Here is a 115343-nt window from a genome sequence, read left to right as displayed (position 1 = left end):
TGTTTGCCCGGTAGTCAGGAAGTAGACAATACCTACAATCGGGAGCAGCAAGTACCACTTCTCTTTTAGAAGTTGTGAGGCACGGGGCAGATCGCTTTTTGGTATCCCCTTAAGCCCGGTTCGTTTAGCCTCTAAGTGAACCATAATGAAAACTCCGGTAAAGTACAGGATGGCTGGGATTGTTGCCGCAGCAGCGATTTTAATATACGGTAAACCAGTAAACTCAGTCATAATGAATGCTGCCGCTCCCATGATCGGGGGCATCAGCTGTCCTCCGGTTGAAGCAGCGGCCTCAACCGCGCCCGCAAATTCCTTGCGGTAACCGATACTTTTCATCAAAGGGATCGTCACTGAACCTGTGCCTACTACATTAGCCACCGAACTCCCGGAAACCGTGCCCTGTAAGGCACTGGCAATAACAGCAGCCTTAGCCGGCCCCCCGCTATAGTGTCCGGTGACGGAAACAGCCAAACCTGTAAGCCAATCGCCGATCCCGGTTTTGCGGAGGAAAGTGGCAAAGATCATGAAGAGGAAGATAAATGTGGAGGAAACGGCAATCGGGACTCCAAAAATCCCTTCAGTTGACAGGAAGCTGTGCGTGAGAATCCTGGTAAAGGTAAAACCGCGATGTCCCATTAAGCCTGGCACTAAATAGCCAAAGTGTCCATAGAGCAGGAAAATGATAGCTAAGCTGAGCAGTACCCAGCCAACGACCCTTCTAACTGCTTCCAGCACCAACAGAACTCCCAGAACACTAACGACCAGATCTAGGTGGGTATAGGCTCCTGCCCTCATCGTCAGCGGCTCATAGAATATTACATGGTAGCTGGCAACCAAAGCCGAAAGTAAGGCCAACAGATAATCATACCAGCGAATTTTGTTGCTGCGATCTTGGCGTTTTAAGGGGTAAAGGAGAAATACTAAGACCAAAGCAAATCCTAAGTGAGGTGCCCTTTGCAGCGTAGGAGGAAACACCCCCATCGCGGCAGTATAGAGCTGAAGCAAACTCCAAATTATGGCGAGAACCGCTACTACCCGGGCCATAGGTCCCCGTAGCCGCCTAAATGCGGATTCACGGTCATATTTAGCCATCAATTCCTGCTGCTGCTCCTCTGAAAGAGTTTCCACATTAGTTGCCATACTTAACCCCCCTTCCAAATTTGGATCCCATAGATCTTAAGATCTTGCAGATTTAGATGTGACGCTGCATGCCACAGCCCTATACATACAGCGTCTTTCCAACTTAAAGACTTTCCGACTTACATGACTGCACCCAGGCGAAATTCGTTCTGTTTAGGATGGGAGCTTTACTCCTTTTTCTTTGTAATACTTAATGGCTCCAGGATGAAGCGGAGTTGTGACCCCTTGCAAAGCATTTTTCAGCAGGATCTCTTTCCCCATGTTGTGCTGCTTGGCAATTTCTTCATTATTTTCATACATGATCTTCGTCAAGTTGTAGACCGTATCCTCATCTAAATCGGCGCGCGCATAGAGTACAGATTTTAGGGAAACCGTTTGAACGTCTTTAGTCACACCTTTATAAGTATTGGCGGGAATGGTATAAGGGGCTACCAGAGGAAACTTAGCCATCAGTTCTTCCAGCTTCGGACCTGTAATTTCTAAGAAACTGATAGCCTTTGTCGTACTGACATCTGTAATGGCTGAGGCCGGCACCGCCAGAACATTCCAGGCGGCATCCAGATGCCCGTCTTTGAACTGGTCAACCGCATCCGCAAAGGTTGCGTAGATCGGAGTATAGTCCTTGTTGAAATCCAGTCCATACACCTGGAGAATCGCTTTAGTCGTCACTTCCGTTCCGCTGCCGACCGGACCGACCGCAACTTTTTTGCCTTTAAGACTGCTAATTTCTTTAATATCGCTATCAGCGGGAACAAAACCCTGTAAAACCTCGGGATAGACTGATCCAATCGCCAAGAATTTCTTTTGGGCTCCTTCTTTGAAAGATCCGACTCCTTTATACGCGTCATCGGCAACATTGTTCATCGCTAAGGCAATGTCAGCATCCCCGCTGTTAAGCAGGCGGACATTCTCCACAGAAGCGCCGGTGGATTGAACCGTAACATTGACCTTGTTGTCATGAGCGTTCCACACTTGGGCCATGGCCCCACCCAGCGGGTAATACGTACCTGCTGTGCCGCCGGTTGCAAACAGGAGTTCCTTCTTCTTGGCCGGAGCAGACGAGGAATCTGTGCCACCGCCACATCCGCTTAAGGTCAAAGCAAGCAATGAGATTCCGGCGAGAATAGCAATCTTTCTCTTGTTCATTCTTTTACCCCCTTCTTATTTTATGAGTGCCTATGAAAATATTATTGCACCATTTGAAGTATTTTGCAATATTTTTTTCGTCAATATTATAAATGTTCTGAACACTACTTACGAAAGAAAGACAATATATCATAATTCTGTATTAATATGAAATTGATGTTGTCAGGTACAAAATAATGGCTTATACTGTAGCTTGGTATATAAGTGTAAGGACGGAGGGACAGACATAGAACCGGAATCCTCAATTTTACAGAGAATTTCCCAACTTTACGGCCATATGAGTACTTCTCACCAGGCCTTAGCCGATGTGATTATAAACGATCCGGAAGAAGCCGCCTTCTTTAATGTTGGAGATCTGGCCCGCACTGCCGGGGTCAGCGAGTCAACCGTTACCCGCTTCGCGGTATTCCTCGGGTATTCCGGGTTCCCTGCGCTCACGCGCGAACTTCAGGAGATCGTACGCTCAAAACTCTCCACGGGGGAACGATTTCGCCTGTCGCGCAAAATAAAGAATGATGAGGAAAGGGCCGCCATCAGCTTTTTTGAAGAGGACTTGCAAAACATCGTCATGACCATCGAGAGAATAGACCTCGAATCTTTTAAGCGCACAGTTAATTCCTTGCTGGCTGCTCGCCGTGTCGGTATCGCCTGTGCCCGAAGTTCGGTGTCCCTAGGCCTATTTATGCAGTTTTATCTTAATTTGCTTAATAAAGATGTAACCCTCTTTACCGGAGAACCGCGCACAATGGATCTTCTTGAGCGCTTCGGACCAGAGGATGTTGTGATCGGGATAAGTTTTGCCCGCTATACTCAGTTCACCGTTAAGTGTTTAACCTACGCCAAAGAAAAAGGGGCCAGGATTGTCGCCCTTACAGATTATCCATCCTCTCCATTGGCAGTTCAGGCTCATGAAGTTCTCTTAACCCCCACCGGCATCGCTTCGCACATGGATTCATTTACGGCACCACTTTCGGTAATTACGGCCCTCTTGCGATCTATGGCTTATAAGGTTCCTGAGCAGGTTGCGCAGGCCTTGAACGATCTCGAAGATATCTGGACAGGGTTTGATGTCTACGTTCAAGCTAAAAAGTAAGATCCCCCGGTAGAATACCAGTCCGCCAAATCATTAGCGGAAGTCAGGATCATAAGAGAATGGAACAAAGTTAACCGTTACAGCCAAGTAAGCCCATGCCGAAACCAGCATGGGCTTATCTTTTCACGCGTAGTGCGAGCTTTACCAAATTGCGAACTTAGGATTTCATCTTATGTGCAGTAACCTGCTAGACACTTACGCCTTTTTACTGCTTACTAAGACTCCATCGAGAATCTTGGCTCCCTGCCCTTGGGGCAGAGCCATGACTGGGTTAATATCAAGGCTTAGTAAATCCGCTCCACCTTCGTAAGCTAACTGGCTTACCCCGAGCAGGATTTCAACCAGCGCCTCTTTGTCAACCGCCTGCCTGCCTCTGACGCCGTTGAGCATCGCAGCACCCTTAATCTGCTTAAGCATATCCCAGGCATCCTCTCGGCTGAGGGGTACGGGCTTTAAGACAACATCTTTTAAGACTTCTACAAAAATCCCACCAAGACCGAACAGGATTTGCGGACCAAGAACAGGGTCGCGCTGCAAACCTACAATACACTCAACCCCAGGGGGCACCTGCTCCTGCACCAGAATTCCATTGATCTGAGCTGCAGGGTTAAAGGCTGTGCCCTTAGCCATAATGTCAGCGAATTTAGCTGCAACTTCCTCGGCCGAGCTGACATTAATGGCAACCCCGCCTGCCTCCGTCTTGTGCAGAATATCGGGAGAATCGATTTTCATAACCACAGGATAACCCATTTTATCGGCTAAACTTACTGCTTCACCTGCCGTGCCGGCCAGGAACTCTTTGGTAACCGGCAAAGCGTACATATCGAGGATTTCTTTGGTGGCATGCTCGCTCAAGGCCTGGGTGCTTGCCCTCAGAATTCCCTGAACCTTAGCCTTTCTCTCTTCATTGACCGGGCCGGCTATCGGCATGCTCCAGTTTTTGCGGAAATTAGCATAGCGATAGAGCGCGCCCATAGCTTTGGCGGCGCGGGCCGGGGAATGATAAAGCGGCACTCCCTCTTCCTTAAGAGCGTCAAAGCCCGGTTTGGCAACTTGCCCTACGCTCCAGCTCACCACGAGCGGCTTGTCTGTCTCCAGCGCACATTCCGCAATATCGCGACCGATTTTTTCCGCCATTTTTCCGGTTGCCATGGTGATGGCGACGATCAACATGTCGAGTTCGTCTGAAGCGAGCAGGATTTGCAGGCACTTCTTAAACTCGTCCCCTTGGTTGAGAGATTGAGCGGTCACATCAACCGGGTTGATAGCTGAACCAAAAGCGGGAATGACTTTCCTCACTTCTTCTTGTAAGGCTTCACTTAATTCCGGCACTTGGAGATTAACCTCCTCCGAACGGTCAGCCAGCAAAATCCCGACCCCGCCGGACATGGTCACAATCCCGACCCGGTTGCCTTTGGGCAATTTGCCGGGGATGAATGCTTGGGCGAGGTCGACAATATCATCACTGTCATTAGCCTGGAAAATCCCCATTTTTTCAAAGTAACTCTTATAAGCCGCTCCTGATCCGGTAAGCGCTGCGGTGTGCGTAGCGGCAGCCTTTTGCCCGCTGGCAGAGTTACCTACTTTTAAGGCAATAATAGGTTTGCCCAGTTCGGCAGCTTGCTCTGCAGTTTGCCTAAAGCTTTCCCCGTCCCGAAGTCCCTCGAGATAAGAAAGAACCACTTTGGTATTAGGGTTCTCAACTACATACGACAAACCTTCGCCTGCAGTCATATCGACCTCATTACCGGTCGTAATGACAAAGTTCACACCCACTCCTGCTTCTTGCAGCAAGTTAAAAAGCATAAAGCCTACCGCACCACTTTGAGATACCAAAGCAACCGGGCCGGCTTTGACCTTGTCCATCTCCAAAGAACCGCTGAAAGATGCCATAAGCCCGGAGGAAACATTGAGCATACCCAGGCAGTTGGGCCCAATCAGGCGCATGTTATTTTCTTTAGCTATGTCTTTAATCTCTTGCTGCAATTTCTTATCTCCGGTCTCAGCAAAGCCGGACGAGAAAATAATAGCCCTCTTGATTCCCTTCTTCCCGCAATCACGCAAGATGCCAGGCACCCGGGCGGCCGCAATTGCGATCAGGGCCAGGTCAACTTGTTCCAGAATTGCTTCGACTGAAGGGTAGCAAGCGAGCCCTGCAATCTCCTGATATTTAGGATTAACCGGATAAATTTTCCCTTGATAATTATGTTTTAATAAGTACTTAAGAATTTTGCCATTAATTGTTGAGAAGTCCTGGCTGGCCCCGATAATAGCCACGCCTGTGGGTTCCATCAGATAGCGCATTCACTCTTCCCCCTCTTAACATGGTTGTTATAACGTTCCGAATTTAGGAACAATGTTCCATAATCTATATGATAACAAACAGACATCGTTGACACAGTAGTTCCCGGGTGAAGTGCCGATATTTGACCGTTAACGGTCGTTTTTGGAGGTTTAACGGTTAAAATATACTAAATCTTTGGAACATTAACAACATAATAACAACCCTCACGGTAAGATTAGTCCGGTTTGTAACCAAGTTTAAGGGATATCTCGCGCGAGTATCGGTGCAGCAAATTAATAAATTCCTCATTTTTTGCCTTAGTAAAGCGGAATGTTGGTCCGCCTATCCCTAACCCTGCTACCAATCTTCCTTCATGCTCATAGATAGGGGCAGCGATAACAGTCGAACCCAAATCAACCTCATCCGCAGTGATCGAGATTCCTTCGCGGCGGATACGCCCTAATTCTTCTTTGAGCAAGTCAGGGTCCATGGGACTGTGGTCGCTAAGACGCACAAGGTTCTCTGTTCTAAAATATTCCTCAATAAAGTCAGTCGATTGCAAGGCTAAGAGTATCTTTTTCGAAGCTCCACAGTGCAGCGGCAGTCGCATCCCATGCGATGCTTTTAGAGTCATGGACTGGGATCCTTCAACAAATTCAATCCCTACTCCCGCATGACCATCCCTGATCGTGAGCAGGATGGATTCCCCGGTAATCTGCGCCATTTGCTGCATAATAGGAAATGCAATATTACGCAAGTTCATGTTGCCTGCCGCAACCTTGCCCAATTCAAAAACCCGTAAACCCAGGCGATACTTTTCAGTGAGCGTGTCTTTCTCCACAAACCCGTACTTCTGCATCGAAATCAGGATCCGGTGAACCACACTTTTGGGCAGCCCTAACTTGTTGCTTAGCTCAGTAACACCAAACAAATGCTGCTGGTGATTAAACGTGGTTAAGATTGTAAGAGCTTTTTCAACAGTCTGAACCCCTTCTGATTTTCCTGTCTGTGCACCTTCAAATTTTCCTCTCATAACGCCCTCTCTCTTATTCGTGTTCCACTATACGAAAAGTCATTCCGATATTTGTATGTGAGCTGTATTTTAGATCAGTTTAGTATATTTTGAAAAGTCTAACGGTCTAAGAGGACGAAAAAGCGGTGTAAACGGTTGGTTTAAGAGGGCGAGTGGGAACCCTCAAAAAAAGGTCAGCATGCATCCTTTAAGACACACGCTGACCAACGTTTTGCTTGAAAAGAACACGGCTCTGACCGTAAAACATTATATTGGCAGTAGACTGTTAATTCTCCCTTTGTCTCCGTGTTTCCTTGTTCCCAAGGTGAGCGAGGCCCAAGATAAACATGGTTTTTATTTACAGCTTCGACAGAAAAGTATCTTACTTAAAGAAATAGCTTGATTTGTGGGCCTCACCTTGGTTAGTGATTAATTTTAAAATTAGCTTTATGGGAATGCCCGACAACTCGTTTTGCAGAATTTCTTTTGCTTTTTTCTCGTTTGCCGGATTGGCATAAGCATTATTAAAGGTTATACCTACTGAATCTACCTGCATTGCTTTGAGTTTCCGAGCAAGTTCTATTAAAGCTGTTTTATCGATTTCTTCTACTACCCTACCCTCGGAATCGACCTTTTCAGAAATTTCAAATCTATAACCAGTTAAGGCGAGGACACCGGAAGTGTCCCCAGCGTCGCAGCTAAACTTTTTCGAGATGGCTGAACAAAAACGTCGCAGCCTGTGGAACGAAGATCCCATAAGCTTCGGGTCAAAGCCGGAGGCACCCCATGACTGATAGGCAAAATCTTAATGCCACAGTTGCCTTTTCCCGTTCACCCCAAGGGGATATGTTTTTTGAGGCCGGTGCTTACGCTGAAGCCTTGGCCCGCTTGCAGTTAATGGTTGCCAACTCTTGCCTCGGCGCTCTCACTGGGGAAGTAGGCAGCGGTAAATCCACCCTTATCCGCCGTATGGTGCAAATGCACATGGATTGGCATGTGCATAGTGGGGACTATCCATATCCATATCCACATTTTCAACATTAGCTGGCATGTGGCGCGTGAGATAATGATTGACGGTGAAATTCTTCGGCCTTTGGCATATTGTCAGTATGATTGTTCCGCCATTGGCGGTGACAGTAATGCCGTCATTTTAGGTGAGAAGCTACAGTGCAAAGTCTTCCAATAACATGAATTCTGCATTTTTCAATTAAGCCCTGCCAATAACTGTTTTATTCTGCAGTATTTATGAAAATTTCCGAATGGGTACAGCTGAGGTTTGGTAATATGACCCCAGCCCCTTCGCGCAGGCATCAAGAGATCTCCGGCCAGCTACATACTCTCTTTAACAATTATCTAAAAGGCAAAACTTGCCGGGTTTATGCAGCACCTTTCGATGTACGCTTGCCCCAACTGCAGGAGAGCGACGAAAAAACTTCTACCGTTGTACAACCGGATATTGTCGTGGTATGTGATAGGACCAAACTGGACCACCAAGGCTGCAAAGGAAGCCCTGACCTAGTTGTAGAGATTACTTCACCCTCCACTTTTCAAAAAGACCTTAAAGAGAAATTCATCCTGTACGAAAGAGTAGGGATCCTTGAGTACTGGATCGTTTATCCGGAAGAAAATACCATATGTGTGTTTCATCTTACACATGAAGGTAAATACAGCAGGCCGGAAGTGTACACCGAGCAAGATTCAATTGTGGTTGGTATTTTCGGGGATCTTACAATAGAACTTCCTGAAGTCTTTTCCTAAGTACAACGATGGAGCATGTGCCTCCTACCTTGGAAGTCATTACATAAGTCATTCATGAACCTGTTGTGTTCGATCATTCCTTTAATGATTTTGTTGTGTCCGCCCATGCCCATATGTTCAACAAGATTTAAAAAGTCGCGAGGTGGAAAGGCTGATTCAATCAAAAGCCCAGCGTGAAGAAATTGACAAGAAGAAACGCCAGATCGCTACTCTGAAAGCCAAGGCTAAACACCGAGGCAAGTAGCACCCTACACCCCGGGTTTATCCCGGTTTTTTTGTTTTGATGACTATTCGGGGTGAAAGTCACTGGTGAAGAGCATGGAGTTTCATGACGGTTGCCCAGTTACGTGTGGTCATAGTGCCCAGCGTTCTTGGGGACATAGAATGCGGTCTCCCTTTTACCACACAGTTTGCGGATATTGTTCTTTGTAATTTTGTTTTGATGTTTGTTCGCTCCGATCGACTTGTCTACGGGTAGTAAATGAGTTACTGCGGGTAACTGCTCAATATTTGATAGTTGAGCTAAATAAGCTAACGCAATATGGTCGAAAGGGTACATATATGAATCCCTACGATTTTAATCGAATTACCGCTAAGAATCAGGTTTGACCAAATAATTAAAAATGAGTGGAGACAAAATACAGCTTAGTATCGCTAATAATATTAGCGTTCCGCTTAAACTCCCGTCAATAAGTCCGAGTTTTAAGGCAATCGCGCTAGTAGCAATAACCAAGTCAAGTCGTGATGACAGAAGGGCAGCGGCACCTAAGGATTTTCTCCAAGAGAAGCTCTTTTTTAAGAGCGTAGCAGAAATAAAACGTACAAAATATACTGAACATAATAGGATTGGCAGAAGGCGTATGGATGCTAGGTTACCGATAATATCTTTAATGTCAAAGTTTACACCTACCATGACGAAGAAAAACGGGGTAAAAATACCATAGGCGATAGCGTCTAGTTTAAGATAAATTTGTGACGTTTCGCGGTTGTTAAGTAGAGAAACAATTAATCCAGCCAGGAAGGCTGCCAGGATTATTTCTGTCTTTAAAGCTTGAGCTAGAACAATGAAGAACATCAGTAGGGCAAATGCACCCCTTATTTTTATTTGTGCATTTTTGTGGGCAAGCTGTTCAAAAATTGGAAAATAACGTACTATTTTCCCAATCTTCAAGAATAAGAAAAAGATTGGTATTATCAGTAACATTAAGAAGAGGTCTTGAATTGAATTGGAGGAACTGAGCGTTACATAGACTGATAAAAGAACCATCGTAAAAAAACCAGAAAACATGGCGCTTAATAATATTACTTGCCCATAATCAGAAGATAATAAATCCTGTTCTTTAAGGATAGAAACCACTACTCCAACAGAAGTTGCGGAAAAGACGATACCAATAATCATGACATTGGGTATTAATCCCGATATGTATAAAAGGAATGCTAACAAAAATGACAAGGACATGGTGGTAACAGTTACAATTAAGGACAGGATTAATGGATGCTGATACCATTTAGCCTTTTTTGCCCTAGTCGAAGAAGCTATTAAACCAAAGTTTATCTCTACCCCAGCCATAAAAAGAAGAAACGCAAATCCTAAATTATAGAGAAAATTGAGCCATATATTATCTTGGATTAAGTTAAAACCGCTCTTTCCAATGATCATACCCGCAATAATTTCGCCTACAACGATAGGAACGGAAATTCGTTGGAATTTATTGACCATTAAGGGAACGACAACGTAGACTAAAGCAATAACTAACAGGGAATAATAAGAAATTTCTTTGGCCATACTTCTATCTCCTTCTTGATAATTCTTAGACAAGATATTCATTTCAATATTTGCTGGAATCATTCAACCAAGTTAACCTTATATATTAGTTCATATATACTTTCGCTTTCTAGATTCCGTTATATATCATTATCATATATTGGCATATAACGTACGTCAATGTATTACATTGTATAACATTGTATAACATTGGTCATATTTGCATCAGATCAAGCTGGAAAATTATAAAATATACTGATCTAACTTGATTTAACTAGCTTTGCCTTGAAATGTCTAAGACTCGATGCTATTATTAAATTAATTATGCTTACTAGGAGATGGACTTATGGAAAACGAATTACTCACAGTTGAAGAAGTTGCAGATTATTTACGGACAACCACCAACACCATCTATCGATGGTTAAGATCTGGTAAGTTGCCTGGCGTCAAGTTCGGTAAAGAGTGGCGCATTCGCAGGGAAGTTCTTGAATCCAAGCTCATTGAATCAAAGCCCAACACAATGCGGCAAAGTTTATTGGATAAGATTGAGCTAAAGAGTAACCATATGATGGCAATTACCTCTAATCAAGATGACCTTTACAACCTTGAAGTAGAATTTTTTAAAAGAGGACTGGCTTTGAACCAAAGACTGTTTAAGGGATGCTGGTGGCAAAACCCTGACGATGTGCGGCAGGAACTTACGACGAGAGGTTTGCCGGTTGACGAATTGGAAGAGAAAAAATTGTTGACCATCGTTGATTTAGCCAAGATGTATAAGACTTTGGGTGTACAGGGTCCTATTAAAGCATGGACTGATGAGGCAAACATTACCAGAGAACTTGGTCACATGTTTATGTGGGGTTCAGGCTCCCCAGACCTCGGGTGTTGTGGGGGAATTTCTAATCTTATCCATTTCGAAAACCTATTGGATGATACTTTAGCTAAGCATAATGTTGTGGGAATTTGCCCATATTTATATAATGACTCCAGCAAAGACAACTTAAATGAATTCATTGAATTGATGAATTGTCACCAAAACGTTGTATTTTACACTAACGAATCCTTTGTTTACTTAAAGAACAGCGTTTCCTAGATCGCGTAGGTAAAACATACGGTAAAGTATCTCTGCTTAGTATAATCGAGCTATACCTCTAAGTAGACCAACTTAGTATTAATCAACAAAAGGGCTGATCTGGTAATTATCGGATCAGCCTTTTTGTGTGCTCTAATTTTTATACGATGTAATACATTAGGATATAATTTAATACCTTATTATACATTGACATACATTGATGCTTATTGTATGATTTAATCATAGTTAGACAATTCTAAAAAAGGAGGAATTGAGGGTGGGAGATTATCATGTACTTAAAATTGGTAACGCCACTATAGGAGGAACACTAGGCTCAACGACAGGCTTGGTGGTGGGAAGTATTTTTTATGACAAGCACACTATTGTCAGTGATCCCTTTGCTGGAGAATTTAACGAAGCTCGCGCCGCTTTAATGGTGGATCGAGTTAACAAGCTTAGTAAACGGTACGGTGTGCAGATGGCCTTTGATGTCATTGCCGCTTCGCCAGAAGCCATGGAGCGGTTCTTGGAATTTGTTAGTGTACGAACAAGCCTTCCCTTGTTGATAAATGCAACTGAGGCTGAGACGCGTATTGCTGGCCTTAAAGCGGCTGACAAACTTGGCATTTTGGATCGCGCTGTCTATGCATCGTTGAATGAGGACACTGAAGACGAAGAATTGGAGTTGCTTGGCCGATATCGCCCAGCAGCTGTTATGATTCTAGCCAGTGATATAAGTAATCCCACGCCCGAGGGAAGCTGCGAAATGATAGAAAATTATTATCAGCCCATGTTAAAAGAGATTGGTGTAACAACCCCCATTGTTGATCTGGGTACTATGGATCCGCCCTCCATAGGATTAAACATACGCCAAATTCAGACGGTTCGGGAACGTTTTGGCTATCCGGCAGGTTGTGCCTTCTCTAACTGCTTTTCACAATGGACCAGCGTAAATCGGCTTGGTCGGGAATGGGTTAATTTGTCATTGGGAGCTGCCCTTGTAGCCTGTCGTGCTGCCGGTGGAGATTATCTGCATTATGGCATTATAGAGAAGGCTGCTATGGCAGCCCATGTTGCAGCAACAGCAGAGGTATTTTATGGTTTTGCGGCCCAGGAGTTGGACGGTCATAGATTGCCAGAAGGACATGCTCTATGGCAGATGTTCAAATTACCAGAGGAGGCAGAGTGATGTCGGCCCGGTCACAGTTAGAAGAAATGCTCTCCGGCAAAAAAAATGGCGTACCACTGATTGACATAGGTACAACATCTCTCACTGGCATACGGGTCGGAGCAGTTCCTCGATTGCAAAAAAACAACGCGTTAGCGCATCCTATTTTCAAAACGATACCCTTGGAGCCAACTGATTGTATACATTTGGGGTCTGACTTCATTCGAACCGGTTTGTTATATGATCCCCAGGTGTTAGAGGATGAACGTTATATTGATGCTTTTGGCGTAGAATGGCTGAGAGACGAAGGAGATTTAGCGCCGTTCAGCCACCCGTTAGAAACTGCGGGGCTTAGGGATATTGCACACCACCCTAAGCCGCAATGGCTACAGCCGGTACAGCAAGTTGAACCGGAATTAGCTCGCAACAGTCTAGTAATCGCTGATGCGCCTTGTCCCGGTCTTTTGGATATGTGCTTTATGTTGCGCAGCACCTGGAAGTTAATGGAGGATATTTCAGAAAACCCGCTCGTTGTCTCGGCGTTGCTTGAGTGGTCATTGGAAACGATTACAAGCGCCTATGAACATTTGCTGGCATCACTTGATAAACAACCAGATGTTATCATCTATAACGATGATTTAGGTTTTCAAAATGGTATGTTTCTTTCTCCCTTGAATTTCCGAAATTATGTGCGTCCCTATTTACGTACCTTACTGACACACCTCCGAACCTTAACTCCAGCCGCCATTTGCTTTCACAGTTGTGGGGCTATTAGCCCGATTGTTCCGGATATTGCTGATTTAAACATTGAGATAGTAAACCTGGATACCTATGCCAAAGGGATGGATGTTATGCGACTGCGCCAGGAACTGCCTAGCTCTGTTGTACTGCATGGGTCAAATGATCTATGTGCGTTGGGTGTGGCCGTGGCAAAGCAGGATAAGGCACGCATTGCATTTTTAATTACTGAATTGGCCCATAGTGCGCCTGTAATTGCAGGACCGATGGATAATATGTCTTCGGCTGACGAAGTGCTTGCAGCTGTTCGTGGGGCTACTTTTATCCGAAATTTTTCTGATGACGATTTTGAAAAACTGCGCCGCCTCGGCCCGGTTCGAAGCATTATTGAAGGGGCGCTTGAGAAAACCTTGTCGATGGAGTTGCTGGCCATTTAACCTCAAGCGCCTTGTTATTCTGCGCACCCTGACATAACAATTTAATTTAGCAATAAGGAGGTGAGAGGCAAGCATGAGGAAATTAATCCCATAGTTGGAACAGCAGTGAAATAATTATTAAGGAGTGAATTAAATGAGCACAGCTAAGATGACGAGTCGGGAAAGAGTTTTCGCGGCAGTAACCATGAAGGAACTTCCGGATCAGTTACCCGTAACCCCATTGTTGATGACACGGGGCATTCGCGAGGGGGGTGTCAGGGTCGATGAGGTTTTATTCAATGGAGAAGCCATGGCTAGAGCTAAAATCAAAGCGCATCAAAAGTTTGGCGGGGACGTAGTGCTCGCCGGCACCGACCTGTTTACCCCGGTAGAAAATCTGGGCGCGGTATTAGATTATCTGCCATATGCGCAACCCACGCTGGTCGAACATCCTGCACCAACAAAAGAAGCTTTTTACCGTCTTAAAGAAAATTATTTACTGAAGGGTTTTGATCCGGAAAAGGGCCGTTTGCGAGCAATCCAAGAAGAGATAAGAACCTTTATTAAGGAAGGTTGGAAAGATACCCACGCGCTGGCTACTCCGGTTGGTGGTCCTATTACCACGGCTCAGTTGGTAACCGGTACCGATAATTTTTTCAACTATTTGGCCGATGATCCAGATTATGCTAAAGAGGTTATAGAGTTAAGCCTTGACGTTGTCAAAAATATCAGTCGAATGATGTTCGAAGCCGGCATCGATGTTGTCAATATTCTGGATCCATTTTGCTCCAGTGATATTTTACCGCCGGAAATGTACCGTGAATTCGGCTTGCCTTATCAAAAAAGGTTGTTCGCTTACATGAAGGAAATTGGCGGTATTGGGTTTACGCATATCTGTACATTCACTCAACCCATCTGGCAAGACATTGCTACCAATGGCTCATTTAATTTTAACGGGGATATTTACCCTGGGGCAGATCTCGCGAAACGTGCTATTGGTGACAAAGTATCTCTGATGGGCACCCTCAGTCCGTATTCGACTCTTACCCATGGCACCCCTGAAGATGTTGCTAGGGAGGTCAGGAAGCTTGCTGCAGAGGTTGGGTACAATGGCGGGTTTGTTTGTATGCCCGGTTGTGATATTGACTGGACCGTGCCTGAAGAAAATATGCGCGCCTTAATTGATACTTGTGCGTCAATTAAGTATCCGATGGACATTGAGGCTCTCGGCGATCTCAGCGATGTATATCTGGCCGGCAATCCTAAACACCCGGGCATGCACAAAATCTCTACCGATGACGATCAACTTGTCAGAATGGGGATTAAAAAGAGTCAGGTGATGAAAACGCCTGAGGAAGAGGTTTATGCCAACCTAGCCTCTGCGATTGTGGAATATGATGGTGACAAGGTCGTAGAGTGGACCAAAAAGGGTTTAGAAATGGGCTTAACTCCTCAGCAAATAATATTTGACGGTCTGTCCCTCGGGATGAAAATAATCGGCGACCTGTATGAGCGCAATGAGCGCTTCATCACCGACATGCTCAAGGCAGCCAAGACCATGGATAAAGCCATGCCTATTCTTGTCCCACTGTTGGAAGCAGATGGGTTAAAAAAAGGAAAAAAAGAAACCGTTGTCATGGGTCTGGTCCGTGGCAATACCCAAGACATCGGTAAAAATCTCGTGGTCCTTATGTTGAAAGCGAACAACTTTAATGTGATTGATCTCGGCAAGAACGTGACCCCTGAACAGTTTATCGAAGCGGCGGAAGCAAATCATGCTGTAGCCATCGGCATGTCGGTTATGACCAATTCATCCGTCACTTATGCAGAAAAGACCGTTAAAATGCTTAGAGAGCAAGGCGTAGGCGATAAATACTTGGTAATGGTTGGCGGTGCTGCAATGAATGAGGAGATCGCCTCACAAATTGGCACGATCTATGGTTCTGATGCAAATGCTGCAGTTTCGTTGGTTAGAGAGCACGTTGCTGCAACTGCATAAATCAACTCATACGAGGTCTAGATTATAGGGAGCATAATTTTCTCTAAATGCTAGAGAGAGCGATGCAACGCTCTTTCTAGCATACTCTAGCAAACATTACGAGAATTCTCTTACTGTGGTAAATATCAAGAGGGAATGACTAAACCGGAAATATCGCAATTTAAAATGTCTTAATATAAAAAAGCATTATTAAATTGATTAAATCACTTAATCGGACAAATAAAATCCATGGTCTTATTATTGATCTACCTCCAGATTTCATGTCTGAACAATTTAATTATGGCAGGTGGCTTAACGATGAATGAGCAGTGCAGGTTCCGTATAAATAAGCATACCGTATGTTTTAATGCAAATGCTACAGGTTTAGGAAATAAAAAATTATTGAGGTGAGAATTAATTATGGCGATATATGACTTTATTTGTACGGAATGTGGTGCAAGTCGAGAAGTGCTGGCGAATTATGAAACTAAAAAAGGGTTAGAACTCCTGTGCGTCCACTGTGGAGGAGTGATGAAAGCCGCGCCGGTAAACATGTTCGGCATCATTACCTCTAGACATGCGGAACAAACTAATAACCAGAAAAAAATCAAGCCTTGCGGGCACACTCATCATTGCAATTGCGCTGCTGCTATAAAACAAACGCGGCCCAATCCTTTTCAAAAACAAATTGATGAAGCTCTTATGGGTACCAAGCACGAGTAAACAGTTACTTAGTTCAACTTCCGTCTGACCTAGGCAACAAAATTCGCCTAGGTTTTTTCTTGATATATCAGAAAGTATAAGTAAAGGGGTACCTGGGGGTACCCCTTTACTTGCAGATTTGGAATTCTAGGATTATGGAAGGAAATATTTTAAAAGAGATCTTCAACAAAAATAATCACTGAGATACTTTCGTGCGTAAATATGCTGACAGAATCAGAGAAGTTGTGATCAAAGAGGTCGAGAAGTTTCGTCGATGCGGAGATCCTAAACACGGTTTTAAACTATTGGTATGTGAAGCCTGCCACGATATCAAAATCTTCACCTTTTGAATCAACTTTATGTTCGTGGCTAAAATCCCCTGCTGTAACCTCTTTTAAGATTTCTGCTGTAACGGTAATAAGAATCGGTTTATTTAATAAGCTAGCTACAATTAGCCCTATTACAATTGCTAATAAATTAGAGATTTATGATGTTCCTAGATACGAAAAAAGCCATTGATAAATCAGTGGCGTCATTGGGAGCAATTACTCGGTGAGATACATAGAACATCATGAATCTCATCATGGGCTACGTTATAATATCAGGTTAACACCTAAAAATGGGTAGACTTTCCCCCTCCCCAAATTGGGCAGTTTTAAAAAATATGGAGTTAGAAACTGCTTACGGACTAGCAGATGAGTAATTGTGGAAAAGAAATGGAATAATATCGGGACTTCCACAAGAGCGACAAGACTTAGTATGCTTTGGAGGAGTGTGGGCCAAGGGTTTGCTACCGGCCAGCATTATACATTTCGAAAGTTTGGTACGGATATTGCGGCTGCAAAGCAGACCATAATGCCTGATTTTAACAAATCGATCCGGGAGTACATGTAGAAGAAACCGTCGGGTAAATTCGGCAGCATCAAGCGTCATCACTTTGGACTTACCGTCATCCTTATAATCCTTCCAGGAAAACCTAACCGTTTGACCGTCAAAGCTCTGAATTCTTGCATTGGAGATAGCCACTCTGTGAGTGTAACGGCCAAGGTAACGGATAACATGAGCTGGAGATTTGATCGGTTTTTTGCAGAAGACAACCCAGTCAAGATGGTATAAACGGTCAACAAGGGAAAGGAAGTGGCTCCTAAAGGCCAGCTTAGCAGCTTCGTTAAAAAAACTTATTTTCCCTCGTTAAAGGCTTGCTTCAGAAGATGAAGAAACTTCCCCCTGAATTTTTTTGACATCACTTTAACCGGAATAAAAGAACTTCTTGCTTGAACGGACGAAATGAAGTCCGTCGGTGGAGAGACCACCTCCCGGCACAATACAATGAACATGAACAAGTGCGAAAGACATGTCTTTCGGGATGAAATGTCAGATTCTGCCTCCAGGTATGCAGCACTGAAGTAACCCCGGTCGTAGCGCCAAGAAATTTAGGGTCTTTGGCCAGTTCGATTAAGGTATGTCCTGCGCTTTGAATCAGGATGGAATAAAGAAGCTTTTGGTTTTGCCAAACAAGGGTGTTTAGTTCCTGGGGGATGGTAAAAACAATGTGAAAATAGCCGACAGGCAAAAGTTTCGTGATTGGATGTCATCGCTCTATCAAAAAGAATTTACGCATACTACTCAGATAAATGATTTACCAAAACCAAAGTTGACCACCCTCGAATTCTTGAAAAAGCTGACGGGTAAAGACTTTACCATCTGTCCTTGCTGCGGTGTTGGTCATCTCAACAGAGCTTCGCCAAAACACGTAATTGCATAATGTTTTTCAAATGCCTCTTCATTGGTGAGGGGGGAGCTGTGTCTAATTGAGCATGTTTTGATTTATTTGGGCACTTATTTTTGCACTCTAACATCCTCGTAATTGGTTTCCAAGAGCAGAACGAAAATCTTAATTTCCCCATAGTGCTAACCCACCGCAGTTTCGTCCAATAAAATTATCCAAAGTCAGCTCCCGTTCTCGGAGAGCTTTTTTTGCGTGATTGACTTCGGATAATTTTCTTATTCATTATGTGAAGCTTCACATAACCGAGGCAAAATTGAACGTTTTTTTAGGTTTATCGACACAAGTTTTCGGCCTGAAGCGCATGTGCAAATTGAAAACGGCAGCCTCACGACGTTAAAACAGTTGAATGAGGCCTTTACTGCCTGGCTGGATGGGTATTACCACTTACGCAAACATGGCAGCACCAGCCAGTCTCCCCGGGAGAGGGCGGCGGGCCTGAAGCGGACCATGCGCCAGGTACCGATGGTTGAACTAAACGAAATATTTCTGTGGGAAGAAGATCGTAAAGTAGATAAGACCGGCTGTGTCAGCGTCTTCGGCAATACCTACGAGGTGGCGGACTCCCTGTGGAACGAAGATCCCATAAGCTTCGGGTCAAAGCCGGAGGCGCCCCATGACTGATAGGCAAAATCTTAATGCCACAGTTGCCTTTTCCCGTTCACCCCAAGGGGATATGTTTTTTGAGGCCGGTGCTTACGCTGAAGCCTTGGCCCGCTTGCAGTTAATGGTTGCCAACTCTTGCCTCGGCGCTCTCACTGGGGAAGTAGGCAGCGGTAAATCCACCCTTATCCGCCGTATGGTGCAAATGCACATGGATTGGCATGTGCATAGTGGGGATTATCCATATCCATATCCATATCCACATTTTCAACATTGGCTGGCATGTAGCGCGTGAGATAATGATTGACGGTGAAATTCTTCGGCCTTTGGCATATTGTCAGTATGATTGTTCCGCCATTGGCGGTGACAGTAATGCCGTCATTTTAGGTGAGAAGCTACAGTTCGAATTCAAAGGCTGCCCCAAAAAGCGAAAACTTATCGGACAGCCCCTAGATAATCTTTATCTATACTTCTTTAACAACTTCACTACCGTGGACTGATCGATTTCCAGCACTTTTGCCACCTTGTACGTGGATTTATACATTGCATAGGCCGTTTTGACTAAGTGCTGTTCGACCTCTTTCTTAGCCAATTTTAAGGGAATAATATCCGTACAGATTACCTTGCCCTGATCAGGCTTAACATCCAAGATGCTTTGGATATAATCCAGGGTAATTGTCTCAAATTCGTTAATTACAATTATCCTTTCCATGACATGCTCTAATTCACGGACATTTCCCGGCCACTCGTAGTGGTAAAAAGCCTGAATGATTTCCGGGGTTAGTTTCTTATTAAGTCCATACTTGGCATTAAATTTATCAAGGAAATATCTGACTAAAGCCGGGATATCTTCTTTTCTTTCCCGCAGCGGCGGGATCACAATTGGGACCACATTAAGCCTGTAATATAAGTCTTTACGAAAGTGCCCTTCATGTACCATTTGCAGTAAATCGCGGTTCGTAGCGGCCACAACCCTGGTATTAATCTTTACCTTCTTCGTACCTCCAACTCGGTCGATCTGGCGGTCCTGCAAAAAATCCAGGAGCTTGACCTGAACGCGCAAAGGCAATTCCCCTATTTCGTCCAAAAAGAGGGTTCCATTATTGGCCAATTCGATTTTGCCAATTTTCCCCCCCTTGTTGGCCCCGGTAAAGGCTCCGCCTTCATACCCGAAAAGTTCAGATTCAATCAGGTTTTCCGGAATCAGACTACAGTTTAGTTTAATAAAGGGCTGTTCTTTTCTCTTGCTCAAATAGTGGATCGTTTTCGTAACAACCTCTTTTCCTACCCCTGACTCCCCTTGAATGAGCACGGTTAAATCCATCGGCGCAATTTTCGCAATAATATCTTTAATGTGGTTCATTGCACTGCTCTGGTAAATAAAGCTTACCTGCCCGAAAATTTCTTCTCTGAGTAAGGTTAATTCTTCATTCTTACGTTCGATCTCATTTATTTTTTCTTCAATTTGTGCCTTGAGTTTATTAATCTCTACGATATCCTTAGAGGTAGCGATAACACGCGTTATTTCCCCTTCATCATTGAAAATTGGAATCGCTGTGGCTAAAACCCTTTTCCCAGACTTTAGTTCCTGCATCATGTTTACCTTTTTCTTTTGGAGCAGAACCTGCATCGTGATACTGGCGGAAAAAATCTTCTCTTTTTCTAATTCTGCAACGTGTTTCCCGACCACGTCAGCGGAACTCACCTGGCACACCCTTTCTGCAGCCGGATTTAGACGCAAAATGTACCCATTCTGATCAGTGACAAATATCTCTTCTTCAATGCCTTGGAATATCTGCTCATACTCTATGAGCGTTTCCTGTACCTCATTGTTTTTGATAACCACATACTTAGTAAGAGTCTCGATACCACTAAGATTGTCCACAATTCCCACTGGATAATTGTCACTATTAAGAATAACGGCTAGTTCAGTATTTAGGTCTTTCAGATCCAAAACAGAATAATTCGAATTCAGAACACTAAATTTTTGGTCGGGCTGTAAATCTTTTAGTAATAAAGTCCGCGCCCCTGAATCCTTATCAGAAAGACTTAGAATTTCACGCATGAGGAACTCTGCGGGAAACACGTTCTCCAATCCATTTCCCGACAAAGTAAGAATAAACTTTGGCCGTACCTGGACAAGAATGTCCTTTAGAGACCAAAGTTCCGTATCAGGAGGATGAATTTGAAAATCCGTGGTGGCTATGTCTAAGATTACCATGCAATCTCCTCCCACTAAACAGAGTTTCTAGTTCCAAGCAACTTAGCAGGCATAAATTTATGGCGGGGAGTCCGGGAGTCACACCCGGCTGCATAGATTTAGAGTCTATGTGATCTTGTCGATCCACCCCCCGTGAAAAAGGCCCTAAAGAGCCATTGCCAACATAGTAGCAACCCCAAGTTGTAGAGGGTCATGAACGATACGATCCTTATTTCTTGCAAAAGCCTCTGCAGTCAACCCCAAAGGAATGCCCGGAGCGGCGACCATGGCCTCTGGATGGAGATCATTTAACCCAATGAAGTCCGTGGCTGGGGTAGCATCTAAAATATACTTATATTTACGAAGAGCTTCGGCAAGGGAAAGCTCCGTGAACACTTGAGAGTCGTTTTGATATCTAGCCAGTTTCTCTTGCTTAATATCAAAGACTTTAACCTGGGCTCCCAGGTCTTTGAGAAAACCAATCGCACCTTGTCCGACAGGACCTGCTCCCAGGACTAATACATCCTGTCCGCTTAATCCTCGTGCCATATGAGCGAGAGCAGCTACATAGCTCCTAGCCGTAGCTTGAGCATTATCCACGTAGAACCCTTGACCAACATTAAACACTATAAACCGGTCGTCATCTGCCATAAATATTAGGTGAGCTTTTCTTTCAACCGCTTCAGCAATTCCGGCTACATCGGTGTGTTTAGTGACAAAGCTAGTAAATCCCAGAAACTCAATGATGCTTTGTACTGATTCAGCAAAGCCGCCAATTAAACCTTGACCGGAAGTAATAGGCACAACAGCGACTGCGTAGTCACGAGATGCTTCCGTGAACCTCTCGGCGCTTATCCCGGCAGCAAAACAGACAAGGGTTCGCATATCTGCGCCTGTCTTCTTAATTAGATCCGAGTTATAATTAGCAATTTCGGAGTCTAGGTTATGAATATCGCTAGTAGTTAGACGCGTCATAGCTATTATTCTCCATCGCTCTTAATCTTGGAAGCGATTCCTACTTTCACAGTGGCAGATCATTCATTTCGTGAACACCCTAAATATTAAGGCGTGATCCGTCAAGATAGGAAAGGCTACGCCCGACTCGGCGAATGGTTCGATGCCCTTGTAGCGCCATGGCTAGGCGCTCCACCCCAAAACCAATCCCTACCCAAGGGTCAACTATTCCCCACGCTGGATCGAGTTTATGGGGTCCATAGGCTCCGGACCCTAGCTCCAAATCTCCTGCTACCACATCAATCGTAGTATCATATACTTCAGATGCGTCAGTCTCTAACTTATAATTCTTTAATCCAATGGTGTCCATCATAATCGCAGCCAATTCGCGTAGGCGCGCAGTTTGCTCTCCCTCAGGCGTCCCCAACTCTACCAGATTCAACATGGTAAATTCATTCAAATGGTTGGCACCTTGGGACTCTTTGCGGAAACAGGGTCCCACCTCAAAGATTCTCACAGGTTTGCCCCATAGCCTATTCAGATCATGCATCAAGTAATAAAGATTGGGGGCCAGCATCGGCCTTAGGCATTTGTTGTCATCTACCCAAAACACCTGTTTGGAAAGGGGGTGGTCTTGGGTAATCGTCATCTTTTCCAGCATACCTTTCGCCAACATGATCGGCGTCACCACCTGAACAAACCCTTCCGCGTTAAGCCTGTTTACCATCTTGCTTTCTAACTGGCATACCAGAGGACGAAAACCGCTGTTTTTTAATTCCAGCAGGTGTTGTTTATTCTTTTGAACCAATTCTCTTTCAATTTTTTGAAAAGCCTGATCGCGTTCGGATGAGCTAGTAAATGTCTGATCAAATAAAGCAGGCTCTCCGTTTAACTCTATTAACTTCTGTTTTTGCGTAACTGTCCAGGTTACACTCATCAATTGGCCCTCCAGGACTTTTAGTTTCAAGCGCACCATTCTTTAATTCTTTAATTATTTTAATAATTCGTTAATTAACTTTAAAGTCCTGCTAAATTCAAAACTCTAATTCTACTTTTTAATTTCCATAGAAACAGTTTGGCCCAGAGCTAATCCGGCAGCAACTTCAATCGTTTTTAAGATCCCTGAAACTCCGGGACAACTGGGATGTTTGCTATATTTACTGAAAACTTCGTAGACTTTGCCCTGATGGAGCTTTTGAAAGACCTCCTGATAAGCGTCAACTTCCTGTAACTCGGCAGCAATCTTTTGATATGACGGGCAGGTGCTGGTGATATTAAGTTTTACCTTGCTCCCCTCTACCTGCTCTGCCACTACCTTCACCTCAAACCCACAAATCCCACATTTAATTTCTCCTGTTGCCATCTCACTCAATCTCCCTCATTTTTTTATTTTTATCACGATAGCAATTGCTTATCGAACCATTCTCTAATTACCGATAGCGGCTGTTTTGGCAGGTTGTGCGCCCGCTGCAGTAATCATAATCTCTTTCTTAACGCCGCCATAACCCATAGCCCTGAAGATTTCTTCAGGTTTTAATTCGAGAGCTTCCCATGTCAAAACGGTCATCCTGATGCCTCCTCCCTTTCCACCTTAAACCCGAGGGCATTCATGAAGTACTCCTGGAAATCCTGACGCGTTGAAAGCTCAACGTGTGTAACCCTTCTGGCCAACTCGCCAGCTTCCTGCCGCAATTCCGCTGACAGTAAAGCCAATTTGGCACCCGCTCCGGCAGCGTTGCCCACAGATACAATCTTTTCCGGAGCTACAGGCGGCAGCAGACCAAGCGCAAGCGCACTTTCTTTATCAATATAACTGCCAAAGGCCCCTGCCAACAATACCTGATCAAGCTCTTCCCAACTTAAGCCAGCCTCTTTTAACAAAATCTCAATACCGGCGTACACAGCGGCTTTTGCCAACTGCAGTTCCCTGACATCCTTTTGCGTGATAACTACAGGCTCTGACCCAGAATCAGAAGCTAAAACAAAGTGGTTCCCATAGACTGAATTGCGGTCTAATCTCATTCGCAGTGCCTGCGGTAAGTGATCAGCCTGATCCCGGCCCAACATTCTACCGCTTTCATCCACTATTCCTGCCTTTACTAATTCACTCACGATATCCATTAAGCCGGAACCACAAATGCCTTTGGCCGGAGCATTGCCGATAATACTTAAATGAACGTCATCATCTATTTTAACCTTTTCAATGGCCCCATTTGCTGCCCGCATCCGAAATTGGATCTGTGCCCCTTCAAAAGCCGGCCCTGCGGCTGTTGAACACGTTAAAAGCTTGTCGGAAGCTGCTAAGACAATTTCGCCATTCGTGCCGATATCAATCGCAAGACACGCTCCCTCCTGCTTATGAATTCCTGTTGAAAGGATTACCCCCAAAGTGTCTGCGCCCACATATCCGGCAATGTTCGGCAGCATATAAACAGGGGCATGCGCGAATATTTCCAAGCCCACATCCTTGGCTTCTGTGCGCACCAAATGAGCGGACACCGGAATGAACGGGGATGAGGCCAGATAAGTTGGATCTAACCCCAAGAATAAATGACTCATAGTAGTATTTCCAACAACAGCCACTTGGAAGATTTCCTCTCGAGAAATCTCCGCTGCCTGTGTCAGCTTTGCCAGCAAACGGTTAATCACTCCGATTACCCGCTTATTTAGGTGCTCCAGACCCCTGCTGTCATTCATCACATGCTCAATCCGGGCAATCACGTCTGCACCGAAGATGTTTTGTGTATTCGTCGCCGAAGCTGTAGCCAGTGTCTCCCCTGTGTTTAGATTAATCAGGGTTGCTACAACCGTGGTAGTCCCGATGTCGACAGCCAAGCCGCTAAGCCTCTTAGAAGTATTGCCTGCCTCTACCTTTAACACTTCACCATTAGCCACGATTGCAGTAATCTTAAAATCCTCTTGGCGCAAACTTTCGTGCAAAGCACGCAGGACATCAATCCTGATGTTCAGGTTATCTAACCGACCTAACCTTTCTGACCCACTCAACCGGCCCAACCTGTTTAACCCGCGCACAAGGCGGGTGGCATCAGGACTCTGATCTTCCAAAGAGGGCTTTTCCAACTCAAGATAAACTTTCTCGATTCCGGGATTAATTTCAAAATCGAGGTTACTCTGGGTCAACTCGCTTTTACGGTGCAGAGAAACCTCCAATTGCGGAATCTCTACTACCAGATTATGACTAACAACCGTACGGCAGGCAAGCACAAACTCCTCCTTGTTTTCCTTCAGGAGCTTAACCCAGCACTTGCCGCATGTTCCCTTGCCGCCGCACGGGCCTTCAAGTTCTATTCCTGCTTCTATCGCTGCTTCCATTAATGTTAGTCCCGCCTTAACTGCAACTTCAGCATTAGCGGGAAAAAAAGTAACTTTAAAAGTATCCATAATATCTCACCTTCCTATTTTCCCACTCCTACTTATAAAAAGTTTAGTTGCAAAACGATTTTTCCCGGCGGCGTGACAACAAATTCTTCATCCCACTCGCCACAAAACATCTTTTCCAAAAGACGTAAGGATCCCTGGCGTTCCGCATGGGGAACCTTAATAAAATCTGCGACACGTTTGGAGTAAGCAACGCAGCTCTCCATCTTCTCCACTCCGGTATCGATAAAAACCACCCGTTGGTAGTTGGCATACTGAGAATTTATCAGCCATTCATAGGGTAATAATTCCAGTTCCATATCGACAGGCAAGACCTTTTGAATCTCATCAGCCATTGTGCTACAAGCAATAATTTTAGCATGCATTTGTTAGTCCCCCCCAATAAGGTCGACCTATGGCTGACAAAGTAAAGCGTGTTCAATGAATATAGTTCCCTGCGGTGTATCAACATTAACTTCTTCTTTTTCTATCACTACTTCCGGTGCTCTTGCTGCATGAATTATGAAGCCCCCTTTGGAGCCTGGTCTAAAGCAGAAACTCTTTTTGCTCTAATTTCATGCGTTTGGCAAGAATCTGTGCGCATTCTGTGGCAGCCTTAATATCCCAAGCCGTAAACCGTTCGAGGGCGTGCAAAGTATCCGTTGGAGTAAAAGAGATCCGTCCCACAACTTGGTTGGCGGTTTAAGTAAAAACCAGCAATCCACCGATTGTCCGTTTAAAATCTCGCTATTTGGACTGATCTGCAACTTAGCATCTGATGACACCTCTATATAACTGTCACCACCAAGCCCGAAAGTACTGATTGCCACTGCCTCGACCCTAGTCCTCCATCCTCCAACAACCGCTCCCTCCCGTTTTAACCTTGGTCTACCATCCTCTAAAACGCTATATCATTAGTTGTCCAACCATATCAAGGACTAGAGCATGTTCCGTTCCTGTCAAAAATGCGGCACCCACAATACTTGCCGCCGGTCCGGAAAGAATAGTTTCAATTGGCTTTTCCCGGGCAATTTCTACCGGATCAAGAAGCACCCCATCCGTATAAGTTCCACCGGTGTCAATCCCTAAGGTAAGTCTGTTCACTTCATACCTCAACTCCCTCAGTGAGCACTCTAACCCCTTCTTTTTCTAACCACACCTAAATGTCTGGCCTTGAGTGCTTAAACATACGTTAATACTCTAGCAAGCGTTCAAACACTCAAGGCCCGAATCCCACATATTCTCAACCGAATAGTCCCTTAGTCTAAAACTCTACCTCAAATTTTACTCCAAATTTCGAGCTTTTCCCATACATAGTTACAATTTATACAATCTGCAAACTTACATATTATTTATCGTATAAACCTTTCTTGTGGGCATTGAGATAATTCATACAGTACGGGTCTTTACCCAAGAGTGTTGCCGAAGCCTGAGCATAACCCATCATTGTGGTATCGAGGGGATTAAGAATATAGCTGTCCATACCCATCGTCATAGTCTGTACCATAAACAACTGGTTCAAGATCTTGCGGTTTGGCAGGCCGAAGGAAACATTACTCAGACCGCAGACTTTATGAACATTGGGAAACTCTTCTGTGATTAGCCTCACCGTATCCAGAACTTCTAAACCAGCTTTATCACCGGTACTTACAGGCTTTACAAGAGGATCAAAATAAATGTCGTCTTCCGTAATTCCAGCCGCTGTCAATTGCTGATGCAGCTTACGCGCCACCTGCATCCGATCTCCAGCTGTTTCAGGCATTCCAGAATCATCCATGCACAGCGCTACTACCTTGGTTTTATATTTTAAGACCAAGGGCATAATTTCGTTATAACGCTCAGCTTCCCCGGTGATGGAATTGATCAGGGGCTGGCCATAGCGAGCAAGTGCCAGCCCTGCCTCAATAGCTTTGGGGTTTGGGCTGTCAATGCAAAGTGGAGCCTGTACAGCTTCCTGTACCGTATTAACCAGCCACTCCATCGTCTCCACTTCATCAAACACCATCGTACCACAGTTAACGTCAACATAATTGGTCCCGACTTTCACCTGATCTGTGGCAATTTTTTTAATGTAGTCTGCATCCCTGTTTTCTACTGCTTCATTAATTGCTTTTCTGCTCGTATTAATCAGTTCTCCGATGATTAACATTCCTACTCCTCCTTGTCTTGCTTTTCTTAATTGGCTCCATCCCCTCGGCCATCGCCTTTCTGACATCATTACTTACGGAATACATTGTCCTCGGCTTTAAACCTTACTCCGACTACATTCATATTAGCGATAAGTCTGTCATCGATGATTTGCGACGGCCCGACACCCTGGTTAATCATCTCCTGATTATTTTTGGGTAAGCGCTGACCCGTAATGCTGCGCAAAGAAAGTAGAATTGAATTTTGACAGCTTCCACGCCGGTATCTTGCATGCCGGACAACTTCCGGCTGTCCACTTGTTGCGTATCCAGCGGGCGGCGCGGCTGTTTTTAGAGTTGCGGGTTAAGATTACCTTGTTGCAGTGAGTTGTAATCTCGGCATAGCCGCCCTTTTCCGAAATCGATTTAATCCCGTGCAGAACGCCGGTGCGGGAAGGCCAAAGCTTAATCTTCTGTAACAGGAGGAAGAAATCCACTCTTTTGCGGTAAAACCTTCTGGCACTGTCACTCTTGCTCATACGTTAGCCCCCCTTGAAATACAAACGCACGAATCTCGACTTGAGTATCGCTATCTTAAGCTTGAAACATTAGTATCCTGATAAAATTTCGTTAGGTAAACGGGACTTAATTATCCGGAGAAGAATCCAGATAAAATGAAAGGTTGTAATGGCTCCGGATATTTTCAATGACATCACAACGCTTGGCCCAAGCTTCACCGTTGGTGGGGGCAGTTATGATGAGAGTAGCCACGAAAGCAGTGTGGTCCGTCCGGAAATTGGATATAGCCTCATCTGCACCAAAAAAGTCGCGAAAATAAGTGAGCGGCCCTGCGTTGGCCATGATGTGTTCCCCCAGAGTCTCGATACTTTCATCCCCTACGCGAAGGTGTTCATACACCACTGCCTGAGACGGAACAATCTCGGATATTTGAGGCGCTGTTCCTTGTGCAAATACCTGGAACAGGTTTTCAATCATGTTGACCCCGCTCGACTTGTAGACAGCGGTCGGGGTTTGACTCGGCAGGCGCGCATCAATTTCTAAGACCTTCAGAGTCCCATGGTGATTTATTACTTCCACATCCATGATGCCATTGAGGTTAATTAAGCGGGCAATCTCCACCGCTATCTCCCGGAACTCACTCTCTATAGAATCACTCAGTTCGGTTGGGGCAGAAACTCGTTTGCAGTCATAACTCCTGTCCATGCCTAAATCAGTGGTTTGCAAAGCCACCACTTGCCCATTGGCACCAATTACCTCGATCGAATACGAGAGCCCTTCCAAATACTCCTGAATCACCCAGTTGCCACGGTCACCGTTTAACTTTCCGAGAAATTCGGTTAAATCTCTGGCATTATAGAACTTGCGCACTCCGTGACTGCCACTGGCAAAAGAGGGTTTAGCAATCACCGGGAGCGTACAATCAGGCCAATATGCCGGTGCCGGAATTCCATGACCATGGAGCAACTCGTCCGACCTTTGCTTAGACGAAGAAAAAGTATAGGCAGAATGATCAAAAGCCAGCGGCACTTGGCCTGAACGCGCAATTTGCGCCAACATCTCTAAAACCGCTTGATCCTCGATCGCCGGGATGATTAGGTCCGTTTTACTGACGATTTCAGCAACCCTTTCCGGGTCGGCCGAAATCTCCACCTGATAAAACTCATCACACATACCTGTAGCAGGAGCGTATGCATTCTTGTCAATCAGGACAACCTCCCAGCCCGCTTGATGAGCCAGATATGTGGCCTCAACCCCTTGCAGTTTCCCGCCAATTACCGCTACCTTCATCTTAAACCACCGAATTCCCCTACTAAGCTTACCAAACCTAAACTCGCTCTTTCCTTATCCACCCAAGCCTTATACTCTTCCGCCGTGGCGGCTTCCAGATTCATCCTTTCCAAAATCGGCAGAATCCCCTGTACTGTGCGGTGCCCTTCATCGATGCCTTTGGTGCTTTGGGCCACGCCCGCCAGCCCCAACTGCGGCGGAATTAAGGAAGTGATAACATTTGCTCCCGCATTAATGCGCGCTTGCGCACCCTCTATCCCGTCTACATCGAGAGACGCCGGAATTAACCGTTCAGGAAACAACAGACGCATAATCGCGATGATTTTTAATTCTTTCATCCGGTCGGGGGTAGGCCAGGTACTCATGGAACTACCCTCTTGCGGTACAAAACTCATCACCCGCACCTGATGGGCTCCAAGCTCACGCATTTCTTCCAGGGAATCCGCGATATCTGCCAAACTCTCCCCCACACCGGCCAAGATCCCCTCTTCAATCAGCAAACCGTGCCCCACAGCATGCTTCTTGCTGAGATAGCGGCGGTCATAACTCTGTTTCAGGCGCAGGCTCTTAAACAACTGTCTGTTATGGGTCTCCTGGTAGCAGGCATACCAATCTGCACCTGCTTGAGCGAATTCCTCCAGTCCCCTATGGGAAACAACCCCCGGCGAAATCATGACCGGCAAGCTGGTTTGCCTCTTTACTGCTTGCACCAGCTTAGCCAAGGAGTGAATTCCATCCCCATTATGATGATAAAAAGGATCTTCACCCAGCGTGAGGTCAATCAGGTGCACTCCGGATTCAGCCAAACGTGCAGCCGCTTCTACTATTTCCTGGTCTGTTTTGCGATAGCGGTGGGGTAGACCGTTTGATTTACGGAAATAGCAAAAGGCACAGTCATTGCGACACCAGGTAGAAAAGTATATAAATCCGTACAGGAAAAGTTTATTGTTAAAATGTCTGGCCCTCATTTCCCTGGCTGTATGGAAAAGGGCGGCCAGCTCCTCGTCTGTGTTTAAACTTAGAAGGAAGATTATCTCAGGTTTAGATAAGATCTCCCCCTTGGCCGCCTTTACCAAAATATGCTCAAGATTTAGAGTGCGCGTGATGTCGTTCATGTTGCCCACCTTCCAGAAGTCCCCTTACAGACTTAATTAATTATCTGCCTAACAGAGCTAAAGCCTTAGTTACTGCCTCAGCTGCGTCTTCAGCATAAGCATCGGCACCGATCCTGTCAGCCCATCTCTGGGTAGCCGGTGCACCCCCGACCATGGTCTTGAACTTGTCGCGCAAACCATTCTTACGCAGTTCGTCTTCCAGTTTCTTTTGACCCATGAGAGTGGTGGTAAGCAAAGCGCTGGTTCCGATTATATTGGCCTCAACCTCCAGAGCTTTTTCGATGATTTTAACAGTAGGCACATCCCGTCCCAGATCATAAACCTCGATGCCCTGAGTCTTTAAAAGCGAGACTACGATACCTTTGCCGATATCATGCACATCTCCCTCAACCGTAGCGATTACCATCTTAGCTTTTGCTTGCGGCGTGCCGCCCTGAATTGCCGCATCAAGGATGGCCACAGCCGATTTCATAACCTCGGACGAAAGAATCAATTGGGGCAGAAACACTTCCCCCCTGCCGAAAAGGTCTCCCATCTGACGAATACCATAGCTAAAACCTTCACTAAGCACTTGCACCGGGTCAAAGCCTTGGGCAACGGCACGCTCAGCAACTGCCACCGCCCGTGCCTGGTCGCACTGTAAAATCGTTTCTCTGGCCTCGGCAATAATATCTTCTATACTCAAGTTCAGCCCTCCCTACATTCCGGTTTTCCGTTTGAAGTTCTCCACTGCTTTAATCTTCATGTCTAAAACTCTGGCAATATTGAATTTGGCTTCCATTCCGATAGAAGCGCCGACCCGTGCTTGGACATGCCCAATGTCAAGCTGTTCCCTGACCTCTTTCATTACGGCTTCGTCACACAGGTCAAAAGTGGAAACTCCCACTTTAGCGGCTACATACTCTTTTGCGTCCTTGATTTTCATGCCCTTGGTCATTTGCATACGTGCTACCAGATCTCCGGCAGTACGAATTCCGCCCATGCCCGCGGCCATCTCGTGAGTAATAGCCATACCAAAAGGATCGCCATGACCAATCTACAACCCGTCCGCCTTTCCGATCTCGACCAGCGCTTTGTCCGCCCTTGACACAGCATCAACCGGCGGGGTATTGGTTACCGGAATAGCTCCCACTCCCATGCCCACATTTACATGCACCGGAATGCTGGCGGCCTCCGTACAGGCCTTGACAAAAGTTACCGCCCGCGCGATATTCCAGGCAAAGGTCATGCTGCTGTTGGTGTTTATGACTGCTCCGAAGATATTGGCTCCGGCCTTTTCGGCCATTTTCACTTGTTGATGCGGATAAAGCCCGGCTAAGCGGGTGCCATCATAATAAAGCTCGCCGTGCATGCCGAGAACGAATTCCCCAGCCATACCGAATTCGATCGCAATATCCGGATATTTTTCTTTCAGGATTTGAGCGGCTTGTAAGGTAGCGAGCACATCGGCATCACCAGATGCTCCCACGGTGTCAAAGTTGATGCCGTCCGCCCCGGACTCATACATTCTACTGGCGACATAGACCATATCCTTGACAGCGTGTTCCACAGCCTCTTCCTGAGCGGCTTTAGCTTCCGCAATCTTGGCCAAAGGCAGAAGTTCAGACCAGTTATCAATTGGCCCGTCCGGTTTGGTGTATAAGCCCAAGTTCGGCATGGCCCCATAAAATACCGGGATAATCGTGTTAAGCTGGATATGCTCCATCGCCTGACATTCTTCATGGATAATCGCTTTCAGCTGTTTGTAGCTGTAATCCACATGACCCAGTTCCATTGTATCTGAGCAAAATGCCCGCTCGTGGGTAAGAATGGCAGTCGACCTGTCCATCGGGATTCCGGCACGTACCGGTAATTTTAAAGTTCCAGCATCAAAACTGACAACAACTTCATCGCCTCGCTCAACTGTCACGGCTTTTTCAGGCATCGTGCAAATTTCAAAGAGACGGTCAAGCTCTGCTTCAGTAAGCGCAGGTATCTTCCCGCGGTCCGCAGCATCACGGGTCCCCTCTTCCAAGTCAAAACGAATGTCCTCTTTGCTCATTCTGGTTGGAGATCCGTCACCGTAGCGAGTGAAAATATCACTCATCCTTTAATTCCCCCCTCGTTATTAGTAGATTAGACAGACTGTATTTATTAGTTTTAATTATCATCCCCCTTTTAGTAAGACAATTTTGATTAGTAGCAATAAACATGCCATCAAAAAACAGGCCCCGAAAAAGGCCTGTTTAAGCGCGTTTGGCGTTTATTAAGTTCATACTTAATCATGCTTGGGATGAAAAAAATCATCCCAAGCTTTAAGTAATTTTAAGAATTATCAGAAATGCCTCTGATAATGATTTTCTTAGCCTAATGAAAAATTTCATTAGTATCTAATGAAATTTTTCATTGTTTTCGTTGGAGGCCTTGCCTCATCAGGTCGAATTCTGAGTTGATCTCAATGTAGAACTCGCGCTTCGCGCAGGTGCCGACATCTGAACCAGTACCACTCCGCCAATAATGATTAAGGCCGATACAATCATACTCATAGAAACCGGCTCACCGACAGTTCCCCCTAAAAACAAAGCCACCACCGGGTTAACATAAGCATACGTTCCCGCCTTCGTGGCCGGCCATTTTTGTAATACATAGAGATACGAACCGTACCCCACAATTGAGCCAAATACTATTAGATAAAGTGTAACTAATATTCCCGTGGCCGTAAAATGCAGTTTGGGCAGTTCCCCCAATCCGATTCCAATTAAAGCCAGCATTACACCTCCGGCTAACATCTGAATGCTCAAATTAGCCAGAGTCGAGCCACCGGAGTCAATCCTTTGGATGTATACCGAACCAATGGCCCAAATAAAAGATGCCAGTAGCAGAAGGACAGCTCCCCAAATATTGACCGAAGCTGCGTTCTCGCCGGAAAACACCAATAGCGCCATGCCGCCAAAACCCAATAATAACCCTAGCCAAGCCTTAACACTAGGTTTACTGCCGCCAGGGATCAAAAATTCAATAATTGCGATAAACAACGGCCCAGTAGCAACTATGAGAGAGGTAACCCCGGAGTGAACCCACTGGGCGGTCCATACCACTAAACCTATGCCCCCCTGAAATAGTAAACCAACTAATGCTTGCTGCCACATTCCCTTGATCCCTACCGGAAAAGCCTCTTTCCTAGCCATAGTGTAAAAAAGCAGAATCCCTCCGGCAATTATAAACCTAATTCCGGAAAATAATTCCGGTGGTAACTCGCTTACCCCGATCCTGTTCACTAAATAGGTTGAACCCCATATGATTGAGACTGCCAAATAGGCTATTATCACCTTGGCCTCACTACCGGAGCCCGTGTTTACGACTCCGTTCATTTTTACGGCTCCACCCGTTTCTCCCTCGGCATCATTATCTGATTCCATGGCGCTAAGCCCCTCCTCTTTGTCTATCTAACTCCACGCTCATCATAATGTAAAAAGAGAAACATGAAAAGACTTTTTTCCTGTTCCTCGATGGATGATTTTATCCACTGGCGGTAGAGAAAAGGAACGGCCCAAACTAAATTGGACCGTTCGTATAAAAAATAGGAGGAGGTATTACAACACTTTATGACATCCGCAGATGCCTAAGCGCTATTTAACCGATACTTTTTTGAACCTTGGCAAAGGCGTTATCAAGAATGTTCAAAGCTTGTTCCAACTGCTCATCTGTGATTACCAGCGGCATGAGCATGCGGACAACATTGCCGAACACGCCAGCGGAGATAATAATTAAGCCCTGTTCTAGACATTCTTGTACAATCCTGCCGGTTTCTTCTTTCGCAGGTTCTTTCGTCTGACGGTCTTTGACAAGCTCAATCCCAATCATAGCACCCAGACCGCGAATATCTCCGATCAGAGAGTATTTCTCTTGCATATCCTTTAAGCGATCCATCACGACGTTGCCGATCTTTTCAGCTTTGTGCGGAAGTTGTTCCTGCTTGATATAATCGATGGTAGCCAGAGCGGCTGCACAGGAAAGCGGATTACCGGCGAAAGTCCCTCCCAGCTGACCAGGTCCAGGTGCATCCATAATCTCCGCTTTACCGACAACAGCACTTAAAGGAAGCCCGGCAGCAATAGACTTAGCCATAGTCATAATGTCCGGAACTACCCCGAACTGTTCCGAAGCAAACATTTTCCCGGTACGGCCAAAGCCTGTTTGTACTTCATCTACGATCAGAAGGATTCCGTGCTGATCGGCAATTTTCTTAAGTCCGGGGAGGAATTCTTTCGGCGGAACAATGAACCCGCCTTCTCCTTGAACAGGCTCGATAATCATGGCCGCAATGGACTCAGGAGCCACTTCAGCTGCGAAGAAGCGATCGAACTGTTCCAAGCATTGCATACCACAGCCCGGATAGCTGGAACGGTAATAGCAGCGATAGCAATAGGCAGAAGGCATCTTGTACACATCGGGAACAAACGGTCCGAAGCCGTGCTTATACGGTTTAACTTTACTGGTCAAAGCCATGGCCATATTGGTACGGCCGTGGAAAGCCATTTCAAAAGCAATAATTCCGGTTCTCTTGGTATAAGCGCGTGCGATCTTAACCGCATTTTCAACTGCTTCAGCACCGCTATTCACAAGAGCAGTCTTTTTCTCGAAATCACCAGGGGTAATTTCAGTGAGTTTCTGAGCTAAATCCACGAAACTATCATACATTGTAACCATAAAGCATGTATGCAGCAGTTTCTCAGCCTGATCTTGAATCGCTTTTACCACAGGTTGCGGGCAGTGTCCGGCATTGATAACCCCAATCCCGCCATAAAAATCAATGAAGGTATTCCCGTCAACATCTGTCATTAAAGCCCCTTCAGCCTTGTCAATAAACAGCGGGGTTCCGTTGGAAATACCTTTGGCAACATACTTCTGCTTCTTCTCCAGTAATTCTTGTGAATTCGGCCCGGGAATTTGCGTTCTCAACGTCAACTTAGCCATCCTCCTCTTTCTTTAACAACTTGCGTTTTAGACTTCGATAATATACGGAAATATCGTGACCTCTTTCCAATACATTAATTCTGTAGCAATTTTTATGCCAAAATGCATAACAGGGCAGAACCCTTGTCTTCTCAGACAATTCACTCTATTCCCAAGAAAAAGGATGCAGGAACGCATTACGCTTTCGGCGTAAGCTCTGGATTCTTGCCCAAAAACCTTACCTAAGTGTCAATGACTCCATGCATCTTGTTAATGCATATTCACATTACTCTTTACTCCGAAAAAGGGATCAGCTTAAAGACTACCGGGGCACAATTATCCGGACATTGGGCAGTTACTTCTCCAGTGAAGCCTAGCGCTTCGGGAGAAACCCGCTTGCGCAGGGCGAAAACGAATGGGAATATCGCGGAGAGGGCAGTGACACAGACATTGCTTGAGGCTGCTTTGTCAATCAATGCACCGTCAATCATGATCACATCACCTTGTTGGTAATGCTTGCATTCGGATTTTACGACCTCGATTCTCACCTTTTGTTCTTCAAAACTCATAAGTCACGCTCCTTCTAATACTGTTAATCAGTATTTTGTGGGCGATGGCTAAGTGCCACTAAGACTTCCCCTTCTTAAGTGGGTCGCTTCACGCCGTCCCGATAGTCTGAGACTATCGCACTTGTTTGGCTCCAGCGACACTAGGCCCTCCATGGCCGTCGGAGATAAGTGGCACTAAGCCCCTGGATAAGTTCAACTAAACTTCAGATGGCATCTGAAGTAAGTTTCCTTTACTTTGCACTGATCCGGGTAGCTTCCTTAGACTGATGAGGCGTGCTGATCCAGCCACGCACTTCCATGGCTTCCGCTACTCTCTTAACAGCCAGCATATAGGCCGCTACCCTCATGCTCACGTCTTTGCGGGATTTATACAGGTCGTAAACGCTGTGAAAAGCTTGGCTCATGATATTACCGAGCTTTTCGTTCACTTCCTCAACCGACCAGTAATAACCCATGTTATTCTGAACCCATTCAAAATATGAAACAGTTACCCCTCCGGCATTAGCCAAGATATCCGGAACAAGCAGAATTCCTTTTTGCTCCAGGATTTTGTCAGCCTCAGGCGTAGTCGGACCGTTGGCGGCTTCCACCACAACGCGGGCCTTAATGTTATGGGCGTTCTTATCTGTGATCTGGTTCTCCAAAGCTGCGGGAATGAGGATATCGCACTCGAGTTCGAGCAATTCCCCATTGGTAACGGTCTTGGCTCCACGATAATTCACCACAGAGCCGGTCTCTGTAGCATGCTCTTGTACTTTATAAGGATTCAGCCCTTTGGAGTTGTAGATACCGCCTTTGACATCACTGATCCCAATTATCTTAGCTTTTTTGTCATAGAGTATCTTGGCCGTGTACCCACCTACATTGCCAAATCCTTGGACAACTACGGATACCCCTTCCAGATTAATATTTAGCTTCTTAACCAAATCCTCGATGACGAAAACTACACCTTGGGCTGTCGCTTGCGTCCTCCCTAACGAGCCACCGATGATCAGAGGCTTGCCTGTGATTACACCGAAAGAGTTATATTGTTTAATCATGCTGAATTCATCCATCATCCAGGACATAATCTGCGCATTCGTATTGACATCAGGAGCAGGGATATCTTTCTCCGGTCCGATAACCGGCGCAATTGCCTGGATATACGCCCGGCTCACTCGCTCAAGCTCCGCAGCAGACAATTCCTCCGGGTTGACAATAACCCCGCCCTTGGCACCGCCGTAAGGAATGCCGACAACTGCACACTTAAAGGTCATCCACATAGACAAAGCTTTAACTTCATCCATCGAAACATCCTGATGGAACCTCACACCGCCCTTAGCCGGTCCTAAGGCATCATTGTGCTGAACACGATACCCGGAGAAAACTCTGGTACTCCCATCATCCATCCTTACCGGGATTAAAACACTCAGGGAACGTTTCGGTTCCTTAAGAAGGTCATAAACACTAGCAGTAAGATGGAGCTTATCCACTGCCATTTTAATTTGTTCCTGGGCAATCACAAAGGAATTTAAACTGTCGGCCATTATCGACACCGCCTTTTCCAAAATATTTTATACAAATATAATGCAAAAGACGTGCCAACCTGGCTTAAAAACGTGAAACCTGCACTACAGGCTGTTCTCAGGGCAAAGGCCCACCACTTTCTCTAAAGCCATCATGCATCTTAACATTATTACCCCTTTTGCGGTAATTCCTACATCCCGCACACAGCCTACACTAAGACTTCAATGTATAATGTATTCAGAACTTATTTAATGCTATAATGCATTTTAAGCTTGTGAGCTTAAGCAAAGACCCTACCCCAGCAGCATGCTCTTAGCGGGTAGGTGAGTGGATATCTTCTCAGTGCCCCCCCAGGTAAGCAGCCTTAACTTCAGGGTCGTTCACTAGCTCGCTGGCTTTGCCAATTTTTGTTACCCGGCCTGTTTCCATAATATATGCACGGTTGGCAGTTCGCAAGGCAGTCATTGCATTTTGTTCAACTAGCAGGATCGTTTTTCCTAATTGGTTGATCTTTTTAATAACAGCAAAGATCTCTTGCACAATCAAGGGCGCTAATCCCATAGAAGGTTCATCCAGGAGGAGGGTATCTGCTCCGGTCATCAGAGCCCGTCCAATTGCCAGCATCTGCTGTTCCCCGCCGGAGAGACTCCCGGCAGCCTGTTTTTTGCGTTCAGCCAGACGTGGGAACTGCTGAAAGACTTCATTAAGATCTTCTTTGATTTTCTCATTGTCTTTCCTGTTATAAGTCGCTACGATAAGATTTTCTTCTACTGTCAGTTTGGTAAATACACCCCGTCCTTCCGGCACAAGGGATAAACCGCGGCGGGCTATCAAGTGGGATGGGGAATTCGTAATATCATTATTGTTTAACCTGATTTTTCCGGCACTCGGACGCACAACTCCCGAGATTGCTCTCAAGGTGCTTGACTTACCGGCACCGTTAGCTCCGATGATCGTCACGATCTCCCCTTGTTCAACGTAGAACGATATACCTTGTAAAGCTCGGATCACACCGTATGTTACTTCTAAGTTTTCTACTTCCAGTACTTTTGTCACTTACCCCACCTCCGCTTCGCCAAGGTATGCCTTGATCACAACCGGGTTATTCTGTATTTCTGTAATAGTCCCTTCGGCAATTTCCTGGCCAAAATTCATAACCGAAACATACTCACACAAACCTTCAACCAACCTCATCTGGTGTTCGATTAAAATGATCGTTACATCAAACTGTGCTTTAGCTTCCTTAATTAAATCAACCAAGGACAAAACTTCTTTGGGGTTCATACCTGCGGCAGGTTCATCCAGAAGCAAAAGTTTGGGGTTAGTAGCCAGCGCGCGGGCGATTTCTAATTTCCGCTGCATACCATAGGGTAAGTTACCAGCCTTTTCATGGCTGCGGCCATCTAAGTTAAACAACTTCAGGAGGTTATTAATTTTTTTATTTTCATCTTTGTCTTTGTTGGAGTTACGATGGTACAACTGCCCAACATGAATGTTTTCCGTGACGGTAAGCTCATTAAACAGACGAAGGTTTTGGAACGTGCGGGCAACGCCCAGCCGCGAAATCTCATGTGGTTTCTTGCCCACAAGGCTGGTATTATCCAAGAGAATTTTCCCGGCTGTCGGGCGGTAAATGCCGGTAATTAGGTTGAACAGCGTTGTCTTGCCTGCCCCATTTGCTCCAATCACGCCGTAGATCATATTTGGTTTCACCTTGATATTGAGGTCAGATATCGCCTTGAGCCCGCCAAAATAATGGTTTAACTCCTTAATCTCAAGTAAATTCATGTTTTTTTCTGCCTCCTTTGCCGTGACTAGTTACTGGAATTAAATTTTTGCCTCTTTGAACGAGATAATAAGCGGGCAAAGGGGCCGCCATCTTTTGGCTTGAGTAAGCTTATTAAACCTTCCGGCAGGAAGAGAATGACCAGACAGATAGCTAAACCTAGAATAACCAGATACACTGAACTGTCACCCCATGCTACCCACATAATTCTGTTTGCGATATACAGAACAATTGCGCCGACAACCGGTCCAAAGAGAGTACCAATTCCGCCGAGCAATACCATAATTACCATTTGATCGGCAATTTGCGCACCCAACACACTATCGGGGTGAATATATGTGATCCAGTAAGCATACGCTCCTCCGACTAAACCGGCCAACATCGAGCTCAGAGCAAAAACTTGATTCTTAATTGAGACGATGTTAAGACCCAGAGTTTTGGCAGCAGTTTCTTCTTCGCGTACTGCTCTGACTTTTAAGCCAAAATCGCTTTTTTCAAACAGAAAATAACTAACTAAGAAAACAAGGATAGCCAATCCCAGCATAATAAAATAGAAGAAATTTTCATTCAACACAGCCGGTAAACGCAGTCCATCCGGCCCACCGGTGACATCAAGAACCAGAACAAGCTGCCGAATCATCTCAGCAAAGGCCCAAGTTCCGATTGCAAAGTAAGAACCGCTTAGGCGTAAAGTTGGATACCCTACTACTGCTGCAAAGATATAGGTAGCTATTCCCGCCAAAATGAGAGCCACGAAGAAGGGCATGTCCAATTTACTCATCAGCAACCCCGTAACATAAGCACCAACCCCGAAGGATGCGCCGTGGCCGAAACTAATATAGCCCATGTAACCCCCAAGCATATTCCAGCTTAAGGCCAGACCCACCCACATCATCACTCCGGTCAGAATCCGTAGTTGAAAAGAAGAAAGTACAAACGGCACGATCCCAAGAATAACCAGAGTTAAGACTATGAAGATTTTGTTTACTGTGCTCATTGTTTTAATGTTAGGCAAATGAACCTTCTCCTTTCTACCAGCCCTTGCCAAGAACCCCTTTGGGGAAGAAAATCAAGATCAAATACAGAATAAAGAAAAGAATGAGGAAAACCAGTTCGCCGCTTAGATACACGGTTACAAAACTTGAGATTAAACCAAGTAAGAGTTCTGCAACAATCGCTCCGGAAAAAGAACCCATTCCTCCGGCCACAACGACAAAAAAAGCAAAGATCGTGTAACGAAGACCCATGTCCGGAAAGACGGAGAAGATCGAACCGATGAAGATTCCGGACATACCGGTAAGCCCGGCATAAATGGCGTAAACCAAACGGGCAATACGCTTACCGTCAATCCCCATAAGTCCGGCAACCGTCTTGTTCTCAGCAGCCGCGCGAATAGCGATACCGGTTTTGGTCTTATAGAGAAAGTAAGCAAACACCAAGGTCACAATAATTGAGAAGACGGTCGCACCGGCTCTGATAGCCGGAACCGTGATCCCAAACAGCGACACATTTTTTTCCGACAGAAAAGTAACAAGGTTTCGGTTGTTAAACCCCCAAAAAGTTAAAGCAGCACCTCTGAAAAAGGTGGAAAGTCCGAAAGTAAAGGCCAAGGCCATAAGAGCCGCACTGCGGTGTTTAATGTTAACCACTTTCTGAATGACCGGTTGGAACAAATATCCCACCAAGGTAAAGAACAAGAATACAACCGGAATCAAAACAAGAGGGTCAATCCCAAAAAATTTGTTAATCCAAAATGCCGTAAAAGCTCCAAGCATAATCCACTCGCCCACAGCAAAGTCAACGATGTCCATAACCCCGTAAGCAATGGTAAAACCAACAGCAATTGTAATAAAAATTCCGCCAATCAGTATTCCATTAACTAATGTCTGGATTAATAATTCCATTCGCTTCAACCTTTCCCGGCAACTGAGGGAACCGGGAAGCCCCGGTCCCTCAGACGCTGCATTAGTTTGTACAATTAGTAGATCAGCTTAACGGGCATTAAAGGCAGGCGCAGGATAGACTAAGTCTTTGGCTTTGAGCTCTTTCGGACCAACAACAACCTGTTCGCCTTTAACCATTTGAATGGTGAGCGCCTTCAAACCCACATTGTCGTGATACCAGTTGCCCTCGGTAGCAAATTTGATTGGCCCAAACATAGTTTGAATGTCGACTTGCTCCAAGGCCTTGGCCAGCTCCGCACGTTTTTCTTCAGAGAGAGGAGGTACCGCATTGATTTTGGCCAAGGCGGCACTGAATGCTTCGCCCGTGGCAGCAGAACCAGCCTCCGTATAATCGGGAACAACACCCGACTTGGCTTTAGCAGCTTCGACGTATTGTTGAGTCGTCCCGAAGAGGTCGTCTTTTAACTTCAAGTCTGGAGTCCAGACCGCGGCACCGTAGACATAATCAGCATCCTTACCAAGGTTCTTGGTGAAGTCGGGATCGGTAATTCCGTAATGCATCAAGAATGCCTTAGGCATAAAACCAAGCGATTTGGCTGTTTTAATAACTTCCATATGTTCTTTCTCGTGTCCGCCCACAGCCAAGATGTCTGGGTTCAGACTCTTAATAGCGCTGATCAAAGGAGTGAAATCAGTTCCGGCAGGCACAATATCATATTTAACCACTTGGAGACCGTTTTTCTCGGCACTGGCTTTAACTGACTCTGCAACTGCTTTAGAAAATGTATCATTAACTCCGATAATCGCAATAGATTTTGGCGCTTCTTTAGTATCCTTTACCATGGTATCAAGTGCTGTACCGATTGTTAAATCAACAGCTGGAATGGTGCCGAATGTATAGACAAATTTCTGTTTCCAGACCAGCGGAGATTCAGCAGATCCAGTGATCATCGGTACTTTGTATTTCTCAAGAATAGGTGCTACTGCCATGGTAACGCCGCTGGTATATGGTCCCAGGATAAAGTCCACTTTTTCTGAAGTAATCATACGTTCAACTGCATCCGCACCGGCGGTGGGATCACTTTGGTCATCGGCGTAAACCAGCTTCACTTTATAGCTCTTGTCCCCGACCTTGATTCCGCCTTTAGCGTTGACGGTTTCTTCCCACAAGGCATAACCACGTTTGGTAAGGTTGCCCCCTAAAACTTCCGCACCGGATAAAGAGGTAATAACACCAACTTTGTAATAGTCGCGGGCTTCAGCCTGCGCATTGCCACCGCCGCAGCCTGCCAGGGAAAACATCAATCCAACTACAGTTAATAAGGCTAAAAATTTTTTGATTGGCTGTTTTTTGAACATTCGATTCCCTCCTTAATCTTTAGAATTTTGGAAATTATCTTATGGATAAAAAGGTAATTGCTTGTCATCACTCCTTTCTCAATTAGCGAAGGTAATTCATGAGCTATTTATTATTGGCATAGAATTTGTTCCAGCCAAAGCAAGCGCCTTTAATTTCAACGGCTTTACTCTGAATCACTCAGCAGCAAAGTATTTTCTCCCTTTTCTTTGAGGATGCCGTAGCGGTGCATTTTCCTCACTACTGTAGACTGATTAACCTCTAAGGCTTCAGCCATGCGGTAAGTGTTTCTGTACCGTGCCAGCGCCTTGGCAAGTAACTGCCTTTCTAACTCTTCAGTTGCGTTCTTTAATGAACAGATATCGAGCACGAAAACTCTTTCCGAGCTTCCGTCTGCATGCAGGATATAGTCAGGCAAGTGCACAGGAAGAACTTCGTGCGCATCAACTGTTACCACTAAGCGTTCAATTAAGTTTTCCAGTTCTCTGACATTGCCCGGCCAATTGTAGTTTACCAACAAATCCTTCGTGTCCGAGGAAACTTTCTTGCGCAGTTCATATTTGTCTGAAAAGGCCTGCAAAAAGTGCTCAATCAGTACGGGAATGTCTTCTTTGCGATGACGCAGCGGGGGAATGATCAAAGGGACTACATTGAGCCGGTAGTAAAGGTCTTCGCGGAACTTTCTTTCTTTAATTAATCTTTGGATATTGCGGTTAGTGGCGGCGATAATACGGGCATTTACTTCGATATATTCACTGCCTCCGACCCGCATCATTCTTTTTTCTTGGATAACATGCAAAAGTTTCACCTGAAGGTTGAGAGGGAGCTCGCTAATTTCGTCAAGGAACACTGTGCCCCCATTTGCTAGTTCCATTAATCCTTTCTTGCCTTCTTTTTTGGCACCGGTGAATGCTCCCGCATCATAACCGAAGAGTTCGGATTCAATTAAGTTTTCCGGAATTGCGCCACAGTTAATGGTGATAAAAGGCTTCTCACTTCTTCGGCTAATTTGGTGAATCTTAGAAGCTATTACCCCCTTACCGACACCGGATTCCCCTTCAATCAAAACCGTAGAATCCACACCGGCCACCTTTTCCGCCAAATCGAGAATGTGTTGCATGGTGGGACTTTTCGTGATAATCTCAGTCGATTGAATCTTTTCCTTGCGCAACTTGGCAATCTCCGAGCGATAATTGTCCATCAGTTTTTCGGTCTCTTCCAGGCGCTGGCGCAGGTTGCTCAGTTCTGTGATATCACGGGAGTTCGTGACAATCCTAATAATTTCACCTTTTTCATCAAAAACCGGGTTGCCTGTTACGATAAGCTTCTGACCTCTCTTAGTTGTTTGCACAGAAGTAACACGTTTCCCGGTCTTAAGCACTTGGGGGGTAATACTCGGGGTGAACAAACCCTGTTCTTCAAGCTCACTCACGTGGTGGCCCACGATCTCTTCGGCTTTAACACCATAAAATCGTTCCCCGGCTTTATTAACTCGAAGCGTTGTTCCCTGACCGTCAGTAACGTAGATTTCATCGTAAGACGAATTAAAGATAGCCTCTAATTCGCGGTTGAGTTCCTTGGTTATTTCTAATTCCTGAGCAACTGCATCCAGGTCGGTTATATCCTGAAAAGATGTGACAACCCCGCTTAATTTTTCCCCTTCAAAGACAGGTTTATGGTTGAAAATTAGAATTCGGCCGCCAATATCTACTTTGTCATTAAGTACAGCTTCATTGGTTTCCAAGACCTGCAGCATAGCAGAATCAGGAAGGAGTTCCCTTGCTTTTTCTCCCATTACATTTCCGTTAATACCAAGGAGTTCTCTCGCAGTCTTATTACAGGCGATGATATAACCAAAAGCGTCTATCATCATCACTCCATGATGCATTTCCTGAAAACCATCTTCAAAATGCATGCACTCTGCACCTCCACCCATCTAAAAATAATAGCAACTTCCATGCCAAAACACTTTAATATGTTAATCCGGGCTATTGTCATATTTATTAGGAAATTGGGTATTTTTTGATTTGTAATAAAAATGCATTTTAACATCAACAAAAGATGCTTTATCGAATGTTTGTAAAATTTCCTTAGAAAATACAGCATTCTTGGCAAAATGTATTTATGCATCGTCTCCATGCTATTGGACATTATTATCGCATATTTAAAGTATCCTTACAAGAGTGATTTTTCATATTGTAAAAAATATTCTATATCTTTGTTTAATATGTCGAAATAAAAATATAAATAGATTCTTAAGTCGAAGCGCATGATGCGCACCGACCTCATTAACCTGAGAGCAGGAGCAATAATTTTGATTCGATTTGCGCGCATCTTAGGTTATATTATGGCCTAATAAAAAACGCCTTCAAAGGCGTTAGGACAGAAAACATTGATTTCCACAAAAATCTTGGTTAATAGGCAACCGCCTGTAAATCTTCCAAAAAACTTGGGTAGGACACTGCAGCTGCCTCCATTCCTTCCACGCCAACCCCTTCTTGAGAAACCATTCCGGCAACCGCCCAGGCCATGGCTAAACGATGGTCTCCGTGGCTTTGTGCCTGGCCGCCCCTAAAAGTAGTCTGGCCTTTAATACGGAAGCCATCCGGTAATTCTTCGATCTGAGCGCCAAGTGCGCTTAGCCCGGTCACAACCGTGCGAATCCTATCACTTTCTTTAACGCGCAATTCGTGCGCATCGCGTACGACTGTCTCTCCTTCAGCCAAACAGGCGGCTACGGCAAACACCGGCAGTTCATCAATCAAGCGCGGAATGATGTCCCCGCTGATTTCCACTCCGTGCAAAAAAGCCGGTCGAACGATCAAGGTTGCCCGTGGTTCCCCACTGACTTCCATCGCATCTCTTTCCTCAATATCTGCGCCCATCAGGCGCAAGGCCTCAAGAATCCCGGTGCGGGTAGGATTTACACCCACATCCCGGATTATTAGCTCTCCGCTTTTCACTAAACTAGCCAGCACAAGCAAGAAAGCAGCCGAAGAAATGTCGCCGGGAACAGAAACTTCTTGCCCCTTAAGCCGCCTGCCATTTCTAACTCTTACCTGCGGTCCCTCAGCCACAATGTCGGCACCAAAAGCTTTAAGCATTCTTTCCGTATGGTCGCGGGACAGAGCAGGCTCGATGATAGTCGTCTCTCCCTTGGCTCTCAATCCCGCAAGAATAAGCGCAGATTTAACCTGGGCTGAAGCCACCTCAGTACGGAACTCACTTCCTTGTAAAGTTCCGCCTTGGATCGTCAAGGGAGCAAAATTCCCTGCTTGACGTCCCAAAATTCTTGCGCCCATGTCCCGCAGGGGATCAGTGACCCGGCGCATGGGACGGCGGCGGATAGATGGATCTCCGGTGAAGGTCGAGGCAAAGGGACTCCCGGCCAGTACTCCGAGCAACAGACGCATGGTTGTGCCCGAATTCCCTACGTCAAGAACGTCCTGGGGCTCCACCCATGATTCCATTCCCTGACCACGCACCCACACTTCATTGCCCTCCTGCTCCCATTCTACCCCAAGACCCCTAAGGCACCTTAGCGTGCTCAAACAATCTTCCCCGAGCAAAAAATCAGTAATATGGGTTTCCCCCTCGGCCATCCCCCCGAACAATGCCGCCCTGTGGGAAACAGACTTGTCCCCGGGTACCCGCAGTTCACCCCTGATCCCGGAGACAGGCTTAATGAACACTCCATCCACTTAAAGGCCACCCCTTTTCAACTGCCAGTTCACCTAATTATATTACCCCCGAGAATCCTACAGCGTGCGCTATTTTCTAGCGAATTCCTTCAGACCTTACCTGTTAAGCTGCTCCATACTCCTTCGCACTTCGTGCGCTTGCCGGAAAGCATCTGCAATTCCCTCGCCATCCCCTTGCCGCACATATTCGCTTAGCTCTGCCAGCTTCCCCTGCCATAGCTCAAGCCCTTGCAACACGGCAGGAGCATTTTTTACCAGGATCTCCCGCCACATCTCCGGCGAACTGTCAGCAATCCTGGTGATTTCCCGAAAACTTCTTCCGGCCAATTGCAAAGCCGAAGAGTCTTTTGCGGAAAAATCTTTAGCAGCCAGCGCGAGGGCCACAGCCAAGAGATGTGGGATATGACTTACCAGGGCGACTTCCGAATCGTGTTGGGAAGGTTCGCGCAAAATCACCTTCGCCCCAAAACTTCCAAGAAGTGAGCTCAAAGCTTCAGTAACTGCTTGCGGACAATCCGCTCCAGGAGTTAAAACATAAGGAAATCCCCGAAAAAGCATGGGATCAGCGACTTCAAAACCGGACTTTTCCGATCCGGTCATGGGGTGACCGCCCACGAAGAAAGCCCCTTGTTCCCTAAACTCTCCTGCCCGCTCACAAATATTCATTTTCAAACTTCCGACATCTGTGACGATAGCCCCACTGCTTATTCTATCTCTAAATTCAGATATATTATCAATCAAATTAGGGAGAGGTAAAGCGACCACAACCAAATCGAATTCAAGATACTTAGGGATTTCTCTCACACCTTGGCTGATCCATCCTTTGTCAAGGGCTCCACGCAGGCTCGACTCTTCCCGATCAACTGCTATAACCTCCCAACCCTGTTGATGCAGGGCTCCTGCCCAGGAGCCCCCGATCAATCCAAGGCCGATAACACAGGCGCGCGGCTTGGCCTCATCCCGCCAACCCGCTGACAGAAGGTGCATCTGGGCCTGCATTACCCTTCAACCCCCTTCAAAGGTCGGTCTAAGGCAGCACTGAGGCGTGCCAGATCTTCCATCATCAACTTAAAGTTAGGAGGGGTCAAAGACTGCTTGCCGTCAGAGACAGCCTTATCCGGCTGCGGATGAACTTCTACGATCAGACCGTCCGCTCCGGCAGCCAAAGCGGCTTTCGCCATAGGCTGCACGAGCTGCCAGCGACCGGTTCCATGGCTGGGGTCGACGATTACCGGAAGATGGGACAGAGCATGCAAAGCCGGAACCATGCTCAGATCAAGAGTATTTCGGGTGTAGGTTTCAAAGGTACGGATACCACGCTCACAAAACATAACATTATAATTGCCGCCGTCCATTAAATATTCCGCAGCCATCATCCACTCTTCTAAGGTTGCGGACGGCCCCCGCTTAAGCAACACCGGTTTATTCACTTTGGCCACTTCTTTTAGCAGGAAGAAATTTTGCATGTTGCGCGCTCCAATTTGCAGGACATCAGCATAGGCAGCAACCAACTGTACATCGCGTACATCCACCACTTCCGTTATAATCAATAACCCTGTCTCTTCACGCGCTTCCGCCAGATAGCGCAACCCTTCTTCTTCTAATCCCTGAAAAGAATAAGGGGAAGTGCGCGGCTTAAAAGCTCCTCCCCGCAAGAAAGTAGCCCCTGCTTCTTTAACTGCATGCGCAGTTTCTAAAAGCTGCGAACGGCTTTCCACCGCACACGGACCGGCCATCACATGAACCTCAGACCCTCCGATCTCATGATGTCCAATCTTAATTGTACTGTCAGCAGGCTGGAACTCCCGGCTCACCAGTTTATACGGCGCTAAAATAGGCACAACTTTTTCAACCCAAGGCAGGGCTTCCAGGTCAAGACTCTGCAACCTCGTCCGGTCCCCGACCGCGCCGATAATAGTCTTCTCTACTCCCTGAGAGAGGTGAACTTTAAAACCCTCTTCCGTCAACCTTGTCGTAATTTCTTGAACTTCAGTTTCTCCTGATCCGCGTTTTAGTACAATAATCATTTCTCTTTTCCTCCTTCTACCATCCTACTTTATCAGAGATCAGAATTAATCTCTAAGCTATTTATGAGAAGTGCTACACCTCTGTTCTGATAACCAATACCGACCTTAAATTACAGCTAGCCTGATCCTATATGCTTTGGTTATTAGATATAGTTTTGTTATATTATCCTGTTTCTATTAATCTAGCTTAATTTCTTGGGTTTAGCATCTACAATTCACTCTTAAAGCTTTTTCCTGTTGTCACCTACCGACCTACTGAGCGTTACAATCAAGCTTTTTGCGTTCTAACCCAAATTATTTGCCATAACGCTTCTTTAAGAAGTCCAAAAGCTTATCATTTTCTTCTCTGGTACCTATCGTAATCCTAATCCCGTCCGGGTAGCCGAAGATGTTGCCCGGGCGCACGATGATTCCTGCCTTTAACAGGTCATCTCCCAGTTTCGTGCCATCTTCCGGAAAGAAAGCCATAATAAAATTTGTATGAGCCGGAAACACCCTGGCACCCAACTCACTTAAGTCTGCAATCAAACGCTCCCGTTCTGCACGGTTCTTGGTCACAATGTCATTCAAGTATTGCCGATCCTGCCACGCCGCTAAAGCACCTGCTAAAGCCGGTACACTCGCATTAAAGGGGTCGCGCACCCTGCTTAACCCGTTAATCAGTTCCGGATGCGACACTGCAAATCCGACCCGCAAACCGGCCAGACCAAAGGCCTTGGAAAAAGTACGCAGGACTATCACCGGCTTATTCTCACTTAAAAAAGAGATCCCGGAAAAAGGAATGTCAGAGAATTCAAGATAAGCTTCATCAAAAATCACAAGGACATTTGCCGGCACCTTGGCCATAAAGGAACGCAGTTCCTCCTCTGTCAGAGCTGTGCCGGTTGGATTATTCGGGTTGCAGATAAACACAGCCTTGGTCTTTGACGTGATTTTTTCCGCGATCTGCTGCAAAGGATAGTCCCCGTTTACGCAGGGTAGTTCCACCGGAATTGCTCCCAGAATGCGCGCGACCGAGGCATAACGGGGAAAGCTGGGTTTGCCCATCAGAATTTCCTCACCTGGCCGGAAAAAAGCCTGGGCCAGCATTTGAATGATTTGGTCAGAACCATTCCCGATTAAAAAATGCTCACGCGTAAGCTGAAACGATTCAGCCAAAACGCTCGTAAGCTCGTACGCGGCAGCATCCGGGTAACGATGAATCTCGTTTAAGGATTCTTTCATCGCTGCCACTGCGCGCGGGGATGGTCCCCATGGGTTCTCGTTCGAGGCCAGCTTAATCACTTCAGTCAGCCCCAGCTCGCGCTTCACTTCATCAATGGGCTTACCCGGCACATAAAAAGGAAGATCGCGCACTTCTTCCCTTACAAAGTTCCGGTAATTTTGAGCCATATACTCCTCTCCCTCCTTAATTTACAACTAAGCTAAAAGTGACATATTAAAAGCCAAAAAGCACCCTGAATAAGAGGGTGCTCAAAGCCGGCCACTCCCATCCTACCGATCCTACTAAAAAATCATTCGGAATTAAATCTTCACATGAGCAAAGCAAACCTCAAAAAACCTATCTCCGTCCTACTGCCTTCCAAATAGGAAGACCCTACCTACAAAACTTTTAATTATTTTACCATACTTATTAGATCAGAAACAATTCTCAAGGAAATTTTTTTCTAATAGGTCACTACGCAGAATTTTATAGGTTAGCAAAAACCTTGCGCCCGACTGCCCGTGCTACTGGGTTCAGAGTTTGCATCAGCTCACCGAAATGCTTGAAATTCAAGGATTGGGGTCCGTCACTCATAGCCTCGGCAGGTTGGGGATGGACTTCAATCATCAAGCCGTCCGCTCCCGCAGCAACCCCCGCTAACGCTACCGGGGCCACCAGTGACCATCTGCCTGTGCCGTGGCTGGGATCAAGAACTACCGGAAGATGAGACAGCTCTTTCATCGCCGGAATCGCGGTAATATCAACTGTATTGCGCGTGTAATTCTCGAAAGTTCTAATTCCGCGTTCGCAGAGTACAACCTGGTCGTTGCCTTCTGCCAGAATATATTCCGCAGCATAGATCCATTCCTCAAGTGTGGCAGCCAGACCCCGTTTGAGAAAGACCGGATGGCGGGATCGCCCCACTTCGCTTAAAAGCGTAAAGTTCTGCATGTTGCGCGACCCTATTTGGATCATATCAGCCACATCTGCTACCCGTTCAATATCGCGTACATCCATGACCTCAGTAACGACAGGAAGCCCTGTCTCTTTTTTTACTTCAGCCAATATTTTGAGCCCTGATTCTCCCTTGCCGCGGAAGGAATAGGGAGATGTTCTGGGTTTATAAGCACCCCCGCGCAAAACTGCTCCACCCAGACGTTTCACCTCGTGCGCGGTCGTGAGTAATTGCTCATAGTTTTCGATTGCACACGGTCCAGCAATGACGAGTACTTGAGGTCCGCCGAAAACAGCGTTTCCGACCTGAACTAGGGTGGTTCCCTCTTTTTCCTCATGTCGGCGGGCGATTAATTGCACCAGGCTTCCCTTCCTTCTCACACATTAATTACTCTAAAACGTATTTTACCGCTTGCAGGCGGGAGTGTAAATGTTTGATTCGTCTAACGAAAGTTTAACTTGGGCTACCATTTATCATAGTTGTTTCCGAAGACGTCAATCGTTATTAAAGCAAAACAATTTAGCACACAGAAGTTCCTCTAATAGACTATTTCCATATTTTGCATGAGGTTCATGCAAGCACTGGTTTATAGTAAATACCACGTCAGCAAAAACGTTGAGCTTATACCCCTGCTTTAAGGCTCTGCACCCATTTAAAAATCTCTTGTTCTCTCTCTTTCATGGTATTTAGATCGATCCCCTCTGCATCAAGGGTAGCCAAACGGTCGACTAAAGCGCTGCCAACCACCACTCCATCTACAAATGGGGCCAAGCGTCGCACCTGCTCAGGGGTGCGAATCCCAAAACCAACGCAGAGAGGAAGCTTCAGCTGTCTGAGATCTTTAAGAAAATCCAGGACTGTTGCCGGAATCTCCACTTCCCCGCCCGTAATCCCGTTGCGCGAGAGGACATAAGCAAAACCTTTCTCCTCTGCAGTCAGGGCTTCAATATCTTCACGTTCACTGGTCTGGGCAATCATTGGAATAAACACCAAGCGCCCTCCCACCAATTCAGCGGTCAAGGCGCGCAAGCCCTTGCTCTCGCGCCACGGCAAATCAGGGATAATGAGCCCGTCCACTCCCGCAGCGACTGCATCTTCGACAAACCTCTCCCACCCGTATTGGAGCAGGGGGTTAAGATAACCCATCAGCAACAGCGGCGTAGCGTGAGACTCGCGAAAAGTGCGCACGATTTCCAAGGTCTTGGTTAAATTCATCCCTCCAGCCAAAGCTCTTTCAGCCGCTGCCTGAATCACTGGCCCGTCAGCCATCGGGTCGCTGAAAGGTATTCCTAATTCAATGACATCTACCCCGCTCTCAGCCAAGCCGCTTAACCTGCGCACGCTTGTTTCCATGTCAGGGTCTCCGGCCATCACGTACATAATCAGACGATTCATTCCTACTGCCGGCTCGGAAAAGGCACGGTTTAACCTCTCACTCATGATTTGCCCCTCCCTTCCAGATACGCGGCCAAAGTTTCCACATCTTTATCCCCGCGCCCGGATAAATTGACCACAATCACTTGATCTGCCGGGAGTTCAGGCGCAAGCTTGGCCGCGTAAGCCACGGCATGGGCGCTTTCAAGAGCCGGTAAAATTCCTTCCGTGCGCGCCAAAAGCTCACAGGCATCGACCGCTTCTTCATCGGAAATGCGCACATACTCGGCCCGCCCTGTTTCTTGCAAATAACTGTGTTCCGGCCCTACCCCCGGATAGTCAAGCCCGGCTGAAACAGAATGGGTCATGGTAATCTGCCCGTCTTCATCCTGGAGCAGATAACTATAGGCACCGTGCAAAACGCCCGGCTGACCCAGAGATAAGGTCGCGGCATTGTCCCCACTCCCATCCCCTTTGCCCCCTGCTTCTACCCCAATAAGACGCACCTCCGCATCCTCGATAAAAGGATGGAAAAATCCAATTGCATTGCTTCCTCCCCCTACACACGCGACCAATGCATCCGGAAGCCGTCCCATTGTAGCTAAGGCCTGAGCACGGGTTTCTTCTCCGATAACCCGCTGAAAGTCGCGTACTATAGTTGGATAAGGGTGTGGCCCGGCCGCCGTACCAAAACAATAGAAGGTATCTTCAACATTGGTTACCCAGTCGCGCAAAGCCTCATTGATCGCATCCTTAAGCGTACGCGAGCCTAAAGTTACTGGGCGCACTTCTGCTCCCAGCAGGCGCATGCGCAGAACATTCAGGTGCTGGCGGCGGACGTCTTCCTCCCCCATATAAACAACACAGGATAGTCCAAACAGGGCACAGGCCGTAGCCGTAGCCACTCCGTGCTGGCCGGCCCCGGTTTCTGCGATCACTCTGGTCTTACCCATTCTTTTAGCTAAGAGGACCTGGCCTAAGGTATTGTTGATTTTATGCGCTCCCGTGTGGTTCAAATCCTCACGTTTAAGAAAAATTCGCGCTCCTCCCAGAGCCTCAGACAAGCGAGTAGCTTCATACAACAAAGATGGGCGGCCGACATATTTTAACAAAAGATCCCGGAGTTCCGTGCGGAAGCCATCATCTTCCTGAGCTTCGCGGTAAGCCTGTTCTAATTCACGCAGAGCAGGCACCAGCGTTTCCGGCACATATGCTCCACCAAAAGGACCATAACGACCCGGGGCTTCGCTATGACCCAATAAATCATGAACTTTTGTGCTGATCATTTTCCCCATCTCCTAACTCGGTTGCCCTGAAAAAGTCCTCCAGGTTCGATATTTCCAAGCGAATTCCTGCGCAGCTTAGAGCGCAGCAACCTGTGGCAAATCAGAACGCAAGGCGTATAATTTCGCTAAAGCCCGTCCGGAATCAATGCTATTCTTAGCCATCTCCACACCGTCCATAATGCTTGCAGCCTTGTTAGCAGCATAAAGTGCCACTCCGGCATTAAGCACCACAATATCCCGTTGCGGCCCGGGCCCTCCCTGGAGCACGCTCAGAGTAATGCGGGCGTTTTCTTCCGGCCCTCCTCCGCGCAGCTCTTCCAAGGTGCAGCGGACAAAGCCGTAATCTTCCGGCACTATTTCCAGCGAAGAGAGCTGCCCGTCCTCCACTAAAATTGCCTGCGTGTTAGCAGTCAGTGTTACCTCATCCAAGCCGTCTTCCCCTGTTACCACCACGGCGCGCTTGGTGCCCAGAATTGCCAGGGCTTTAGCAAGCTTAGGCAGAATTTGCAGGGAAGATACTCCTAATAGCTGATAAGGAGCGGCGGCCGGATTGAGGAGCGGGCCGAGCAAGTTAAAGATTGTGCGCACTCCCAGTTCACGCCGGTGGGAAGCGACCTTGCCCAAAGCCGGATGATAGAGAGGCGCGAACAGAAAAGCCATGCCGGTCTCTTCCAAATTACGGGCACTTTCCTCTGGCTTCAGATCCAGCGCGACCCCAAGCTGCTCTAGGACATCAGCACTGCCACAGCGCCCGGAAGCAAAGCGATTGCCGTGTTTGGCCACAGGCACTCCGGCCCCGGCCACCACAAAGGCCGCAGTCGTCGAAATATTAAAAGTCCCGGCACTGTCCCCACCGGTACCGCACGTATCCACCGTTGCCATCGGCGCGGGAATTGTGTTACTCAGTCCCCGCAAAACCCGGGCAAACCCGGCGATCTCTTCGGCAGTTTCTCCTTTAACCCGAAGCCCGAGCAACAAAGCTCCGACTTGGGAAGGGGCAATATCCCCTGCCAAAAGCTCTATCATAACTTGAGCTGCCAGCTCTTCTGTCAAATCCCCTCCTACAGACAACTTATCCAATGCTTCACGAATTCCACTCATACTCCGCTCTCCTTTTTCAGCTTGACTCTGCTCTTGCTTCTGACTTACGCACAACTCTAGAAACTGTTGTAATATCTTCTCACCCTCACGGGTTAAAATACTTTCCGGGTGAAACTGGACGCCATAAAAGGGAAACCTCCGGTGTTGAAGACCCATTACTAGCCCATTCTCTGTATAGGCAGAGACTTCCCAGTCCGCACTGAGACTTTCTCGGTCCACTATTAAAGAATGATAACGCCCGGCCGTGAACCCTTGTTCTAGTCCCGCAAAGAGCCCGCGGCCATTATGGTAAATCTTCGACTTTTTACCGTGCACCACTTGCGGGGCACGTACCACCCGGCCTCCCATGGCCTTAGCCAAGGCCTGATGCCCCAAACACACCCCCAGAACCGGGATAATCTCACCTTGTTCCGCCCGACGGGCAACTTCTGTCAGCAACTCGAGTGAAACTCCTGCTTCATTCGGGGTACACGGCCCCGGAGAAATAATGATTCCTTGCGGCTTTTCAGCTAAGATCGCAGTCACCGTTCGTTCATCATTGCGCACGACCTTAATCTCTGCGCCCAGGCGTCCAAGTTCCTGCACCAGATTATACGTGAAAGAATCATAGTTATCGATCATAAGGAGCAAGTTCATCCACCACCTTCATTAAGGCTTTGGCCTTGTGCACAGTTTCCTCATATTCCATTTCCGGCACCGAGTCAAAAACAATCCCGGCACCAGCCTGAACACTCACTTCATCCCTGGTAAGGCGTAAGGTCCTAATCGTGATACAAAAATCCACGTCCCCGTTCCAGCGCACGATCCCGAGTGCGCCGCCATACGCTCCCCTGCCTCCTGGCTCCAATTCCTGCAGAATTTCCATGGCCCTTACCTTAGGAGCCCCACTTAAGGTGCCTGCGGGAAATGCCGCCTGCAAGGCTGCCAGCCCATCGTGGCCTGCTGCCAGTTCCCCTTCCACCGTAGACACGAGATGCATCACATGGGAAAACCTCTCAACTTCGGCGTATTGTGTCACCTGCACACTACCATAGCGGCTGACCCTTCCCAGATCATTGCGTCCTAAGTCTACCAGCATTGCGTGTTCAGCGTTCTCTTTTTCATCCCGTCTTAGTTCGTCCTCATAAGCCCGGTCTGCTTCCTCTGTGCCGCCCCTGGGCCGCGTGCCGGCGATGGGACAAGTGCGAATACGTGCGCCAATGGACGATACCAGAAGTTCGGGAGAACTTCCCACCAGGGTTTCCCCTTCTCCCTCCAGGCAAAACAGATAAGGAGAAGGATTAAGGAAACGGAGCTTGCGGTAAACGGCCCAGGGAGAGTAGCTCCCTCTTTTGCTAAATCTCTGGGAATACACCACCTGAAAGACATCCCCGGATTTGATATATTCTTTGATCTTTGCGACCATAGTAATAAAGTTTTCCCGATTCATATTGCTCTGCCAGGAAGATGCCCTGAACGTGACATCCTTGCTCCCGAACACACTTGCCTTACTCCCCAATACAATGTCCTTGTTAATCGTTTCAACTAATTGTTCGACCTGCTTTCTCCATGAGTTCAGGGTCGAGCTGACCTCTCCCTCATCCTCACCGAAAACCTCTAAAACTAAGCGATTGCTAAGAGGCAAAAGAATGAGGTTAACCGGACACAAGCGGAAAAAGTAGCCCGGATTAAAGCTGGCTGAGGCTGGCTTGTGCCAATGGAGCCCCCATTCGGAATCAACATACCCGATTACTCCGCTCTCCAGTTCCCGCCATTCCTTGCCCAGCTCCTCTTTTTGCTCCTGCATAAAAGCTCGTACAGCCGCCATAGGGTCTTGGGCCAGTGGAGTTTGGCGCTGATGCTTAATGACCCAGCCCGCGCCGAACCCGACATAGGAACGCTCATGGTCCCTTTCCTGACCTTCCAGCAGTGCCGTGCAGGGCAATTCCAATTCCCGGCCCAACTCAACCAGACTAAGAACAAAGTCCTGCGGCATTATTACCTGCCACTCAGTCCTGGCTACCCGCATTCTCTCACCCTCCTTCTTTTACTGTTGTTAAAGAGTAAAAAAGCAAAAAACCAGTACTCAAACGAGTACTGGTCAATAGCAAACACCAGCTCAACTCATCTCAGCTCTTCTCGACTAAACTCAGCTCTGCTCAACTCATATAAAATTTGTTCAATCAAAAGCTCACTCTAATCTAATCTTCTCTCAACTCTCGGCTCTCGGCTCTCGGCTCCCAAATCTCGGCTTCCTAACAAAGATCTTTGCTTATAGAACTCAAAACTCAGCTAACTAATTACTTATTAATAGTATAGTAGGAGAAGCTCAATTTAGTCAACAACAAAAATTAAAACTTCATTTAATTAGATTACCTGCAAAAAGTTCTTGTAGCGCAAACTTCTTTAAGAGCACCACCTATTGAGCAGCCAAATCTTGGCGCAAGCCCACAGCTTTGCGCAAATAGACATGACTTATTTCCAGTTGGCTTTTGTCAGAATTGACCTGAAGCAGAACCCGGATACATAAAGGCATCGACCCTGGAACCGGGATCTCGGTCGAACACAGCAGCGGGACGCGGTCCCAGCCTATTGCCCGCGCACTGGAAGCGGGAAAATCCGCATTTAAGTCAGATGTTACGGTGAAGATAGCACTGACAATATCTTCTTCAGAGAGATTATTCTCTTTTACGATTGCCTGAAGTAATTCTATGGTAGCCTCTTTGATCTCTTCAGCAGTATTGCTCCCTACAGTTGTCGCTCCCCGAATTCCGCGCACCATCTGGAACCCTCCTTTTAATCCTCTTTCGGTGCTGCCCGATGTCCAAGTCCTACGGCCACTTCATCGAGATGAAGCAGACCTACTCCGAAAAAGACAGCTACACTCAAGTGCTCATCCCAGCGGGAAATTGCAATTTTACCTCCGATATTAAGGCCCATGGCTTTGGGCATGATCTGACTCAAGGCTTCCCGCGTTGCCCCTGCTACTGCGCCCTCATCCCCGTGCGTTTCTTTAATAACCCCTTCACGCTTGGCTGCTACAACGGCGCGTTCAACTATTTTCTTGATAGAAGACACATATTCCCCGCCATAATCAACTGCTGCGGTTTTAATCCCTTGCTTGAGAAACAACTCTTTTAAATGAGTTTCTTCCTCCCTGCTTTCAGTCATAGCCATGCGCAGAGCCGCCGTAGCCACTTTTTTGCTTTGAGGTATCATAAAAATCTTCCTTTCAAAAAAAGACACCCCCAGGTGTCTTTCGCTGTTTTAGCTTCCATCCTACCTCTGTACAGCTTCCGTCCTACCCCTGTGCAGCTTCCATGCTGCTCCTGTGCCTTGAACTAATCTGCGTTTAAAGTCCCGTCCTACCGCCCTGCCCCCTCTCCCTGTCAGAGTAGGTATTATTCGTATTGTTTATCAGTTAGGGCAATTATAGTATGCAGCATCCAAATTTTCAAGAAATAACGCCAATCACACAAGTTAAGGAGACACCACCATGCTTTGAATGTCCTTATTTAAGACCAAAGCCTGGTTAAGTCGGGGTTCATGTAAACGGGAATCCCGCTTGATAACTTGAACCCGCACTGCTCCGTCTATATTTCTAGCGTCCAGTTGGAGTACCCCCGCGCGCACTTTTACCTGTTTTTCTTCCGCGCCCAGGACTGCAACAACTTTCCCATCCTGCCACACCCGCACCGCTGCAGCCGGAGCAGTCTTCAAAGTAAGCAGCCATGTTTCCGCCTGACTTGCAGTGGCAGGCCCGGCAGGAACATCCTTCTTTTCTGGTGACGCATCTGTAATATCCAGCGAGGGGGACTCCACTTTCTGCGCAACTGCCAGGTAAAACTGCACCGGATCTTTAACCAAGCTGAGTTGAACTATGACCAAGAGAACAGAAGCCAGAATCAAGACGCGAATTAACTGCCGTTCTCCACGTTCAAAAAAGCCATTTAATACTGATCTACGGCCGCGACGCACCACAGGCTCACTCCCCACACTAAAAATCCCGGGATAACGGTCCTTTCACCCGATTGAGGAACCTGTTAAGAGTTTATGCAGCCTTCTGGTTTGTCAGACCCGTTAAAGAGAACGAACATACTCGGCTGCTGCCCTCCCGGCCCGGTAACCCATGGCAAATGCGGCCTGGAGATTGTACCCTCCTGTAACCCCATCGACATCTACTACTTCTCCGGCCCAATAAAGCCCCGCTATTTTTTTCGATGTCATGTTCTTAGGGTTTATTTCTTTCACATCCACCCCGCCTGCAGTCACTATCGCCGCTTCCAGAGGCAGCGTAGCCGTTACTGTGAGAGAAAGTTCCTGCAATAAGCCCAAGAGGCGTTTGCGTTTCTCGCGCGTAATTTGGTGGACTGCCTGTTCCGGCTCAATACCTGACAGCTTTATGATTACCGGAATAAGACTCTTAGGCAGGAGTGCAGCTAAAGAATTTTTAAATTGTTTATTGCTTAGTTCCTGGAAATCCCGCTGCACGCGTAAATCCAACTGTTCTGCCGTCAACGCCGGTTTGAGATTTATGGTCAGGCTGACCGGCTTGCCCTCGTGCAAAGCGTCACCCGCCAAGCGGCTGAGCGTAAGGATAACAGGTCCGGATACCCCAAAATGCGTAAACAGCATTTCCCCAAACTCTTTGGCTTTTTTCTGGCCTGAGATCCATAAAGACACTTCCACATTTCTCAGGGAAAGTCCCTGCACCTCTTTAACCCATTCCTCTGCTGTGCGCAAGGGTATAAGCGCCGGGCGCGGAGAAATAACATTGTGTCCCAGAGCGCGGGCAAAGCGGTACCCATCTCCGGTAGAGCCTGTGCCTGGATAAGAAGCTCCGCCTGTACACACGATGACTGCCTGGGCAGCATAAACTCCTTCCCCGCTTACTCTTACCCCTGTTATTCGATCTTCCTGAATCACTATATTATCTACGGTTTTTCCGTGCTTAACCTCCGCCTTCGCTTCTGCTAAGAACTTTTCCAAAGCCCGGACGACTGCCTCCGCATCGTCCGAAACAGGAAAAACTCTCCCCCCGCGTTCGACTTTAGTTTCCACCCCGTAACGGGCTAAAAATTCTCTCAGTTTTATGTTGTCAAACTCACGCAGGATTCCTTGCAGAAAACGTCCATTCCCTGGATAATGGATGATAAAATCCTCCACGTTCGCTGCATTGGTTATGTTACAGCGACCCTTACCCGAAATCGCGATTTTGCGCCCGAGGCTTGCTTTTTTTTCAAGAAGCAGCGCCCGTGTGCCGGATAAAGCCGCTTGTCCGGCCGCCATCATGCCTGCAGCCCCGCCGCCAACAACAATGATACGCTTAGTATTCAAATTTAGATTCCTTTCAAATAAACTTTGTTCTCATTTCTTGATGACAATTATAGTGGGTAGTGAAGTCCTTTTCAAGAAAACGGCATTTCGGGCCCCCTATCCCTTCGGTATATCTGGTGGTTGTGCTATAATAAGGTACAATAATAGCTTTACTGGGAGAAGACACCATGACTCTGTTTCCCCTTTATTTATCTTTGAAAGTAGCGTTTTTCGCAACCTTGCTAGGGCTTCTCGTTACTTTGCCCTTAGCCTGGGTTTTTACGCAATATAATCATCCCCTGATTAAGTGGTTTAATTCCCTGACTACCCTCCCCTTAATCCTGCCTCCGACCGTACTTGGGTATTATTTATTGGTACTGGTCGGACGTCAAAGTCCCATCGGACAGTTTTATGAGCAGCTTACCGGAAAAACTCTGGTCTTTTCCTGGCAGGGAGCAGTCTTGGCATCGGCAATTGTTTCTTTCCCCCTGCTCATTTCCGCAATCCGCAATGCCATGAGCCACGTCTCGCCCGACCTGATAGCTGCAGCCCGCTTGCTGGGGCACAGCAACTGGCACGTTTTTTGGACTGTTGTACTGCCACTGTCCTGGAGGGGAATTATTTCCGGTGTTGCCTTGGCCTTTGCACGGGCAATGGGTGATTTCGGGGCAACCTTAATGGTAGCAGGAAATATTCCCGGAGTTACCCAGACGATGTCAATTGCTGTTTATGATGCAATGATGTCAGGGGATGTGGCTGAAGCTAACTTCTTAGCTCTGATCATGACCGCAGTAGCCTTAATTGTCCTGCTTCTGCTCTACCGTCTGGAGCAAAGTGTTCATCATGAGCATGACCGTCAACTTTAAGAATCATTTCCGCACAAATAATAACTAGATCCCAACCAGAAAGGGCTGGCTTAATGAGTTCTCCCATATTCAACGCTCAATTTAAGAAAACCCTTTACTCCTTCAATCTTGAGCTTGATCTTAGTTTGGGTGAAGGAGAGACTCTGGGCATACTCGGTCCCTCAGGCAGCGGCAAGAGTATGAGCTTAAGAGTGATTGCCGGACTTGTCAAACCGGAAAAAGGAGTAATTACCCTTAAAAACCGATCACTTTTTGACAGTTCACAGAGCCTGGACTCTCCTCCCCAGCAACGCCACATTGGGTATGTGTTTCAGCACTATGCTCTCTTTCCCCATATGACGGTAGCAGAGAATATTTCCTATGGTCTGCCCCGCGCTGTCAAGGGAGAGCAGCGCCAGAAGCAAATATATAATCTGCTTGAGGAAATCCATCTCATCGAGCACGCGTCACGCTACCCCTCACAGCTTTCCGGCGGGCAACAGCAGCGAGTTGCACTCGTACGGGCCTTGGCCGCAGACCCCGACCTTCTATTGCTGGACGAGCCTTTTTCGGCCTTAGATGCTGAACTACGCGGCGAGCTCGAAGCCTTGGTCCTACGCTTTCGCTCTTCCCGCCAGGTTCCCTATATCCTAGTAACCCACAACCTTGAGGAAGCGTATCGTCTCTGTGACAAACTTGTAATCATCGAACAGGGAAAGATCCTGCAACTGGGACCGAAAGATGAACTCCTGCGGCGGCCAGCAACCTTGCAAGTGGCGCGTAAAGTGGGTGCCAAAAACCTCTGGCAGGGGCAGGTGACAAGTGCAGGTGCTTCCGGGGGAACGGTGCTAGTCCCTGCCCTCGGGCAAGAACTCATGATCCAGAATTTGCCCCAGACACCCACTGTGTGGCTGGGAATAAGGCCGGTGGAAGCAGTGCTTCTTTCCGGACCGGAGCCAGGTCTGCCTAACACCTTTCCCATTGAGATAATTAATCAGATCCGAGGAGTTCAGTCCCATACCCTGTTCGTCACCCCCTTAGGGAAAAGCGGTGGGGAGGCGGTGCAGATCGAAGTTCCTGGCCACAGGCTGGGGGCTGATCCACCCTATCTCCATCTTCCATCTGATAAACTTTTCGCTTTACCCTATTAAAATACACAGCGCCGATTGTGGCTGCCATTCCTAATCTAAGTACATGAATTTAGAGAGATACATAAAAGAGAGGGGAAACGGAATGATGGAACTGATGGAAGTGGTTCAACGCCGCCGAAGCATCCGCGCGTATAAGCCGGACCCGGTGGAACCGGAAAAAATCGCTCAGATCCTGGAAGCGGCGCGTCTCGCTCCTTCCTGGAAAAACCTCCAGTGCTGGCGTTTTATGATTATCAGCGCCGCAGAAAAACGCCAAGGAATTGCCGATGCCTTTCCTTTAACCAACCCGGGACGCAAGGCAATCCTGGAAGCACCGGTCGTCATAATCCTGTGTGCTGACCCGGATGAATCCGAAGTCTGGGAAGGCAAGGATTACTACATGCTTGATGCCGGCCTCGCCATGGAGCATTTAATCCTGACTGCCACTGCGCAAGGGCTCGGCACCTGCTGGCAAGCGCTGTTTAGCGAAGACAAAATGCGCTCTGCCTTAGGTGTACCAGACAACTTCCGCATCGTTGCGATCACACCCCTCGGCTATCCCGCGCAGGAAAAAAACCCCCGCCCGCGCAAAGCGTTAACAGAAATAGCCTTTGGCGAGCAATGGGGGCAGCCTTGGAGTTAAAGAAAGAAGTTCTGTTTATCCGGATTGCTGCTGGCGCAGGCGATACAAAGCTCAGAGTTGTCGAAGATTTGCTTCCCGCAGCGGCTGCAATAACGGGGGCTGCCTTCATGCAGCATGATCTTGCCGTTCAAGAGGCGCGAGGAGAGCGTTTTGACCTTAATATCCAAGGCTCCAGGGCGGCAGGTTTCCACACAACGTCCGCAGTGCACGCACTTATACGGTTCAAACACCAGACGCATTTTTCCGTTCTCTTCCCGTTTCGTCAAAGCCCCCTGAGGACAAATCAGAGCACAAACACCACAGCTTGAGCATGAATCTGCAACGGTGAGCGCAGGAAACGGAAGGCTCACTTCCGGGCGGGTTGCCAACAACTCCTGCAGCCAAGCCCGCGCACGCGGAATATTATACGTTTCATCGCGTCGAAGTCCGGGCAATAGTTCCTCAAGTTTTTCCTTGCCGCGCTCGCGCCACCCTTCCAAACGCTCTCTAGCTTCTCCGGGTTCGGGCAAGGCCAGTGCCTTCATGAGCCCCTGCGCAGGCTCAGACTCTATACCAGGGTCAATCTTCACGATAATTTTGATGGGCGCATGATCCGGCCACTGAACGTGCAAAGTATTAAACACTTTCACACTCGCAGCGCACGCAGCTTTGTCCTGGCACTCGGAACACACTCCCGTAAAAATCTTTACAGGCTTCTCCTGCGCCAACAGCATAAATCCTACCCAAGTGTCACGGTCAAAAATTCCGAGGCAGGGCACTTCAAAACCTTGGGGCAAGGCCAGCGGACAGCTTATATTTATTTCCTGAGCCTTAGACAAGTACTCATACAGTGCGTCCACAGTCCTGTCCACAAAGCCGTCACTTGGGCATGCTGCCATACACGCGCCACATTCCGTACATTTACGGGCGTCAATTTCCATTCTCTCAGAAATGGCTTGATGAGGGCACGCTTCGAGGCAAAGCCTGCATTTTTCAGCATAGGGTTTTTTAGTGTTAAGGCAATTAGCTGAGTGATAAACCATTTGAATAGGCATCGCAAATTTCCTCGTTTTTTCTTCTAAATTGAGTACTTCGAATTAAAGATTAAATCTCTCTGGTTGCAGTTAATTATTCGCTCTATCTATCTAGCTTTCCTTTTTTAGTACAAGTTCAAAGCGGCTGCCAAAGCCCTTCGTATTGTCAGTTAAGCGCAAAACCTCAGACACTAAACAATGCCACCGCGCAGCTTTAACGCCTCTGAACTGGGACGGGGCTTCAAGAATGTGGCGTACCGCCGGAAACTTTCGCAGATATGCAGCCGTAGCCAAGGCCTTTTCGGCCGGGGATGTGACCAGCAGCGCACGTCCCTGAATCTGCAAGCCCTGGATGGCTTGCCACTCTTGATGGTCTTCGGTGATGGCGGCGGCCACGACTTCATTTTCCTGAAGGTTCTGGCTGTGCCTCGTCTTAGCCTCCGACAGAAAGTAAAGCTTAAAACCCCTGTTTACATAAAACACAGGGGTAGCCCATGCTCCATCAGACCCAACCGTGGCCAGGATCAAGGTCGTGTGATTCTCAATGTATTTAAGCATAAGTTCTTCCGTTGTCTCAGCCATGCTGTGTATCTCCTTTAGCACATGCTTCACTTCATTGTGAACAGGAGGGAACAAATATCTCCAGAGAAAAACGCAAGCTTGACCACATTAACTTAGCCCTCAAGTCCGCTTGGTCCCCGGGCACGAACGGCTTCCAGGATGTAGCCCTAGTTTATGAAGCATTGCCCGAACTTAGTTTGGAAGAAATAGATACATCTTTACCCTTATTTCAGAAAAAACTAAAAGCTCCGCTTTTAATTAACGCCATGACAGGCGGACACCCGGATGTTAAAGCAATAAACAAAAGCCTGGCGTGCACCGCCCGCCGCTATGGGATCGCCATGGCTGTTGGTTCCCAACGAGCAGGTCTGGATAACCCCCAAGTGCGTGACACTTATATCATTGCCCGTGAAGAAAATCCGGAAGGTCTGCTTCTAGCCAATTTAAGCGCGGCTTCTTCACCGGAAATGGCCTTAGCAGCAATTGAGATGATTAAAGCGGACGGAATCCAACTGCACTTAAACAGCGCTCAAGAATTAGCAATGCCTGAAGGGGACCGGGACTTCCGCGGAATTCTGCAAAATATTGCAAAGATAGTGAAAGCCTCACCCGTACCGGTGATTGTTAAGGAGGTGGGATACGGGCTAGGGCAAGACACCGCCCGCCGTCTCTCCCGGGCCGGAGTCACCTGCCTTGACATCGGCGGGAGTGGCGGTACCGATTTCGTCCGGATTGAGAACATGCGCACCGAGCGCGTACACGCTCCGAAAGAAGCTCAAGGCCTGACCTCCGCAGTGAGCCTGCTCGAAGTATTGAACCAGAATATCTCAGGTACAATTATCGCTTCCGGTGGTTTTACTGAGCCCTTCGAAATAGCTTCCGCCTTGGCTTTAGGAGCACAAATGGTTGGCATGGCCGGACATCTCTTAAGATGCTTAATGGAATCGGAAGAAGCGCTGAATGAACGGATTGAAGAAATTATCACCGGACTTCGTCGGGCCATGCTGATGGCCGGAGCCCGTACCCTCATCGATCTCCCTTCAAAGCCCGTGGTAATCACGGGAATGACTGCAGAGTGGTTACAGGCGCGCGGAATAAACATTGATCAATACGCCCGCAGGTAATGTTTTAGCGGGCGTATTTCTGTTCTAAGGCTTTTATTTCCTGCTGGAAAGATTGGCTTAAACGATAGAGTATTCTCTCCAGATCAAGACGGTGAATATTTACATTCTCCGGGCTCAGGAATTCAATCTTGCGGAATTCAGATTTGAGTAACAACGGGAGCAGATCTTCCATGTTTTCCGCCCGCAAAGTAAGGATAATTGGAGCAAATGCTGACTGCTGCAATTTACGGCCATTATCCTCTGTCACGGTATAAATATCCAAACTCAAGTCCACATCCTCCAGCACAACTCCTTGCAGCGGCACATTGCGCAAGAGATTGACCTGCTCCTCCCGCATCATCTCGGCCATCACTTCCTTGCTCTTGCCGCCGAAAAAGAAACGGCCTGACCTCGCCTCTCCTCTATAGTCAAGTCGGATGCGCACCCGGATGTGTTCCGTAAGCACCTCATCCCCAATTCGAATTTTCATCTTCCCCGTTCTCCCCTCTCTTGATTATCTATTTCTCCGCAAACTCCGTTTTCTCCTTCTTTAATACAATTACGAAAGAACCGGCCACTTCGTGTAGCCGGTTCTTTCGTAAACAATGCAGTTAAGCCCTCTTTTCCTACACATCATTACAGAATAGCCATAGCACCCAGACCTGTGAGAATTCCCAACAAAACCGCTGAACCTGCAACAAAGAGGATAACTTTTAATGGGAACACCCGTTTAATCATAATCAGGGAAGGCAGACTTACGGCTGGTAGTGTCATTAACAGAGCAACGCCGGGTCCAACCCCAAGACCATAGGACATAAGTGATTGGACAATCGGAATTTCTGCTGCAGTGGGAATAATAAACAGGGTGCCGCCAATGGCAAAAAAGATGATGACTAACAAACTGTTCGCCCATTCCGGGTTAATAGCCGGGAAAAGCAAAGCCCTGAACGCCCCGAGAAGGGCTACGACAATGACATATGCCGGAATAGTGTCAAGAATGAGCACCCACAGAGCCCGAATCCAGCGTACAAACAAACTGCCTTTCTCATCAGAAACCGGTGCGGGGGGGATAAATTCTTTAGGCATATCCTCAGGGACATCCTGACCTTTTACTAAGCGATTGGCAAGATAGCTCACTCCAAAAACCATGATCATCCCACCCACGATTCGAACCAGCGCAAATTTCCATGAAAGCACAAAACCCATAAAAATAATTGTGGCCGGATTAAGCACAGGATTACCAAGCCAATAGGCGAGCGCTGCTCCGACCGATGCTTTTCTTTGCCGGAGTCCGACTGCTACCGGTGCGGCACAACAGGTGCACATCATGGATGGCATTCCCGCTACACCCGCCAGAGCAGTACTTTTAAAGCTGGAACTGCCAAAAACTTTCTGAATCCAGTGTTGCGGCAGGAGTACTTGGACCAAAGAGCCTAGTAACAGTCCTAGAATTACCGCTTTCCATACGGAGTTAAAATAGGCGATGGTGTAACTCCAAGCAGCAGACCAGGAAGGATCAGGCGCAGTTGCTGCCTGTCCGGATATGATCGAAGCCCCAAGCGAATGTTTTGTTGCCGCAATGAGGGCCTTATGATAGTACGGATTCCATTTCACATACCAAACCCCGACAATAAATACTGCAATAAAAATTAAAACAGGTAGAACATATGGGCGGGCTTTTTTCCCTAAAGTTTGTTCAGTTGCCTGTCCTACCTCGTTCTTCGGTATGATAATGTTTTGATCCATTATTTACCCCTCTCTTGGCGCTAGAGCCCAAACCAATAAAAAATATAACTTATATATTATCAAATACATTAGCATTATATTATACTTGCATTGGAATTTTCAAGCCTTGACACAGTACTTTGTCTAAATTCACCCAACTGCTTCGGCATAATAAAGCCGGGTTCCTTTCTCTAAGGATTCCCCGGCTTTTTGCTTGACTTTCTTAAAGTAGGTTACAACTGAAGTATTGCTTTGGGTACGTTGTGGCCGAAAAGAGCAAAAGAACGGCTGACCCGAAAATGGGTTAAGCGCTGTTTTCCTGCGCATACTAATAAAGAAAACTTACTTCAGGTGGAGTTTTAACTCCATCTGAAGTTTAGTTGAACTTATCCAGGGGCTTAGTGCCACTTAATCTCCTCCTTAAGCAGTGGGAGTCTTAGTGGCAATTAGCCATCGGCAAAAAGGCTCAAGGAGGAACACCGATGCAGAGAACGGTAACCGCGATTTTCAAAGGACCGCAGCAAACGAAAGAAGCGGTGGAAGAGATTCAGGGAGAGTCCCTGGCTAACAGTAAAATTTCAGTTTTAGTGCGTACGGAATATATCCATCAAGGAAGCTTGCAGGAGGAACTGGCCGCTGAATTAACCTATTACCCTCCGGAAATTAATCTTGACCGTTTCAACGCTTGGCTGGTACAGGCTCCACCAATGCATGTCCCTAATCTCGGTGAGGTGGTCTCCGCCGGGCCCCTGGCCAATGAACTGATGAAAAGGCCGCATGGGGAAGGACTGGTCGAAGCTCTTTTAAGCTATGGCTTGTCAGCAGACCGTGCCCGCCATTATGAGCATGAAGTGCGCACCGGGCATTACTTTGTTCTGATCACAACTGAGCACGAAAAGGTCAACTCCGTGGGCAATGCCCTGCAAAAATTTGGCGGACGCGACATCGAAAAATGGAGTAAAGAAATAGACCATCCCTTATATCCGGCCCACTAATACAGGCATAAGTACCTACTCAAGCCCGACCTCTTTCTTAAGGAGGCGCACTTCCCGGGCATTAAGCTTTCTGTACGCTCCTTGTTTCAGCTCCGGATCTAAGGACAAAGGCCCAAAGCGCACGCGCTGAAGCTTGGCCACAGGGTAGCCTACTACTTCGCACATACGCCGGATTTGACGGTTTTTCCCTTCATGAATCGTCATTTCTAACAGTTCCAGCCCGCCCTTCATGGCGGGCTTTAAACGTTTGACCACAGCCGGGGCAGTTTTGCCGTCTTCGAGTATAACTCCGTCCCTAAGCTCGACCAAAGTTCTTTCCGCAACCGGCCCTGGCAACCACACATGGTAGCTCTTCTTCACCCCATAGCGCGGGTGCGTCAGCCTAAAAGCCAGATTGCCGTCATTCGTGAGCACAAGTAGACCGGAAGTCTCATAATCCAGCCTTCCAACAGGAAAAAGCCGCACAGGGGCTTCCTTGATCAAATCCAGAACCGTCTGCCTGCCATGGGGATCGCTCACACTCGTAATAACCCCGACCGGTTTGTTCAGGATATAGTAATATAGGCCCTGGCTTTTCTTAATAAATTTTCCGTCAACGGCAATATGATCATCAGGGTAAACCTTGCTTCCGAGGATAACTATTTTCTCTCCGTTTACCGTGACATGCCCACCCAGGATGAGCTCTTCCGCATGGCGACGGGAAGCGATTCCGGCCTGGGCCAACACTTTCTGCAGGCGCTCGGGCTTTGTATCTTGAACAGGTCCCGATGTCGCTCCCTTATTTTCTTCCCTCATGATTCTAGCTGTCTCTCCTTCAACCGATTAATTTTGAAGCCTGAAAACCCCCGGCCCGACCTCCGGGTAAGATTGCCTTACTTGCTGCAAAAAACTCTCTTCCCGGGCAGTCTTCGGCAACACAACCAGGAAATTACCCGGTATTTTACCTAGATCTTGGAATGCCTGCCGGTCATCGGAGTGTATTAGCCTGAAACCCACCCGCTGGGCATAATAAAAAGTCATCGGTGGACCATCACTCAGTACCAAGACACTGTTAGGTAAAGTGTTTTCCCGAAGCCATACCGCCTGAGTTAAATAACGGGCATCCCAGATGTATTTTGGCTGAATGATCCAAGTAGAATAATAGATCACTAAAGAAATCACAATGATCCCCGCGATTGTTCCCGGAACACGATCCAGCATATCCAGAGCTGCACCTGAGAGCAGAGAGATTAACGGCACCACAGGAAGCAAGTAATAATCAAGAGAAATGCGTACGCATACCACTGTTATGTATAAAAGACTGATTCCGAGCCAGACGCTTAAGGCTATGCGGGCTGGGGAACGCTCTAAAAAAAACACACGGGCTGCTCCCACAACTGCTAGGAAAGGAATCCCGACTGATACTCCTCCACGCAAATGGCGGAAAAGCGTTTCCCAGTCTAAAACGCTATTATGGGCAACTTGCTGTGAGAGAATTCCGGATACGAATTGACTGTCCGCCGCAACCCCAATATGTACCCCTATATAGTATACCATAGGCGGAAGAAGAGCGACTAAGGTATAGAAGAAAAGACCAGCCACCTTCTTTTGGTTAAAAGGCCAAAATCCGAGTAATATTGCAACCGGAAATAACATTAATTGCGGCAGTTTCGCTAAAATAGCAGCCGCCATCAAAAGAGCCGGACCTAAGAAAGCGAGCACTTGCTCTCGCCCCCGCTTACGCTGGATTAAGCTCAAAGCCCAGATGCTGAAAGCTTGGGTTATCGGTTCGGGCATCACAACCCGCCCATAATACACAGAGAGCGGCAAGACGGCATAAATACCTGCTGCTATCAAACCCGCGCGTTCGGAGAAGATTTGGCGGCTAAGATCATAGATCCCCCAGACCGCCAGCAGGGAAAACCCGACCGCCCAAAAGCGCCCCCAAATGTCAGCCCAGCCCAAGATCGACCAGGTTACAGCCAATAAATACGGCAAAAAAGGAAATTCCAGCTCAACCCGCTGCGGTACCCTACCATCATAATTGAGATAAGGAAAAAACACAGCCGGAATATCACTAAGACGACCCAGCATGTTTAGGGCCATACTCGCGGTATCTGCCTGACGCCAGGCTTGATCGTCCAAAAGTGGATTCTCAATTCCTTTCAGCCTGAAAACCAATGCCACCACAAGTATCGCGCCTAAAACCAACTTATGTATTCCTGTCCCTGTGCCTTCTTGTAACGCAGGCTTGTTTCTTTTAGCAATAGCATCTGAAATCCGACTGTTTATTCTCCTGCCCATTCAAGCGAACCCCAATTCTTCCGTTTCAAGCGGTAAATCAAGTATAGATATCCCCAGATTGTGGCAAGGATTTTCATCTTGCTCAGCCCTTGTTTACGCTCATAGTGAAGATCAAGCGGTATCTCAGCGATCCGGCGGCAAAAAGGTGTAATTTTTAAGAGAAGCTCTACCATCCCGGCAAAGTTCCGGCTTTCAATCAAATTCTGTCCATAAAGAGTAAGTCCCTTTTCGAGAATTGAGAGCCTATAGGCCCTGTAACCGCAGGAATAGTCCCGCACTCCGCTGATTGGGAAGAAAACATGCATTACCGCACCCGCACCCCAGGAGAGAAGCCGCCGGAACGCGGCCAACCCCGTTTGTTTAGCTCCGCTTACATAACGGGAAGCTATCGCTAAATCTGCCCCCTCCCCTATCTTCGCCACAAGCGCTGGGATACACTCAGCAGGATGGGTATTGTCAGCATCCATGGTTACCACAATATCAGGGAGAGTACCCACTTCTCCCACTTCGTAGAAGAAGTTTGAGCGGAAGGACTTCGGGTCGTCGGAATGCATATCCCTTGATTTAATAACTGTTTGAAAGCCACTCAACAGAGCCTCTCCAAGTCCTTTATTCTCTTCATGCTGTACAAAGTCAAAGTTGACGTATTCCCGCTTAAGAGAGTGGAGCACTTCTCCCGTATCATCGCTACTACCATCATCTACTGCTATAATGCGGTGCTGCAAGTGTCTGCATGTTTCTTCAATATCTGCCACTAATAGCGGTAAAGCCCCTGCTTCGTTATAAGCCGGCAGAACCACAAAAAGCATACTTCTAATGCCCCCTTTCGGTTCATCAGTAGTATGCTCAAACAGCACTCAGGGCATCCTTCTCTTTACGCAATTCCAAGATTGTTAAAAAACCCGATTAACAATCCAAATTGATGCGATAAGCCCTACTAAGTCTGCCAGCAGCCCGACTTTAAGCGCGTAGCGGTATTTGCGGATTCCTACCGAACCAAAATACACAGTCAATACGAAGAAAGTGGTATCTGTACTTCCCTGCAAGGTCGAAGCCAAACGCCCAATCATAGAATCAGGGCCGTACTGATTAATGAGCTGGGTAGCTACCCCCAAGGCTCCGGAACCACTTAAAGGTCTGAGGATTGCCAGAGGAATAATCGCCGTCAGGTTAGAATCAAGGCCAAAGTAATTAAAGATGGGTGCCAACAAGCGGGCCAAGATATCAAGAGCACCGGAATCAATGAAAATGCGAATCGACACGAGCATCCCGATCAAAAACGGCAGTATTCTCACTCCGGTCTTGAAACCTTCTTCCGCTCCCGCCACAAAAGACTCATACACAGGAACCTTGCGCCAGTAAGCCAGCACCGGAATTAATAGGAGGAGCAGGGGAATTGCCCAGCGCGAAATCTCAGCGATGATGTTCATTGTATCCTCCTGTGCCTGAAGATAAAATCGGCAATAATTGCCACTGTCATGGCACATCCGGTTGCAAAAATAGTAGTACCTATGATCTCGGTCGGGTTAAGTGAGTTAGCTTTTAATCTCACTCCGATAATCGTTGCCGGAATCAGAGTGATACAGGAAGTATTCAGGGCCAGAAAAGTAATCATTGCCGGACTGGCCACTTCCGGATTGTGATTTTCCTTTTGCAGTTCCTGCATGGCCTTAAGCCCGAAGGGAGTAGCCGCATTGCCCAAGCCTAAGATATTGGCGCTCAAATTCATGATAATAGCCCCTAAGGCAGGACTTTCAGGTTTAAGCGATGGGAAAAGCTTGCGAATCACAGGCCCGAACACGCGGGCTACCAGGCGGATAAATCCCGCTTCCTCGGCCAGACGCATAAGCCCCAGCCACAAGCTCATAACCCCGATTAATTCGATAGCCACTTCAACTCCCAACTCAGCGGCCTTCATCGCCGAGGTGGTAACTGTTTCGATCCGGCCGGTAAAAGCCGCTATGATTATTCCGGTAGCGAGCATAATAAGCCAAATGAAATTAACCATATTCCATCCCCCTTGTCTCAAATTTATGACCGGGGGGATAGGATTAGACCGCAAAAAAGACTGGCTATCGTCCCTGCAGCCAGTCTTCGGGTGGTATTAAAATCCAAGATCTTTATTCACTAACGAATTCTGAGTTCAGAGCAGCCTGACTTATTCATCAGCCATAATAGTGACATCACTTGGCTCTTCCTTTTTCTTAAACATGCCGGACACTTTGTCCAAAAGGTCTGGCACAGCATCAATTACCCGATCTACAATTAAATTTCCTTCCACAGGCAACAGCCTTACCTGGCCATTACCCACAACTAAAAAACCGACTGGCTGTACCGAAACTCCTGCCCCGCTGCCCCCCCCAAAGGGTAAACCAGACTTCTCGTTTTCCTGAGAATCCCCATTATTCCCTTTGTGGCCCTCAGGCGGTGGAAACTCACTGCCACCGGCCGCGAAGCCGCAGGCCACCCTTGAGACCGGAATAATAACTGAGCCATCCGGAGTTTCAACAGCATCACCGACAATCGTATTCACATCCACCATCTGCTGAATGCTTTCCATTGCCGTTTTCATAAGAGCTTCAATTGGATGATTCGCCATCCCGTCTACCCCCTTAGTTCACGCACCAGAGTCCGCACCAAATTTAATCCGGCAAAAATAATATGGCCGATTCGCAACTTGAATATACAATGAATATCACACGAAAACCCTTGTTTCTGAAAATCCGGTACGACTTCCAGCAGCGGCCGTTTCACCTCGACCTTAATCTGGCGGTAAAATCGGGCGAGAGAGTACCCGATGAGAGCCCAAAAAGCGCCTGCAGCCAACCCGGTTTGCGTCGGATCCTTATACCCTATGGCAAAGCGCCATTCCAACTCAGTGCAGTGAATACCCTGATAAAAACGGGCCTTCGCCTGCTGCAGCCTGGTTAAGAAATAGGGAAAGCGCGGCCAGAAACGGTAGAAGAATCGCTTATGTACATAGCGCATGCGCATCTCGCTCTTACCCTCACGTTTGCCGGCAGCAGCAGAACTGACATTCTGTTTTAATTCTAGTTGCGGCCCTTGCTCCCATTCCAATTGAACGGTGGGAATCTCCACCTGAAACTTCCAAATCCCATGTAAGATGCTTAATTCGAGCTCAATATGATCACACTCTTTAATTCGCCGGTAACGGAAATCCACCACCGCTCTGAGGGCCATCACAACAGCAAGCCACAAGAGCGCAGCGATGAAGAACGCCAAGAAGCGCACGGAACCACCTCTTCGAGGTTCGATATTCGAGATTCGATTTTCGATAAGTGTTAGCCTTCCCGGGCAAAGCAATAAATATACCGGGCGCAGGCACCCGGTATATTTACATACTCTACAACAATAAACTCAGTTCTTGCACTGCTATAAAACATATGATTATTCCTCGACCGCGCTGGCACTCTCAGCTAGGACTTCTGTCTGCAAATTTGGCAACTCAGCGAGTGAACGCAAACCAAAATGAACGAGAAACTTCTCCGTGGTTCCGAATAAAATAGGACGGCCAGGTCTCTCTTTGCGTCCCACTTCCTTAACCAGCCCTTTCTCGATCAAGGTTGCCACAGCTCTGTCAGACTGAACTCCGCGCAGAAAATCAATTTCTCCTCTGGTAGTCGGCTGCTTATAGGCGATTATGGAAAGCACTTCAAGAGCTGCCGCTGACAGACTCTGAGTAGGCTGTTTGTAAAGGACTTCAATGTAGGAAGCCAGTTCAGGCTTGGTAGCGAGCTTAAATCCGTCATTTACACGGATGAGCGCCAAACCACGCTCTGGGGCTGCATAAATCTGTTCCAATTCCTGCACTAGTTCGGCAACCTCAGAAGACGTCAAGTTAAGGAGGTCAGCCAAAGATGCCAGAGTTAGCGGATCTTTAGCCACGAACAAAAGCGCTTCCAAGGCAGCCATTTCTTTCTCGCGAAAGAGCATTACACCTACTCCTGTCCCAAACTATTATCGATATAAAACTATTATCGATACTAAAACCATTCTGATACCAAGCCTTCCGGCCGAATTATCGTAAGTTGCAGCTGCGGTACCGCAAATTGCAACGCATTAATCCGTTACTTGAACATCCAGCAAAGCTTCTTCCGTGGGAAACACTGTGATGTCACTTCGATGCGTGGGTTGCTCAGCCCGGATTTTACCGGATTTAAGGAGTTCAAGCACAGATAAAAAAGCCATCACCACTTCAAGGCGCGAACTAAAACGCAGGAGGGTCTGAAACCGAATTCCATGCGGATTAAGAACCACACGGCGCAAAACATCCCGCGCCATGGCCTCGATGGTGATTTCTTCGGGAGCTATGCGGCGGATTTCTTCACCTTGCTCTGCCCGCTCGAACACCCGCCTGAATGCCTCGATCAAATCCCCAAACCCGACTCCCTTGAGGGGATCTTCTTCAGGCGGGAAAGAAGCAAGTATCCCTTCAACATCAATTTCGCGAAAATAAGTATGTCCGGAAGACGACTCATACGAGGCGAGAATCTCTGCCGCCTGCTTAAATGAGCGGTAAGCGAGCAATCGTTCCACAAGCTCCCGCCGTGGGTCCTCTTCCTCAACCTCCTCTTTTTCAGGCTTGGGTTTAGGGAGCAGAAACAAAGACTTAAGATAAAGGAGTTGGGCAGCTAAGACCAGAAATTCGCTGGTCACTTCCATATCCAGATAGTCCATGTCCCGCACTGCTTCTACAAACTGGTCAGCAATGCGGGCGATTGGAATATCCCAGATATCTACTTTTTCCTGTTGGATCAAGTGCAAAAGCAAATCCAACGGTCCTTGGAAGGCAGGCAGCTGAACATAGGGAAGGCGGCGTCCCTCTTCCATTACAGGCCCATCGCTGTGCGAACTTCTTTCATGGTCTCCTGCGCCGTAGCCCGCGCTCGTTCCGCTCCTTCTTTCAGCACTTTTTCCACGCGTTTTCCTTCAGCCCAATAAGCGCGTCTCTCTCTGAAAGGAGCAAGAAGTTTATCTAAGTTATTGGCCAAATTTCTCTTACAGGCTACACACCCGATTTTACCGCCGCGACAGTTCTCTTCGACTTCCGCAATCTCAGGTGTGTAAATTTCGTGAAACTTATGCACGATACACACTTCGGGGTGGCCGGGGTCATCCTTGCGCAGGCGCGCAGGGTCTGTAATCATTTGCTGCACACGCGTCCAGATCTCCTCAGATGAGGCCGTGAGAGAAATAGCATTATCGTAGCTTTTACTCATCTTGCGCCCGTCCACGCCTGGAAGCAGCGGAACTTTGCCGATCAAAGCCTTAGGTTCCGGGAACACCGGCTCATACATATGATTGAACCTGCGGGCCACTTCCCTGGTTAACTCAACATGCGGAATTTGATCTTCCCCCACTGGAACCGCATCAGCTTTGTAAATCAAAATATCTGCAGCCTGCAGGAGAGGATAACCTAAGAAGCCATAAGTGGAGAGATCTTTTCCATCCTGGCCCAGCTGTTGAAGCTGATCCTTGTACGTGGGCACGCGTTCGAGCCAGGATAAAGGAGTAAACATGGAAAAGAGCAAATGTAGCTCGGCATGTTCCTTGACCTCGGACTGAATGAAAATCGCGCTTTTTTCCGGATCGATTCCGACACAGAGCCAGTCAAGGGCTATCTCCCGGCGAAGAGCCGACAGATCAAGACAATCGGCATACCCGGTGGTAAGGGCATGCCAGTCAGCAATCGCAAAATAACTTTCATATTGAGACTGAAGCGCAACCCAGTTCTGAATCACGCTCAAATGTCCAATGTGCAAAGAGCCGGTTGGCCGCATGCCGCTGAGTATTCTTGGCATCAGATACACTTCCTTTATTGATTAGTAATGTAGAAGAGATTATATTTCTGACTACTTAGGAGTCAGGAGTCAGGAGCCAGGAGCCAGAATGAGACCTGGTATTCTGAATTCTGAATTCTGAATTCTGAATCCTGATTACTTACCTAAAAAACGGAGACAGGATAAGAATCGCGATAGTCCGGTACAGGTTAAATAAAAACATGACTGCAGGCTGCAAAATTTTCCCCAGGACATTCGTAAACAGAACCAAGAGCAAAATAATCATGCCGTATTGTTTGAGGGCCCAAAATTGCTCCGCATAGCGGCTGGGTAAAAAGCCGCCGATGACAGAAAATCCATCCAACGGTGGAATAGGCAGCAGGTTGAATATTCCAAGCCCCAAATTCATAAACACTATGGCCATAAACACCTCGGATACCACCGGAGCCCAAGTCGTATCGTACATCCATTGGAGCGTCATTACCCACAACAGCATGCTTACAAATGCGATCAACAGGTTCATAACCGGCCCGGCCAAGGCTACCAACATCTCGCTCCGCAAAGGATTGCCGCGGAAGTTGTTGGGATTTATTAGCACAGGTTTAGCCCAGCCAAAACGATAGAAAAGCGCCATCAGCGTCCCGAAAATATCCAGATGTGCTACCGGATTGAGGGTAAGACGCCCTGTCAGACGCGGAGTCGGGTCACCCAAGCGGTCCGCCATCCAGGCATGCGCAAATTCATGAAAGGCAAACCCGATTAAGAGCGCGGGCACATTGGCAATCAAACTCGGGAGATCAAAATTAAACAAATTCACTCCATTCCTTTCGTCCGGAATTCCTTTACACGCAGCAATTGTATCACGAATTCTTTTTCTTCAGCTTCAGACCCTATCTTCCCTTCGAGCCAGGCCTGACGGACTCTCCTAAGCACTCTCCCAACAGCCGGTCCTTCCTTCACTCCCAGTGAAAGCAAAGCATGACCGTCAAGTCTCATCTTTAAGTTCGTCAAAGCCTTAACATAACCCTGCAAAGATTCTTTCAATTCTTGATCAGATGCGAGTAGTTCCACCAGCCAGCGGGCAGTATGCGCCAGCTTGGCATCTATCTCCCCCAGAGTGAGAGGACTGCTCTTTAATTCTGTTTTTAGACGTACATATTCCTGAGTGCGGGCGCGCAGTTCGCGGTTCAGCCTAAGCCCCTCAACGATACTCTCAATGTCTCCGGCACTCATTTTAATTAAACTCTTAATCCAGTTACGTGCCAGTAGTAGAGATGCCCCATCAGTTTCGGTATTCCAGGGAAACTCCTGCCCAAACCAGGTTTTTAGAACTCCCAGTTCCTGCAAAGACTCAATTATCCCGGGATAATTCTCTTCTTGAAATATGAGCATAAATTCGTCCGTGAATCGTTCCATACTAAGCTTTCGCAGAACACCTGCAGTCAGCGCAGTCTGCGCGGCATCAACAGTCTCTTTCGCCAGACTGAAGCGATAACGGCCCGCGAAGCGGAGCGCTCGCAGCATGCGCGTGGGATCATCAATAAAGCTTAAGTTATGCAAGAGCCTTATTTCCCCTTGCTGCAAGTCGCGCAAGCCGCCATAATAATCTATTAATTCCCCGTAGCGTTCCCCACAGAGAGCAATTGCCATCGAGTTGATTGTAAAATCGCGCCGGAACAAATCATCGCGCAGGCGAGACTCCTCCACCTGCGGGAGAGCACCAGGAAAGGCATAATATTCCCAACGAGTGCTGGCTACATCGAGATGAGTGCCATCTGGAAAAGAAATACGCGCCGTGCCGAATTCGGAGTGCAGGGTCAGCTCTCCTTGCGGCAGGCGGCGGTACAGAGCCTGAGCAAAGCGAAGTCCGCTCCCTTCTACGACAAAGTCCAGATCCTGGCTGGGCCTAAGCAAAAGCAGGTCGCGTACAAACCCACCTACTAAGTACACTGAACATTCCTGGTCGTTGGCAACTTCCCTCACGATCTTGATTGCAGAAGACAAAGAGGAAGGCAACCGTTCAAGTAGATCAAGAATATCCTCGCGCATAGCCTGACTGCGCTGGCGCGCTAAGGCTGCCTCGATCGGGACTGCACTGCCGTGAATAATGCGCAGGACATCGGAGCGCGATACTATCCCTACTACTTTTCCGTCCTCGACCACCGGCACCCGCCCAATGTCATGCTGCACCATCAGCCTCTGGATTTCTTCCCACGGGGCATTTGAGTCAACCGTAATTACCTCTGAAGTCATGAAGCCTTTAACCGGAGCGTGTTCCAGCCGGTGCTGCAGGGCTTTCTCCACATCCCGACGCGAGATAATCCCAATCACTTTGCGCTCCCGGTCCACGACTGGGACGCCGGTATGCCCGTATTTCAGCAGGATCTGTTCCACATCTGCCAGCTTCATATCCGCAAATACAGCCTTGACCGGAAAACTCATCATATCTCTGGCAGTGTACGGATGGTGCACACGCCCCTGGATTTCCGCGCGCAGTTTTGCCAGAGCGCCATCCACATCTCCACCCTTCAGGGTGGCTGAGGCCGCCTTGGGATGCCCGGACCCGCCAAATGCCTGTACTATTTCATTGACCGCCAACCCTTTGCCCCGTGAACGAGCAACCAGGTACAGGCGGTTTTCCATTTGCACCAGCAAAAACCAGGTGTCCGCTCCTTCCAGTTCTCCCACCCGGTGAGCCAGGAGGGCTAAACCTCCTATATACTCTTCGATCTTGGCATAGGAAATGTACACCTCAACCCCGTCAAACACTTCCGTGCGTCCATGATCGAGCAGTTCCTGTAAAAGCGCTTTTTGCTCGTCTGAGAGTCCTTTGCGCAGTAATTCCGCAACAACGCTCAAATTAGCGCCTTGCTCCAATAAATAAGCTACGGCCCGGACATCGCGCACGGTGGTGTTTTCAAAAAGCAAACTACCGGTGTCATCGTAAATGCCCAAAGCCATCAAAGTAGCCTCAAACGAGCTCAGAGGAAGCCGCAGACCCGACAGCCGCTCTACCAGAAGGGTAGTACACGCTCCGACCGGCTCAATAACCCATCCCGGGTGGAGTGTGCCGGTGTAGGGATGATGGTCATACACTTCCAGTTCAATTTCAGACATGTGAGCAACTTTATCTCCCAAGCCCCCTGCACGCCGCAAGTCATGCGTATCCACAAGCACTACCCGCTTAACCTCAGCTAAGTCCACATTCTGCGCCCGGCGAAAGGACAGGCGGTCTTTGGCCAACGCCAAAAAGTCCTGGACATAAGGATTTGATTTTCCGTCCATGACAAAAAAACTGTTGGGATAGAGTTTTTGGGCAGCTACGAGGGACGCCAAAGCGTCAAAATCAAGCTGGCGGTGCGAGAGAATGATATTCATAGACCCGTCCCTAAAAGTACAATTCTAAACAGCTTGGTTGATTTCTTCAGTCGCCTGATCAATTTGAGCCTGAGATAGTCCGCTTTTCAGAAGGTTAAAATTAATGGCATCCGCCCAAAAAGCGCACTTGGAAGTCATCTTCTTAAAAACCTTACCCTTGCTCTTACTACGCTTCGAGCGCGAATCAGCGTTGGACTGCACAATTGAGCATATGTAGCGGGCTTTGACAAGGTCATCTTGCTCCATCTGCTGGAAATTGGCATTTAATTCGTCCATGACACTGTGGTAGTATTCCGAAAACTCTTCGAATGGAATTTCATCATCCATATGCAGGTACTCTTTTAACTTCTCAAACAGTTTTTCCATACCGTCCTCCTGAATTAACACAATCGCGGCTATTATACATCTGTTTACCGATTATGGCAAGAGACACGAAATCTTATGATAATAGACCTCACCATCATCTCACTTCAACCATTTCTGCCTCCAGAAGTACCAAAAAGCCATGGCAGCAATTAGCACTGAAACAGTATAAAAAACAGGCAACCCATAAGGTTTATCAAGCAGAGGCATATTGTGAAAATTCATGCCAAAAAAACTGGTTAAGAGGTTTATCGGCAGTAAAATCGTGGCCATGAGGGTGAGGAGCTTCATGATATCATTGGAGCGGTTGTCAACTGCCGCTTGGTAAGCCTCACGCAAGTTTTCCACCAATTCATGAGTCTGGCGCACATTATCCAATTCCCTCTGGGTATCAGAAACAAGATCCCGCCAGAGGGCTGGACCAGCGGAAGGCTGGAAATCCGCAAGCCTATTAAAGACAGATTGATGCAAATTCAGGGATTTTTTAAGACTCAGCACTTTGCGGTGCAAGCCGATAATGCGCGCTTGCTGCCACGCCCGCGGACCCTTTAAGATCTCCACTTCCAGATGATCCATCTCTTCTTCTATCTGTTCGAGCCTAGCCTGGTGATGTTGCAGTACTGTAAGGCCCAGGATCTGTGCTAAATCTATGGGGTCAGTTAGCATGCCGCGTTGGGCCCAGATAGCTATTTGTTCCCGAGTGAGCTCTCCCCAACCTATCAACACAAACGAGTTCTCAGTCAGGAGAAGGCACAACCGCATTTCCCGCCCGTTGTCATCGAGATCACAAAAACACCCATAGTGAACTTTAGGGCCTAAATGTTCGAGAAACGGCCCAACGCGGGTCTTGTTAAACAATTCTTCATTAAATTCCAATTTTACGTCAAAGAGCTGATCGTGCCCCGTCCGTAATTCGTCTAAGTCCGCAACCACCAGCCGAAAACAATCATGGGCGCACACATCTTCTAAGCGAGCGCCCACTTCCTTGAGACCATCATTATAGACAAGAAACTGCTCCATCATAAAATCCCTTCTTGAGTCTAATCCTAGTTAGGCGGAGCAAGAATCTCCACCTCGACGATAATGTCTTCCTGAGCCTTCTCCAGCTTAGCATTATCCTGCTTAACATTCTCTAACTCAACTTTGTCTAACTTGTGAGTGGATACGGCACGTTCTGAACGATCTTCCATACCCTCTTCTCTGCCCGCGCCATCGTCCAAACCTATATCTTGAGCCTGCTCATATTCTCCGTCCTTTACCTCCTTAGCACCCCCATTTTTAGCCGGGAGTAAATTCTTTTCCTTAACTTCCTCTCCCTGAGCTACCTGACTGCTCACTCGCCGCGAAAAAACATCTACAGTTTTGCCATTACTAAAGAAATCACGGGCGACTTCTTTCGACTCCTGGGTGTTAACCTGCCAGTAACTAATTCCTTTCTCAGTCACAAAATTCCCGGGCAGAGTCTGGGAAATGACTGCCGCTTGGTCAAGACGCACCATGACATTGGCCATGGCCAACATCTCTGTTAGCTTAAGATCAGTCTTGACCGCACGGACAATCTGAGGAATCACCTTCGGCAGTTTGGGCAACGTCTTAAACTGGATTAATTCCTGAGCAGCCGCTTTTAAGACTGCCTGTTGGCGCATCGTGCGCGAGATGTCTGCCAGCGCATCCTGACGGAAACGGGCGTATTGCAGCGCTTGAGTTCCGTTTAGACGCTGGGTTCCTCGCTTAAGGTCAATAATCCCATCGTTTTGATCTCCTGTCTCGTAGTACATGTCTTTTTCCACTGTGAGAGTTATCCCTCCCAGCGTATCAATGGTGTCTTTAAACCCAGCAAAATCAGTCAACACATACCCATCAATCTTTAAGCCCAATAGTTTTTCGAGCACTTTCTTGGTCGTATCCAAACCTGTACCGACTCTGGCTGCCATATTAATTTTACCCGTCCCGTACCTTGGAATTTCCACTTGTGTATCCCGCGGCACGGATAGGAGCGCAATTTGACCCGTTTGGGCATTTACCTGAGCTACTACCAAGGTGTCAGTGTTGCTGATTGATGGCTCCCCCGGCCTGCTGTCAACTCCTATCAAAAGCACTGTTAACCGGCGCACAGAAGTGGGCGGCGGGGGCATAAATTCAGCTTCGGGCTCCTGTCCCTCAGCCTTGTCCATAATCAGCTCAGGTGGAGGTGCCTGGTAATTGGATAAGGATGTGAAAGCAAAGGCTACGCCAATCCCAAGAACCAGGCCAAAAATTATCAAACTGAGGATTTTTTTAGGTTTACCGATTTTGCTCCAGTTGGCGGAACCCTCTCTTTTCCTTTTCATCATAGCGCCCTCACTCTTTTTGTCAACTAATTTATAGCATCGACAAGAAAGGAATATTTATGCTCGTGTCGTAGGGAAATTTGCCTTTATTAGAGAAATAAAAAGCTGCCGCCCTTAACAATTTTAGGACGGCAGCTTCAAACAGCAGTTCAATTTGAATTCTAAAAATAGAAAATCAGCAAATACACCATGGCAATTGCCACGGATACCAGCATCATCGGAAACGCCAGCTTCATGTACTGAACGAATCGCATCGGGTAACCGTTCTTCTCAGCAATGCCGGCGACAATCACATTGGCAGAAGCCCCGATGATCGTGCCGTTTCCTCCAAGGCAGGCTCCCAGAGAAAGTGCCCACCACAGCGGCTCCAAAGCTTGGGGTGTGAGCCCGCCCAAATTCCCCATCTGGTGAATTAACGGAATCATGGTTGCCACAAAAGGAATGTTGTCCACAAATGCGGAAGCAATCGCAGAAAGCCAGAGAATCAGCATGCCTGTGAACACAAAATTCCCGGCTGTTACTTCCAAGGCCCACTGAGCAAGCTTATTAATCAGCCCTGTCTCAACTAACCCCCCAACCACAATGAAGAGGCCGAGGAAGAAGAAAATCGAAGGCCACTCCACAGCCAGCAGAATGTCCTCAGGCTCCGCCTTGGCAATAAGCATGAGCAGGGCTGCTCCGGATAAGGCAATGGTGGCAGACTCCAGGTGCAACGCCTGGTGCAGGACAAACCCTATAATGATTAGGGCCAAGACAAACACGCTTTTCTTGAGTAGCTTATAATCTTTAATCTCATCGCGCGGATTAACATTGGTCACGGCACGTTTGACCTCATCAGAGACTTGAAGCTTTTTACGGTACAGAAAATAGAAAATTCCCATCGTAACAATATGAATAACAATGATTACAGGAGTTAAATTCATAAGAAAATCCACAAAGCCCAAATGTGTTTGGCTTCCAATCATAATATTGGGCGGATCACCGATGAGGGTAGCAGTGCCGCCGATATTACTTGCCAAAATCTGGCTGAACAAAAAAGGTATCGGATTAAGTCCAAGGCTGTCCGCAATCGTAAAAGTAATGGGGGCGATCAGCAAAACAGTGGTAACATTGTCCAGAAAAGCGGACAGAATTGCGGTTACAGTCGCTAACGCTATGAGTATCCTGATCGGTTCCCCTTTGGCAATCCGTACTGCTTTCAGGGCTAAGTACTGGAAAACACCGGTGCGGCGGGTAATGCCCACAACGATCATCATTCCGATCAATAGCCCTAAGGTATTCCAGTCAATATGCTCAATAGCCTTTTCCTGTCCCAGAACCCCCGCCAAAATCAAGAGCATTCCGCCTAATAACGCGGCAATGGCGCGGTGCACTTTCTCTGAAATGATCAGAACGTAAGTAAGCACAAAAATAATTAGAGCAATAGTGGCCTGCAAAAGAATCACTCCTCCTTAGTCATGACTAATCCCGGAACTACGACCTCCTCCTGCCGCCTTCCGGGATGCGCAATAAGGGGGTGGTTTGCCCACCCCCTTATAGTATTGTCTTCATAATATTACATCATTCGTCTTATTTTGGGAAGTATTGAAAAGATTTTTAAGAAAATATTTTAAGGAGATCTACTTAAGCACCTCTTTAAGCAGCGGTATCAGGTCATCAAACCGCTCAAGCACGTGTGCCCCCGCGGACTTAAGTTTAGCCATTTTTTGCGAAGGCTTGCCTGCACCGCCGGCAATCATGGCACCCGCATGCCCGAACACCGTCCCCTCCGGCATCGATTCCGTGAAGCGACCCGCCACAAAACTGAACAAAGGTTTATTAAACTGACCTGCTTGAATAAGCCCTGCCGCATCTTCTTCGAAACTGGTGCCGGGTTCGGAAAAGGTCACAACCGCCTCAGTTTCGGAGTCTGCTTGATAGAGCTTGAGCAAATCACTAATGGTTGTGCCGATTAAGGCGTCCCCGCCGATACTTACAGAAGTACTGACCCCATACCCGGCCCGTTTAACCATCCAGGAGGTCTCGGCTGTCATGCCACCGCTGCGCGAGATTACCCCTACCCGCCCCGGTGCAAAGCAGCGTTCCACTTTGTCCCCGCCGATGGCCCCAACTTTCACCCGGTCCTTGGGAGTTATCATGCCAACTGAATTAGGTCCGATGACTTGTACCCCTGCTTGTTTAGCTCGGGCCAGGAATTTAAGGGCATCACCCTGGGGCACATTTTCCGTGGCAATAAGAATGAGTTTGACCCCACAGGCAATTCCCTCAAGCACTGCATCATAGACAAATGCCGGAGGAACATAGACAACCGAGGTGTTAACTCCGTGCACCTGTACCGCTTTTTTCAAAGTATCATAGACCGGCACCCCATGAACGTCCTGTCCTTCTTTGCCGGGTGTGACTCCCGCCAAAATTGTGGTCCCGTAGTCTAAGCTGTGTTTCGTTACCATCGCTGCTTCGCGGCCGGTGATTCCCTGAATGGCAATGCGTGAATTTTTATCTAACAATATGGACATCCTTAGTTCCTCCCCTCGCCGGCCTCAAAAGCCTGTACTCTTGCCACGATGCGCTTGGCAGCTTCCGTAATCGTAGCATCATCCCCGTAATACTCAATGCCGGCAGCCGTGAAAATTTCCCTTGCCACTTCGTCATTAACCCCTGCTTCCCTAACCACCACCGGAAAGGTTGCCGGATCTTTGCCCAAGTCTGTGAGAGCCTGCACGACCCCTTTGGCCATGATATCAACCTGTGTGTTGTTCGTAATGTTATGCGCGACAAACAGCCCTTTAACCCCCGGTTTGGAGAGAATCCCCTTGGTAATGCCGTAAACCTTACGTTCGGGCGGGTTGCCTCCCACTTCACTGTAATTGGCAGGTTTACCGCCAAATGAAACGATGGCATCAAAGGACAGTAGGCTCCCGCCCCCACCCCCACAGAGGAAACCGATGTTTCCTCCATCCATTTCGGTGTAGCGGGCCGTGCCCCGATACGGGTCAGCTTCATTTACTTCAACCATCTCTTTTTCTAATTCTGTCAGGGGACGCCATGCCCTTTCGCTCCCTAACTGCACCATATTGCTGAGTTCAGGATGGCGGTACATAGCACTATCATCAACACTCATCACGGAAGCCGCTGCCATGACTTCTCCGCTTTCAGTCAGAACAAGCGGGTTGATCTCTAACAGGGTCGCATCTTTTTCATTAAAAATCCGGTAGAGCCTGACCAAAGCCTGGGTGGCTAAGGTGAGAGGCTTGCCGCTGAGACCGAGTCCTGCCCATATTTCCTTAGCCTCGTACTCAGCCAACCCGAAAAGAGGGTCAACATGTCTGGTGCATACTTTTTCGGGTTTCTCCCGGCTCAGTTCCTCCACATCCACTCCGCCCTCAAGGCTGGCGATGATCACAGGTGCCTGCTTCCCTTTGTCCACAGTAATCGAAAGATACCATTCCTGAGCAATCGCGATTTTCTCTTCTACCAACACCTTCTCCACCGGGAAATGCCTTACTGTCATGCCCAGAAGCTCTCGGGTAAGGCTTTCCGCTTCTTCCCCGTTGGGTGCAAACTTAATAGCCCCGGCTTTTCCCCTTTTGCCAACAGGAACGAGCGCTTTTAACACGACCGGGAAACCTAGTTTTTCCCCTTTCTCCCGAGCCTCCTCAGGGGTATGGGCTACTGCGCTTTTCGGAACAGAAACTCCGTATTCGGCGATGACTTGTTTACTGAAGTTCTCAAGAATTTTACCCACGAGTTTTCTCCCTCCTCTACCAACACTTGTGCAGCCTTCCAACCCTTATCATCCTGCGTTAACGTCTATGATTGCCCGTATTGGGCCAGCACCTGTTCGGCCCGCTTCAGCACCGGCTCGTCCAGCATTTTGCCCTTCCACTGCACCGCCCCTTTGCCTTCCGCTTGGGCCTGGCGGTAAACCGAAACTATTTGACGGGCATCTTCAATCTCCTCGGCAGGCGGGGTAAACATTTCGTTAACAACCTCGATCTGGGCCGGATGAATGACCAGCTTACCCTTAAAACCCACGAGCTGAGCCGCAAAAGTATCCTTACGCAACCCCTCTTCATCTTTAAGTGCCGGATACACCGTATCCACCGGCCCTTCTAAGCGGGCGGCAGCAGAGGCTCCGACCAGGCGAGCCCTGGCATAAGCCAAAGTTGAAGAATCTCCGGTATAATTCAAACCGAGATCAAGGGAATAGTCGAGAGCCCCAAAGACAAGACGTCTTACCCTTCTGCTCGCCTGGGCGATTTCCAATCCCTGCTCGACCCCAGCGGCTGTTTCGATTAAAGGATAAATCCCGATCTCACTATCCGTTCCCATCACCTGGGTAATAACCCAGCAAACCTTCTTAACATCAGTAGCGATTTCTGCTTTCGGCAGCATGATTCCGTCCGGATTAAGCGGAAGCACTGCCAGCAAATCTTTAAGGGCCCAGGGCGAAGTCACGGCATTCATGCGCACAAGCACCGGTTTGGCTTTTCCATCCTTGAGCAGCGCCTCTATATTGGCCCGGGCCTGCTCTTTCTCGGCTGGAGCCACCGCATCTTCTAAATCTAAGACCACGATATCAGCCGTTGAAGTCAGCGCTTTTTCCGCCTTTTTCAGATCACTGGCAGGGGCAAAGAGAAATGTTCGGCCTCGCATGCAATCACCCTTTCTACTTGACTATCCTCTATGAGAATTCCTTAAAAATATAAACTACCTTCCAAGCCATTTCTTCACAGCGTAGGCAGATGTCTCCCGATTAAGCTTGGCAATCGAGCGGGTCAAAGGAATGTCTTTCGGGCAGGCCTTGGCACAGTTTTGAGCATTGCCGCAGTCTGCGATCCCTCCTTCGCCCATTAACGCTTCTAAGCGAGCCTCTTTCTGCAAAGAGCCGGTCGGGTGCGAGTTGGCAAGGTCAACCTGTGCGATAGCAGCAGGCCCGATAAATTTGCTCTTGGAGTTGACATTGGGGCAGGCTTCCATACAGCAGCCGCAGGTCATGCATTTGGACAATTCATAAGCTGCTTCCTGTACTTTTTGTGAGATCTTGGGCCCCGGACCCATGTCATAGGTGCCGTCAATATCAATCCAGGCTCTGACCTTGCGTAAATTAGCAAACATTACCTGCCGGTCAACCACTAAATCCCGAATAAGTGGGAATTTAGTTAGCGGAGCCAGGCGAATCGGCTGCTTTAAATTATCTACCAAAGCAGAACAGGCTTGGCGCGCTGTGCCGTTAATGATCATCGTACAAGCTCCGCACACTTCCTCCAGGCAGTTACAGTCCCAGGCCACCGCAGTAGTTTCCTCTCCCTTGGCATTAACCGGATTTTTCTGAATTTCCATCAGGGCAGCCACTACGTTCATCTTAGGAAAATACGGTACTTTAAATTCCTCCCAATAAGAAGGTGCTTGAGGATTATCGGAGCGTTTGATAATAAATGTTATTTCTTTAAGCATTGGCCATCGTCACCTCTTTTGCAACATCGTAACGACGCTGGCGCGGTTTAATATAAGCAGTATCGACCGGTTCATAACTGAAACTAGGACCGTCCGCCGAAAATTTAGCTTTGGTCGTCTTGAGCCAGTTCTCATCGTCCCGCTCGGGAAAATCAGGTTTGTAATGAGCACCCCGGCTTTCATTGCGGTGTAAGGCTCCTAAACTAATGACCCTGGCTAAGTGCAGCATGGTCCAGAGTCTGCGGGTAGAAGGAACAATCTGATTGCCCCAGGCTACCCCTGCACCGACACCGATATTGTGATAGCGCTCAATCAGTTCCTGAATTTTCTCATCCGTCGCTTTAAGCCTGTCATTGTAGCGGACGACCGTGACATTTTCCAGCATCCATTCCCCTAATTCCTGATGAAGCTTATATGGGTTCTCCTTGCCCTGCATCTTGAAAATCATTTGGTTGCGCTCATCTTCCCGTGTCTTCGCGGCTTGGTAGAGCGTTTGCGGCAGATCAGTTGAACTTTTGCTTAAGCCTTTGGCATACTCAATTGCTTTGGGCCCTGCTACCATGCCCGCATAAATCGCCGCCACCAGAGAATTCCCGCCCAGACGGTTTGCTCCATGGTACTGGTACTCACACTCCCCAGCGGCAAAAAGCCCAGGGATATTCGTCATTTGGTCATAGTCGACCCAGAGCCCGCCCATCGAATAATGCACAGCCGGGAAGGTCTGCATCGGGACCTTGCGCGGGTCATCCCCAACGAACTTCTCATAGATATCGACGACCCCTGCGAGCTTACGGTTAATCTCTTTAGGATCGAGATGGGAAATGTCGAGATATACCTTGTTTTCTCCGTCCACTCCCAGCTTCATGTCCACACAAACTTTGAAAATGGCCCTGGTGGCAATATCCCGCGGCACCATATTGCCATAAGCAGGATACCATTCCTCCAGGAAATACCATGGTTTTCCATCTTTATAGACCCAGACCCGGCCGCCGTCTCCCCTGATGGACTCAGACATCAGGCGCAGTTTGTCTCTGCCCGGAATGGCGGAAGGGTGAATTTGAATAAACTCGCCATTGGCATAGGTCGCTCCCTGCTGGTATAAGGCTGCAGCTGCCGCCCCGGTGTTGATCGTGGAATTGGTACTGCGCCCAAATATCATACCTAAGCCGCCTGTGGCCATAATCACTGCATCAGCCGGGAACACTTGTACCTCTAAACTTTTCAGATCTTGTACCACGATTCCGCGGCAGCGTCCCTCATCATCCTGAACAATCGATAAGAATTCCCATTCCTCATAGCGCCTCACCAAACCCACATCTTCATAGCGGCGCACTTGCTCATCAAGCGCATAAATAAGCTGTTGCCCTGTAGTAGCCCCTGCAAAAACCGTACGCGAATACTTAGCACCACCAAGTCGCCGTACGTCAATAAAACCTTCCGGGGTGCGGTTAAATGTAACTCCCATGCGGTCCATCAAATAAATAATGCTAGGAGCCGCTTCAATCATATTCTTGACCGGAGGTTGATTCGCCAGAAAATCCCCGCCGTAAATCGTGTCATCAAAATGCTCCCACGTGGAATCTCCCTCGCCCTTGGTATTTACAGCGGCATTAATTCCACCCTGCGCGCACACAGAGTGTGAACGCTTACAAGGAACCAGGGAAAACAAATCTACTTTGTGGCCGCTTTCGGCAATCTTAATCGCACTCATAAGCCCGGCAAGACCGCCGCCAACCACAATAACTTTATTTGCCACAACTCCCCCTCCTTCTTTTCTGAATTCTTAAGTTCGTAATGATTCTGCTCAAATCGCAAAATGCAGTAATAATTATAAAACGGCATTTGGCTCTTCTTATTTGAATGCCAGTAATGCGTTGACTCCGACAACTGTTAAGAGCACAAATACTAGTGTGGACACGTAAGCTGCTTTTCTCTGGGCACCTTCCCCAATCGTAATTCCCCAGGAAACGAGGAAGGACCAAAGACCATTGGCAAAATGAACGAAAGTGGCAATCAAGCCAATGAGATAAAGAGCAATAACCACAGGATTGCTAAAAGCCTGGGCGACCACGCTAAAGCTGATCTCACCGGAGGAAGAAAAACGTAAAATCAGGACATGCCAGCCCACAAAAACGAGCGTTATGAGAGCGGTGATCCTCTGAACATAGAAAAGCCAGTTGCGGAAATAGGAATAAGCCAGAACATTGTTGCGCGTCAGATACACGACCCAGATTCCGTAAAGCGCATGAAATAAAATAGGGGCAAAAATTATCACAGCTTCCAAGGCCCATAAATAAGGGAGACTGTGAAGCAAGGCCACCCCCTGATTAAAAGCGTTCTCTCCCTTTACCGCTAAGGAGTTGATGAACATATGTTCCACTAGGAATATCCCAATCGGAAATATGCCGGATAACGAATGCAGTTTGCGCCAGAAAAACGAATTTGCCACTGCTAAAACCTCCTCTCTTGCTTATATATGTGTTGCCTCACTGGGCGAAACCACGCTGTAGCATCTCAGACAAATCTGTGATGTTCTCCAGTTCATCAACGGCAACGATCATATTTTCTACTCCCGCCAGGGAGAAGTGAAGCTTAGCCAATTCCCGGAACTTATCCACTAACTGTTCATGTGTCACAGGGTTTTCCGGATCACCTTGGGGATAATCTGTTCTCCCCACGTGGGTTGTCCCTGCTGTATCTGTAATCTCAATCACAGCGGGCCATTTCTCCGGGTAAAGGGCGGTGATCTCCGCATCTTCCACCAGTTCCACTTTCGAGAGAAGAGCGCGGATCGCAGGGTCGTTCAGATTCTCTGGGCTGAACTCGTTTATGCCTGCTTTTCTTGCTGTTGCAGCCAGCGAAACGCAGAAAGGAAGACTGAATTTGGCAGCATACAGGGAATCAGGAGCAAAATTACCTGTGATGTCAATGGCAATCGGGTAGGTCTTTACTACAATCTTTGCGATCTGTTCCGGCTTGAGGTTATGTTGCTTGACCAACTCCAACACTACGTCAATCGCATGGTGCGTATGACGGCAGGAAGCATGAATCTTATAACAGTTTTCCATGATTTTGAACCCTTGGCCCAGACCGGAGGTGATTTTCTCTAAGTCATATTCCATAGCCGTAGCCCGGACAAACCCTTTCTCTCCCTCGAGTATCTTTTTGGCTGCGGTAAACCCTTTTTGTGCCAGGAGAGCAGAGAGCAGACCATTGAGACAGGATTTACCCGGGTGCAGATGCTTGCTCATAGCCCCATCAGCCAAGAACTCCCATAAGCCCGCAGCCTGGGTGCCGGCACTCCCTAGGGCATCCGTCATTTGCTCTTCATTCAGACCTAGAATTTTACCTGCAGCCGCTGCTGCTCCGTAGGTTCCGACTGTACCGGTAGTATGCCAGTAATAGTAGTGTGCCGGTGTCACTGCTTCCCCGATTCGAATGGCCACTTCATACCCCACTACTATTCCTTCAAGTAAGCTTTTCCCGGAGGCTCCTGCTTTCTCGGCTGCTGCCAGAGCAGCCGGGATAATCGCAGCCCCAGCATGGAGAATGGACGCTTTATGCACATCATCAAGCTCAACGATGTGGGAGATCGCGCCATTAACGAGCGCAGCCATAATGCTTGAGGTTTTCTTGCCCGTGCTTAACACCGTGGCCTCGGGATTTCCTCCCATCTCCTCTACAACTGCAAGCATGATCTGTCCAGGCGGTTTTTCTGCACCCGCCGCCGCTGACCCTAGCCAGTCAAGAAAAGCATCCTTGGCCGCCAGAATTACCTCCGGCGGGAAATCATCATAACGCGCGTCAACTGTAAAACGAGCTAATTCTTGCGAGATTGTCACACTCCAACCCTCCCAGTAATAAAGTCATACTATTTTGAATTTGCAATTTGCGTGCCAACTGGAATTTGCCTTAAAAACCTGAAATCAAGTAAGAAAAAAGCAACCGGCAAAATTGCTTCGTTGCTTGTCGTTCATAATATTAACACGAGCAGTATTGTAGTTGTCTCGAAATTGAACAGTGAATCGCCTTTATTATTAGAACTTCTTTCGCCAATAGTTCGAATAAATTGCTCCCAACGGATTATGGGCCAGAACCCGATCTTTCACAACCAAAGTTGTAACCGGTGCCTTGGAATATTTGGTAAATAGCATATCATGCCCCACACATAATCCCACAATAATGTTAAGTTGGGTTTCTTCTTTGTTCAAATATTTCGCCTGGCCAATTGGGTTACATGCCGCTTCATAGCGTCCCGGCTTGACATTGGGCACATTAAATTCTTTCTTGTCCACACCACATACCTTACAACATACTGAATGAACTTCAAAATGTTTTTTAAGAATAGCGGTAATTTCTTTGGCCTCTTTACTCAGCCCAACACAAAAACCTATGCCTAAGCGGCTAAACTCCATTTCGCGACTAAAGCGAATGAGCTCTTCGAGTCTTGGTATTTGCATGTAATATTCTGCTTCAAGTCTACTCGCAATAGCTAATATCTGCCGATTTTCCTCAATCTCATATTCCGGCTGGCTATATCCTTGGTCATAACAACTTTTTCCTTGATAACAAGCATTACCTATTTTGCAATCAGCGCAATTCAAGGTCTTCCCTCCTTTACTCCACCCTGTTAATCTAATGGGACAACCATTGTTCTGGTAGGGAGCTTAACTTTTTCCATAATGTTGTACGACTAATCTTCAGTTTTTGAGCAACTATCGTTCTATTCCCATCATAACGCCGCAGCATCTCTTTAATAATTTGACTTTCTATTTCATCCATGGCTGCGGGAGCTACCGTCAGAGGTGCTTCTAGTTCGGAAGTCCCAAAAGACTCAAAAGATTCAAGTTCAACTTCTGGCTTTTTTCCATGGATAGAATCGCTATCCCATAGTTCGGGGAAAAAATTCAGCAGTTCCAAGTATGACGGAGTATCCTGTCTACCGACAAGAACGGCATAACGTTCTAATACATTCTCCAATTCCCGTACATTTCCAGGCCAGCTATAGTTCTGCAAGGCTTGGGAAAATTCTTGGTTCATACGGGGTAGGTAACCTAATTTATCTTCTAAACGATCAAAAAAATGATGAATTAATAAGGGAATATCCCTGACCCTCTCCCGCAAAGGCAACAGGCGAAGATTAAGAACATTTAGCCGGTAATACAAGTCATCACGGAAACGTCCTTCTTCAACAGCTTCCCGCAAATTTTCATTACTTGCAGCAATCACCCTTACATTAACAGGTATCATCCGCTCTCCGCCTACGCGTCGGAGTTCTTTTGTTTGAAGTACCCGTAAAAGCCTGGCTTGCACACTCATCGGCATTTTCCCTATTTCATCCAGAAAAATAGTTCCTTGGTGTGCAAGTTCAAAAAGCCCGACTTTTCCGCCTTTTTTGGCCCCTGTGAATGATCCTTCTTCATACCCAAAAAGTTCGCTTTCCAATAAGTTTTCCGGAAGAGCTGCACAGTTAACTGCTACAAAAGGCCCGGACGAACGAGTACTTTCAGCATGAATACTTTGGGCAAATAGCTCTTTCCCGGTACCACTCTCTCCCCAGATCAACACTGTAGCATCAACCTGGCTAAACCGTTTGGCAATACTAATCGTTTCTTTTAAGCCTTCGCCTACTAGATCTGCAAAAGTGTAGTGTGAGACCAAGCCTTTTGCAAGAACTACCCTTCGTCGACGTTCGATTTCCATACGTTCCCGGCTGCGCAAATGCAGAAGATCCCGCGCTTGCTGTAAAGCGTTGCCCACTGTGCTCTGGCTGGAGAGGACAAGCACACCTTCCATCCCATATGCCTGGGCTAGACGCACCCCGTAATGCCCGCCGCCGACCACCACTTCGCACCCTTCCTGATGTGCCTTGGTGATTTGAGAAGCTAGTTCGGTGGTGTTACGGTAAGGATAATATAAAACCTCAACTCCCAAGATTAAGCGTACCTGTTCGACAAAAACAGAGTCATTAAGACCATGGTAAGCAAAATATCCTAAAGAGGATCCCAATGTTTTTCCGTGTGCAAGAGCCTGCAAAACATCAAAATCACTGGGCGCGACTGAGACAACAGGAAGGGAAAGGTTAACCTTAAGTAGTTCGGCTGTACCTCCACGGCTTATAATTACATCAATTTGTTCAAGATTCATAAGGCTTTCCACTTGATGAAGAGCATCCTCTAAAACAGCCTCTACTATTATTACTTGTAATTCCAACCCTTTGGCTACCTCTCTTACCATAGCCGTCAGATCAGGATAAGCTGATGTAACCACAACTTTGCCTATCATTACTTCACCTCATGCCCGTACAAGACGCAAACTGTTACTCCTTTGGTATTCATGATTCTAGTCCAAGGCCTAAATACCTGCTTGTCAGACACATGATTCGAAAAAGGTGGAGCCCCGTATCAAAACGGGGCCTATTTCCATGGCCTTTTTGGGTTATGATACTTATCCTTAAAAAGTTCCTACTTCATAACCTGTCTGGGAAGGTAAAGTGAAATATCAGGCCAAACCACCAGTAGCAGCAAGACCGCAATCATAATCGCGATAAACGGAAGAACCCCTTTCACCACTTCTTCTAAACGCTCTTTGGCCATCGAACCAACTACAAAGAGATTCAAACCCACCGGCGGCGTGATCATTGCCAGTTCCATGTTGACTGTCATGACAATAGCAAAGTGTATCGGGTCAATGCCCAAATGCTTGATAATTGGCAGGAGAATGGGCAGGGTGATAAGAATGATAGAGACTGCCTCCAGGAAAGTGCCCATGATGAAGAACATGAGCTGGGTGACCAGAAAGAACATAAAGACATTTAAGTTTGCTTCCCCAATCCACTGCGCTACCTTGTTTGGAACCTGGTTATTCGTTAAGAAGAGGGCGAAAACCATGGCAGCGGCAATGATTAGGAAAATCATAGAGGATGTATTGATGGTTTCCCTTAAGACAGGGCGGATATCTTTGAAGTGCAGCTCTTTATAGACAAAAACCGAAATAATGATGGTATAGAATACTGCCACAACTGCCGCTTCAGTGGGCGTAGCCACCCCTTTATAGATGGTACCCAGAATCAGTACGGGCAATAATGCTCCTGGGATTGCTTTAACAGTAGCCCGCCAGCGCTCACCCCAAGAATGTTTTTCCCCTATTCCGTAATTGTTTTTCTTAGCATAAATAATAGCTATGGCAACAAGCACTCCGCCGAGCAGAAGCCCAGGCAGAATTCCGGCCATAAAGAGTTTGCCGATCGATTCGTCAGAAGTAACACCGTAAACAATCAATGGAATACTCGGAGGGATCAGTATCCCTAAAGTACCGGAAGCTGCTATAAGCCCCATGGCATAACGCCTTGGATAGCCGCCTTTCTCCATCGCAGGCAACATAATTGCTCCAATGGCTGCAGCCGTTGCTGGACTGGACCCGGAAATAGCCGCAAAAATCATACAGGACAAGATCGTGACCACGGAGAGCCCGCCCGGCAAATGCCCAATCCAAGACCTCAAAGCATTAATCAGGTATTTTGAAACCCCACCCCGGGACATTAACACCCCAGCTAAGACATAACCCGGAATTGCCATTAAGGGTGCTGAATTTAGCCCCGCAAACATACGCTGCGGAATCATCATTAAATTGAAGTCACTGGTCGCCATAATCACCGCAATCGTCGACATGGCCAAGCTAATGGCAATAGGTACATTGAGCAGGAACAGAACTATGAATAAACTAAAGAGCGCTGCTACTATCATGTGAGCTCACCTCCCCTTCACGCTCGGCCATCCAGTCCTTGCCATTGTGCCGCAAAGTCTCGTACAGTTTTACTAAGAAGCGGAAAGTTAACATCAACCCGGCTATTGGCAAAATGCTATACACAATATACAAGGGAATGCCAACATCCGTGGAACGCTGACCGGTACGGTGCACAAAAGCCACAAGCTTATACCCGTAATAAGCCAGGAAAAGGCTGAATGCAGTCCCTACACTATGGGCGAAAACCGTAACAAAGTATTTAACCCTTAACGGAAAACGGTCAAAGAGCATATCGACCTTGATATGGTGGTCATTACGCAATGCTACACTCGTTCCGATCAATGTCCCCCAGATGATCAGGTATTGTGATACCTCATCAACCCAGGACTTGGGTGCGTTGAAGACGTAGCGCATAATAACTCCGTAAAAAATCGCAGTTACCCCAATAAATAAAAGGCCACCAGATACAATATCTTCTAAGAACTCATACACCCGCCAAAATGTCTTCATCTCTTTCACCACCTATATCTCATCTCTTAAATAAGGCCGGTTTTTAAGAAGGGTCCTTCACGGGAAGGACCCTTTTCATTTACAGAACTTTAGTTTCTCTAAAGCTACTTTTTCGCTGCAGCTTTGGCTGCATCAAGCAAGTCCTTCCCAATTACACTTTCAAATTGGGTATAGACCGGCTGCATCGCTTGTTGGAAAACTGCCAACTGGGCCTCATTCAGAACCGTAAATTCCATTTTGCCGCTATTTTTAAGGTTATTCATACTCTTTTGGTCAAGCTCATCCGCCAACTGAATCTCATATTTAGTGGCTTCGGCCATGGCTTCATCCAAAGCTTTGCGAATATCAGCGGGAAGGCCGTCCCAGAATGTCTTGTTCACAATGATCATATAGTCAATGCGGCCGTGATTAGAGACAGTTAAATATTTCTGTACTTCCTGATACTTCTGGGTATCAATGTTATTGAATGTATTCTCCTGTGCTTTAACAGTTCCTTGCTGGAGGGCGGCGTATGTCTCACCAAAAGCTATGGTGGCAGACCCTGCGCCGAGGGCGGTAAATTGGGCTTCCAGAACCTTTCCGGCTTGCGTCCTGAACTTTATGCCTTTGAAATCTTTGGGCTCAACCAACGGACGTTCACTATTGGTAAATTGTTTGAAACCGTTCGGCCACATGGCCAAGCCCATTACGTTAAACTTACCGAGGCTATTCATCAGCTTCTTATTGACATCGCTTTCCCAGAATTTATATACGGCTTCATTGTTCGGGAACAAGAAGGGTAGATCAACATATTGGAATTGAGGATTCATACCCACCAGCTTGGTAACTGAGGGCGCAATAATTTGAACATTCCCGGACTGAACAGCTTCCAGTTCTTCTTTATCCCCGTAAAGCTGGGATGAGGGATAGACCTCCACTTTGACTTTGCCATTAGTTTTCTGCTCTGCCAGTTGTTTGAATTTCTCGGCAGCCATACCTTTCGGGGAATCCGGAGTTGTAACGTGGGCAAACTTCACGATAATGGGTGCACTTCCTTTGTCTCCACCGGCAGTGGAACTGCCACACCCTGCTAAGGTAAGCGATAACATTACTACTAAGACCACCATGATTGAAAAAAACTTGTTTCTACGCATTCTTTCTCCTCCTCCAGTTGAATTTAAATTATTCCATTCTCTCATCCCAGACGCTCTCTGCCCCTCCTCACCCCCTTTCGAATTCGCTCATACCTCACAACCCTTTTCCCTTCAACCCACGGATTATACCCGTCCAATCCGGCCCGACTTCCTCGGCTAAACGGTCATAAACCGGAAGTAATTCTTGCTGCCACGACTTTTCTTCATCTAAAGTCAGAAAATGTATCTTAAGTTGACCTTGTTTTTTAAGCTCCTCCAAATGGTTATTATTTACTTCCTCAGCCCTCTGTTGTTGCCAAGCAGTTACTTCCGCCAGGGTATCTTCCAGAATCTTACGCACCTCATCTGGCAGTTTGTTCCAAAATTCTGAATTCGCAAGCACGACGTATCCAATATATCCATGATTGCTAACGGTTAAGTATTTTTGAACCTGGTCGAACCTTTGCGTATAAATGTTGGAAATCGTATTTTCTTCTCCGTCTACATTTCCTGCTGCCAAAGCTTGATGAACATCACTGAAAGGCATTGGATAGGCCGCCGCATCAAAGCGTTCAAATTGCTGCTCCAATACTTTCGAAGGCATGACCCTAAAACTTAGCCCCTTAAAATCCTGCGGCTGGATAAGAGGACGCTTACTGTTGGTAATCTGCTTAAAACCGTTATCCCACATCGCTAAACCAAGCATCCCTTGATGTTCAAGCTGCGTAAAGAGTTTCTCACCTATCGGACCGTTCATTAAACTATGCACGTTCGCCAGATTCTTAAAAGCATACGGCAGATCTAATATCTGCCATGCAGGAGACAGCGCAGACATTTTCGAAGTTGCAGGGGCTATCATTTGCACGGACCCATTTTTTAAGGCATCAAATTCTTCTCCGTCTTTATACAGTGATGAATCAGGAAACACCTGAACTTCAACATATCCCCCCGTTCTTTGCCTGACTAAATCAGCGAATCTCTCGGCAGCAAGACCCTTCGGTGTATTCTCGGCTACAACATGGGAAAACTTAATGACAATTCTTTCCCCTTTAGCTATTTGCTGCCCATCAGTTACGCGTGAACCACACCCTGATAATGTAAGCAAAAACAACCCGATTACAATCATGATAAATCTTCTGCCCATACCATCTACCTCTTGCTGAATACAGTATGCCGATAATTTCTAAAACAAAATCTCACTATATTCTGAGCTTCACTATATTCTGATAGTTGAGACTATTCTAAGCGCATTCACAATTGAACACAACGATTTGGCCATTTTGATATTATTGGTCATTTCGGTCACAGAACTTTATACTTATTAACAGGTCTCCCCACAGATCCGTAACGCGATTCCAGCCGGACCTTACCCATCTTTTCAAGATACTCTAAGTAGCGCCTGGCTGTAACTCTGGCTAATCCAACTCCCTCCGCAACTTCCTCAGCTGAAAAACCATGCCCTCCCTCGGACAGAAACTTTAGAACTTGGTTAAGAGTGAGTGTGCGCAGACCCTTGGGTAAATTTTCTTCAATCCCGCTGTTCGTCTTCTGCTCCATCACGGGGGTATTCAAACTCATGATTCTGTCCAATTCCTCTTGGTCAATAGCCCCATTATCTGCTAATTTCTCGATATATTTTCGATACTTTTCCAGGGCTAGCTTTAACCGTTCAAACTTAAACGGCTTAATAATATAATCGACTGCCCCAAAGCGCAAAAGATCCTGTACAGTCTTAACGTCATGGGCCGCAGTAATCATGATGAAATCTGTTGGAATACCGGAACTGCGGATATCTTTTAAGACCTGGACCCCATCAATATCAGGTAAATAAATATCTAAAATAACCAGACGCGGTCGCAGTGACTTAATCAGGTGCAAGCCATCTTGACCGGATCTGGCTGTGCCTACAACTCGGAAACCCCCAATCTGCTCAATGAAGCCTTCATTTACAGCCATTACCATCGGATCGTCTTCAACCATTACCAGATCGACCAGACCCATCGTTCTTACCCCCTCGAATTTAAATAGTATGAATAGGAAGCTTAACCAGGAACCTTGTGCCCCAGTTGCCGGATTCAAGTTCCAGCCGGCCGCTTGCCTTATCCACGGCAGTTTTCACCAAATATAGTCCTATACCACGGTTGTCCAGATCTTTCGTGGTAAATCCCCGTTCAAATATTTTCTGTTGAAGGTCAGGAGATATTCCCGGTCCTGTGTCCTCTACACTCATTACGAGTTCGTTTAACTCTTGTTTGATATAGCAGTGAACTTCCCGCAGCTTTTGGCTTACCACTGCTTCGAGGGCATTCTCCACGAGATTTCCAATAATTATCACCAGGGTGCTTGTTTCTATGTTTACCGGTACTTCGCCCAAAAAAGAATCGTGATCAAAGAACATTTCCACTTTGAGTTCTTTGGCACGGTTATATTTCCCGAGTAAGAGTCCGGCCACAGCAGGGTTTAAGATGTGTTTACTCAAAAAACGCGTCACTTCTTGCTGTTCCTCAGTGACTGCAAAAACATAGTCTAACGCTTCTTGATGCTTGTTTAATTGGATTAGCCCTGCGATGGTATGCAGTTTATTTAGGTACTCATGATTCTGGACCCTTAAACCTTCGATAAAAGTTTTGACGCCCGTCAGTTCCTCAGCCATTTTATTGACCTCAGTCTTATCACGAAATGTGATTACTCCTCCTACAACTTTCTCCTTCACCTTTATAGGCAAAAAGTTAGCTAGAACGAGGGTTTCGCTCATTGCCAATTCACGGTTAAAGTGGGTCTCCCCAGTTTCCATAGCATCATTGATCCCCGCGCGCACAGGATCTTGCGGCAATATTTCTTCAACCTCACCTTGGTGATCACCTATAATGCGGCGGGCTTCCGTATTTTTAACTGTGATCTTAAATTCCCGGTCCACGGCAATAACCCCTTCCCCCATGGACTGAAAAATTGCAACCCTTTCCTCAAGTATCCGCGCTATTTCTTGGGGTTCAAGGCTAAACATATTCTTTTTTATATTTCTGGCTAAGAAAAAAGAGCCGACTACTCCAAAAATAACCCCTATTAAAAGAGAGGAATAGAGCTGAAGACGAAGAGCCCTTAAAGCTTCAGTGATGGTAGGCACTAAAATCCCAACAGCCACTGCTCCTACTTGGCGTGTGCCCTCATCTGTCATCACCGGCACAAACGCCCGCACGGAAGGCCCCGCCACCCCGACCGCCTGCGACAGGTACTCCTGTTTGCGCAAGGACGGCCACTCATCCCCATCATCAAACACCGTGCCGATCCGGTCTTCAAGTGGATGAGAATACCTTACCCGATCCATATCGAAGGCGACAACGTATTCTACCCCGGTAGCCAAGCGTATGCGTTCAGCGATAGGTTGAATTGCCTTGGCCCCATCAGGCTTACCCAGGTTTTCCTGAAGATCTTTCAACTCGGCCACAGTACGCGCTATCGCCAAAGCACGCATCCCGATTTCTTTCTCCTCGGCAGCGGTTGTCCGTTCAACAATTACTACTCCGGCCAAAAGCACGGACAAAAGCACCAGTGTAAAAGACAAAAGCGCAATCTTGGTGCGCAGCTTTAACTGAAAAGGAATTAGCTTCATCTATGCCACCTACGGTAATTTATTTTCTGTTAATAATGAAATTAACTGTAGCTAGAATACCTAATTCAGAAAATTATGCAACCTTGAAGATATATTCGGCTAGTCCCTGACTTTCCCTGCTTAATTTTTAGAAATAAATTCTTCCATTTATGTCTAGTGACCCCACTGAAAAAAGTTCTCGGTTTCCCACACCCCATCTTTATGCGCGCCAAAAAAACAGGCTCACCTTCCCTATGAACCTGTCTAAAAATACAATGTCGACTTGTTTAATTTTAATACCCGAAACGGAACGACTTGTTAAAACCTAGCTTAAGACTTGATGCGTTATCCCTTCCAGGAATTTTACAACTTCCGTATGATCTAGGTTCGGATCTCCTGACCGTAACGCTGCCTCATAAATTTGTTCAACTGCAGAGGCCAAAAAAACAGGCACCTTGTTATCCCTGGCCAGAGATGTTGCCATTTTCACATCCTTTAGTAGCAGTTCAAGGGAAAAACCGGAGTCAAAGGTACGCGGTAAAACAAAATTAGGGAACTTGTAGTGAGCTGAATAACTTTGTCCCGAGCTGGTATTGATACTTAGCTCATATGATGAGAACGTATTTTAGCATCCATCTTATGTTTAATAGCCAAGTCAATTGACGCACCTGCAGGTGCCCGTTTTTCTGCCGACGGCAAAAGAGTTTTGGCATCGCCGCATACATGACGAAACTCATTGCCAAAGACCAGGGTATGAATAATTGCTGAGCCGTGTTCTACTTCACCATCTAACCCTACCAAAGCCGCTTTACCATAACCTTCACACTCTTCCCCGCTAAGACCAAGAGCCTGTAAAGCCTTATCAGGCAGCATGCGCCCGAGTTGAGCTGAATATTCGTCAATCAGTGGCTGCAGATCTTCAACATACTGACCGGCAAAAGGGTTTTTGATGACAGCCGCGGCGACCGCCACCCGCACAGGCTTGTTAGCTTGTTTGAAACCCTCGATGTAAGTCTCCTCCATTGTCGTGACAATTTTTCTGATTTCCATTAAACTTTCCTTCTTTCTTATAAAATTAGTGAACAAATAACAAATCCAATGAGTAAAGTGCCCTTCTCTCTTGCTCCTGTATAGCCTCTTTCCCTTTGTTCCAGTTCCCAGTCTTCAACGCCTCTACCTGGTGCAGGTGTTCTTCGTACGAGTGAATGAGATTACGGCCTTGGGCCGATGTCAAAATCCTTAACGGCCGGGCAGAGCGGCAGAGAGAGTGATACAACTCCAGTAAGACTTCATTGCTCGCAAGGGTAAAAATAATGTTATGAAATTTTTCGTTCAGCTCATAAAAACCATGAATGTTTTCCATTCGCACACAGTCTAGTTGTTCGTGCAAGTTGTCCTGCAGCCCCGCAAGATCGATCGCAGGATTCGTTCGGGGGAATCTTTTATAAAAGTTAATTTTATCACGGTTGTGACTTAGGTCACGGCTTTAGATACCGCTTTCTGATATACTTTTACCAACATAGAGGCTAGTGCACTGCTTTATGGCAGGCGCATCGGAAAGGAGCAACATTATGTTACCTGGCAAAGCCTTAACCACAGCTATGGGCATTCTGCCCCATACCGACCTAGACAAAGCTCTGGAATTATCTCTTTCTCTGGACATTCCATTTTGGCCTCAACTCCCACGCTTTCGCTTCAAAGAGGATATGTATGCTCAATTCGCCGAACATTTCCCAGGGATTATTATAGATGAAGACAAAGAGCTTCTTCGTTTTTCCAACGAACTTTTTGCCGCTCAATTGGACGAATACCTGGCAACCAGCGCCGCTCCATCGTCCTTCGCCCTTTCACCCGAGTTTTCCGTGGCCCTGCGCGCTTTCCTGGATCTCGATCTGTCTAAATATTCTATGATCAGGGGCCAGACAGTAGGGCCGGTTAGTTTTGGCTTAAAAATCTGTGATGAAGACCTCAAGCCCATGATTTATAATGACTTCGTGCGCGAAATCCTGTACGACTTTCTTAGACAAAAAATAACTTGGCAATACCACGAATTAGCAAAGGTTCATCCCGACCCTTTCGTGTGGCTGGATGAACCCGGTTTGGAAATGATATTTAACTCTTTTAGCGCCTATACTTCCGAACTGGCACAAACTGAATACCGCGCTTTTCTGGCCCAGCTTCCCGGTCCTAAAGGGGTACACCTCTGCGGCAATCCTGACTGGTCGTTTCTCCTTGGCGCTGACCTGGATATCCTTTCTGTAGATGCCTTTAGCTGGGGGCATATCCTGGTGCGTTATCTTGATGAAGTCAAAGAATTTCTGCACAAAGGAGGAATCATCGCCTGGGGCATCACGCCCACGCTCACCTCGGAACTGGAAACGGAAACCGCAGATACGCTCACAGACCGCCTGCTTAAGCTGTGGGAGTACCTGGGTACACACGGCCTTGATGAACAACTAATATTTGACCGCTCCTGGCTGGCCCCTTCCCGCTGCTGCCTAATCAATGCCGATGGTACAGCCAGTGTTAATCAGTCCTTTAGGCTTCTTCAAGAAATCTCTGAGAAGATTCGCTCTGGCTCAAGCCGATAACTGATTTTTCACCTAATAATCTTAGCTGCTTCTTGCGCCTGCTTGATGAACTCACGTATTAACCGGGCATCTTTCCTCCCCGCCAATTCAACTCCCGAACTTACATCTACTGCCTCAGAGTGAACCGCCAGGATTCCTTCTTTGACGTTTTCCGGGCTAAGGCCGCCCGCCAGGATTAAAGGAATCCCCAGAGCTTTAATACTCGCAAATAAATTCTGCACTTCAGAGTTATTCCATGCTACAGGATGCCCTGTCCCACCAAATTGCCCTAATACAACAGAATCTACGAGGATACCTTGAATCAGCCCCTGCCACCGTCTTAACTGCATCCCAAAATCTTGTCCTATTTCTACAGTCAATTCCTGCTTACCCGCCTGTATAACATTTTCATCTGTACCCTTGCCCATACTATCGTTACCCTCTGGCGCGAATTCCCCGCGTGTCACTTTCACCTTGACAGCCTTAATCAAAGGTAAACTTAAATGGCGGAAATCTTCAGGGTTTTCATCTCCGTGCAGTTGGACAGCTGTCAAACCACTAATCTTCGCAATTCTCTCCACCTCATTAGGGGTAGAATCAACAAACACCCCCACCCTGGCTACAAAAGGGGAAATTCTGGTTGTAATCTCACGCACAGATACGGGATCTACGTAACGCTTGCTATGGGGGGCAAATACAAAACCCAGAGCATCTGCTCCGGCATTCACTGCCATCAATGCTTCCTCAAAGGAACGAATCCCGCAGATTTTTACCCTGACCAAAGTGAACACCCCCCTAGCAAGACGTACGTTTCCGCGACCGACCTTCAGCGAGCAACGCTGCGATATGAGCCGCAGGGTTGCCGCTGCGGACACACGATTCCCCGACTAAAACGGCGCTAACCCCGGCAGCTGCCACACGCCCGGCGTGTTCCGGAGTATGAATCCCACTTTCGCTTACCACCAGGCAGCCCTCAGGTATCATTTCCATAAGTTCGGAAGTTGTATCTAATCTCACCTCAAAAGTCCTTAAGTTCCGGTTGTTGATTCCTATTGTCCTGGCTCCTGCAGCTAGAGCTATTTTAACTTCTTCCCGGTCATGGCATTCAACCAATATCTCCAATCCCATTTCTGCGGCCAGTTTGAGAAGTGGTACAAGTTCTTTTTCTCCCAGGAGGGCAACTATCAAGAGTATTACATCCGCTCCGCAGACCCTACTTTCCACCACTTGATATTCGGTAAAGATAAAATCTTTCCGTAAGACGGGGAGCTTGCTCTGAGTGCGAACATTCACCAAATCCTCAATCGTTCCCTGAAAAAAATCCTCTTCTGTTAACACGGAAATTACTCCCGCTCCCCCTTGTTCATACCCCTGCACCAGTTCAGGGAGAGAACAAGCCCAGGGAATTGGCCCTAAACTCGGAGAAGCCCGTTTTACTTCAGCAATAACATCAAATCTTGCTGGTGCCAAAGGCCAAGGTCGGTGCTGTGGAGCGTCCTGTACGCGTCGCAAAAGTTCTTTTAACGGCACCCGGCTTTGCGCCTGATTCAACCTTTCTTGCTTCTTGGCTACAATCTTTTGTAAGATATCAGCACCCATGTAATCTTCTCCCCTTTACATACAGAAAACCGGCACTCAAATGAGTAACGGCTTGTTTCACACCAGCTTGCTCATCTCAGCTCCACTCTACTCTACTCTACTCTACTCTACTCTACTCTACTCAACTTAACTCATACTGTGATCAATTGCCCGAACTTAGCTCGAACTGAACACGACCTAAGATCTAACTCGCCCACACTACTTTACTTTTAGCTCTAACTTATTATAATTCTTGTTTATTTCTAGTATACGAAAGCTTTCTCTAGCGGTCAAGTGAACCACCCCCGCTTACGCTACGCTAAGAAGCGGGGGCTTCTTAGCGTAACTTAGGCATCGGCTTCCTGCTTCATCAACCACTGCCCTCAGTTTTAGTTTCAGGTCTTACACGATTTCCACAGGCGTAACTTCGGGCGGTTCCCGCCCTACAAGAAATCTATTTTAGGCGATGCTTTTCAACCCGCGCTCCAGAATAAGTTTGGCACTTACCCAGTCCCGATCCATCACTAATCCGCAGGCCGGGCACTCATGCACACGGACACTTAGGTCTTTCGGCACTTTTTCTCCGCACAAGCAGGTTTGCGATGTACCTTTGGGATCAACTAGAACAAATCGCTTCCCGCACACTGGCTTGATGGAGAAAGTTTCCACGCTGATTCGCTATTTTAGCATGAATTTTTGCTACGGTTGCCTTCGCTTTCCCTTGGTTGTGTGAACCTTTCTTTTTGCGGGATAGCCTGCGCTGTGCCTTGGCAAGTTTTTTCTCCATCTGGCGGAAGTGCTTCGGGTTATCAATAAACGTTCCGTCGGAGAGAACTGCAAAGTAGTTTAGACCAACATCTATGCCCACCGCCTTAGCGGAATCTTCCACAGGCACTGAATCCGGTATTTCGGCGGTTAGATTCGCATACCACTTGCAGCCATGGTATTTGACATTGACACGTGTTACAGCCTCTGCTGGGAACTCCCGGTGGGTTTTGATCTTGACAAAACCAATTTTAGACAGATAGATGTAGTCGGGTTTACTGAATGTCTTCTTTACGTTAACAATTTGCACATTCTCACCTCTTTTCCCCTTGAGATTCGATATACTTTTTCAGGGTTTCCAAAGGTACCCCACCAGTTGTCAACAAACAGTAGCTTTGAGACCAGAAATATTCTTTCCAGAGTTGATGCCGGACTTGAGGAAATTCCTTCTTACTGATTACATTATACTAGGATATTTTGCCAGAAACCATAGAATTTTGGTGGATGCGGCCCCAAATTACTATTTTAGCCATTCAATAGCTTGAGCAGGGCAAACATCTACACACTTTAGGCAAGTGAGACAATTCTTATCAATCTGACCCCCTTGGTGCTCGATCGCTCCTTTTAAGACTTCCGGTTGAGGGCACACTTTAGTGCAGGCCTTACAGCTTGTACATTTAGTGGTTACCTGCAGCTGCGGGGACCCAAGGGCTACGCCGATTGCCCCCCAGGGACAAATGTAATTGCACCATGTCCGGCCGCCTTTCCAGAAAGCCAGAATCAGAATGAGAGGAAAGGCGATAACAAATGGACAGATGATCCACAAAATCCAAAGCTTCGTAAAGGCTGCTGCCCAATAAGTTTGAGACATAGATGGGGGTAAACCCATTTTCCATGGGCTAAAAGTAATGATGAAAATGGCAATAAACAGTGTTACAAAGGCTTTGCGCAATTGCCTTGACTTTAAGATGCTGCCTGCCTTGTTCACCGGATTGATTCCATCAGCAATAAAACTAGTTGGGCAATATTGGCCGCAATAATGCCTGCCGAATTTAGCGGGCAGGATAAAGGCGCCGATAACCCCCAGGACCGGGATAAAGTACCACTCCAAAGGGGCTTTGTACCATGGATTCTGAATCAATGACAAGAGCATTAAGATGAACAAAATAAGGAATAGAAAAAAGGAAGTGCGCTGGTTGCGTCGACGGATTGCACCGAACGTGATTTTAGACATCTTGAATTGCCTCCTCTTTACGCGTGTTTCGACTCCGAATCGTCATAGATTAAATACCTTCACTAGAATGAACATTCTTTCTATAACCGGCTTATACCATCACTTCCTTTCACCATAATCCATAAGGAACAGGGAAAGCCTGCTACTTATGAATTGCGCGCCAGGCCAGAGTAAATGTTTCCTCAAAAACTTCGGGCAAGCTTTGTTTTAACACTCCTCTGATCCTTAGTTCAACGACCTTAAGGACAGCACCCATAAATACCCCTGCCGCTAGTTCCGCACTCCCCTCACGCACTTCGCCCGCAAGCATTCCTTCCCTAATCCAGGCAGTGACCGCGGCAAACGGTTCAGAGAGGCATATTGGCACATGTTCAGGAAATATTTCTGCGTGACGCATAAATAGCATGTATTCCATTTTAAGGGGATCGTCCTCACAAAGAATGTATAAGTACCGCACCAAAGCCTTAAGTTTAGCCTCAGTACCGGTTAACTCAAGCGTGTGCCCGTGCATTGCCTGTACGAAAGATCGCAGCGTCTCCTCATACAATTCTTTCGCCAACTCTTGCTTATTCTCAAAGTGGTGATAAATTGAGCCTATGCTTACTTCCGAAGTGCGTACGATGTCAGGAATTGAAGTATTAAAATAACCTCTTTGCACAAACAGTTTACGGGCGGTATCCATTACTTTCTGCCGTGTTTCGTCAGGTCTGAGACGAGCCTTTTCCATTATTTCCTCCTAGAAAGAATGTTCATTCTAATAATACCAGAAAAATTATCCTTATTCTACTATTAGAAACGGAATACCTATGAACTTGCGCTGTTTAACGAGCCTCCTTGCTGACATCTACTTCACTTCCCTATCAAGTCTCCTCTCAATTTCTTCATCAGTCAAATCCCATTCCCGCATCATATCACGGGCCCGTTGCCGTTGTTCCACATACAAAGCCCGTCTTTTTTCTCTTTCGTCGGCATGATCGTAATTCCTTCTTCCCATGTTGCGCCAGGCCCGATAGATCAAGTAACTGAGCACGGAAGTTATGATCAACATGAGCAAACTTTCGAGTGGACTGCCAAAACCAAATCCTATAATCACAATAGCAACCCTCCTAGCTAGACTCAACTAGTGAACTATTGATAACTATTATATCCATCTACAAGAGTTTGGCAAAGAGCAAACAACAAAACGCTAACGCGGGACAGTTTGTGTATCGTCCTTGCTAGCGTTTACGATAAAACTCGCATTTTACTGGATATCTCAAAAAACTCGTATTATACTTGACCCCTTCGACCTTACTCGAGTTCTAACTTCTTCCTCTCAAAGAACCTCTAACTTGCGATTGAACCGCGAAACTCTCGGAATTCGGTCTTTCCTCTCAATGACCCGGGGTACGTTCCCTGGGTCTCCAAGTTTACGCCAAAGTGTGGTGCGTCCGATACCCAGAGCGCTCGCAGCTTTTCCGTGATCCCCACCACTATGGCGCAGAGTATGCCTGATAATCTGTTTTTCCACATTATTAATAATCTTTTTTAAGGTACCCTCGACCTCGACCTGAATTGAAGAAGTGCTGCGAGCCGAAGAAACCAACACCTGGGTGCCACAGTGCTGCTCAAACATCTCTTCCCCTTGCTTCAAGGCCTCACTTTCACTTAAGCCTTTAATTAGCACGGCCAACCGCCGTACAATATTCTCTAATTCCCGCACATTACCGGGCCATGAATAATCATTCTTGGCCGTAATGATGGAAGTAATTATCTTTTTCTGTCTTACTGAAGCCTCGGAACACTTATTCAAAATCTCCGTGATCAAATACGGGAGATCATCACGCCGCTCCCATAGGGACGGAACATTCAAGTGCAAGACATCTAGGCGATAAAATAAGTCGTTCCGAAACTTTCCGGCAGTCACCAATTCGCGCAAATCCCGGTGCGTGGCCGCGATGATGCGCACATCAACCCGGACTACGCGATCCCCACCAATCCGGCGCACTTCTTTCTCCTGAATCACGCGCAACAGTTTAGCCTGCACCTCAAGCGGCATTTCCCCTATTTCATCAAGAAAGAGCGTGCCCCCATGAGCAAGTTCAAACAGACCTGCCTTCCCACCTTTGCGGGCACCGGTAAAAGATCCCTCTGAATAACCAAAGAGCTCGCTTTCGAGCAATGTAGCCGGGATAGCGGCGCAGTTTACAGCCACAAAGGTCTTATGTTTACGGTGTGAGACACCATGTATGCTTTGCGCAAATAACTCTTTACCCGTTCCACTTTCTCCTAGAATCAAAATTGTCTCTTCTGTCCCTGCATATTTTTTTGCTTGTTCAACCGCTAAGTATATCGCTTTGCTATGTCCACGGATATCCGCGAAATTGTACCGGATATCCTGGGTCTTAATTGCCAACTCTTTACGAATTTTCTCCTCCACATCCTGAATGGACTGAACCCCCTGGAAACTGGCCACCGTTCCGGAAATCTCCTCCCCGCTGATAATCGGCACCCGGTTAACTACCAGTTTGGCATTGCCAACCTGGGCGATTTCCCCGATAATCGGTTCCTGGGTTACCAGCCCATCCTGCAGTTTAGCTGAAGGAAGAGCCTCGGAACAATGCCGTCCGAGCACTTCTTTTGCTTTCGTATTAAAAATATTTTCCGCGCCCCGGTTAAAAAGAGTGATGATCCCGCGCTCGTCTGTGGCCACTATCCCTTCATAAGAGCAATCCAGAATTGCCTTGAGCCGCAAATTTTCCTTGCGTTCCGTCCGGCGGGCCAGAGCCAGCCCCCTGGCTGACTCCAAAGCGTTTAGAAAAGACTCCTTGCTAATCGTCACCTGCTCGGTAATGAACCCCAGGGATGACGCGACCTGGCAGACAAACCCCCCACCGATCACGACCTCATCCGTGCCCTGAAGTTCTTCAAGAATACCTTCCAAATGATTCGCATGATTAAACACAACCACATTCGGTTCAAAACCCAGGAGCTCAAAAATATCTGCAAAATCAACCGGAGCCTGGCGGTAAACAAACAACCTAAGCTTGCGGTCGTACCTTTTAGCTGCCTTGGCCAAGGGATAAAAGATGTCAAACTTATTTTCCGGTACAGATACTACCGGTATCGCAGTTTGTTCCCTGATAAAGATAGAATTGCCGCGGGTGGATACAATAACTTCTACCCCTTTGTCTTCGAAATAGCGAAGCCCAGGCTCGGCACTTTCCAAAGCCCCCTCATAGACCATTATTTTTAGCCCGGCCACTTGTCCCACCTGACGACACAAAGCTGTTAAATGAGCATGAGTCGAAATGACCCCAATTAATACCGCGCTCTCCATATGGCTCCCCCATTCTATGCCAAAAGTTTATAACCCTTCCACTCTCATGGCAAGAGAATGTCTGCGACCTGTAGGTATTAAGCACCTATAGGTTAGATATCTAGCCCAAATGGCAACCACTCTATCCAGCCTTCCCACCCAGATAGTGATAGCGGATATCCTCATCATTTAGCAAGTCAGCAGCCTCGCCTTCTTTCACCAAACAACCGTTCTCTAACACATACCCCCGGTGGGAAATCCCCAAGGCTGCATAGGCATTTTGTTCCACCAGCAGGATCGATACCCCTAAGCTGTTTAGCTTCTGAATCAAAGCAAATATCTCTTCGACGATTAAAGGTGCCAAACCCAGGGACGGCTCATCCAACATCACAAATCGCGGATTGGCCATCAGTCCCCGGGCAATAGCCAGCATCTGCTGTTCCCCGCCGCTTAACGTACCGGCTAACTGGTTGGTCCGCTCACGCAGACGCGGAAATGTCGTCATCACCTGCTCCAGCCGTTCCTGCACTGATCTGGGACTCTGCTTGCCCATTTGCCCGAGGCTGCCCAGAAGCAAATTATCCATGACGCTTAACCCGCTGAAGAGCTGCCTTCCTTCCGGGATCAGGCACAGACCCCTTTTCACGATCCGATTGGCCTTCCAGCCGGTAACATCTTCCCCCTGGAAAACAACCTTTCCAAAGAGGGGCTTATGCAGACCCGCTACAGCGCGCATCAAAGTGCTCTTGCCCGCCCCATTGGCCCCAATCAAGGTCACGATCTGCCCCTCTTTTACGCTAAGCGAGACCCTCGTCAGGACAGTAACATTGCCATAGGCTGCCGATAATTTGTCAATGCTTAGCACTTTCCAACCCCCTCGTTCCCAGGTAAGCGGAAACTACTTCCGGGTTATTCTGAATATCTTCCGGTCTGCCATCGGCGATCTTTTTGCCGTAATTAAGCACAGCAACCTCATCAGAAAGGCGCATTACCAAGTTCATGTTGTGTTCGATCAACAAAACGGTAACCCCGGTTTCCCTAATCTTGCGAATCCTTCCTAAAAATTCGTTCGTCTCGCTGTCATTTAACCCGGCTGCCGGTTCATCTAATAACAGCAATTCCGGCTGGCTGGCTAAAGCCCTGGCCACTTCTAAAAGTTTACGCTGGCCCAGCGGCAGATTTCCTGCCAACTGCCCGGCGGCTTTAGTCAGTCCAACCATTTCCAAACAGGAAAGTGCTTTTTCCCTAACCAACTCTTCCTCGCGCCTTACCTTAGACGTCAACAAAAACCCGCCAACCAGTCCGGTTTTAGTCCAGCGGTGGCACCCTATTTTCACATTATCGAGGGCACTCAGCTTATCAAACAGGCGCAATATCTGGAAAGTACGAGCCACGCCGTACGAGTTTACCAGATGGGGTGGATACCCTGTAATATCTTTGCCCGCAAACTCGATCCTGCCCTCGTTGGCCGGGTATGCCCCTGTGATCAGATTAAACAAAGTGGTCTTACCCGCACCATTCGGACCAACCAAAGCCTTAATCTGCCCTTTACCCACGCGCAGGGTGACTTTGTCCACAGCCGGCAAACCGCCAAAACGCTTGCTGACCTCATTTATTGACAGAATGTCTTGCTTCATTGCCTATTTGCCCTCCCTCCGAATAGGTTTTTAACCGGAAGATGCGCTTTACTGACCAATGATAAACATAGACAAGCAAACCTGATATCCCCTTGGGAAAGAACACGATGGTCACAAATAATACCAAACCGTTAATTATAAGCTGGAACTGCTGCGTGAAAGAGACAAAGTCCGGCAGGAATGTGAGCAGGCCTACTCCGAGCAGAGGACCCCACAATGTCCCCGGTCCCCCTAAAGCAGTCATAACCGTAATATTAATCGAAGCTTGCATACCCACCATATCAGGGGAAATAAAACGCATGTAATGTACATAGAGGCTTCCGCTTAAAGCCGCCAAGCAGGCTGCCAACACAAAAGCCAGAAGTTTATAGCTACTGGTGTTTACGCCCAACATAGCTGCTGCCGTCTCATCCCCTGAAATTGCCAGCCATGCCCGCCCCACACGCACCGAAGTCAGATTTTTGAGAAGGAAAATAATGACCAAAACCAACCCTATCGTTAAATAATATAAAGGTACGCCGGTGGACACCGTCAGCCCGCCCACGGCAAAAAAGGGGATACCGGCCAGACCCGAAGGGCCACCGGTTAAATCACGGGAGTTGATCAATAATTGTTCCATAATCACACTGAACGCCAGGGTTGCAATCGCCAGGTGATAACCCTTTAGCTTCAGGACCGCTCTCCCAATCATGAGGGAAATAACCACCGTCAGGACTTGGGCAACTAATAAGCCATAAAGCGGGGACAATTCGAATTTCACAGCCAAGATGCCGGAAGTATAGGCCCCAATAGCCATAAAGCCAGCTTGACCCAGGGAAAGCAAGCCGGTAAACCCCATAAGTAGATCCATGCCCAAGACAGCAATCCCTAAGATAGCTGTAAGAGTAAGTAAGTTAAGGAAATGTTTCGATACCCCCAGGTAAGGAATAAGCAAGAGGGCAATGATGGCCAACCAGCCCCACCAAGCACCTTCGAGGACGTTTTTTCTTACCCTTTCATTCATGTTATCCTCTCCCTAAATCCTTTTACCACTCCCACTAAGGATACCGGTCGGCCTTACATAAAGAACGATAATCAGGAGAATAAAGGCCAGCAAATCCTTATACTGAGCGGAAATAAGCCCTGCCCCCAAGGATTCGACCAACCCAAGCACAACTCCCCCTACAATCCCACCCCAGATACTCCCCATCCCGCCTAAAGTGAGAGCTATGAATCCCTTCAGACCAATCATTGTGCCGCTGTCATAGGTCACAAACGTGATTGGAGTAATTACCGCCCCTGCTAAGGCACCCACTGCAGCACTGAGGGCAAAAGCGGCTGTCACTGCCAACCTAATATCAATTCCGACCAGAGCGGCCGCATCCCGGTTTTCTGCGACAGCCAAGATTGCCTTGCCTGCCATCGTCCGGTTGAAGAAATACCAGCTTAAGCCGGCAACCAGGGCCAACACTCCGATAACCCAAAACACTTGGGTCGCGATAACGGTCTGCCCGACTCTGACCGGCTGTTCACCCGAAAACGATGGGGCTGAAAGAGGATCCTTGCCCCATCCGATCATAGCAATCCCCTTGAACACAATCGAAACCGCCAAGGTCGCAATCAGAAGGACGGTCGTTGAGGATTTCCAGGCCGGACGGATAGCCAAACGTTCAAAGAGGACGCCGATGACAGCCGTAATGATAACTGCTAAGACAATTCCAATTCCCAGAGGAATTCCCCAGCCCGTAAAGCTGATGAGCAAGAGGGCTCCCCAGGTTAGAAACTCTCCTTGGGCCAGATTGATTACCTTACTGACATTGTAAATTATCCCCAAGCCAAGCCCTACCAAAGCATAGATACTACCACTGGTGACACCGGATATTACCATCTGCCACAAAGCATTCATCTGGCCTCATCCCCCCTGTTACTTTGCCAACAAGAATTGCTTCTCTTTGACCTGAAGTGTAACGGTATCCTTGCGTCCCGTTCCTCGATGATCATCGGCGGAGAAATTGAAAATAGCCGTAGCCCCAGGCTCGTTTTTCGTATGCTCCAGGAAAGCGCGCAGTTTTTCTTTATCCGGTCCAACCTGGCGCAAACCCTTAACAATCAGGTTCATCGCATCATAGGCCACGCCCGGGCCAAAATCCGCTTCTTTGCTATATTTGTTTTTATAATCCGCATGCAGCTTTTCATTTATTTTCTTTTGCGGGTCATTTTCTCCCAGGGACTTCCACGCAAAATCCTTGGTCGCCGGCATCAACAGGTTTTTCGGCGCAAATCCTTGAATCCCGTCCAAAAACGTGTATGATAGGTTACCGTGTGACACCACTAACGGAATCTCCAATCCAAGTTGATAAAAATTCTTGGCAACCACATTCACCAGTTTGCCGGTCATCCAGGCGATCAGGGCCTGGGGCTCCTTGCTTTTGATATTATTGAGCTGCACTGTCACATCCATATCAGTTGGGTTCACCCGTTCCAGTGCGACCAAGGTAAAAGCGGAGTCCTTGGCCATCCATTCTTTCAGGGAATCCACCGCTTCCTGACCGGTGGAATCAGTGGCTGCTAAGAGAGCTATTTTCGTGATTCCCTTGGCTTTGAAATAATCCAAGACAGTCTGCTGCATGATTTCGGTCTGAGCACTTGCTGCGTACATCCAGGGATTTTCCGGGCGGTACCCGCCGGAAAGGGAATACACTAACGGCCCTTGGCCCTTTACCAGGGGAGCAATCGCCTTACTCTCCGCGACCAAGGAAGGCCCGACAATGGCTACAACCCCATCCCCGATTAGTTTACCCGCTCCTTTAACCGCTTGTTCCGGACTGCTGGCTGTATCATATGGTACAATTTTCAGCGGATGTCCATTCACTCCACCTTCCGCGTTTACTTGTTCGGCTACCATGGTCGCGGCTTTGAGTTCTCCATCACCAAGCCAGCTGGCTGACCCTGTCTGCGCAGTGAGCACGCCAATAAGATAAGGCTCTTTACCGGCCGTATCACTTTGATTCGTGGCAGTTGGGTTAGCCCCTCCGCAACCGGACAGCATAATCAGAGACAGAATTAAAATCCACAGCAACACCATCTTTTTCCTGGTCATGAACAAAAGCCCTCCTTGTTTTTTAAACTGTTTAACCGTTTAACACTTCCGATTGGTCGCTGCCGGTAACAAAGGCAGTACCCCAGCGGCGGGTCAGGGTATTCTCAATGCCGAGCAGATCAAGTATTCTGGATACATGATGTTTGACCAAATCATCTAAACTGGCCGGATGATTATAAAAAGCCGGCATGGGGGGTACCATAATCCCTCCGGCCCGGGTAAGCTTAAGCATATTTTCTAAATGAATCTCACTGAGCGGGGTCTCCCGTGGCACAAGAATTAGGCGTTTTCTTTCCTTCAACATGACATCGGCAGCGCGCCCTATAAGATTATCTGCATACCCGTGTGCAATAGCAGACAGAGTTTTCATACTGCACGGAGCAATGATCATCCCGTCAGCCCCAAATGATCCACTAGCAATAGGTGCCCCCTGATTGCGATAATCGTGATAAAATGTAACCATCCTCTTTACCTGTTGCGGGCTGTATTTCGTTTCCAGGGCAATTGTTTTTTCCGCCCAAGGACTGATCACCAAATGAGTTTCACACTCCCCGACGGCATGCAACGCTTCAACCAGTTGCACCCCGTAGGTAGCCCCCGTGGCCCCGGAGATCCCGATGATGATACGCTTCATTTTAATAACCATCTCCTTCCGAATTAACTTAGTTGGTGCTCTTTATCCCGAATCTTCAAAGGTTTCTAGTATGACTTAGCGCGCAGGAAATAATTTCTATCTATTTAGCTTTAACCAGCAATTACCGTACCAAATTGATTAATCTAGTTCTCAAACGTCCGTTTTCCAGAGTGAGTGTTTGATAATGATACCTAAACGGTGAAACATCCTTTTAGAAACCAGATATTTTTTATCAGATAATGCAGACAATTCAGATATATCGGTGCAGGTATGAAACATCCTGTTTCATACCTGAAACCTTTCACGTAACAAGTAGTAGTTGAGCGCAAGCCATGTTCAAGAAATGAAACACATAAAAAGGAGGAAAATGAAATGAAAGAAAAAAGCACCGTGCACCTGCATGGGATCGTGCAATCGGGACTCAACCAAGCAATATTTTTTACACAGTTGGATTGGGTCAAAGAACAATGTGCCGGCTTCGCTGGGTTCACACCTATTCCCGGTACGCTAAATGTGCGGGTTGCAGGTTCAAGTGCACACCAGTGGCAAACTTTGGTTAGGAGCGGTCAGCTAATTCTTAATCCCCCTGTGCCTGATTTCTGCCCGGCTTTGCTCTTGCCAGGCCAAGTGTGCGGGGTTGAGGCGGCTGCTGTCATTCCCCTGATATCAGACTATCCGGCGGATCTCATCGAAATCTTAGCACCTGTTAAACTGCGCGAGC

At 47.4% G+C, this 115343-nt stretch carries 113 protein-coding genes and 4 pseudogenes (2 of these 117 cut by a window edge); 19 read left to right on the top strand and 98 right to left on the bottom strand.

From position 1 onward, the window contains the following. On the bottom strand, positions 1 to 1140 hold the 5' portion of the coding sequence (locus ACYQ2N_RS18195) for a TRAP transporter permease (RefSeq protein WP_460000834.1). It extends 816 nt beyond the left edge of the window; the window shows 1140 of its 1956 coding nt (coding positions 1-1140); its start codon is at positions 1138 to 1140; its stop codon lies off the left edge, out of view. A gap of 153 nt (positions 1141 to 1293) precedes the next feature. Beyond that, positions 1294 to 2286, bottom strand: coding sequence for a TAXI family TRAP transporter solute-binding subunit (locus tag ACYQ2N_RS18190; protein WP_460000833.1), 993 nt, complete (start codon positions 2284 to 2286; stop codon positions 1294 to 1296). 193 nt (positions 2287 to 2479) lie between these two features. On the opposite strand from ACYQ2N_RS18190, the gene ACYQ2N_RS18185 reads away from it, so the two are divergent. Continuing rightward, positions 2480 to 3379, top strand: a complete 900-nt coding sequence (locus tag ACYQ2N_RS18185) for a MurR/RpiR family transcriptional regulator (RefSeq protein WP_460000832.1) — start codon at positions 2480 to 2482, stop codon at positions 3377 to 3379. 195 nt (positions 3380 to 3574) lie between these two features. On the opposite strand, the gene ACYQ2N_RS18180 is transcribed toward ACYQ2N_RS18185, so the two are convergent. The 3 genes from ACYQ2N_RS18180 to ACYQ2N_RS18170 form a co-directional block, all read right to left on the bottom strand. Further along, positions 3575 to 5683: an acetate--CoA ligase family protein gene (locus ACYQ2N_RS18180; protein WP_460000831.1), complete on the bottom strand. Its 2109-nt coding sequence runs from the start codon at positions 5681 to 5683 to the stop codon at positions 3575 to 3577. Between the two features lie 215 nt (positions 5684 to 5898). Then, the gene (locus ACYQ2N_RS18175; protein WP_460000830.1) at positions 5899 to 6696 is read right to left on the bottom strand and encodes an IclR family transcriptional regulator; all 798 of its coding nucleotides are present in this window, start codon (positions 6694 to 6696) and stop codon (positions 5899 to 5901) included. Positions 6697 to 7057: 361 nt separating this feature from the next. Beyond that, the gene (locus ACYQ2N_RS18170) at positions 7058 to 7432 is read right to left on the bottom strand and encodes a hydantoinase/oxoprolinase N-terminal domain-containing protein (protein ID WP_460000829.1); all 375 of its coding nucleotides are present in this window, start codon (positions 7430 to 7432) and stop codon (positions 7058 to 7060) included. A gap of 29 nt (positions 7433 to 7461) precedes the next feature. Between ACYQ2N_RS18170 and ACYQ2N_RS18165 the strand changes: the two genes are divergently transcribed. Continuing rightward, positions 7462 to 7719, top strand: coding sequence for a hypothetical protein (locus tag ACYQ2N_RS18165; RefSeq protein WP_460000828.1), 258 nt, complete (start codon positions 7462 to 7464; stop codon positions 7717 to 7719). Positions 7720 to 7959: 240 nt separating this feature from the next. Then, positions 7960 to 8433: a Uma2 family endonuclease gene (locus ACYQ2N_RS18160; RefSeq protein WP_460000827.1), complete on the top strand. Its 474-nt coding sequence runs from the start codon at positions 7960 to 7962 to the stop codon at positions 8431 to 8433. A gap of 592 nt (positions 8434 to 9025) precedes the next feature. On the opposite strand, the gene ACYQ2N_RS18155 is transcribed toward ACYQ2N_RS18160, so the two are convergent. Further along, complete coding sequence (locus ACYQ2N_RS18155; RefSeq protein WP_460000826.1) at positions 9026 to 10219, bottom strand: cation:proton antiporter; 1194 nt, start codon at positions 10217 to 10219, stop codon at positions 9026 to 9028. Positions 10220 to 10544: 325 nt separating this feature from the next. On the opposite strand from ACYQ2N_RS18155, the gene ACYQ2N_RS18150 reads away from it, so the two are divergent. The 6 genes from ACYQ2N_RS18150 to ACYQ2N_RS18125 all read left to right on the top strand — a co-directional run bounded on the left by ACYQ2N_RS18150 (position 10545) and on the right by ACYQ2N_RS18125 (position 16622). Beyond that, on the top strand, positions 10545 to 11291 hold the full coding sequence (locus tag ACYQ2N_RS18150; RefSeq protein WP_460000825.1) for an MEDS domain-containing protein: 747 nt from the start codon (positions 10545 to 10547) through the stop codon (positions 11289 to 11291). A 256-nt stretch (positions 11292 to 11547) separates the two neighbouring features. Then, entirely contained in the window at positions 11548 to 12459 is a 912-nt protein-coding gene (locus ACYQ2N_RS18145) for a tetrahydromethanopterin S-methyltransferase subunit H family protein (protein ID WP_460000824.1), read from the top strand. Continuing rightward, entirely contained in the window at positions 12459 to 13613 is a 1155-nt protein-coding gene (locus tag ACYQ2N_RS18140; RefSeq protein ID WP_460000823.1) for a uroporphyrinogen decarboxylase family protein, read from the top strand. Before ACYQ2N_RS18145 ends, ACYQ2N_RS18140 begins: the two co-directional genes overlap by 1 nt. A 133-nt stretch (positions 13614 to 13746) precedes the next feature. Continuing rightward, complete coding sequence (locus ACYQ2N_RS18135; RefSeq protein WP_460000822.1) at positions 13747 to 15591, top strand: MtaA/CmuA family methyltransferase; 1845 nt, start codon at positions 13747 to 13749, stop codon at positions 15589 to 15591. A gap of 399 nt (positions 15592 to 15990) precedes the next feature. Further along, the gene (locus tag ACYQ2N_RS18130; RefSeq protein WP_460000821.1) at positions 15991 to 16293 is read left to right on the top strand and encodes an FmdB family zinc ribbon protein; all 303 of its coding nucleotides are present in this window, start codon (positions 15991 to 15993) and stop codon (positions 16291 to 16293) included. A 191-nt stretch (positions 16294 to 16484) separates the two neighbouring features. Then, complete coding sequence (locus tag ACYQ2N_RS18125; protein ID WP_460000820.1) at positions 16485 to 16622, top strand: transposase zinc-binding domain-containing protein; 138 nt, start codon at positions 16485 to 16487, stop codon at positions 16620 to 16622. A 331-nt stretch (positions 16623 to 16953) separates the two neighbouring features. On the opposite strand, the pseudogene ACYQ2N_RS18120 reads toward ACYQ2N_RS18125, so the two are convergent. Further along, positions 16954 to 17628: pseudogene (locus ACYQ2N_RS18120) on the bottom strand (IS91 family transposase). A 196-nt stretch (positions 17629 to 17824) separates the two neighbouring features. On the opposite strand from ACYQ2N_RS18120, the gene ACYQ2N_RS18115 reads away from it, so the two are divergent. From ACYQ2N_RS18115 to ACYQ2N_RS18105, 3 genes are all read left to right on the top strand, one after another. Then, complete coding sequence (locus ACYQ2N_RS18115) at positions 17825 to 18037, top strand: hypothetical protein (RefSeq protein ID WP_460001791.1); 213 nt, start codon at positions 17825 to 17827, stop codon at positions 18035 to 18037. A gap of 366 nt (positions 18038 to 18403) precedes the next feature. Continuing rightward, the gene (locus tag ACYQ2N_RS18110; protein ID WP_460000819.1) at positions 18404 to 18682 is read left to right on the top strand and encodes a hypothetical protein; all 279 of its coding nucleotides are present in this window, start codon (positions 18404 to 18406) and stop codon (positions 18680 to 18682) included. Next, positions 18675 to 18956: a hypothetical protein gene (locus ACYQ2N_RS18105; protein WP_460000818.1), complete on the top strand. Its 282-nt coding sequence runs from the start codon at positions 18675 to 18677 to the stop codon at positions 18954 to 18956. The genes ACYQ2N_RS18110 and ACYQ2N_RS18105 overlap by 8 nt, the downstream gene beginning before the upstream one ends. Positions 18957 to 19121: 165 nt before the next feature. Here ACYQ2N_RS18105 and ACYQ2N_RS18100 read toward each other — a convergent pair whose 3' ends face one another. The 38 genes and pseudogenes from ACYQ2N_RS18100 to ACYQ2N_RS17915 form a co-directional block, all read right to left on the bottom strand. Then, the gene (locus tag ACYQ2N_RS18100; protein WP_460000817.1) at positions 19122 to 20882 is read right to left on the bottom strand and encodes a sigma-54 interaction domain-containing protein; all 1761 of its coding nucleotides are present in this window, start codon (positions 20880 to 20882) and stop codon (positions 19122 to 19124) included. 144 nt (positions 20883 to 21026) lie between these two features. Then, entirely contained in the window at positions 21027 to 21836 is an 810-nt protein-coding gene (gene pylD / locus ACYQ2N_RS18095; protein WP_460000816.1) for a 3-methylornithyl-N6-L-lysine dehydrogenase PylD, read from the bottom strand. Between the two features lie 79 nt (positions 21837 to 21915). Next, positions 21916 to 22752, bottom strand: a complete 837-nt coding sequence (gene pylSc, locus ACYQ2N_RS18090) for a pyrrolysine--tRNA(Pyl) ligase large subunit (RefSeq protein ID WP_460000815.1) — start codon at positions 22750 to 22752, stop codon at positions 21916 to 21918. Between the two features lie 111 nt (positions 22753 to 22863). After that, positions 22864 to 23178 (bottom strand): DUF6951 family protein, encoded by a 315-nt coding sequence (locus tag ACYQ2N_RS18085; RefSeq protein WP_460000814.1) that lies wholly within the window; start codon positions 23176 to 23178, stop codon positions 22864 to 22866. A gap of 63 nt (positions 23179 to 23241) precedes the next feature. After that, on the bottom strand, positions 23242 to 23382 hold the full coding sequence (locus tag ACYQ2N_RS18080) for a hypothetical protein (RefSeq protein WP_460000813.1): 141 nt from the start codon (positions 23380 to 23382) through the stop codon (positions 23242 to 23244). Then, on the bottom strand, positions 23379 to 25217 hold the full coding sequence (locus ACYQ2N_RS18075; RefSeq protein ID WP_460000812.1) for an ASKHA domain-containing protein: 1839 nt from the start codon (positions 25215 to 25217) through the stop codon (positions 23379 to 23381). Before ACYQ2N_RS18075 ends, ACYQ2N_RS18080 begins: the two co-directional genes overlap by 4 nt. A gap of 32 nt (positions 25218 to 25249) precedes the next feature. After that, entirely contained in the window at positions 25250 to 25579 is a 330-nt protein-coding gene (locus tag ACYQ2N_RS18070; RefSeq protein ID WP_460000811.1) for a DUF1638 domain-containing protein, read from the bottom strand. Between the two features lie 520 nt (positions 25580 to 26099). Next, entirely contained in the window at positions 26100 to 26297 is a 198-nt protein-coding gene (locus ACYQ2N_RS18065; protein WP_460000810.1) for a hydantoinase/oxoprolinase family protein, read from the bottom strand. Between the two features lie 244 nt (positions 26298 to 26541). Beyond that, the gene (locus tag ACYQ2N_RS18060) at positions 26542 to 27342 is read right to left on the bottom strand and encodes a methyltetrahydrofolate cobalamin methyltransferase (protein ID WP_460000809.1); all 801 of its coding nucleotides are present in this window, start codon (positions 27340 to 27342) and stop codon (positions 26542 to 26544) included. 186 nt (positions 27343 to 27528) lie between these two features. After that, entirely contained in the window at positions 27529 to 27858 is a 330-nt protein-coding gene (gene pylSn / locus ACYQ2N_RS18055) for a pyrrolysine--tRNA(Pyl) ligase small subunit (RefSeq protein WP_460000808.1), read from the bottom strand. A 106-nt stretch (positions 27859 to 27964) separates the two neighbouring features. Continuing rightward, the gene (gene pylC, locus ACYQ2N_RS18050; RefSeq protein ID WP_460000807.1) at positions 27965 to 29128 is read right to left on the bottom strand and encodes a 3-methylornithine--L-lysine ligase PylC; all 1164 of its coding nucleotides are present in this window, start codon (positions 29126 to 29128) and stop codon (positions 27965 to 27967) included. After that, positions 29125 to 30243 carry a methylornithine synthase PylB gene (gene pylB, locus ACYQ2N_RS18045; protein WP_460000806.1) on the bottom strand — a complete coding sequence of 373 codons (1119 nt, stop codon included), beginning with the start codon at positions 30241 to 30243 and terminating at the stop codon, positions 29125 to 29127. Before pylB ends, pylC begins: the two co-directional genes overlap by 4 nt. 40 nt (positions 30244 to 30283) lie before the next feature. Beyond that, on the bottom strand, positions 30284 to 30928 hold the full coding sequence (locus tag ACYQ2N_RS18040) for a methyltransferase cognate corrinoid protein (protein WP_460000805.1): 645 nt from the start codon (positions 30926 to 30928) through the stop codon (positions 30284 to 30286). A gap of 12 nt (positions 30929 to 30940) precedes the next feature. After that, positions 30941 to 32329: pseudogene (gene mtbB, locus ACYQ2N_RS18035) on the bottom strand ([dimethylamine--corrinoid protein] Co-methyltransferase). 325 nt (positions 32330 to 32654) lie between these two features. Beyond that, positions 32655 to 33641: an EamA family transporter gene (locus ACYQ2N_RS18030; RefSeq protein ID WP_460000804.1), complete on the bottom strand. Its 987-nt coding sequence runs from the start codon at positions 33639 to 33641 to the stop codon at positions 32655 to 32657. A 214-nt stretch (positions 33642 to 33855) separates the two neighbouring features. Continuing rightward, positions 33856 to 35199: a 4-aminobutyrate--2-oxoglutarate transaminase gene (gene gabT, locus ACYQ2N_RS18025; protein ID WP_460000803.1), complete on the bottom strand. Its 1344-nt coding sequence runs from the start codon at positions 35197 to 35199 to the stop codon at positions 33856 to 33858. A gap of 272 nt (positions 35200 to 35471) precedes the next feature. Continuing rightward, the gene (locus ACYQ2N_RS18020; protein WP_460000802.1) at positions 35472 to 35747 is read right to left on the bottom strand and encodes a TIGR04076 family protein; all 276 of its coding nucleotides are present in this window, start codon (positions 35745 to 35747) and stop codon (positions 35472 to 35474) included. A gap of 230 nt (positions 35748 to 35977) precedes the next feature. Further along, a complete protein-coding gene (locus tag ACYQ2N_RS18015) occupies positions 35978 to 37273 on the bottom strand; it encodes a Glu/Leu/Phe/Val family dehydrogenase (protein ID WP_460000801.1) in 1296 nt (431 codons plus the stop codon). A 319-nt stretch (positions 37274 to 37592) separates the two neighbouring features. Further along, on the bottom strand, positions 37593 to 38309 hold the full coding sequence (locus ACYQ2N_RS18010) for an ABC transporter ATP-binding protein (protein ID WP_460000800.1): 717 nt from the start codon (positions 38307 to 38309) through the stop codon (positions 37593 to 37595). Further along, positions 38310 to 39041 (bottom strand): ABC transporter ATP-binding protein, encoded by a 732-nt coding sequence (locus tag ACYQ2N_RS18005; RefSeq protein ID WP_460000799.1) that lies wholly within the window; start codon positions 39039 to 39041, stop codon positions 38310 to 38312. A 26-nt stretch (positions 39042 to 39067) separates the two neighbouring features. Beyond that, the gene (locus tag ACYQ2N_RS18000; protein WP_460000798.1) at positions 39068 to 40054 is read right to left on the bottom strand and encodes a branched-chain amino acid ABC transporter permease; all 987 of its coding nucleotides are present in this window, start codon (positions 40052 to 40054) and stop codon (positions 39068 to 39070) included. A 16-nt stretch (positions 40055 to 40070) separates the two neighbouring features. After that, positions 40071 to 40943 (bottom strand): branched-chain amino acid ABC transporter permease, encoded by an 873-nt coding sequence (locus tag ACYQ2N_RS17995; protein ID WP_460000797.1) that lies wholly within the window; start codon positions 40941 to 40943, stop codon positions 40071 to 40073. Positions 40944 to 41030: 87 nt separating this feature from the next. Further along, entirely contained in the window at positions 41031 to 42302 is a 1272-nt protein-coding gene (locus tag ACYQ2N_RS17990; RefSeq protein ID WP_460000796.1) for an amino acid ABC transporter substrate-binding protein, read from the bottom strand. 164 nt (positions 42303 to 42466) lie between these two features. Continuing rightward, positions 42467 to 44215, bottom strand: a complete 1749-nt coding sequence (locus ACYQ2N_RS17985) for a sigma-54 interaction domain-containing protein (protein ID WP_460000795.1) — start codon at positions 44213 to 44215, stop codon at positions 42467 to 42469. A 499-nt stretch (positions 44216 to 44714) separates the two neighbouring features. Further along, a complete protein-coding gene (gene aroA, locus ACYQ2N_RS17980) occupies positions 44715 to 46001 on the bottom strand; it encodes a 3-phosphoshikimate 1-carboxyvinyltransferase (RefSeq protein WP_460000794.1) in 1287 nt (428 codons plus the stop codon). A 96-nt stretch (positions 46002 to 46097) separates the two neighbouring features. After that, a complete protein-coding gene (locus ACYQ2N_RS17975) occupies positions 46098 to 47000 on the bottom strand; it encodes a prephenate dehydrogenase (protein ID WP_460000793.1) in 903 nt (300 codons plus the stop codon). Next, positions 47000 to 48028 (bottom strand): 3-deoxy-7-phosphoheptulonate synthase, encoded by a 1029-nt coding sequence (aroF, locus tag ACYQ2N_RS17970; protein ID WP_460000792.1) that lies wholly within the window; start codon positions 48026 to 48028, stop codon positions 47000 to 47002. Before aroF (ACYQ2N_RS17970) ends, ACYQ2N_RS17975 begins: the two co-directional genes overlap by 1 nt. Positions 48029 to 48322: 294 nt before the next feature. Further along, positions 48323 to 49420, bottom strand: a complete 1098-nt coding sequence (hisC, locus tag ACYQ2N_RS17965) for a histidinol-phosphate transaminase (protein ID WP_460000791.1) — start codon at positions 49418 to 49420, stop codon at positions 48323 to 48325. Between the two features lie 298 nt (positions 49421 to 49718). Next, positions 49719 to 50546 carry a 3-deoxy-7-phosphoheptulonate synthase gene (aroF, locus tag ACYQ2N_RS17960; protein WP_460000790.1) on the bottom strand — a complete coding sequence of 276 codons (828 nt, stop codon included), beginning with the start codon at positions 50544 to 50546 and terminating at the stop codon, positions 49719 to 49721. Positions 50547 to 50808: 262 nt separating this feature from the next. Then, complete coding sequence (trpA, locus tag ACYQ2N_RS17955; protein ID WP_460000789.1) at positions 50809 to 51627, bottom strand: tryptophan synthase subunit alpha; 819 nt, start codon at positions 51625 to 51627, stop codon at positions 50809 to 50811. Then, the gene (gene trpB, locus ACYQ2N_RS17950) at positions 51624 to 52847 is read right to left on the bottom strand and encodes a tryptophan synthase subunit beta (RefSeq protein ID WP_460000788.1); all 1224 of its coding nucleotides are present in this window, start codon (positions 52845 to 52847) and stop codon (positions 51624 to 51626) included. The genes trpA and trpB overlap by 4 nt, the downstream gene beginning before the upstream one ends. 75 nt (positions 52848 to 52922) lie before the next feature. Continuing rightward, complete coding sequence (gene trpD, locus ACYQ2N_RS17945; RefSeq protein WP_460001752.1) at positions 52923 to 53948, bottom strand: anthranilate phosphoribosyltransferase; 1026 nt, start codon at positions 53946 to 53948, stop codon at positions 52923 to 52925. Positions 53949 to 54062: 114 nt separating this feature from the next. After that, a pseudogene (locus ACYQ2N_RS17940) lies at positions 54063 to 54569 on the bottom strand (anthranilate synthase component II); the annotation flags it as partial. Continuing rightward, positions 54559 to 55956, bottom strand: a complete 1398-nt coding sequence (locus tag ACYQ2N_RS17935; protein WP_460000787.1) for an anthranilate synthase component I family protein — start codon at positions 55954 to 55956, stop codon at positions 54559 to 54561. The pseudogene ACYQ2N_RS17940 and the gene ACYQ2N_RS17935, both read right to left, overlap by 11 nt. 390 nt (positions 55957 to 56346) lie before the next feature. After that, on the bottom strand, positions 56347 to 56709 hold the full coding sequence (gene aroH / locus ACYQ2N_RS17930; RefSeq protein ID WP_460000786.1) for a chorismate mutase: 363 nt from the start codon (positions 56707 to 56709) through the stop codon (positions 56347 to 56349). Between the two features lie 14 nt (positions 56710 to 56723). Continuing rightward, on the bottom strand, positions 56724 to 57146 hold the full coding sequence (locus ACYQ2N_RS17925; RefSeq protein WP_460000785.1) for a HutP family protein: 423 nt from the start codon (positions 57144 to 57146) through the stop codon (positions 56724 to 56726). 261 nt (positions 57147 to 57407) lie between these two features. After that, positions 57408 to 57908: a hypothetical protein gene (locus ACYQ2N_RS17920; protein WP_460000784.1), complete on the bottom strand. Its 501-nt coding sequence runs from the start codon at positions 57906 to 57908 to the stop codon at positions 57408 to 57410. Positions 57909 to 58007: 99 nt separating this feature from the next. Further along, positions 58008 to 59219 carry a BaiN/RdsA family NAD(P)/FAD-dependent oxidoreductase gene (locus tag ACYQ2N_RS17915; RefSeq protein WP_460001751.1) on the bottom strand — a complete coding sequence of 404 codons (1212 nt, stop codon included), beginning with the start codon at positions 59217 to 59219 and terminating at the stop codon, positions 58008 to 58010. A 212-nt stretch (positions 59220 to 59431) separates the two neighbouring features. Here ACYQ2N_RS17915 and modB point away from each other — a divergent pair, with 212 nt between their 5' ends. The 3 genes from modB to ACYQ2N_RS17900 all read left to right on the top strand — a co-directional run bounded on the left by modB (position 59432) and on the right by ACYQ2N_RS17900 (position 61861). Next, positions 59432 to 60109, top strand: a complete 678-nt coding sequence (gene modB, locus ACYQ2N_RS17910) for a molybdate ABC transporter permease subunit (protein ID WP_460000783.1) — start codon at positions 59432 to 59434, stop codon at positions 60107 to 60109. A gap of 53 nt (positions 60110 to 60162) precedes the next feature. Continuing rightward, a complete protein-coding gene (locus ACYQ2N_RS17905) occupies positions 60163 to 61239 on the top strand; it encodes a sulfate/molybdate ABC transporter ATP-binding protein (RefSeq protein ID WP_460000782.1) in 1077 nt (358 codons plus the stop codon). 85 nt (positions 61240 to 61324) lie between these two features. After that, the gene (locus tag ACYQ2N_RS17900; protein ID WP_460001750.1) at positions 61325 to 61861 is read left to right on the top strand and encodes a nitroreductase family protein; all 537 of its coding nucleotides are present in this window, start codon (positions 61325 to 61327) and stop codon (positions 61859 to 61861) included. Here the strand turns inward: ACYQ2N_RS17900 and ACYQ2N_RS17895 are convergent. Then, entirely contained in the window at positions 61858 to 62895 is a 1038-nt protein-coding gene (locus ACYQ2N_RS17895) for a DUF362 domain-containing protein (RefSeq protein ID WP_460000781.1), read from the bottom strand. The genes ACYQ2N_RS17900 and ACYQ2N_RS17895 overlap by 4 nt on opposite strands. A 90-nt stretch (positions 62896 to 62985) precedes the next feature. Then, positions 62986 to 63456: a pyridoxamine 5'-phosphate oxidase family protein gene (locus ACYQ2N_RS17890; RefSeq protein ID WP_460000780.1), complete on the bottom strand. Its 471-nt coding sequence runs from the start codon at positions 63454 to 63456 to the stop codon at positions 62986 to 62988. Here ACYQ2N_RS17890 and fni point away from each other — a divergent pair. Continuing rightward, positions 63444 to 64559, top strand: a complete 1116-nt coding sequence (gene fni, locus ACYQ2N_RS17885) for a type 2 isopentenyl-diphosphate Delta-isomerase (protein WP_460000779.1) — start codon at positions 63444 to 63446, stop codon at positions 64557 to 64559. The two genes, ACYQ2N_RS17890 and fni, sit on opposite strands and share 13 nt — an antisense overlap. A 4-nt stretch (positions 64560 to 64563) precedes the next feature. On the opposite strand, the gene ACYQ2N_RS17880 is transcribed toward fni, so the two are convergent. Both ACYQ2N_RS17880 and ACYQ2N_RS17875 read right to left on the bottom strand, forming a co-directional pair. Continuing rightward, a complete protein-coding gene (locus tag ACYQ2N_RS17880) occupies positions 64564 to 65028 on the bottom strand; it encodes a hypothetical protein (RefSeq protein WP_460000778.1) in 465 nt (154 codons plus the stop codon). Between the two features lie 146 nt (positions 65029 to 65174). Next, complete coding sequence (locus ACYQ2N_RS17875) at positions 65175 to 66284, bottom strand: permease (RefSeq protein ID WP_460000777.1); 1110 nt, start codon at positions 66282 to 66284, stop codon at positions 65175 to 65177. Positions 66285 to 66745: 461 nt separating this feature from the next. On the opposite strand from ACYQ2N_RS17875, the gene ACYQ2N_RS17870 reads away from it, so the two are divergent. Next, positions 66746 to 67258: a hypothetical protein gene (locus tag ACYQ2N_RS17870; protein ID WP_460000776.1), complete on the top strand. Its 513-nt coding sequence runs from the start codon at positions 66746 to 66748 to the stop codon at positions 67256 to 67258. A 15-nt stretch (positions 67259 to 67273) separates the two neighbouring features. On the opposite strand, the gene ACYQ2N_RS17865 is transcribed toward ACYQ2N_RS17870, so the two are convergent. The 34 genes from ACYQ2N_RS17865 to ACYQ2N_RS17700 all read right to left on the bottom strand — a co-directional run bounded on the left by ACYQ2N_RS17865 (position 67274) and on the right by ACYQ2N_RS17700 (position 101244). Next, a complete protein-coding gene (locus tag ACYQ2N_RS17865; RefSeq protein ID WP_460000775.1) occupies positions 67274 to 68053 on the bottom strand; it encodes a pseudouridine synthase in 780 nt (259 codons plus the stop codon). Positions 68054 to 68080: 27 nt separating this feature from the next. After that, positions 68081 to 69541 (bottom strand): ArnT family glycosyltransferase, encoded by a 1461-nt coding sequence (locus ACYQ2N_RS17860; RefSeq protein ID WP_460000774.1) that lies wholly within the window; start codon positions 69539 to 69541, stop codon positions 68081 to 68083. Beyond that, complete coding sequence (locus tag ACYQ2N_RS17855; protein WP_460000773.1) at positions 69526 to 70350, bottom strand: glycosyltransferase; 825 nt, start codon at positions 70348 to 70350, stop codon at positions 69526 to 69528. The genes ACYQ2N_RS17860 and ACYQ2N_RS17855 overlap by 16 nt, the downstream gene beginning before the upstream one ends. An 84-nt stretch (positions 70351 to 70434) precedes the next feature. Then, a complete protein-coding gene (locus ACYQ2N_RS17850; protein WP_460000772.1) occupies positions 70435 to 70971 on the bottom strand; it encodes a spore maturation protein in 537 nt (178 codons plus the stop codon). Continuing rightward, entirely contained in the window at positions 70968 to 71549 is a 582-nt protein-coding gene (locus tag ACYQ2N_RS17845) for a nucleoside recognition domain-containing protein (RefSeq protein ID WP_460000771.1), read from the bottom strand. Before ACYQ2N_RS17845 ends, ACYQ2N_RS17850 begins: the two co-directional genes overlap by 4 nt. 150 nt (positions 71550 to 71699) lie before the next feature. Beyond that, the gene (gene ytfJ / locus ACYQ2N_RS17840) at positions 71700 to 72140 is read right to left on the bottom strand and encodes a GerW family sporulation protein (protein ID WP_460000770.1); all 441 of its coding nucleotides are present in this window, start codon (positions 72138 to 72140) and stop codon (positions 71700 to 71702) included. 5 nt (positions 72141 to 72145) lie between these two features. After that, positions 72146 to 72793: a DUF2953 domain-containing protein gene (locus ACYQ2N_RS17835; protein ID WP_460000769.1), complete on the bottom strand. Its 648-nt coding sequence runs from the start codon at positions 72791 to 72793 to the stop codon at positions 72146 to 72148. A 156-nt stretch (positions 72794 to 72949) separates the two neighbouring features. Next, the gene (gene scpB / locus ACYQ2N_RS17830) at positions 72950 to 73495 is read right to left on the bottom strand and encodes an SMC-Scp complex subunit ScpB (RefSeq protein WP_460000768.1); all 546 of its coding nucleotides are present in this window, start codon (positions 73493 to 73495) and stop codon (positions 72950 to 72952) included. A gap of 126 nt (positions 73496 to 73621) precedes the next feature. Then, entirely contained in the window at positions 73622 to 74392 is a 771-nt protein-coding gene (locus tag ACYQ2N_RS17825) for a segregation and condensation protein A (RefSeq protein ID WP_460000767.1), read from the bottom strand. Beyond that, on the bottom strand, positions 74392 to 75366 hold the full coding sequence (gene trpS, locus ACYQ2N_RS17820) for a tryptophan--tRNA ligase (RefSeq protein ID WP_460001749.1): 975 nt from the start codon (positions 75364 to 75366) through the stop codon (positions 74392 to 74394). The genes ACYQ2N_RS17825 and trpS overlap by 1 nt, the downstream gene beginning before the upstream one ends. A 136-nt stretch (positions 75367 to 75502) precedes the next feature. Next, a complete protein-coding gene (locus ACYQ2N_RS17815) occupies positions 75503 to 76153 on the bottom strand; it encodes a site-2 protease family protein (protein ID WP_460000766.1) in 651 nt (216 codons plus the stop codon). A gap of 2 nt (positions 76154 to 76155) precedes the next feature. Further along, entirely contained in the window at positions 76156 to 78720 is a 2565-nt protein-coding gene (locus tag ACYQ2N_RS17810; protein ID WP_460000765.1) for a CBS domain-containing protein, read from the bottom strand. A 24-nt stretch (positions 78721 to 78744) separates the two neighbouring features. Continuing rightward, on the bottom strand, positions 78745 to 79086 hold the full coding sequence (locus tag ACYQ2N_RS17805; RefSeq protein ID WP_460000764.1) for a hypothetical protein: 342 nt from the start codon (positions 79084 to 79086) through the stop codon (positions 78745 to 78747). A gap of 99 nt (positions 79087 to 79185) precedes the next feature. Continuing rightward, complete coding sequence (locus ACYQ2N_RS17800; RefSeq protein ID WP_460000763.1) at positions 79186 to 80106, bottom strand: CorA family divalent cation transporter; 921 nt, start codon at positions 80104 to 80106, stop codon at positions 79186 to 79188. Between the two features lie 23 nt (positions 80107 to 80129). Then, entirely contained in the window at positions 80130 to 81413 is a 1284-nt protein-coding gene (locus tag ACYQ2N_RS17795) for an LCP family protein (protein WP_460000762.1), read from the bottom strand. Positions 81414 to 81574: 161 nt separating this feature from the next. Beyond that, the gene (locus ACYQ2N_RS17790; protein WP_460000761.1) at positions 81575 to 82849 is read right to left on the bottom strand and encodes an ArsB/NhaD family transporter; all 1275 of its coding nucleotides are present in this window, start codon (positions 82847 to 82849) and stop codon (positions 81575 to 81577) included. Between the two features lie 183 nt (positions 82850 to 83032). Continuing rightward, positions 83033 to 83929 (bottom strand): succinate--CoA ligase subunit alpha, encoded by an 897-nt coding sequence (locus ACYQ2N_RS17785; RefSeq protein WP_460000760.1) that lies wholly within the window; start codon positions 83927 to 83929, stop codon positions 83033 to 83035. 2 nt (positions 83930 to 83931) lie between these two features. Next, complete coding sequence (locus ACYQ2N_RS17780) at positions 83932 to 85158, bottom strand: succinate--CoA ligase subunit beta (protein WP_460000759.1); 1227 nt, start codon at positions 85156 to 85158, stop codon at positions 83932 to 83934. A gap of 65 nt (positions 85159 to 85223) precedes the next feature. After that, positions 85224 to 86069 carry an HpcH/HpaI aldolase/citrate lyase family protein gene (locus tag ACYQ2N_RS17775; protein WP_460000758.1) on the bottom strand — a complete coding sequence of 282 codons (846 nt, stop codon included), beginning with the start codon at positions 86067 to 86069 and terminating at the stop codon, positions 85224 to 85226. 54 nt (positions 86070 to 86123) lie between these two features. Beyond that, positions 86124 to 86870, bottom strand: coding sequence for a succinate dehydrogenase iron-sulfur subunit (sdhB, locus tag ACYQ2N_RS17770; protein WP_460000757.1), 747 nt, complete (start codon positions 86868 to 86870; stop codon positions 86124 to 86126). Then, entirely contained in the window at positions 86863 to 88581 is a 1719-nt protein-coding gene (gene sdhA / locus ACYQ2N_RS17765) for a succinate dehydrogenase flavoprotein subunit (protein WP_460001748.1), read from the bottom strand. Before sdhA ends, sdhB begins: the two co-directional genes overlap by 8 nt. 141 nt (positions 88582 to 88722) lie before the next feature. Further along, positions 88723 to 89319: a succinate dehydrogenase cytochrome b558 subunit gene (locus ACYQ2N_RS17760; protein ID WP_460000756.1), complete on the bottom strand. Its 597-nt coding sequence runs from the start codon at positions 89317 to 89319 to the stop codon at positions 88723 to 88725. 37 nt (positions 89320 to 89356) lie between these two features. Next, positions 89357 to 90712, bottom strand: a complete 1356-nt coding sequence (locus tag ACYQ2N_RS17755) for an MmgE/PrpD family protein (protein WP_460000755.1) — start codon at positions 90710 to 90712, stop codon at positions 89357 to 89359. 195 nt (positions 90713 to 90907) lie between these two features. Then, positions 90908 to 91474 carry a DUF1847 domain-containing protein gene (locus tag ACYQ2N_RS17750; protein WP_460000754.1) on the bottom strand — a complete coding sequence of 189 codons (567 nt, stop codon included), beginning with the start codon at positions 91472 to 91474 and terminating at the stop codon, positions 90908 to 90910. A gap of 31 nt (positions 91475 to 91505) precedes the next feature. Beyond that, a complete protein-coding gene (locus tag ACYQ2N_RS17745; RefSeq protein WP_460000753.1) occupies positions 91506 to 93155 on the bottom strand; it encodes a sigma 54-interacting transcriptional regulator in 1650 nt (549 codons plus the stop codon). 179 nt (positions 93156 to 93334) lie between these two features. Further along, positions 93335 to 94615: a TRAP transporter large permease gene (locus tag ACYQ2N_RS17740; protein ID WP_460000752.1), complete on the bottom strand. Its 1281-nt coding sequence runs from the start codon at positions 94613 to 94615 to the stop codon at positions 93335 to 93337. Continuing rightward, on the bottom strand, positions 94593 to 95126 hold the full coding sequence (locus ACYQ2N_RS17735) for a TRAP transporter small permease (protein ID WP_460000751.1): 534 nt from the start codon (positions 95124 to 95126) through the stop codon (positions 94593 to 94595). Before ACYQ2N_RS17735 ends, ACYQ2N_RS17740 begins: the two co-directional genes overlap by 23 nt. A 104-nt stretch (positions 95127 to 95230) precedes the next feature. Continuing rightward, a complete protein-coding gene (locus tag ACYQ2N_RS17730; RefSeq protein WP_460000750.1) occupies positions 95231 to 96259 on the bottom strand; it encodes a DctP family TRAP transporter solute-binding subunit in 1029 nt (342 codons plus the stop codon). 94 nt (positions 96260 to 96353) lie between these two features. Beyond that, a complete protein-coding gene (locus ACYQ2N_RS17725; protein WP_460000749.1) occupies positions 96354 to 97382 on the bottom strand; it encodes a TRAP transporter substrate-binding protein in 1029 nt (342 codons plus the stop codon). 158 nt (positions 97383 to 97540) lie between these two features. After that, positions 97541 to 98239, bottom strand: coding sequence for a response regulator (locus tag ACYQ2N_RS17720; RefSeq protein ID WP_460000748.1), 699 nt, complete (start codon positions 98237 to 98239; stop codon positions 97541 to 97543). Positions 98240 to 98258: 19 nt separating this feature from the next. Further along, complete coding sequence (locus ACYQ2N_RS17715; RefSeq protein ID WP_460000747.1) at positions 98259 to 99848, bottom strand: ATP-binding protein; 1590 nt, start codon at positions 99846 to 99848, stop codon at positions 98259 to 98261. 304 nt (positions 99849 to 100152) lie between these two features. Further along, positions 100153 to 100425, bottom strand: a complete 273-nt coding sequence (locus ACYQ2N_RS17710; RefSeq protein ID WP_460001747.1) for an NAD-binding protein — start codon at positions 100423 to 100425, stop codon at positions 100153 to 100155. A 2-nt stretch (positions 100426 to 100427) separates the two neighbouring features. Next, a complete protein-coding gene (locus ACYQ2N_RS17705) occupies positions 100428 to 100877 on the bottom strand; it encodes an amino acid synthesis family protein (protein WP_460000746.1) in 450 nt (149 codons plus the stop codon). A 25-nt stretch (positions 100878 to 100902) separates the two neighbouring features. Then, complete coding sequence (locus ACYQ2N_RS17700; protein ID WP_460001746.1) at positions 100903 to 101244, bottom strand: FCD domain-containing protein; 342 nt, start codon at positions 101242 to 101244, stop codon at positions 100903 to 100905. A gap of 154 nt (positions 101245 to 101398) precedes the next feature. On the opposite strand from ACYQ2N_RS17700, the gene ACYQ2N_RS17695 reads away from it, so the two are divergent. Next, positions 101399 to 102418, top strand: coding sequence for a uroporphyrinogen decarboxylase/cobalamine-independent methonine synthase family protein (locus ACYQ2N_RS17695; protein ID WP_460000745.1), 1020 nt, complete (start codon positions 101399 to 101401; stop codon positions 102416 to 102418). Between the two features lie 8 nt (positions 102419 to 102426). Here the strand turns inward: ACYQ2N_RS17695 and ACYQ2N_RS17690 are convergent, their stop codons facing one another. From ACYQ2N_RS17690 to ACYQ2N_RS17620, 15 genes and pseudogenes are all read right to left on the bottom strand, one after another. Next, on the bottom strand, positions 102427 to 103179 hold the full coding sequence (locus ACYQ2N_RS17690; protein WP_460000744.1) for a phosphoribosylanthranilate isomerase: 753 nt from the start codon (positions 103177 to 103179) through the stop codon (positions 102427 to 102429). A 13-nt stretch (positions 103180 to 103192) separates the two neighbouring features. Beyond that, entirely contained in the window at positions 103193 to 103996 is an 804-nt protein-coding gene (gene trpC, locus ACYQ2N_RS17685) for an indole-3-glycerol phosphate synthase TrpC (protein ID WP_460000743.1), read from the bottom strand. Positions 103997 to 104434: 438 nt separating this feature from the next. Beyond that, positions 104435 to 104620, bottom strand: a complete 186-nt coding sequence (locus ACYQ2N_RS17680) for a zinc ribbon domain-containing protein (RefSeq protein ID WP_460000742.1) — start codon at positions 104618 to 104620, stop codon at positions 104435 to 104437. Next, entirely contained in the window at positions 104592 to 105050 is a 459-nt protein-coding gene (locus tag ACYQ2N_RS17675) for an RNA-guided endonuclease InsQ/TnpB family protein (RefSeq protein ID WP_460000741.1), read from the bottom strand. The genes ACYQ2N_RS17680 and ACYQ2N_RS17675 overlap by 29 nt, the downstream gene beginning before the upstream one ends. A gap of 4 nt (positions 105051 to 105054) precedes the next feature. Beyond that, positions 105055 to 105192: pseudogene (locus ACYQ2N_RS17670) on the bottom strand (transposase); the annotation flags it as partial. A gap of 68 nt (positions 105193 to 105260) precedes the next feature. Beyond that, the gene (locus ACYQ2N_RS17665) at positions 105261 to 105974 is read right to left on the bottom strand and encodes a 4Fe-4S binding protein (protein WP_460000740.1); all 714 of its coding nucleotides are present in this window, start codon (positions 105972 to 105974) and stop codon (positions 105261 to 105263) included. A gap of 142 nt (positions 105975 to 106116) precedes the next feature. Further along, positions 106117 to 106701, bottom strand: a complete 585-nt coding sequence (locus ACYQ2N_RS17660; protein WP_460000739.1) for a TetR/AcrR family transcriptional regulator — start codon at positions 106699 to 106701, stop codon at positions 106117 to 106119. A 117-nt stretch (positions 106702 to 106818) separates the two neighbouring features. Beyond that, on the bottom strand, positions 106819 to 107067 hold the full coding sequence (locus ACYQ2N_RS17655) for an HAD family hydrolase (protein ID WP_460000738.1): 249 nt from the start codon (positions 107065 to 107067) through the stop codon (positions 106819 to 106821). Positions 107068 to 107289: 222 nt separating this feature from the next. Continuing rightward, on the bottom strand, positions 107290 to 109293 hold the full coding sequence (locus ACYQ2N_RS17650; protein ID WP_460000737.1) for a sigma 54-interacting transcriptional regulator: 2004 nt from the start codon (positions 109291 to 109293) through the stop codon (positions 107290 to 107292). Between the two features lie 121 nt (positions 109294 to 109414). Next, positions 109415 to 110137 (bottom strand): ABC transporter ATP-binding protein, encoded by a 723-nt coding sequence (locus ACYQ2N_RS17645; RefSeq protein WP_460000736.1) that lies wholly within the window; start codon positions 110135 to 110137, stop codon positions 109415 to 109417. After that, entirely contained in the window at positions 110124 to 110909 is a 786-nt protein-coding gene (locus ACYQ2N_RS17640; RefSeq protein WP_460000735.1) for an ABC transporter ATP-binding protein, read from the bottom strand. The genes ACYQ2N_RS17645 and ACYQ2N_RS17640 overlap by 14 nt, the downstream gene beginning before the upstream one ends. Then, a complete protein-coding gene (locus tag ACYQ2N_RS17635) occupies positions 110881 to 111912 on the bottom strand; it encodes a branched-chain amino acid ABC transporter permease (protein ID WP_460000734.1) in 1032 nt (343 codons plus the stop codon). The genes ACYQ2N_RS17640 and ACYQ2N_RS17635 overlap by 29 nt, the downstream gene beginning before the upstream one ends. 12 nt (positions 111913 to 111924) lie before the next feature. Continuing rightward, positions 111925 to 112794 (bottom strand): branched-chain amino acid ABC transporter permease, encoded by an 870-nt coding sequence (locus tag ACYQ2N_RS17630; RefSeq protein ID WP_460000733.1) that lies wholly within the window; start codon positions 112792 to 112794, stop codon positions 111925 to 111927. 18 nt (positions 112795 to 112812) lie between these two features. Then, positions 112813 to 113988: an ABC transporter substrate-binding protein gene (locus ACYQ2N_RS17625; protein ID WP_460000732.1), complete on the bottom strand. Its 1176-nt coding sequence runs from the start codon at positions 113986 to 113988 to the stop codon at positions 112813 to 112815. Positions 113989 to 114019: 31 nt separating this feature from the next. Next, a complete protein-coding gene (locus ACYQ2N_RS17620) occupies positions 114020 to 114622 on the bottom strand; it encodes a UbiX family flavin prenyltransferase (protein ID WP_460000731.1) in 603 nt (200 codons plus the stop codon). A gap of 372 nt (positions 114623 to 114994) precedes the next feature. On the opposite strand from ACYQ2N_RS17620, the gene ACYQ2N_RS17615 reads away from it, so the two are divergent. After that, positions 114995 to 115343, top strand: the 5' portion of a protein-coding gene (locus tag ACYQ2N_RS17615) for a DUF120 domain-containing protein (RefSeq protein WP_460000730.1). It continues 62 nt past the right edge of the window; 349 of the gene's 411 nt are visible here — the first part of the coding sequence; its start codon is at positions 114995 to 114997; the stop codon falls past the right edge of the window.

It is taken from the genome of Paradesulfitobacterium aromaticivorans, from assembly GCF_054657415.1.
Note: the sequence above shows the minus strand (reverse complement) of the source record. Positions and strands in the feature narration are given on the sequence as shown.

Bases quoted from the DNA above. Each gene is read 5' to 3' on its own strand.
- pylC (WP_460000807.1), bottom strand. From the start codon at position 29,128: ATGAAGGTAGCGGTAATTGGCGGGAAACTGCAAGGGGTTGAGGCCACA.
- modB (WP_460000783.1), top strand. From the start codon at position 59,432: ATGACTCTGTTTCCCCTTTATTTATCTTTGAAAGTAGCGTTTTTCGCA.
- ACYQ2N_RS17995 (WP_460000797.1), bottom strand. From the start codon at position 40,943: ATGGAATTATTAATCCAGACATTAGTTAATGGAATACTGATTGGCGGA.
- pylSc (WP_460000815.1), bottom strand. From the start codon at position 22,752: ATGAGTGTAACCTGGACAGTTACGCAAAAACAGAAGTTAATAGAGTTA.
- ACYQ2N_RS18005 (WP_460000799.1), bottom strand. From the start codon at position 39,041: ATGAATTTACTTGAGATTAAGGAGTTAAACCATTATTTTGGCGGGCTC.
- scpB (WP_460000768.1), bottom strand. From the start codon at position 73,495: ATGCTCTTTCGCGAGAAAGAAATGGCTGCCTTGGAAGCGCTTTTGTTC.
- ACYQ2N_RS17805 (WP_460000764.1), bottom strand. From the start codon at position 79,086: ATGGAAAAACTGTTTGAGAAGTTAAAAGAGTACCTGCATATGGATGAT.
- ACYQ2N_RS18160 (WP_460000827.1), top strand. From the start codon at position 7,960: ATGACCCCAGCCCCTTCGCGCAGGCATCAAGAGATCTCCGGCCAGCTA.
- ACYQ2N_RS18130 (WP_460000821.1), top strand. From the start codon at position 15,991: ATGGCGATATATGACTTTATTTGTACGGAATGTGGTGCAAGTCGAGAA.
- ACYQ2N_RS17705 (WP_460000746.1), bottom strand. From the start codon at position 100,877: ATGGAAATCAGAAAAATTGTCACGACAATGGAGGAGACTTACATCGAG.
- ACYQ2N_RS18165 (WP_460000828.1), top strand. From the start codon at position 7,462: ATGACTGATAGGCAAAATCTTAATGCCACAGTTGCCTTTTCCCGTTCA.
- ytfJ (WP_460000770.1), bottom strand. From the start codon at position 72,140: ATGGCGAATCATCCAATTGAAGCTCTTATGAAAACGGCAATGGAAAGC.
- ACYQ2N_RS17620 (WP_460000731.1), bottom strand. From the start codon at position 114,622: ATGAAGCGTATCATCATCGGGATCTCCGGGGCCACGGGGGCTACCTAC.
- ACYQ2N_RS17630 (WP_460000733.1), bottom strand. From the start codon at position 112,794: ATGAATGCTTTGTGGCAGATGGTAATATCCGGTGTCACCAGTGGTAGT.
- ACYQ2N_RS17875 (WP_460000777.1), bottom strand. From the start codon at position 66,284: ATGGATCAAAACATTATCATACCGAAGAACGAGGTAGGACAGGCAACT.
- ACYQ2N_RS18135 (WP_460000822.1), top strand. From the start codon at position 13,747: ATGAGCACAGCTAAGATGACGAGTCGGGAAAGAGTTTTCGCGGCAGTA.
- ACYQ2N_RS17660 (WP_460000739.1), bottom strand. From the start codon at position 106,701: ATGGAAAAGGCTCGTCTCAGACCTGACGAAACACGGCAGAAAGTAATG.
- ACYQ2N_RS17735 (WP_460000751.1), bottom strand. From the start codon at position 95,126: ATGAAGACATTTTGGCGGGTGTATGAGTTCTTAGAAGATATTGTATCT.
- aroF (WP_460000792.1), bottom strand. From the start codon at position 48,028: ATGATTATTGTACTAAAACGCGGATCAGGAGAAACTGAAGTTCAAGAA.
- ACYQ2N_RS17825 (WP_460000767.1), bottom strand. From the start codon at position 74,392: ATGGAAGAGGGACGCCGCCTTCCCTATGTTCAGCTGCCTGCCTTCCAA.
- ACYQ2N_RS17720 (WP_460000748.1), bottom strand. From the start codon at position 98,239: ATGGGTCTGGTCGATCTGGTAATGGTTGAAGACGATCCGATGGTAATG.
- ACYQ2N_RS18070 (WP_460000811.1), bottom strand. From the start codon at position 25,579: ATGCATGCTAAAATTATTGCTTGTAGCACAATGGCTGATGAGATTCAA.
- pylB (WP_460000806.1), bottom strand. From the start codon at position 30,243: ATGAACGACATCACGCGCACTCTAAATCTTGAGCATATTTTGGTAAAG.
- ACYQ2N_RS17635 (WP_460000734.1), bottom strand. From the start codon at position 111,912: ATGAATGAAAGGGTAAGAAAAAACGTCCTCGAAGGTGCTTGGTGGGGC.
- ACYQ2N_RS17880 (WP_460000778.1), bottom strand. From the start codon at position 65,028: ATGAAAATTCGAATTGGGGATGAGGTGCTTACGGAACACATCCGGGTG.
- ACYQ2N_RS17650 (WP_460000737.1), bottom strand. From the start codon at position 109,293: ATGGAGAGCGCGGTATTAATTGGGGTCATTTCGACTCATGCTCATTTA.
- ACYQ2N_RS17640 (WP_460000735.1), bottom strand. From the start codon at position 110,909: ATGAAGCAAGACATTCTGTCAATAAATGAGGTCAGCAAGCGTTTTGGC.
- ACYQ2N_RS17775 (WP_460000758.1), bottom strand. From the start codon at position 86,069: ATGCGAGGCCGAACATTTCTCTTTGCCCCTGCCAGTGATCTGAAAAAG.
- ACYQ2N_RS17745 (WP_460000753.1), bottom strand. From the start codon at position 93,155: ATGATAGGCAAAGTTGTGGTTACATCAGCTTATCCTGATCTGACGGCT.
- ACYQ2N_RS17915 (WP_460001751.1), bottom strand. From the start codon at position 59,219: ATGATGGCGGCCGGACAAGCGGCTTTATCCGGCACACGGGCGCTGCTT.
- trpD (WP_460001752.1), bottom strand. From the start codon at position 53,948: ATGAGTGGAATTCGTGAAGCATTGGATAAGTTGTCTGTAGGAGGGGAT.
- ACYQ2N_RS17905 (WP_460000782.1), top strand. From the start codon at position 60,163: ATGAGTTCTCCCATATTCAACGCTCAATTTAAGAAAACCCTTTACTCC.
- aroH (WP_460000786.1), bottom strand. From the start codon at position 56,709: ATGGTGCGCGGAATTCGGGGAGCGACAACTGTAGGGAGCAATACTGCT.
- ACYQ2N_RS17810 (WP_460000765.1), bottom strand. From the start codon at position 78,720: ATGAATATCATTCTCTCGCACCGCCAGCTTGATTTTGACGCTTTGGCG.
- ACYQ2N_RS18180 (WP_460000831.1), bottom strand. From the start codon at position 5,683: ATGCGCTATCTGATGGAACCCACAGGCGTGGCTATTATCGGGGCCAGC.
- ACYQ2N_RS17990 (WP_460000796.1), bottom strand. From the start codon at position 42,302: ATGTTCAAAAAACAGCCAATCAAAAAATTTTTAGCCTTATTAACTGTA.
- sdhB (WP_460000757.1), bottom strand. From the start codon at position 86,870: ATGCTTAAAGAAATAACATTTATTATCAAACGCTCCGATAATCCTCAA.
- ACYQ2N_RS17625 (WP_460000732.1), bottom strand. From the start codon at position 113,988: ATGACCAGGAAAAAGATGGTGTTGCTGTGGATTTTAATTCTGTCTCTG.
- ACYQ2N_RS18170 (WP_460000829.1), bottom strand. From the start codon at position 7,432: ATGGGATCTTCGTTCCACAGGCTGCGACGTTTTTGTTCAGCCATCTCG.
- ACYQ2N_RS17870 (WP_460000776.1), top strand. From the start codon at position 66,746: ATGCAGAGAACGGTAACCGCGATTTTCAAAGGACCGCAGCAAACGAAA.
- ACYQ2N_RS18140 (WP_460000823.1), top strand. From the start codon at position 12,459: ATGTCGGCCCGGTCACAGTTAGAAGAAATGCTCTCCGGCAAAAAAAAT.
- ACYQ2N_RS17975 (WP_460000793.1), bottom strand. From the start codon at position 47,000: ATGCAGGCCCAGATGCACCTTCTGTCAGCGGGTTGGCGGGATGAGGCC.
- ACYQ2N_RS17730 (WP_460000750.1), bottom strand. From the start codon at position 96,259: ATGCGTAGAAACAAGTTTTTTTCAATCATGGTGGTCTTAGTAGTAATG.
- ACYQ2N_RS18155 (WP_460000826.1), bottom strand. From the start codon at position 10,219: ATGGCCAAAGAAATTTCTTATTATTCCCTGTTAGTTATTGCTTTAGTC.
- pylSn (WP_460000808.1), bottom strand. From the start codon at position 27,858: ATGAGCAAGAGTGACAGTGCCAGAAGGTTTTACCGCAAAAGAGTGGAT.
- trpB (WP_460000788.1), bottom strand. From the start codon at position 52,847: ATGATCAGCACAAAAGTTCATGATTTATTGGGTCATAGCGAAGCCCCG.
- pylD (WP_460000816.1), bottom strand. From the start codon at position 21,836: ATGACGCGTCTAACTACTAGCGATATTCATAACCTAGACTCCGAAATT.
- ACYQ2N_RS17800 (WP_460000763.1), bottom strand. From the start codon at position 80,106: ATGATGGAGCAGTTTCTTGTCTATAATGATGGTCTCAAGGAAGTGGGC.
- ACYQ2N_RS17865 (WP_460000775.1), bottom strand. From the start codon at position 68,053: ATGAGGGAAGAAAATAAGGGAGCGACATCGGGACCTGTTCAAGATACA.
- ACYQ2N_RS18015 (WP_460000801.1), bottom strand. From the start codon at position 37,273: ATGGCCGACAGTTTAAATTCCTTTGTGATTGCCCAGGAACAAATTAAA.
- ACYQ2N_RS18080 (WP_460000813.1), bottom strand. From the start codon at position 23,382: ATGACCGTTTTGACATGGGAAGCTCTCGAATTAAAACCTGAAGAAATC.
- ACYQ2N_RS17725 (WP_460000749.1), bottom strand. From the start codon at position 97,382: ATGGGCAGAAGATTTATCATGATTGTAATCGGGTTGTTTTTGCTTACA.
- ACYQ2N_RS17895 (WP_460000781.1), bottom strand. From the start codon at position 62,895: ATGCCTATTCAAATGGTTTATCACTCAGCTAATTGCCTTAACACTAAA.
- ACYQ2N_RS17845 (WP_460000771.1), bottom strand. From the start codon at position 71,549: ATGGTTAATTTCATTTGGCTTATTATGCTCGCTACCGGAATAATCATA.
- ACYQ2N_RS17850 (WP_460000772.1), bottom strand. From the start codon at position 70,971: ATGAACATCATCGCTGAGATTTCGCGCTGGGCAATTCCCCTGCTCCTC.
- ACYQ2N_RS17715 (WP_460000747.1), bottom strand. From the start codon at position 99,848: ATGAAGCTAATTCCTTTTCAGTTAAAGCTGCGCACCAAGATTGCGCTT.
- ACYQ2N_RS17925 (WP_460000785.1), bottom strand. From the start codon at position 57,146: ATGATACCTCAAAGCAAAAAAGTGGCTACGGCGGCTCTGCGCATGGCT.
- ACYQ2N_RS18085 (WP_460000814.1), bottom strand. From the start codon at position 23,178: ATGGCAACAGGAGAAATTAAATGTGGGATTTGTGGGTTTGAGGTGAAG.
- ACYQ2N_RS18190 (WP_460000833.1), bottom strand. From the start codon at position 2,286: ATGAACAAGAGAAAGATTGCTATTCTCGCCGGAATCTCATTGCTTGCT.
- ACYQ2N_RS17740 (WP_460000752.1), bottom strand. From the start codon at position 94,615: ATGATAGTAGCAGCGCTCTTTAGTTTATTCATAGTTCTGTTCCTGCTC.
- ACYQ2N_RS17935 (WP_460000787.1), bottom strand. From the start codon at position 55,956: ATGCGGGTAGCCAGGACTGAGTGGCAGGTAATAATGCCGCAGGACTTT.
- ACYQ2N_RS18100 (WP_460000817.1), bottom strand. From the start codon at position 20,882: ATGGTAATCTTAGACATAGCCACCACGGATTTTCAAATTCATCCTCCT.
- ACYQ2N_RS17785 (WP_460000760.1), bottom strand. From the start codon at position 83,929: ATGTCCATATTGTTAGATAAAAATTCACGCATTGCCATTCAGGGAATC.
- ACYQ2N_RS17900 (WP_460001750.1), top strand. From the start codon at position 61,325: ATGGAACTGATGGAAGTGGTTCAACGCCGCCGAAGCATCCGCGCGTAT.
- trpA (WP_460000789.1), bottom strand. From the start codon at position 51,627: ATGAGTGAGAGGTTAAACCGTGCCTTTTCCGAGCCGGCAGTAGGAATG.
- ACYQ2N_RS17860 (WP_460000774.1), bottom strand. From the start codon at position 69,541: ATGGGCAGGAGAATAAACAGTCGGATTTCAGATGCTATTGCTAAAAGA.
- ACYQ2N_RS17985 (WP_460000795.1), bottom strand. From the start codon at position 44,215: ATGCATTTTGAAGATGGTTTTCAGGAAATGCATCATGGAGTGATGATG.
- trpC (WP_460000743.1), bottom strand. From the start codon at position 103,996: ATGGGTGCTGATATCTTACAAAAGATTGTAGCCAAGAAGCAAGAAAGG.
- ACYQ2N_RS18105 (WP_460000818.1), top strand. From the start codon at position 18,675: ATGACTGATAGGCAAAATCTTAATGCCACAGTTGCCTTTTCCCGTTCA.
- ACYQ2N_RS17665 (WP_460000740.1), bottom strand. From the start codon at position 105,974: ATGTCTAAAATCACGTTCGGTGCAATCCGTCGACGCAACCAGCGCACT.
- ACYQ2N_RS17795 (WP_460000762.1), bottom strand. From the start codon at position 81,413: ATGAAAAGGAAAAGAGAGGGTTCCGCCAACTGGAGCAAAATCGGTAAA.
- sdhA (WP_460001748.1), bottom strand. From the start codon at position 88,581: ATGAGTGCGATTAAGATTGCCGAAAGCGGCCACAAAGTAGATTTGTTT.
- ACYQ2N_RS17695 (WP_460000745.1), top strand. From the start codon at position 101,399: ATGTTACCTGGCAAAGCCTTAACCACAGCTATGGGCATTCTGCCCCAT.
- ACYQ2N_RS18020 (WP_460000802.1), bottom strand. From the start codon at position 35,747: ATGAGTTTTGAAGAACAAAAGGTGAGAATCGAGGTCGTAAAATCCGAA.
- ACYQ2N_RS17855 (WP_460000773.1), bottom strand. From the start codon at position 70,350: ATGCTTTTTGTGGTTCTGCCGGCTTATAACGAAGCAGGGGCTTTACCG.
- ACYQ2N_RS18075 (WP_460000812.1), bottom strand. From the start codon at position 25,217: ATGGATACTTTTAAAGTTACTTTTTTTCCCGCTAATGCTGAAGTTGCA.
- hisC (WP_460000791.1), bottom strand. From the start codon at position 49,420: ATGGCTCAAAATTACCGGAACTTTGTAAGGGAAGAAGTGCGCGATCTT.
- ACYQ2N_RS17890 (WP_460000780.1), bottom strand. From the start codon at position 63,456: ATGGCTGAGACAACGGAAGAACTTATGCTTAAATACATTGAGAATCAC.
- ACYQ2N_RS18030 (WP_460000804.1), bottom strand. From the start codon at position 33,641: ATGGAATCAGATAATGATGCCGAGGGAGAAACGGGTGGAGCCGTAAAA.
- ACYQ2N_RS18175 (WP_460000830.1), bottom strand. From the start codon at position 6,696: ATGAGAGGAAAATTTGAAGGTGCACAGACAGGAAAATCAGAAGGGGTT.
- ACYQ2N_RS18060 (WP_460000809.1), bottom strand. From the start codon at position 27,342: ATGTTAATCATCGGAGAACTGATTAATACGAGCAGAAAAGCAATTAAT.
- gabT (WP_460000803.1), bottom strand. From the start codon at position 35,199: ATGGCTAAGTTGACGTTGAGAACGCAAATTCCCGGGCCGAATTCACAA.
- ACYQ2N_RS18150 (WP_460000825.1), top strand. From the start codon at position 10,545: ATGGAAAACGAATTACTCACAGTTGAAGAAGTTGCAGATTATTTACGG.